General features: G+C 49.5%; 94 protein-coding genes and 1 tRNA gene (2 of these 95 only partly in view). 31 read left to right on the forward strand and 64 right to left on the reverse strand.

Annotated features, from left to right (window positions below):
* Window positions 1-1,167 carry the 5' portion of a ferrous iron transporter B gene (feoB, locus tag AC566Q_RS23685; protein WP_499611928.1) on the reverse strand. The gene continues 654 nt to the left of window position 1, outside the view, so only the first 1,167 of its 1,821 coding nucleotides appear in the window; its start codon is at window positions 1,165-1,167; its stop codon lies beyond the left edge, outside the window.
* A 24-nt stretch (window positions 1,168-1,191) separates the two neighbouring features.
* The gene (locus tag AC566Q_RS23690) at window positions 1,192-1,437 is read right to left on the reverse strand and encodes a FeoA family protein (RefSeq protein ID WP_489809259.1); all 246 of its coding nucleotides are present in this window, start codon (window positions 1,435-1,437) and stop codon (window positions 1,192-1,194) included.
* Between the two features lie 406 nt (window positions 1,438-1,843).
* Between AC566Q_RS23690 and AC566Q_RS23695 the strand changes: the two genes are divergently transcribed.
* Window positions 1,844-2,107, forward strand: coding sequence for a VOC family protein (locus AC566Q_RS23695; protein ID WP_499611930.1), 264 nt, complete (start codon window positions 1,844-1,846; stop codon window positions 2,105-2,107).
* A gap of 752 nt (window positions 2,108-2,859) precedes the next feature.
* Here AC566Q_RS23695 and AC566Q_RS23700 read toward each other — a convergent pair.
* The 6 genes from AC566Q_RS23700 to AC566Q_RS23725 all read right to left on the reverse strand — a co-directional run bounded on the left by AC566Q_RS23700 (window position 2,860) and on the right by AC566Q_RS23725 (window position 11,527).
* Complete coding sequence (locus AC566Q_RS23700; RefSeq protein WP_499611932.1) at window positions 2,860-5,661, reverse strand: outer membrane beta-barrel protein; 2,802 nt, start codon at window positions 5,659-5,661, stop codon at window positions 2,860-2,862.
* 17 nt (window positions 5,662-5,678) lie between these two features.
* Window positions 5,679-5,918, reverse strand: coding sequence for a hypothetical protein (locus AC566Q_RS23705; protein WP_499611934.1), 240 nt, complete (start codon window positions 5,916-5,918; stop codon window positions 5,679-5,681).
* Between the two features lie 477 nt (window positions 5,919-6,395).
* Complete coding sequence (locus tag AC566Q_RS23710) at window positions 6,396-7,772, reverse strand: alkaline phosphatase PhoX (RefSeq protein WP_499611937.1); 1,377 nt, start codon at window positions 7,770-7,772, stop codon at window positions 6,396-6,398.
* A gap of 153 nt (window positions 7,773-7,925) precedes the next feature.
* Entirely contained in the window at window positions 7,926-8,831 is a 906-nt protein-coding gene (locus tag AC566Q_RS23715; RefSeq protein WP_499611939.1) for a DUF697 domain-containing protein, read from the reverse strand.
* A 2-nt stretch (window positions 8,832-8,833) separates the two neighbouring features.
* Window positions 8,834-10,213 (reverse strand): YcjX family protein, encoded by a 1,380-nt coding sequence (locus tag AC566Q_RS23720; protein ID WP_499611941.1) that lies wholly within the window; start codon window positions 10,211-10,213, stop codon window positions 8,834-8,836.
* Window positions 10,214-10,315: 102 nt separating this feature from the next.
* Window positions 10,316-11,527, reverse strand: coding sequence for a M24 family metallopeptidase (locus AC566Q_RS23725; RefSeq protein WP_499611943.1), 1,212 nt, complete (start codon window positions 11,525-11,527; stop codon window positions 10,316-10,318).
* Window positions 11,528-11,722: 195 nt separating this feature from the next.
* On the opposite strand from AC566Q_RS23725, the gene AC566Q_RS23730 reads away from it, so the two are divergent.
* A complete protein-coding gene (locus tag AC566Q_RS23730; protein ID WP_499611945.1) occupies window positions 11,723-13,531 on the forward strand; it encodes a DUF885 domain-containing protein in 1,809 nt (602 codons plus the stop codon).
* A 75-nt stretch (window positions 13,532-13,606) separates the two neighbouring features.
* Here the strand turns inward: AC566Q_RS23730 and AC566Q_RS23735 are convergent, their stop codons facing one another.
* Complete coding sequence (locus AC566Q_RS23735) at window positions 13,607-14,569, reverse strand: S41 family peptidase (protein ID WP_499611946.1); 963 nt, start codon at window positions 14,567-14,569, stop codon at window positions 13,607-13,609.
* A 163-nt stretch (window positions 14,570-14,732) separates the two neighbouring features.
* Here AC566Q_RS23735 and AC566Q_RS23740 point away from each other — a divergent pair, with 163 nt between their 5' ends.
* The 3 genes from AC566Q_RS23740 (at window position 14,733) to AC566Q_RS23750 (ending at window position 17,882) form a co-directional block, all read left to right on the forward strand.
* On the forward strand, window positions 14,733-15,980 hold the full coding sequence (locus AC566Q_RS23740) for a DEAD/DEAH box helicase (protein ID WP_499611948.1): 1,248 nt from the start codon (window positions 14,733-14,735) through the stop codon (window positions 15,978-15,980).
* 99 nt (window positions 15,981-16,079) lie between these two features.
* Complete coding sequence (locus AC566Q_RS23745; protein WP_499611950.1) at window positions 16,080-17,504, forward strand: MATE family efflux transporter; 1,425 nt, start codon at window positions 16,080-16,082, stop codon at window positions 17,502-17,504.
* A 15-nt stretch (window positions 17,505-17,519) separates the two neighbouring features.
* Window positions 17,520-17,882, forward strand: coding sequence for a RidA family protein (locus AC566Q_RS23750; protein ID WP_105935679.1), 363 nt, complete (start codon window positions 17,520-17,522; stop codon window positions 17,880-17,882).
* Window positions 17,883-17,921: 39 nt separating this feature from the next.
* Here AC566Q_RS23750 and AC566Q_RS23755 read toward each other — a convergent pair whose 3' ends face one another.
* A complete protein-coding gene (locus AC566Q_RS23755) occupies window positions 17,922-19,559 on the reverse strand; it encodes an acyl-CoA synthetase (RefSeq protein ID WP_105935680.1) in 1,638 nt (545 codons plus the stop codon).
* Window positions 19,560-19,695: 136 nt separating this feature from the next.
* Here AC566Q_RS23755 and AC566Q_RS23760 point away from each other — a divergent pair, with 136 nt between their 5' ends.
* A complete protein-coding gene (locus AC566Q_RS23760; protein WP_123325976.1) occupies window positions 19,696-20,454 on the forward strand; it encodes an IS5 family transposase in 759 nt (252 codons plus the stop codon).
* 262 nt (window positions 20,455-20,716) lie between these two features.
* Here the strand turns inward: AC566Q_RS23760 and AC566Q_RS23765 are convergent, their stop codons facing one another.
* A complete protein-coding gene (locus tag AC566Q_RS23765) occupies window positions 20,717-21,193 on the reverse strand; it encodes a DUF6491 family protein (protein ID WP_146129480.1) in 477 nt (158 codons plus the stop codon).
* A 236-nt stretch (window positions 21,194-21,429) separates the two neighbouring features.
* Between AC566Q_RS23765 and AC566Q_RS23770 the strand changes: the two genes are divergently transcribed.
* Window positions 21,430-22,656, forward strand: a complete 1,227-nt coding sequence (locus tag AC566Q_RS23770) for a threonine/serine exporter family protein (RefSeq protein WP_105933278.1) — start codon at window positions 21,430-21,432, stop codon at window positions 22,654-22,656.
* 51 nt (window positions 22,657-22,707) lie between these two features.
* On the opposite strand, the gene AC566Q_RS23775 is transcribed toward AC566Q_RS23770, so the two are convergent.
* Complete coding sequence (locus tag AC566Q_RS23775; protein WP_105933279.1) at window positions 22,708-23,358, reverse strand: response regulator; 651 nt, start codon at window positions 23,356-23,358, stop codon at window positions 22,708-22,710.
* Window positions 23,355-24,566, reverse strand: coding sequence for a sensor histidine kinase (locus AC566Q_RS23780; RefSeq protein ID WP_146129481.1), 1,212 nt, complete (start codon window positions 24,564-24,566; stop codon window positions 23,355-23,357). Before AC566Q_RS23780 ends, AC566Q_RS23775 begins: the two co-directional genes overlap by 4 nt.
* A 58-nt stretch (window positions 24,567-24,624) precedes the next feature.
* On the opposite strand from AC566Q_RS23780, the gene AC566Q_RS23785 reads away from it, so the two are divergent.
* Window positions 24,625-25,386 (forward strand): hypothetical protein, encoded by a 762-nt coding sequence (locus tag AC566Q_RS23785; protein WP_105933281.1) that lies wholly within the window; start codon window positions 24,625-24,627, stop codon window positions 25,384-25,386.
* Here the strand turns inward: AC566Q_RS23785 and eutC are convergent.
* Together eutC and AC566Q_RS23795 are read right to left on the reverse strand one after the other, a co-directional pair.
* Complete coding sequence (gene eutC / locus AC566Q_RS23790) at window positions 25,369-26,196, reverse strand: ethanolamine ammonia-lyase subunit EutC (RefSeq protein ID WP_499611954.1); 828 nt, start codon at window positions 26,194-26,196, stop codon at window positions 25,369-25,371. The two genes, AC566Q_RS23785 and eutC, sit on opposite strands and share 18 nt — an antisense overlap.
* Window positions 26,193-27,593 carry an ethanolamine ammonia-lyase subunit EutB gene (locus AC566Q_RS23795; RefSeq protein ID WP_499611955.1) on the reverse strand — a complete coding sequence of 467 codons (1,401 nt, stop codon included), beginning with the start codon at window positions 27,591-27,593 and terminating at the stop codon, window positions 26,193-26,195. The genes eutC and AC566Q_RS23795 overlap by 4 nt, the downstream gene beginning before the upstream one ends.
* 256 nt (window positions 27,594-27,849) lie before the next feature.
* On the opposite strand from AC566Q_RS23795, the gene AC566Q_RS23800 reads away from it, so the two are divergent.
* Window positions 27,850-28,698 carry a hypothetical protein gene (locus tag AC566Q_RS23800; protein ID WP_499611957.1) on the forward strand — a complete coding sequence of 283 codons (849 nt, stop codon included), beginning with the start codon at window positions 27,850-27,852 and terminating at the stop codon, window positions 28,696-28,698.
* A gap of 381 nt (window positions 28,699-29,079) precedes the next feature.
* Here the strand turns inward: AC566Q_RS23800 and AC566Q_RS23805 are convergent, their stop codons facing one another.
* The 7 genes from AC566Q_RS23805 to AC566Q_RS23835 form a co-directional block, all read right to left on the reverse strand.
* Window positions 29,080-30,024, reverse strand: coding sequence for a transposase (locus AC566Q_RS23805; protein WP_499611959.1), 945 nt, complete (start codon window positions 30,022-30,024; stop codon window positions 29,080-29,082).
* A 175-nt stretch (window positions 30,025-30,199) separates the two neighbouring features.
* Window positions 30,200-31,390, reverse strand: coding sequence for an amino acid aminotransferase (locus AC566Q_RS23810; protein WP_499611961.1), 1,191 nt, complete (start codon window positions 31,388-31,390; stop codon window positions 30,200-30,202).
* A gap of 59 nt (window positions 31,391-31,449) precedes the next feature.
* On the reverse strand, window positions 31,450-32,070 hold the full coding sequence (locus AC566Q_RS23815) for a YitT family protein (protein WP_499611962.1): 621 nt from the start codon (window positions 32,068-32,070) through the stop codon (window positions 31,450-31,452).
* A 121-nt stretch (window positions 32,071-32,191) separates the two neighbouring features.
* Window positions 32,192-32,647: an Lrp/AsnC family transcriptional regulator gene (locus tag AC566Q_RS23820; protein WP_499611964.1), complete on the reverse strand. Its 456-nt coding sequence runs from the start codon at window positions 32,645-32,647 to the stop codon at window positions 32,192-32,194.
* 43 nt (window positions 32,648-32,690) lie between these two features.
* Window positions 32,691-33,806: a hypothetical protein gene (locus AC566Q_RS23825; protein WP_499611966.1), complete on the reverse strand. Its 1,116-nt coding sequence runs from the start codon at window positions 33,804-33,806 to the stop codon at window positions 32,691-32,693.
* A 60-nt stretch (window positions 33,807-33,866) separates the two neighbouring features.
* Window positions 33,867-34,511 carry a hypothetical protein gene (locus AC566Q_RS23830; RefSeq protein WP_499611968.1) on the reverse strand — a complete coding sequence of 215 codons (645 nt, stop codon included), beginning with the start codon at window positions 34,509-34,511 and terminating at the stop codon, window positions 33,867-33,869.
* 135 nt (window positions 34,512-34,646) lie between these two features.
* Window positions 34,647-35,825, reverse strand: a complete 1,179-nt coding sequence (locus AC566Q_RS23835; RefSeq protein WP_499611969.1) for a glycosyltransferase — start codon at window positions 35,823-35,825, stop codon at window positions 34,647-34,649.
* Between the two features lie 84 nt (window positions 35,826-35,909).
* On the opposite strand from AC566Q_RS23835, the gene AC566Q_RS23840 reads away from it, so the two are divergent.
* The gene (locus AC566Q_RS23840) at window positions 35,910-36,560 is read left to right on the forward strand and encodes a sulfotransferase family 2 domain-containing protein (RefSeq protein WP_499611971.1); all 651 of its coding nucleotides are present in this window, start codon (window positions 35,910-35,912) and stop codon (window positions 36,558-36,560) included.
* Between the two features lie 135 nt (window positions 36,561-36,695).
* Here AC566Q_RS23840 and AC566Q_RS23845 read toward each other — a convergent pair whose 3' ends face one another.
* The 4 genes from AC566Q_RS23845 to AC566Q_RS23860 all read right to left on the reverse strand — a co-directional run bounded on the left by AC566Q_RS23845 (window position 36,696) and on the right by AC566Q_RS23860 (window position 41,545).
* The gene (locus AC566Q_RS23845) at window positions 36,696-39,401 is read right to left on the reverse strand and encodes a cation-translocating P-type ATPase (RefSeq protein ID WP_499611972.1); all 2,706 of its coding nucleotides are present in this window, start codon (window positions 39,399-39,401) and stop codon (window positions 36,696-36,698) included.
* 190 nt (window positions 39,402-39,591) lie between these two features.
* On the reverse strand, window positions 39,592-40,038 hold the full coding sequence (locus tag AC566Q_RS23850) for a cupin domain-containing protein (protein ID WP_499611974.1): 447 nt from the start codon (window positions 40,036-40,038) through the stop codon (window positions 39,592-39,594).
* Window positions 40,039-40,105: 67 nt separating this feature from the next.
* The gene (locus AC566Q_RS23855) at window positions 40,106-40,816 is read right to left on the reverse strand and encodes a hypothetical protein (RefSeq protein WP_499611975.1); all 711 of its coding nucleotides are present in this window, start codon (window positions 40,814-40,816) and stop codon (window positions 40,106-40,108) included.
* A 174-nt stretch (window positions 40,817-40,990) separates the two neighbouring features.
* Window positions 40,991-41,545 carry a recombinase family protein gene (locus tag AC566Q_RS23860; RefSeq protein WP_105933296.1) on the reverse strand — a complete coding sequence of 185 codons (555 nt, stop codon included), beginning with the start codon at window positions 41,543-41,545 and terminating at the stop codon, window positions 40,991-40,993.
* A 171-nt stretch (window positions 41,546-41,716) separates the two neighbouring features.
* Between AC566Q_RS23860 and AC566Q_RS23865 the strand changes: the two genes are divergently transcribed.
* On the forward strand, window positions 41,717-42,415 hold the full coding sequence (locus AC566Q_RS23865; RefSeq protein WP_499611977.1) for a response regulator transcription factor: 699 nt from the start codon (window positions 41,717-41,719) through the stop codon (window positions 42,413-42,415).
* Window positions 42,405-43,607 (forward strand): histidine kinase dimerization/phospho-acceptor domain-containing protein, encoded by a 1,203-nt coding sequence (locus AC566Q_RS23870; RefSeq protein WP_499611979.1) that lies wholly within the window; start codon window positions 42,405-42,407, stop codon window positions 43,605-43,607. Before AC566Q_RS23865 ends, AC566Q_RS23870 begins: the two co-directional genes overlap by 11 nt.
* Here AC566Q_RS23870 and AC566Q_RS23875 read toward each other — a convergent pair.
* The 6 genes from AC566Q_RS23875 to AC566Q_RS23900 all read right to left on the reverse strand — a co-directional run bounded on the left by AC566Q_RS23875 (window position 43,596) and on the right by AC566Q_RS23900 (window position 51,724).
* Window positions 43,596-44,243, reverse strand: a complete 648-nt coding sequence (locus AC566Q_RS23875; protein ID WP_499611981.1) for a hypothetical protein — start codon at window positions 44,241-44,243, stop codon at window positions 43,596-43,598. The two genes, AC566Q_RS23870 and AC566Q_RS23875, sit on opposite strands and share 12 nt — an antisense overlap.
* Before the next feature lie 102 nt (window positions 44,244-44,345).
* Window positions 44,346-45,491, reverse strand: a complete 1,146-nt coding sequence (locus AC566Q_RS23880; protein ID WP_105933300.1) for an alpha-hydroxy acid oxidase — start codon at window positions 45,489-45,491, stop codon at window positions 44,346-44,348.
* Between the two features lie 197 nt (window positions 45,492-45,688).
* The gene (rhaI, locus tag AC566Q_RS23885) at window positions 45,689-46,984 is read right to left on the reverse strand and encodes an L-rhamnose catabolism isomerase (protein WP_105933301.1); all 1,296 of its coding nucleotides are present in this window, start codon (window positions 46,982-46,984) and stop codon (window positions 45,689-45,691) included.
* 12 nt (window positions 46,985-46,996) lie between these two features.
* Window positions 46,997-49,267 (reverse strand): bifunctional rhamnulose-1-phosphate aldolase/short-chain dehydrogenase, encoded by a 2,271-nt coding sequence (locus AC566Q_RS23890; protein ID WP_499611983.1) that lies wholly within the window; start codon window positions 49,265-49,267, stop codon window positions 46,997-46,999.
* Between the two features lie 159 nt (window positions 49,268-49,426).
* Window positions 49,427-50,212 (reverse strand): DeoR/GlpR family DNA-binding transcription regulator, encoded by a 786-nt coding sequence (locus tag AC566Q_RS23895; RefSeq protein WP_105932976.1) that lies wholly within the window; start codon window positions 50,210-50,212, stop codon window positions 49,427-49,429.
* A gap of 111 nt (window positions 50,213-50,323) precedes the next feature.
* Window positions 50,324-51,724, reverse strand: a complete 1,401-nt coding sequence (locus AC566Q_RS23900) for an FGGY-family carbohydrate kinase (protein ID WP_499611984.1) — start codon at window positions 51,722-51,724, stop codon at window positions 50,324-50,326.
* Window positions 51,725-52,014: 290 nt separating this feature from the next.
* On the opposite strand from AC566Q_RS23900, the gene AC566Q_RS23905 reads away from it, so the two are divergent.
* Entirely contained in the window at window positions 52,015-52,734 is a 720-nt protein-coding gene (locus AC566Q_RS23905; RefSeq protein ID WP_105932969.1) for an NYN domain-containing protein, read from the forward strand.
* A gap of 47 nt (window positions 52,735-52,781) precedes the next feature.
* On the opposite strand, the gene AC566Q_RS23910 is transcribed toward AC566Q_RS23905, so the two are convergent.
* Genes AC566Q_RS23910 through AC566Q_RS23920 form a run of 3 tightly spaced genes read right to left on the reverse strand, consistent with a single transcriptional unit; the run spans window position 52,782 to window position 55,626 of the window.
* A complete protein-coding gene (locus AC566Q_RS23910; protein ID WP_105932968.1) occupies window positions 52,782-53,804 on the reverse strand; it encodes an amidohydrolase family protein in 1,023 nt (340 codons plus the stop codon).
* A gap of 17 nt (window positions 53,805-53,821) precedes the next feature.
* Window positions 53,822-54,925: a 4-oxalomesaconate tautomerase gene (locus tag AC566Q_RS23915; RefSeq protein ID WP_240621811.1), complete on the reverse strand. Its 1,104-nt coding sequence runs from the start codon at window positions 54,923-54,925 to the stop codon at window positions 53,822-53,824.
* The gene (locus AC566Q_RS23920; RefSeq protein ID WP_499611986.1) at window positions 54,922-55,626 is read right to left on the reverse strand and encodes a 4-carboxy-4-hydroxy-2-oxoadipate aldolase/oxaloacetate decarboxylase; all 705 of its coding nucleotides are present in this window, start codon (window positions 55,624-55,626) and stop codon (window positions 54,922-54,924) included. The genes AC566Q_RS23915 and AC566Q_RS23920 overlap by 4 nt, the downstream gene beginning before the upstream one ends.
* Before the next feature lie 127 nt (window positions 55,627-55,753).
* Between AC566Q_RS23920 and AC566Q_RS23925 the strand changes: the two genes are divergently transcribed.
* The 7 genes from AC566Q_RS23925 (at window position 55,754) to AC566Q_RS23955 (ending at window position 67,464) form a co-directional block, all read left to right on the forward strand.
* Window positions 55,754-56,941, forward strand: a complete 1,188-nt coding sequence (locus AC566Q_RS23925; protein ID WP_105932966.1) for a LysR family transcriptional regulator — start codon at window positions 55,754-55,756, stop codon at window positions 56,939-56,941.
* A 407-nt stretch (window positions 56,942-57,348) separates the two neighbouring features.
* Window positions 57,349-60,417 (forward strand): TonB-dependent receptor, encoded by a 3,069-nt coding sequence (locus AC566Q_RS23930; protein ID WP_499611988.1) that lies wholly within the window; start codon window positions 57,349-57,351, stop codon window positions 60,415-60,417.
* 62 nt (window positions 60,418-60,479) lie between these two features.
* Window positions 60,480-61,253: a SapC family protein gene (locus AC566Q_RS23935; protein WP_499611990.1), complete on the forward strand. Its 774-nt coding sequence runs from the start codon at window positions 60,480-60,482 to the stop codon at window positions 61,251-61,253.
* On the forward strand, window positions 61,246-62,280 hold the full coding sequence (locus AC566Q_RS23940; RefSeq protein ID WP_499611991.1) for a cupin-like domain-containing protein: 1,035 nt from the start codon (window positions 61,246-61,248) through the stop codon (window positions 62,278-62,280). Before AC566Q_RS23935 ends, AC566Q_RS23940 begins: the two co-directional genes overlap by 8 nt.
* Window positions 62,281-62,286: 6 nt before the next feature.
* On the forward strand, window positions 62,287-63,786 hold the full coding sequence (locus AC566Q_RS23945; protein ID WP_499611992.1) for a tryptophan halogenase family protein: 1,500 nt from the start codon (window positions 62,287-62,289) through the stop codon (window positions 63,784-63,786).
* Window positions 63,787-63,835: 49 nt separating this feature from the next.
* Complete coding sequence (locus AC566Q_RS23950) at window positions 63,836-64,831, forward strand: aldo/keto reductase (RefSeq protein ID WP_499611994.1); 996 nt, start codon at window positions 63,836-63,838, stop codon at window positions 64,829-64,831.
* 164 nt (window positions 64,832-64,995) lie between these two features.
* Window positions 64,996-67,464 (forward strand): glycoside hydrolase family 9 protein, encoded by a 2,469-nt coding sequence (locus AC566Q_RS23955; protein WP_499611995.1) that lies wholly within the window; start codon window positions 64,996-64,998, stop codon window positions 67,462-67,464.
* A 45-nt stretch (window positions 67,465-67,509) separates the two neighbouring features.
* Here the strand turns inward: AC566Q_RS23955 and AC566Q_RS23960 are convergent, their stop codons facing one another.
* The 4 genes from AC566Q_RS23960 to AC566Q_RS23975 form a co-directional block, all read right to left on the reverse strand.
* Window positions 67,510-68,502, reverse strand: a complete 993-nt coding sequence (locus AC566Q_RS23960; protein WP_499611997.1) for an aldo/keto reductase — start codon at window positions 68,500-68,502, stop codon at window positions 67,510-67,512.
* Between the two features lie 38 nt (window positions 68,503-68,540).
* Complete coding sequence (locus tag AC566Q_RS23965; RefSeq protein WP_499611998.1) at window positions 68,541-69,485, reverse strand: Gfo/Idh/MocA family oxidoreductase; 945 nt, start codon at window positions 69,483-69,485, stop codon at window positions 68,541-68,543.
* A 38-nt stretch (window positions 69,486-69,523) separates the two neighbouring features.
* On the reverse strand, window positions 69,524-70,417 hold the full coding sequence (locus AC566Q_RS23970) for an amidohydrolase family protein (protein WP_499612000.1): 894 nt from the start codon (window positions 70,415-70,417) through the stop codon (window positions 69,524-69,526).
* A gap of 360 nt (window positions 70,418-70,777) precedes the next feature.
* Window positions 70,778-71,665 (reverse strand): helix-turn-helix domain-containing protein, encoded by an 888-nt coding sequence (locus AC566Q_RS23975; protein ID WP_499612001.1) that lies wholly within the window; start codon window positions 71,663-71,665, stop codon window positions 70,778-70,780.
* 160 nt (window positions 71,666-71,825) lie between these two features.
* Here AC566Q_RS23975 and pobA point away from each other — a divergent pair, with 160 nt between their 5' ends.
* The gene (gene pobA / locus AC566Q_RS23980) at window positions 71,826-73,034 is read left to right on the forward strand and encodes a 4-hydroxybenzoate 3-monooxygenase (RefSeq protein WP_499612003.1); all 1,209 of its coding nucleotides are present in this window, start codon (window positions 71,826-71,828) and stop codon (window positions 73,032-73,034) included.
* Between the two features lie 137 nt (window positions 73,035-73,171).
* Window positions 73,172-76,528: a glycosyl hydrolase gene (locus AC566Q_RS23985; protein ID WP_499612005.1), complete on the forward strand. Its 3,357-nt coding sequence runs from the start codon at window positions 73,172-73,174 to the stop codon at window positions 76,526-76,528.
* Window positions 76,529-76,579: 51 nt separating this feature from the next.
* Here the strand turns inward: AC566Q_RS23985 and AC566Q_RS23990 are convergent, their stop codons facing one another.
* The 4 genes from AC566Q_RS23990 to AC566Q_RS24005 form a co-directional block, all read right to left on the reverse strand.
* Window positions 76,580-77,179 carry a DUF1285 domain-containing protein gene (locus AC566Q_RS23990; protein ID WP_499612006.1) on the reverse strand — a complete coding sequence of 200 codons (600 nt, stop codon included), beginning with the start codon at window positions 77,177-77,179 and terminating at the stop codon, window positions 76,580-76,582.
* A gap of 202 nt (window positions 77,180-77,381) precedes the next feature.
* Window positions 77,382-77,774 carry a hypothetical protein gene (locus AC566Q_RS23995; protein ID WP_499612007.1) on the reverse strand — a complete coding sequence of 131 codons (393 nt, stop codon included), beginning with the start codon at window positions 77,772-77,774 and terminating at the stop codon, window positions 77,382-77,384.
* A gap of 53 nt (window positions 77,775-77,827) precedes the next feature.
* The gene (locus tag AC566Q_RS24000) at window positions 77,828-78,007 is read right to left on the reverse strand and encodes a hypothetical protein (protein ID WP_499612009.1); all 180 of its coding nucleotides are present in this window, start codon (window positions 78,005-78,007) and stop codon (window positions 77,828-77,830) included.
* A 178-nt stretch (window positions 78,008-78,185) separates the two neighbouring features.
* Window positions 78,186-78,908 carry a CPBP family intramembrane glutamic endopeptidase gene (locus AC566Q_RS24005; RefSeq protein WP_499612010.1) on the reverse strand — a complete coding sequence of 241 codons (723 nt, stop codon included), beginning with the start codon at window positions 78,906-78,908 and terminating at the stop codon, window positions 78,186-78,188.
* Window positions 78,909-79,014: 106 nt separating this feature from the next.
* Between AC566Q_RS24005 and AC566Q_RS24010 the strand changes: the two genes are divergently transcribed.
* Window positions 79,015-79,923: a LysR family transcriptional regulator gene (locus AC566Q_RS24010; RefSeq protein ID WP_499612012.1), complete on the forward strand. Its 909-nt coding sequence runs from the start codon at window positions 79,015-79,017 to the stop codon at window positions 79,921-79,923.
* Here AC566Q_RS24010 and AC566Q_RS24015 read toward each other — a convergent pair.
* From AC566Q_RS24015 to sbcD, 10 genes are all read right to left on the reverse strand, one after another.
* Window positions 79,898-80,680 carry an Lcl C-terminal domain-containing protein gene (locus AC566Q_RS24015; protein WP_499612014.1) on the reverse strand — a complete coding sequence of 261 codons (783 nt, stop codon included), beginning with the start codon at window positions 80,678-80,680 and terminating at the stop codon, window positions 79,898-79,900. The two genes, AC566Q_RS24010 and AC566Q_RS24015, sit on opposite strands and share 26 nt — an antisense overlap.
* A 771-nt stretch (window positions 80,681-81,451) precedes the next feature.
* The gene (locus AC566Q_RS24020) at window positions 81,452-81,817 is read right to left on the reverse strand and encodes a hypothetical protein (RefSeq protein ID WP_499612015.1); all 366 of its coding nucleotides are present in this window, start codon (window positions 81,815-81,817) and stop codon (window positions 81,452-81,454) included.
* 53 nt (window positions 81,818-81,870) lie between these two features.
* Window positions 81,871-82,356, reverse strand: a complete 486-nt coding sequence (locus tag AC566Q_RS24025) for a hypothetical protein (RefSeq protein ID WP_499612017.1) — start codon at window positions 82,354-82,356, stop codon at window positions 81,871-81,873.
* Between the two features lie 3 nt (window positions 82,357-82,359).
* On the reverse strand, window positions 82,360-82,560 hold the full coding sequence (locus AC566Q_RS24030; protein WP_499612019.1) for a hypothetical protein: 201 nt from the start codon (window positions 82,558-82,560) through the stop codon (window positions 82,360-82,362).
* Window positions 82,560-85,166 (reverse strand): hypothetical protein, encoded by a 2,607-nt coding sequence (locus AC566Q_RS24035; protein ID WP_499612021.1) that lies wholly within the window; start codon window positions 85,164-85,166, stop codon window positions 82,560-82,562. Before AC566Q_RS24035 ends, AC566Q_RS24030 begins: the two co-directional genes overlap by 1 nt.
* Window positions 85,167-85,178: 12 nt before the next feature.
* Entirely contained in the window at window positions 85,179-85,475 is a 297-nt protein-coding gene (locus tag AC566Q_RS24040; RefSeq protein WP_499612023.1) for a hypothetical protein, read from the reverse strand.
* Window positions 85,476-86,016: 541 nt separating this feature from the next.
* Complete coding sequence (locus AC566Q_RS24045; RefSeq protein ID WP_499612024.1) at window positions 86,017-86,445, reverse strand: DUF3010 family protein; 429 nt, start codon at window positions 86,443-86,445, stop codon at window positions 86,017-86,019.
* A gap of 361 nt (window positions 86,446-86,806) precedes the next feature.
* Window positions 86,807-87,634, reverse strand: coding sequence for a MipA/OmpV family protein (locus tag AC566Q_RS24050; protein ID WP_499612026.1), 828 nt, complete (start codon window positions 87,632-87,634; stop codon window positions 86,807-86,809).
* 275 nt (window positions 87,635-87,909) lie between these two features.
* Window positions 87,910-91,584, reverse strand: a complete 3,675-nt coding sequence (locus tag AC566Q_RS24055; protein WP_499612028.1) for an AAA family ATPase — start codon at window positions 91,582-91,584, stop codon at window positions 87,910-87,912.
* Window positions 91,581-92,813, reverse strand: coding sequence for an exonuclease subunit SbcD (sbcD, locus tag AC566Q_RS24060; protein ID WP_499612030.1), 1,233 nt, complete (start codon window positions 92,811-92,813; stop codon window positions 91,581-91,583). Before sbcD ends, AC566Q_RS24055 begins: the two co-directional genes overlap by 4 nt.
* 575 nt (window positions 92,814-93,388) lie before the next feature.
* Here sbcD and AC566Q_RS24065 point away from each other — a divergent pair.
* From AC566Q_RS24065 to AC566Q_RS24075, 3 genes are all read left to right on the forward strand, one after another.
* Window positions 93,389-94,900, forward strand: a complete 1,512-nt coding sequence (locus AC566Q_RS24065) for a Fic family protein (RefSeq protein ID WP_499612032.1) — start codon at window positions 93,389-93,391, stop codon at window positions 94,898-94,900.
* Between the two features lie 216 nt (window positions 94,901-95,116).
* Window positions 95,117-95,383 carry a helix-turn-helix domain-containing protein gene (locus AC566Q_RS24070; protein WP_499612034.1) on the forward strand — a complete coding sequence of 89 codons (267 nt, stop codon included), beginning with the start codon at window positions 95,117-95,119 and terminating at the stop codon, window positions 95,381-95,383.
* Window positions 95,383-95,757 (forward strand): HipA N-terminal domain-containing protein, encoded by a 375-nt coding sequence (locus AC566Q_RS24075; protein WP_499612036.1) that lies wholly within the window; start codon window positions 95,383-95,385, stop codon window positions 95,755-95,757. Before AC566Q_RS24070 ends, AC566Q_RS24075 begins: the two co-directional genes overlap by 1 nt.
* A 108-nt stretch (window positions 95,758-95,865) precedes the next feature.
* Here AC566Q_RS24075 and AC566Q_RS24080 read toward each other — a convergent pair whose 3' ends face one another.
* From AC566Q_RS24080 to AC566Q_RS24105, 6 genes are all read right to left on the reverse strand, one after another.
* A complete protein-coding gene (locus tag AC566Q_RS24080) occupies window positions 95,866-97,560 on the reverse strand; it encodes a class I SAM-dependent methyltransferase (RefSeq protein WP_499612037.1) in 1,695 nt (564 codons plus the stop codon).
* A 181-nt stretch (window positions 97,561-97,741) separates the two neighbouring features.
* Window positions 97,742-98,872 carry an HNH endonuclease gene (locus AC566Q_RS24085; protein ID WP_499612039.1) on the reverse strand — a complete coding sequence of 377 codons (1,131 nt, stop codon included), beginning with the start codon at window positions 98,870-98,872 and terminating at the stop codon, window positions 97,742-97,744.
* Window positions 98,873-98,959: 87 nt separating this feature from the next.
* Complete coding sequence (locus tag AC566Q_RS24090; RefSeq protein WP_499612041.1) at window positions 98,960-100,642, reverse strand: response regulator receiver domain; 1,683 nt, start codon at window positions 100,640-100,642, stop codon at window positions 98,960-98,962.
* On the reverse strand, window positions 100,635-103,607 hold the full coding sequence (locus AC566Q_RS24095; protein WP_499612043.1) for an ATP-binding protein: 2,973 nt from the start codon (window positions 103,605-103,607) through the stop codon (window positions 100,635-100,637). Before AC566Q_RS24095 ends, AC566Q_RS24090 begins: the two co-directional genes overlap by 8 nt.
* Before the next feature lie 97 nt (window positions 103,608-103,704).
* On the reverse strand, window positions 103,705-104,751 hold the full coding sequence (locus tag AC566Q_RS24100; protein ID WP_499612044.1) for a DNA cytosine methyltransferase: 1,047 nt from the start codon (window positions 104,749-104,751) through the stop codon (window positions 103,705-103,707).
* Window positions 104,752-104,977: 226 nt separating this feature from the next.
* Window positions 104,978-105,054, reverse strand: a tRNA-Arg gene (locus AC566Q_RS24105).
* Window positions 105,055-105,227: 173 nt separating this feature from the next.
* On the opposite strand from AC566Q_RS24105, the gene AC566Q_RS24110 reads away from it, so the two are divergent.
* The 3 genes from AC566Q_RS24110 (at window position 105,228) to AC566Q_RS24120 (ending at window position 109,896) form a co-directional block, all read left to right on the forward strand.
* Window positions 105,228-106,562 carry a hypothetical protein gene (locus tag AC566Q_RS24110; RefSeq protein WP_499612045.1) on the forward strand — a complete coding sequence of 445 codons (1,335 nt, stop codon included), beginning with the start codon at window positions 105,228-105,230 and terminating at the stop codon, window positions 106,560-106,562.
* A 165-nt stretch (window positions 106,563-106,727) separates the two neighbouring features.
* Window positions 106,728-107,120, forward strand: a complete 393-nt coding sequence (locus AC566Q_RS24115; RefSeq protein WP_279321535.1) for a c-type cytochrome — start codon at window positions 106,728-106,730, stop codon at window positions 107,118-107,120.
* Window positions 107,121-107,286: 166 nt separating this feature from the next.
* On the forward strand, window positions 107,287-109,896 hold the full coding sequence (locus AC566Q_RS24120) for an EAL domain-containing protein (RefSeq protein ID WP_499612047.1): 2,610 nt from the start codon (window positions 107,287-107,289) through the stop codon (window positions 109,894-109,896).
* Here AC566Q_RS24120 and rep read toward each other — a convergent pair.
* Complete coding sequence (gene rep, locus AC566Q_RS24125) at window positions 109,893-111,908, reverse strand: DNA helicase Rep (RefSeq protein WP_499612049.1); 2,016 nt, start codon at window positions 111,906-111,908, stop codon at window positions 109,893-109,895. The genes AC566Q_RS24120 and rep overlap by 4 nt on opposite strands.
* 153 nt (window positions 111,909-112,061) lie before the next feature.
* Here rep and ubiK point away from each other — a divergent pair, with 153 nt between their 5' ends.
* Window positions 112,062-112,316 (forward strand): ubiquinone biosynthesis accessory factor UbiK, encoded by a 255-nt coding sequence (gene ubiK, locus AC566Q_RS24130; RefSeq protein WP_499612050.1) that lies wholly within the window; start codon window positions 112,062-112,064, stop codon window positions 112,314-112,316.
* 2 nt (window positions 112,317-112,318) lie between these two features.
* Here the strand turns inward: ubiK and ubiA are convergent, their stop codons facing one another.
* On the reverse strand, window positions 112,319-113,188 hold the full coding sequence (ubiA, locus tag AC566Q_RS24135; protein WP_499617610.1) for a 4-hydroxybenzoate octaprenyltransferase: 870 nt from the start codon (window positions 113,186-113,188) through the stop codon (window positions 112,319-112,321).
* A 154-nt stretch (window positions 113,189-113,342) separates the two neighbouring features.
* Here ubiA and AC566Q_RS24140 point away from each other — a divergent pair, with 154 nt between their 5' ends.
* Window positions 113,343-113,747, forward strand: coding sequence for a flagellar basal body-associated protein FliL (locus AC566Q_RS24140; protein WP_105933559.1), 405 nt, complete (start codon window positions 113,343-113,345; stop codon window positions 113,745-113,747).
* 9 nt (window positions 113,748-113,756) lie between these two features.
* Here the strand turns inward: AC566Q_RS24140 and glpG are convergent, their stop codons facing one another.
* The 3 genes in view from glpG to tdh are tightly spaced (at most 7 nt apart) and all read right to left on the reverse strand, a layout consistent with a single transcriptional unit that may run on beyond the window.
* Window positions 113,757-114,620 (reverse strand): rhomboid family intramembrane serine protease GlpG, encoded by an 864-nt coding sequence (gene glpG, locus AC566Q_RS24145; RefSeq protein ID WP_105933560.1) that lies wholly within the window; start codon window positions 114,618-114,620, stop codon window positions 113,757-113,759.
* Between the two features lie 2 nt (window positions 114,621-114,622).
* Complete coding sequence (gene glpE, locus AC566Q_RS24150) at window positions 114,623-114,934, reverse strand: thiosulfate sulfurtransferase GlpE (RefSeq protein ID WP_499612052.1); 312 nt, start codon at window positions 114,932-114,934, stop codon at window positions 114,623-114,625.
* A gap of 7 nt (window positions 114,935-114,941) precedes the next feature.
* Window positions 114,942-115,343, reverse strand: partial view of an L-threonine 3-dehydrogenase gene (gene tdh, locus AC566Q_RS24155; RefSeq protein WP_499612053.1) — the 3' end only. 624 nt of this gene lie beyond the right edge of the window; only the last 402 of its 1,026 coding nucleotides appear in the window; the start codon falls outside the window, past its right edge; it ends in the stop codon at window positions 114,942-114,944.

A 115,343-nucleotide genomic window follows, 5' to 3' on the forward strand; every position in this document is an offset into this window, starting at 1 on the left:
GCCCTGCATATTGAAAATGCCCAGGAACGTCTCATTAGCAGGCACCAACACTGCCACTAACAGAGCATATACCGGCAAGCGCGCCGAGCATGACATCAGCGGAATAGTGAGCATGGTGATCAGGCGTTTATGGGGTGATTCAATGGTGCGTGCCGCCATGATGGCTGGAATGGCACAGGCATGACCGGATAAATACGGAATAAAGCTGCGCCCGGAAAGCCCGAAGAAACTCAACGGCCGATGACACATTAACGCCGCCCGGGCCAGATAGCCGGAGTCTTCCAGCAGGCCAATGATAAGGGTAAGTACCATTATCTGTGGTACAAACACCAAAAAGGAACCAAAACCACCAAAGATGGCATCGTTAATAAAGTCGTTAACCACACCTTCGGCAGTGACCGCGCCCACACCGCCAGCCAGGGTTTCGATAAAGCTTTCCACCCCGTCCATTAGCGGTGTAGCCAGGGTAAAAATACTCTGGAACAGCACAAACATGACGGCAATAAAGATAAGGCCGCCGGTCCAGTTGTTGAGCATGAAATTGTCGATACGATTCTGGTTTCTCAGTACGATATCGTGCTGAATGCCGAAGTCCCGGGCCAGTTCCTGACTGCGCTCGGCAGCATCCGCATGAGGTGTGCTATCGTTTGTAACATAACGCTCTGGTTCACCAGCCATGCCCAGTAAGCTTTGCTTAAACTCGTGTAAACCATCCAAAGAACGAGCCGACAGCGCTAATACCGGACTGCCCAGGGCTTTCGACAAACCATCTGTATCGATGGTTTCGCCCACACGCTTAACTTCATCAATAAAGTTAAGGGCAAACATCACCGGTTTGTTATGCTCAAAAGCAAGTCGCTGAACCTGCAGGCCCATCACCAGACTCTGCGCCAACCGTGTGGCATCCAGCACCACCAGCACCATCGAGGTGTCATCGTCAGCTACCGAGCGTTTAATTTCATCAACTGCGATCACTTCGTCACGGGTTAAACCGTTTAACGAATACGCGCCAGGTAAATCTACCAGCTCGAATTTGTCACACTTGCCGCGCGTGATTTCGACAGTGATACCTGGATAGTTAGCGACTTTCTGGCGTAACCCGGTAAGCTGGTTAAACAGCAAACTCTTACCACAGTTGGGTTTACCTACCATTAAAATGCGTTGCATGAATACGGCTGTCCTGAATCTAGACTAACTGGATATTTCAGTCAGTGGGGAAATCTGAATACGGGTGGCCAGGTCGTGCTCCATAGCAAAAACACTTCCACCTAACTGCATGACCATTGGCCCACCTAAGGGACCGCGTCGGATACACTGCACATCACGACCTGTGGAAAGGCCCATTTCGCTCAGGCGGTCAATAATTTGTTGATCGAGGGAGGCGTCAATTTGAGTAACCTTGGCAGATTTTGACTTACCTAATTCCCATAACGTCATACTAAAAACACCTAATCAGTGGCACCTGCTGGCCAAAAAACTGTGCAGCGGTCACCCGCGCACCACTTAAATAACAATCATTCCCATTTAGACTACCAGAATTTGACCAGTCAGGCTATAGCAGACCGGTTTTTGTTAACCCCTGATAGACTATTTGTTGAGATTAGCCGATTTCGCCCCATATGTTTGGTAGCACACAGACCGGGTTAATAGGGATAAATAGTCATTCCCGCCGGGGACTTCTTGCTCTACACTATTCTGCAAGCCAATGGGGCCTGTTAATAACAAGGAATTTTATATGATCGCTTACACTATCGTTGGTACCAACAATATTGAAAAGGCCGCTGCCTTTTACGACGAACTTTGAAGTCTGGCAGGTGCTCAGCGCGCTATTGACGCACCGCGCATGATTGCCTGGGGCAATAACCCCGCCGCGCCCATGTTCGCCATCGCAACCCCTTATGATGAAAAGCCAGCGACCGTGGGTAACGGTAGCATGGTGGCAATTGCTGCTACTGATCCTGATCAGGTAAATGCATTTTATGCCAAAGCAATTGAATTAGGTGGTACGACAGAAGGCGAACCCGGCGTGCGAATGGACGCATACTACTGTGCTTATGTTCGTGACCTGGACGGCAATAAGCTGAATTTCTTCTGCATGGCGAACTAATCAGCAGATCGAGTAGGAGGGAGTTTCGCAACTCCCGTCCTCTCACACCACCGGGCATACGGTTCCGTACCACGGCGGTTCCTGTCTGTATTGACCATAGTCAATACCTGAGTCTGTTTCGTTCATCGTGTCGCCGCTTTATCGTTTAGAACTCCGCAAACACCGCCCAGGTTTCCGACCCTTCTTGTATATTTGTCCCGGAGCAATGATTCTTCATTGCCTTGTGTCCCGATAACGCGAGAGCACGCGTGACTTGCCGCTCGTGACAGGTTCAGCCCTTCGTGCTATCGGTTTCATAGCACTACTACGGCGTCTGCTGACTTCTGATATTCCATCCCGACACCTCGCGATGTCAGTAGCTCTATAGCAGAATATCAGACCTCCCGGGGTAATTCGCGCGACCTTCCTGCTTATGCCTGTCGGCTCTACGTTGCTGCATTCCGTGCAAGTATTGGGCTTTAGTGATAATGGCCACCTCACCCTGCAACAACGCCTAAACCGCTTCCTGTTCGTCAGGCCAGCATTTTGCCTTCGGCTTCCTTCAGATTTCACCTCACGATGAACACCCTTGCCGTTCGGCTAGCACTTCCCCTTGCCGGGTGTGCAGAGGACTTCCACCTCCAAGTCATCAACTCACCACCACAGTGAGTCGAACAGTGCTAAAGCACTACGCGCCATGCCCGGCGCACCACAAAAAAAGCCACCTCAAAGAGGTGGCTCAACCGTCGTGAGTCAACGAGGTTATACGGAAATCAGAACTTCACGCCTACAGCCAGCTGAACACGGCGTGGGTTGTAGTAACTACGCGCTTCACCAAAGTTGTCATCGGTCAGGTACGGGTTGTAGTTATATCCGGTTTGCTTATCGAACACGTTAAACAGATCCGCTCTGAAACGGGCAGTATAACCTTCAACAAACTCCCAGTTTTGCGTGTAACTTAGGTCCACCTGCCAGTGGCTGGCACCACGGCGGCTGCCGGCAGGTTCAGCATAACGGCTGGTATGTGAAGTTGCATAACCATAACCAGTGCCATCCCAGGCAGTCCAGGCTTCACCCGATTGGAAAATAAAGTAAGCGCCCATAATACCTTCCCAGTCAGTGGTATAGGTGCTGATAACTTTAACTTTATGTGGCTTATCAGCCGCTAACTTTCCATAGCGGTTATCCCATGGCATACGACCACGGCCGTCCCCATAGTATGACGAACCGATAAAGGTGTTCGCATCATTAGTTGACGTTGTGTTGTCGTGGTCAAAGTTACCGTAGTAATGGCTCCATACATAAGACGCGTTTACATACCATTTGTCATCTTGGTATTCCGCCTCCATGCTCCATTCCCAGTATTTGGTCTGGCCGCCATCAACTTCGGCAATCACATAACTGGAACCGCCTACTTCATCACGCATTGCACCCAGGTTAGGGATATAATCACCTTTTGCTGCAATATCCGCAGGTACCTGACCGATATCACCATACTTGCCATACGAACGCGCACCGTTAGGCATATCTTCCCAGAAGTGACTACCGTAGCGATAACGAACGTGTGAACGCAGGAACAATTCGCTAGTAACCAGTTTAGTGGTACCAATGGTGAACTCATCAATACGACGCGGCTTCATGTTATCGGCGAAGAACTTACCTGATGATCCTGCAGCTGGATCAAAGTCAATGTAGTTGCCGTCTTGGTCGAAGTTCACATCTAGGTCACGCTGGGTATTTCGAGCCCACGACGCAGCACGCGGAAGTGAACTGGCATTGGGGTTATAACTGGCATAGTTTGCAAATACCGTTGAGGAATCTTCATATTCCCAGGTAACGCCTAAACGCGGCTGGATCATATCTTTCCAGTCAGTTTTATACATTTCGTATTTCGCGCCAGGCGCTAACTCATAGCCTGATACATTTGCGCTGTTTTTACGCAGCCCCTGACCATAAAACGTGTCCCGGCTCACCATAACGCCAATATTGTAGGTAAAGTCACCGTGCTCAATTTCGTCATTGATTTCAAAATCGAGTGATTCAATAGAAGACTTGATAGGAGGTACCGTTTCACCATTCTGCAACAAGCTCATTTGCTGAATTGTTGCCTGGTAATATACATCGGTTCTATCTGGGTCAACGTCTGTCCCTAATCCACCTATGAGTCTGACGTTACCCCAACCGTTAGACAGACGAGCAAGCTCTTCTTCGCCCTCTGACCAGCGCGCACCAAAATGCAGGAAGTGAGTCATATCACCAGTATAAAGTTCGGTATCAAAACCAATCTGGAACGCTTCACGATTATACTCAGTGGTATTATAAGTAGGGTACGCGCCGACACCGCCGCCGCCGCTTAATTCGCCATCGTCATCAATGTAGCCGTACTGCTGAACATAGCCAGCTGCCAGCGCGTTGAAGATATCATACTCGGCCATTTCTTCTGGCGTAGCATTTGCCGGATAGTCACGCTCACTGGGCACTAAAAAGTAACCAAGCTGATCCATATTGGCAATATCTAACGAATCGCCAAGTGCTGGTGTAAATCCAAATTCAACATCAGGGCCTTCAACCCCTTCATCGGTATATTTCGAATATTTAAAAGTAAGGCTGGATGTATCACCTAACAGCCATGAACCATCAACTGCGGTGATTTTACTTTTAGATTCGCCACCACGGGAAACGCTATCGGTTTCGAACTCGCCGATTGACGCACCTTCTTCCTCGATGTCGGTATTACGGTGACTAACATTGATCAGAATGTCGTCAGTTGGTGCCCAGGTTAATTTACCATAATATTCATCACGAACTCGCTTATAAGATTTCGCCGGACCGTAAGCGGTTTGTTTATCTTCACCGGTGGTTTCAGGACGATAATACGAGCCGTAAAAAAACAATTGGTCCTGAATAATCGGACCGCTCACTGAGCCAATAATCCAACTGTTATCAACGTCACTGATGACACCATCTGTAGGTGTTGCAGTAAAGTCCGCATTCTGAATGCGGTATTCTAGGCTGCCGTGGAAGTCATTGGTACCTGACTTGGTGACAGAGTTAACATTTACGCCACCAGCACGGTTAAAACCAATGGCTTTTGAACCACCACGGTCTACCGAAACATAGGAGATATCGTGGGTTGAAGGTGATGAAGATAAGTTACCAAACATCGGCAGGGATAAATCCACACCATCCAATGCATAGCTGTTATCCACGCCCGAACCACCAGCTGAGGGGCCCAGTACGCCGTTTTCAGTATATTCTACACCCGGCAAAATTTTCAGCATGTCACGATAAGACTGACCAATGGGCATGTTAGCAATAACGTCTTCGCCGAACGAGTTAGTCAGCGATGAATCACCTTCTGTAACAATAGCAGTACCATATACTTCAATGCGTTCAGCCTGCATGGGTTCAAAAGCAAAATTAACCACAGATGCCTGTTCCAGCAGAACCTTAGTATTGGTTTTACGCACTGAACCATCTGCGAAGGTGAAAGTAACGTCGTAGTTGCCAGGGAGCAGATACGGCAGCGTGAACGTACCATCGGGACGGGTTGTTGTACTACGCGGTTTTGGCATCACATCACTGGTAACTACTACCTGCACACCACTAACGGCAACATCCCCCCCGGTGCTGTTACGGTACCTTTAATACTCCCGGTAATTTGCTGTGCCTGAACAGGTGCGCAGATACCCGCAGCCACTGCACCGGCAAACATAACGGCAGCAGTAGAGGTTGAACGATTTTTCCAGGATTGACGAATTGCCTGACGAATCTGACCAGACAGATACTGCCCGGCAAATTTCGCCTTGATTGACGTGAGTTCGTTATTCATGAGTGTGACCCTTTTGCTGTTTTTAGTGCGGCTAAATTACCACTTATGGTCAACATTTAACCCACAGCACGACCACACGTCAAGAATAATTTTTTCTAATTATTCATATTTTTTGAAATATTTTATCCCATATCAAGAATAATTTTCTGCTCAAAGCGTTTATTTATTCTAGTCAAATACAAAACTTCCTCGCCGGAATCACGTTGATATCGGCAATACATTATAAAATAGCCAAAAATTCAAAATTTAATCAAATAAATTCATAAGCTTAAAATTTGAGCGACCAAAGTAAACAAATAACGTTTTTATATCTTTTCAGGGGTTAATCAGCTTACCATTATTCGCAAACGTGATTAATTATTACACAGGAATAGCTTATTCGCAGGAATAGAAATATTAATTATTCCTAATAAACCAACTAAATTTATTCCGAATTTATCACGGCAACCGGAGGGCTGGCTGCCGTGTTTTGAAAGCTTACGAGTTCCGGTGATTCCAGGGCCCCGAAATCGCCAGGGTTTTGGCAGGCGAATAGAGATTCACAAACAGCGTTTTGCCATCCGGCGAGAAGCACGCCCCGGCCAACTCGGTTTGCAAAGCCAGCCGCGCAAAAGGATACACCTCACCGGCTGGCGTCACACCTCGTAAATGATTATCCACAATGGCGGTGTACTGATCTTCACAAATAATCAAATGACCATTAGGCGTAACCGTAAGGTTATCACCGAAGTTAAGCAGTTGGCTGTCGGCACTCTCTACAAACAACTGCAAAGCACCCGGCGCGTCACTTTCTCCCGGGCTGCCCTCATAGACGGAAGGCTTGTAAGCCATTACCTGTCCCAGCTTTTTGTGCCCGCCGTTGGTACAGCAGAAATACAACCGGTCTTCTGCCCAGTGAATGCCTTCGCCGCGGGCAAACAACGCTGCGCCTGCCTGATACCCTTGTTTACGCAGATCATCTTCAGCACTGTCGGGCGAAGTAATATCCACCCAACTAACATCCAGCCACTCACCTACCGGCATTTCACGTTTGTTCCAGTTACGAGAGTCAAACTTTGGATAGCCTTTAACGGCCAGCGCCTGCAACTGACCACCGGCGGCCAGATTACCGTATTCATTGGGGATTAAGCGGTACAGTAAACTGTCACCGCGGTCTTCCGTCATGTAAACAATACCGCTTTCAGGATCCACACAGGCAGCTTCATGATTAAACCGCCCCAGTGCTTTGAGCGGTTTAGCCTCAACCAGTCCGTTTGCGTTGGCGGGCACTTCAAATACATAACCGTGATATTTATTACCATCGTCAGAAGGTGTATCAACGCTTTCTTCACAGGTAAGCCAGCTTCCCCACGGCGTAATGCCACCAGAGCAGTTTCGCACCGTGCCTATAAGACTCAGATATTCCTGCTCTTTGTTGCCAGTTTTCGTATTGTAAACAAGAGTGGTAGTGCCACCCGGCAAGGCTTCATTACGTCTATTGTTGTCGTAAGCCAAGGCAGATTTAAACGGCGTCGGCTGGCCGGGCCCGAATTCCGTTAAATGCTTGGGCTGTAATTCGTGATTACGGATCAGTGCAACCCGGTTTTCATCCAGTGGCAAACAGCCCATGCCGTCGGCGCGGTCTGGTACCAGTAGTCCGTCATCCATTTTATCGCCGAAAGAAGATAAGACCTGATAAGAGAAGCCTTCGGGTAATGCCAGTACGCCCTTAGGATCGTCAATCAGCGGGCCATAACCAGCACTGGTTTTCATGGCAACATTGGTTGCCGCCATGGGCTGTCGGAAAAGGCCGCCTGACATACCGGCGGCTGCCAGTGTTCCTAAGGTGACGGTAAACTGTCGTCGTGTAATCATGGTGTTCCTATATTTTTCACAGCCATTTTTGTTTTCTACGTTACATCAGTAACATGACTTTAGAATGACAAAATGGGTGTTGGTTCCTTCCAGACAACAGCGTAAACGCCCAATACGCTATTTTTACCGATAAACTACGCGCCACACTGATGGCTACTTTTCTTCTTCCAGCAAGCGCATCAGGGTTTTACCCAATCGAACATTCAGGGCCCCGGCAGCCACGGCTTCGGCAGAGTTCTCCATTAACTTGGCGGCCAGTGAGCCACTGAGCTGATTGGTCATCTCATCGGTAGCCAAATCAAAAATGCTCTGCGCGGCCAGATTCTGGGCAAGAATTTTCATCAGCTTCCAGTTCCCGGCGGTAGCCGGGCGAAGGCCGTACACTTTGGCCACCCGTTTAATGGTGCGCATGCTGATCCATAAAATCATCAGCGACTGAATTAGATGATTCGGACTAATAAACGCCATGCTACCACTGGCCATGGATTCCTTTTTCACCACTTCGCTGGCTTTGGCTTTCACCGGCTGCGCCACAAACTCACGATACATATCCACTATCTCGACACTGGAATGGTCGGCCTTTAACAGCCCGGTAAAACGCTTGTAGCACTGCTCGGCATAACTGTGGCGGGTAAACTGGCTGGCATGTAACTGCAGAGCATCCAACGTTGCCTGTCTGGAGTCATTACGCGCCAGCTCCGATAGTTTTGGCCGGCGATGAATAAACTGAGTCACCTTGCGATAGCCCCGCACCTCACCAAGAGTCATGGTAGAAACGCTAAGCACGAATACACCCAGTACCACGGCGAGCACTGAAGTGGCTACCGGCGAGGAAGCAAAATGACTTTCAATAAACGTAACCGCCTCAAATAAGCTAAACCCCACCACACAGCCAATACCGGAAAGCAGCGCCAGCCACTTAGCAGAAAAGCCCTTGTCTGGTTCAACAACAGTTAACGGCTCAGCCTCCCGTTTAGCCGGCATGGCATGATCCGGCGGCTGCATATCAATTTCCGTTTGCGTGACTTTGGAGCGATAGGTTTTTTCTGTGGTGCTCACGGTTAGTCCTCCAGTAGATACTGAAACAGCCTGTCCAGGCCATTGCCATTTAAAATGCGCGCCAGGTGATCCTTAGGCACGCCAGCCGGCAACGCCGGATAATGTTCATCAGCAGGCATGGCTTTCAACGAGTCCGGTAAGGGTTCGAAGGTCGCTTCTATATACCGCCCTTCACTATTTACGTAGCGCAGGGCCTGCTCATTTGAACCTGCATCGGTGGCCTGAATGGCCGACACTAAAAAGTGTTCAAACTGAATACCGTCTTTATCCAGCTGGGCCGTAGCGCCCCGGGTTACGTCTTTCAGCAGCGCCAGCAAGTTATCTTTCTGCGCGGCCGGAATCAGATCGCTTTTGGTGGCAACAAAGGCGACTTTGGCAATTTTTTGCTGGCGCAACAGATGGCGTTGCACCCAGCCCGGGATGCCATACACAAAGGTTTGCGCCAGATTACTCAGGGTTTCCCGCAACTGGTACAAGTGACTCTTGCTGTGATTTAAGCCCTCAAATAGATCCACCAGAATAATTTGCTTGTCTGTCTCGCGAAACGTGTTTTGTTTTAATGCTGCCAGCCAGTTTTTCTGGAACACCTCAAAATGATGGGTGAAGCGCTGGGTCCACGGGCTGGATAAATCGCTGCTGATCCGCGACGGCAAGGGCGTAAAACCGTACTCCTGCCAGTCGAAACCTGAACCGGGGATAAGAAAACTGCCGGGTTGAAGCATGGAGATGCCCTGGGCTTTGGCAGCCAGCAGGTACTCGCGGTATTTGCTGACCAACAGATTAATCGCATCGGGGGTTGGCGGCTGTTCAAAATCAAAACCGCTCACCTCTTCATGCCAGTCTTTAGCAAACTGATTCTGCGGCTCGTTCATTTGCTGTGCCCAGGCGGAGTCCGACCATTGAGTAAAGGTTTTATCCAGCATGGGTAAATCGGTGAGCCACTCGCCTGGGTAATCAATAAACTCAAATACGATATCGGTGAATGGCAACAGGTACTTTTTAACACCGTGGGTCTGGCGCAGCCGCACGGTTAACTGAAACCCAGCTACCGATTCGGTAGCCGGCGGCCATTTGCCTTTTCCCAGTGCCGCCATGTGCTCTTCTACCGGGAATTCAGGCAGGTCGCCAAGAGGCTCCACCCACATATTTTCTACCAGATCCATGGGCAGGTAACGCAGCAACGGCAGGCACTGATACTGCTGTTCACTGCGATACTTTAAAATAGTCATCAGGCTGGTAAACAGCATGGATTTACCACTGCGGCTTAAGCCGGTAATGGTAAAACGATGGCGGGACTGCATAAACCATTCGGCAAATTGTGCCGAGCCGGCATCAGACGCCCGCCTGACCGGTTTAAGCACACTGTCCAGCAAGTTTCGCATGGTTTTCCTCCCGCCCTTGTATACTGCTATATCCCTGATATGTATTACTTAACGTGGGTGGCTTTGCAATCAATATCAAGCTTTTGCCACACTTTGTTACAGTTATAAGCCGAAGGGGTTATCGATAGACTGAGCCGGTTGGGTAAACCAGCGCGGGCCGTCTTCTGCCATGTAAAAATGGTCTTCAAGACGGATCCCAAATTCCCCCGGCACTACAATCATGGGTTCATTACTGAAGCACATACCCGGCGCTAACGGCTGCGGATTGTCTTTTACCAGATAAGGCCATTCGTGAATATCCATGCCGATGCCATGGCCGGTACGATGGGGTAATCCCGGCAAATCGTAATCAGGCCCAAGGCCAGCCCTTTCCAGACTGACCCGGGCTGCGGCGTCCACGTTACCACAGGGCGAGCCATTGGTTGCCGCGGCAAAAGCCGCCAGTTGCGCGTCTTTTTCGGCCTGCCACAAGCGGGCCTGTTTTTCGCTGGCCCCGCCAAAGGAATAGGTACGGGTAATGTCCGACAGGTAGCCATGTAACTTACAACCGGTATCAATCAGTACCAGGTCGCCTTTCTTCAACACCTGAGGGTCTTTGACGCCATGGGGGAAAGACGTGGCTTTACCGAACAATACAATGCAAAAATAAGCACCGCTGGCACCCACTTTTTTATGGGCCTGGTGAATAAATTGTTCGACCTCGGTGGTGGTGATCCCTTCATACAAGATGCTGGCGGTTGCCTGATGGACTGCCAGTGTCATGTCCATGGCGCGCTGAATAAGCGCCAGCTCGCTGGCCGATTTATGCATTCGGCAATGGGCTGTCACGCCACTGGCGTTAATGATTTCGAGATCCGGCATGGCTTTATTAAAACCATCGACAATAAAAAACGCCGTGGCTTCATCCACGCCCAGAATATCACCGCCGCTTAATCCGGCATTCTTTAATACTTCGGCGACCAGCTCATAGGGGCTTTCATGCTCCTGCCATCCCACAATGTCGCCGGCAATCACCTGACGCTCCGACAGAGAATCAATCTCAAATAAAGGAGCAATATAAACGACATCACCGCTGGCTGGCAGAATAGCGCCTACCAGGCGCTCGCTGGCATACCAGTCCATACCGGTAAAATAACTTAAGTTAGTGCCGGCATTCAGATAGATGGCCGCAATCTGATGCTCACGCATATAGCGTTGCGCTTTGTCGATACGGGCCAGGTGTTCACTATGCGTTATCAGCTGAGTGTCTGCCGTCATATCTGAAAGCGCGGCCAGCGCGGCTTCCTGGCTCTTACCGCCAATACCTGTTTGCATGATTTACTCCTGTCTGAAAATACCGGCACACTATACCTTATACACCATTTTCCCGACAGACAGCCGCTGCGAAGCTGGTCTACGCAGACTGTCAACCTGGCGGTTTATCCTCGCTCAATTCAACTGGCTAAGGCAGTATAAGCAAAATACGATAGACTTATTACAATCCGGATATAACAACAACAGGAGACTCTGGTGCTCACAGCTCAATCCCCCCACCCAATAAAAATAGTAGCTTTATCGGTAATAATAGCGTGCTCAGCCATCGGTATTACGGCGTGTTCTTCCACATCGTCGCCGTCAGCTGGCACCAGTGTGGTTCAGAATAACGCCGACAGCCGCTTTGAAGCGCTGTATGAGGCAGAGTGGGCGTGGCGCCAGAATAAAGACGCTACCGATGAGAACAGTAATACCACCAGCGCGCCGTCGAGCCTGCCGGATGTCAGCATTGCTACCCAGCAAAAACGCCTTGCACGTTGGCAGGAGACCCTGGCGCAGCTGGACGCTATCGACGTAGAAGCCTTATCACAAACCAATCAAATCAATTACGCGGTGTATCGCCTGCAAATTGAAAACCTGATTGCCGACCAGCAGTTTAAAACCTACGAAAAGCCCTTACTGGGTGATACCGCGTTCTGGAGCAACCTGGCTTATATCACTCGTGAAACTTTTCATAGCGAGCAGGATTTCGAGAACTACATACAGTGGCTGCAAGACATGCCGCGCTACTTCGATCAGCAAATCGCCAATATGAAGCTTGGCCTGGCGCGTAAGTTCACGTTACCGAAGATTTCGTTACAGGGCCGCGATGCCTCAGTGATATCGGTGATCGAGGCAAAAGGCGCGGAGAACATGTATTTCAAGCCGTTTAAGAAAATGCCTTCCCGTTTAAGTGAGGAAAAACAAGCGCAACTGCAGGCCAAAGCCAAAGCCGCTATCGACGACTATGTTATTCCGGCTCATCAGACATTGCTGACCTTCTTACAGGAAGACTACATTCCTAATGCCCAGCCTTCGATTGCTGGTTATGACCTGCCCGATGGCAAAGCCTATTATCAGGCGCAAATTAAGAAGTACACGACGCTGGATCTGAGTGCCGAGGAAATCCATCAGATTGGTTTGGATGAAGTCACCAAGATCCGCCAGCGCATGCACGAAGTAATGGCTGAGGTTGGCTTTGACGGCGACTTGCAGGCCTTTTTAACCTTCCTGCGCACCGACGAACAGTTTTATGTTGATACACCACAGGCACTGCTAGACCGCGCTGCATGGACGGCCAAGGAATTTGATGGCGTAGCGGACCAGTGGTTTGGTCATCTGCCACGTAAGCGCTTTGCCATTATTAAAGTACCAGACGATATTGCGCCGTTTTATACCGCTGGCCGTGGCGGTCCGGGCACCTATTGGGTAAATACCTATGATCTGCCCTCTCGCCCGCTGTATTCCCTGCCAGCACTCACTCTGCATGAATCGGCACCGGGCCACGCATTTCAGATGCCTCTGTCACTGGAAAACGACGCCATCCCTGAGTTCCGCCGTAAGAGCTATATTTCAGCCTTCGGTGAAGGCTGGGCGCTGTACAGCGAATTATTAGGTGAAGAAATGGGCCTTTACCATACGCCTTATGAGGTGTTTGGCATGCTCAGTTACCAGATGTGGCGAGCAGCTCGCCTGGTGGTTGATACCGGTATCCACGCCAAGGGCTGGACCCGGAAAGAGGCGCAGGACTTTATGAAAGAGAACACCGCGCTGTCGATTCATGAAATCACCACCGAAGTAGACCGTTACATTGCCTGGCCCGGGCAGGCGCTGTCTTACTATCTTGGTCAGATGGCCATTGTTGAACACCGCGCGCGAGCAGAAGAAGCCCTTGGTGAGCAGTTCGATATCCGTAACTTCCACGATATGATCCTGCAAATGGGATCTGTCCCACTTGCGGTACTGGAAGAGCGGGTCGATAAGTTTATTGCCGAAGGCGGCCCATCGCCTTACCCGGCGGGTTAACAGCACATTCCGGGGGCGTAAGTGATTGCTGACAGCGTATCAATGCTGGTGATGCTTACGCCTCCTTTAAACAGGCTAATGTCTGTTTATGTATAACGCTTCCTTTGCCAGCTCAAGGGCCACAGACATTGCTTGGTCAGCGTCACTTTGCACATCTGGCATAACCCCGCTGTTTTTCCAGCTATCGCCGGTTTGTGGATGTTGCAGTTCAGCGTAAGCCATCACCAGACTTAAATGCTCACTGAGTTTCTCAACAGTTGTCATATAACCCAGGCCAATGGTTGGCATGCCCACTACCGTGGCCCGGTCGGCTTGCTGCAATGTGAAGGCGACAAACTCCCAGGACCCGGCAATAAAAGGCGACGTAACAATAAACACAGGCTTATCAGTGCTAACAGGGCTCGCCACTAGCTGCGCCAACAAAGGCGTACTTTGCTGGTGCGCAAGAGTGACCATCGATAGCGGCGGCCCCACCGGCATAAAATGACTCAGAAAATGTTGCGAGAGCGGCAATGAGCTCATGCCGGCACTTCTGAGATCGATCACTATGGCCTGACTGTCTGATAAAAACGCCATGGCTTTATCCATTTCTGCCCGCCACTGCTCATCAAATAAATCACCATCAACAGCCAGGTAGCCAATATCACCTTCCAGCATTTGCATTTGCAGTGCGCCGGGCAGCTCATCGATAGCCATTAGTGTACCGTTTAGCCCGGACTGCCAGTGCAGCTCGAAGTTGGAATCCTGACTTACTGAGTAAAGCATAGACTCCAGTTTGATTTTCAGGCGGCCAAAAGAAAACGAACCGTTCAGTTCACCGCGCTGCAGTGCATTAGTTAGCAATTCAACTGTGTCCTGGCGAACGTCTTCACGAATATAATCCTTCTCAACCACCCTGATTAGTTGAGTTACCGCACCCTGCACCTCCTGTTCGGAGAGTAATGGTTCGTCCGCCCCAAATGCGGGTGCCAATGCCGGGATTAACCCACCAAGGTGAAAAATGAATACCAAAAGTAAAATGCATTTAGCGAACGTCATCGGCTCATCCCTTAGAAATTGACTGTTTTATAATTGGACTTTAATGCCCGCTTTCAATGCGTCATGACCAAAAACAGCTATCTGATTATAAACTACAGCTAAGCTGCCAATCGTTAAAGTGCTACAATAGCGCCGTCTTTTTTAATCATTAGCGATGTAAGTTATGCGTTTTTCCGACCTGGGGCTGCAAACCCAATTGTTAGCCATCCTTGACGAGCTTGGCTATCAAGCGCCTACGCCCATTCAACAGGCTGCCATTCCCGAGGTATTAGCGGGGCGCGACGTGCTGGCCGGGGCCCAAACCGGAACCGGCAAAACTGCTGCATTTGCATTACCGTTAATTCAACGATATCTGGCTGACGAAGGCACCTCAAAAGCCATTCACGTATTAGTGCTTACCCCAACCCGCGAGCTTGCTCAGCAGGTGCATCAGAGCTTTGTTGCCTACAGTCAGGGTACCGGATTGCGCTCTGTTGTGGCCTACGGGGGAGCAAGCATTAACCCGCAGATTGACGCATTAAATAAGGGCTGCGATGTACTGGTAGCCACGCCCGGACGTTTACTGGAACTGGCAACAAAAGGACTTATTGACCTGGGCACTTTGCAAACCCTGGTACTCGATGAAGCAGACCGCATGCTGGATATGGGCTTTATTATTGATATTAAGCGTATCCTCAGGCACTTGCCAGAAGCGCATCAGACGCTGTTTTTTAGTGCCACCTTTAACGATGACGTATTTGCCCTCAAAAACACCCTGTTAATCGACCCGGCGCTCATTGAAGTAACTGAAAGGAACACCGCCGCCGCGAAAGTTGAACAACGCATCTACGAAGTGGACAGTCACAAAAAAGCGGCGCTGGTAGCTTATCTTATTGGCGCTAACAACTGGCAACAGGTACTTATTTTTACCCGCACCAAGCAAGCGGTGGATGCCCTGGCCAAGGAACTCGGCAAAGACGGCATCACTGCCTCAGCCGTTCATGGTGACAAAGCGCAAGGCGCCCGCGAGCGAGCGCTGGAGGCTTTTAAAACCGGCCAGGTACGCGCACTGGTTGCCACCGATGTGGCCGCCCGGGGCCTCGATATTCAGCAGTTACAGTATGTCATCAACTATGAGCTTCCCTACAACGCCGAGGACTATATTCACCGCATTGGCCGCACTGGCCGGGCGGGTTTAGCCGGGCTCGCAGTATCGCTGGTTTCCCATAAGGAAAAGTACCTGCTTGAAGACGTTGAGAAACTCACCGGCGAGCATTTTATCCCGCAGTGGGTGGAAGGCTTCGAGCCTAACCCGGCTGCGCAGGAAAGCGCTGGTAACCCCCGCCGCAAACCGTCGAAAAAGTCTTTGCGTGCAAACGCTCTTGGCCAGTCCGGCAACAAAGGAAAGGCCGGCAAGCGGCGCCGCCGCTAAGCTGTTTGAATATATAAAATGCCAAATCCGCAGGTTTGGCTGCCGTGTTTTTTACCCGGCGGCGGGGTACCATAGCGCGTCTTTCTTCGCGGAGCTTACATGGCCCATTCATCTCAACTGCTCACCGGCCCTATTCATAAAGCGCTGTTATCTCTCGCTATCCCTATTGTGATCAGTCAGTTATTGCAATCAGCTTATCAACTTACCGATGCATTTTGGGTGGGTCGGCTGGGGCCGGCCGAAGTTGCCGCAGTCTCCATTAGTATGCCGGTAACTTTTTTGGTGATCGCCATTGGTGCCGGACTAGCTATGGCAGGCGCCACACTGGCTGCCCAGTACATGGGGGCCGGACGCAAAGACGAAGTCGACAAGGTGTCTGCACAAACGTTATTGATGGTGATGGTGGTCTCTACACTGCTTGGTACCTATGGTTATTGGCTGTCGCCGCATTTTCTCACGCTGCTGAAAGTAGAGCCTGAGGTATATAGCAACGCCCTGAGCTTTATGCATGTGTCGTTCATCGGGGTGATCTTTGTGTTTACCTTTAATATGTTTCAGGCGCTGATGCGGGGCATTGGCGAAGTGCGTATTCCGCTACTGATTGTGCTTGGTACCGTGCTGCTTAATCTGGTGCTCGACCCGTTGTTTATTTTCGGTTATGGCAATTTTCCCGGATTAGGCGTTACCGGCGCGGCCCTGGCGACCCTGGTTACCCAGGCGCTGGCCGCTGTAATCGGCATAGGTATTTTACTCAAAGGGCGCCATGGCATTCATGTTCGGTTGCGCTATTTCATCCCCGATTACAGCTACATTCGCCGCGCCTTCTTCCTTGGCATTCCCGGCTCGGTCGATCTCTCTGCACGGGCGCTTGGACAAATTATCATGTCGTTCCTTGTGGCCAGTTTCGGTACCGTCACGATTGCTTCCTATGGTGTCGGTAATAACATTTTGATGTTTGTCACCATTCCGGCTCTCGGCCTGGGCATGGCTATTTCCACGCTGGTGGGGCAAAACCTCGGCGCAGGGCAAATTGAGCGCGCTTCTCAGGCCGCTTTTACCGGGGCAACCTGGGGCTTTGTTGCGCTAACCCTGGTTGGCACATTATGCTTCTTTACAGCCCCGCAAATCATCGCCTTTTTCGTTCCTGAGCAACCCAATGTGATTGCCACCGGCGCGGAGTTTGTTCAGGTAATGGCGCTCACCTGGGGCGGTATGGCCGTGCAGGTATGCATTACCGGTGCTTTCAGGGCTTCCGGCAACATGATCAATGCCATGGTGCTGTCGCTCTTGTCGCAGTGGATGTTCCTGTTCCCTATTGCGTTTATTTTATCGAAGCACACGGCCTTGGGTAAAACCGGCATTTGGTGGGCCTTTGCCGCCACCAATATCCTGATTGGTATTGTGAGTATTTGCTGGCTGGCCCGGGGCAGTTGGAAACACACCCGACTCACCAGTCAGAAACAGGAAGTGCTACAGGTGACCGAAGAAACCCTGCGCGAATCCGAAGATCAGTATTATCCTTAAACCAGAGAAACCACCATGAAAATACACCGTATAAACCCCACTCAGCGTTGGTCAGACATCACCGTTTTTAACGGCATTGCCAACTTTGTTGAAGTGCCTGAAACCAACGAAGTACTGGAAATTGAAGGTCAGGTCAGCGCTATTTTTGAACAGGCAGAGGCCTCTCTGGGGTTAATCGACAGCGATAAATCGCGTATTTTAAGCGTGACCATTTATATTACCGACTTTAGCCTGGTTGACCGATTAAATGCGGTATGGGACACCTGGTTTGACGAGGGCACAGCACCCAGCCGGGCGTGCGTAAAAGTTGAACTTGCCGATCCCGACTGGCTAGTTGAAATGGCCTTTACCGTAGCCGCCGGCGAAGCGTATTTATGAGCCTATCCGGCGCGGCAAATGCCGCACCGGTAGCCCGAATCAGCTTTCTTTAACCTGATTGCGCAACACAAACTTCTGTATCTTTCCGGTAGACGTTTTAGGTAATTCGCCAAACACAATCTTCTTAGGCACTTTAAAACGTGCCATATTATTGCGGCAGAATTCAATGACTTCTTCTGCACTCACCTCCATACCATCTTTAAGTTTAATGAACGCAGCAGGCACTTCTCCCCACTTTTCATCTGGCTGCGCCACGACAGCAGCTTCAATGATGGCCGGATGGCGATACAGTACGTCTTCCACCTCAATACTGGAGATGTTTTCGCCACCAGAGATGATGATGTCCTTAGAACGATCTTTAATTTCCACATACCCGTCTTCGTGCCAGACGGCCAAATCACCGGAATGGAACCAGCCACCTTCGAAAGAATTATCCGTGGTTGACGGATTTTTTAAATATCCTTTCATCACCACATTCCCGCGCATAAAGATTTCACCTACAGTCTTACCATCCTGGGGCACCGGTTCCAGGGTATTGGGGTTAGCCACCATGATGTCTTCCTGCATGGGTACTTTAACGCCCTGACGCGACTTTTTACGGGCCTTATCTTCTATGGGCAGAGCATCCCATTCATCATGCCAGGCACACACTACACAAGGGCCATAGGTTTCTGTTAAGCCATAAACATGGGTCACCGCAAAGCCCATTTCCTCCATTCCCTGAATCACCGCCGCCGGTGGCGCCGCGCCCGCCGTCATTACGCTCACCTTATGCTCAATGCCCGCTTTCAACTCATCCGGTGCGTTGTTAAGCATATTCAGTACAATAGGTGCGCCGCAAAAGTAATTAACCCCGTCTTCCCTAATAGCCTGATAAATGGCATCGGGGCGAACGTGGCGCAAGCACACGCTCACACCGGCATTAGCAGCAATGGTCCAGGGGAAGCACCAACCATTGCAGTGGAACATTGGCAGCGTCCATAAATAGCGCGGATGGGGCGCCATATTCCACGACACAATATTACTCACTGCATTCAGGTAAGCACCGCGATGGTGATACACCACGCCTTTGGGATCGCCGGTGGTACCAGAAGTATAATTGAGCGTAATGGCATCCCATTCGTCTTCTGGCAAAGACCACTCATATGCCGCCGCATCGCCGGTAGCGATAAACGCTTCATAATCCATCTCGCCAATCAATTCGCCACCTTCGTAATAAGGGTCGTCGATATCAATCACCAACGGGGTTTTATTTAGCATTTTCAACGCCTTACCGACCACTTCAGAAAACTCCCGGTCAACCACTACCACTTTGGCTTCGCCATGTTGCAGGATAAATGCGATGGCTTCAGCATCCAGACGAATATTGACCGCATTGAGCACAGCCCCGGTCATCGGCACACCAAAGTGCGCCTCAAACAGCTCTGGTAAGTTTGGCGAGATAAAGGCGACGGTATCGCCCTTGCCTATTCCCCGTTTTGTCAGGGCGCTGGCAAGCTGCTGCGTGCGCTCATAGGTTTCGGCCCAGGTGCGGCGGGTTTGCTGGTGAATCACCGCCAGATGGTTGGGGTAAACCGCAGCAGTGCGCTTAATAAAAGACAATGGGCTCAACGCCGCAAAGTTGGCTGGGGTTTGATCGAGTCCTAACGCATAGGGGTTATGAGGTGTAGGGTTCATGGTTATCCTTATCGCATTCAAACAAGTGTTTAATTTATTCTTCCATACTAGAGGTTGTTGATCTTTGTATGAAAAGCAGCCGGCATAGCAACGAGGTATAATTGTTTCGCCAAAAATAATTAACCGTAATGTTGCTATGCCAAGAACGATGTTAACAGATGATGCGTGGGAAATCCTAAAAGTACTGCTAAAGGAGAGTGGCAGAGTCTATAACAAATATGAGCACCGAAATACCCTGGAGGGCATACTTTACCGAATGCGTACCGGCATTCAGTGGCGGGATTTGCCATCTGAATTTGGTCTCTGGAATACGGTCTACCGACGATTTAATTTATGGTCGAAGAAAGGCATATTGCAAAAGTTATTTGAAAGCTTAGCCTCCGAGGGTGACCCAGAATGGTTGTTTCTTGATGGTAGTATAGTTAAAGCGCATCAGGATAGTAGCGGTGCAGCGGGTAAACAAGATGAGGCCATCGGAAAAAGTCGAGGTGGTAACTCAACGAAAATTCACCTTGCGGTAGATAGCGGTGGCCTGCCCGTTTATTTTGAACTATCCGGTGGTCAAGTGAACGACATCGTACATGCACAAAGTCTGATAATAAACTCCCCACAAGCCGATATTGTTTGTGCTGATAAAGGCTATGACAGTGAAGCTTTTAGAGCTTACGTAGAAGAAAGTGGAGCAGATGCCAATATTCCACGCAAACGAAATAACAAATTAGGTAATGACGATATGGACTGGTGCCTGTATCGATATAGGCATCTTGTTGAAAACGCGTTTTTGAGGATAAAAAGGTACCGGGCAATATCAACAAGATACGACAAGCTAGCTCGAAACTATAGCAGTACAGTCGCATTGGCATTCATGATGATGTGGCTACCAATGTACTGCTGAACAAATAATGTTCAAAGATCAACAGCCTCTAGACTTTTGTTTAAGCTAAGCACAGTAGCCGATGGTCTTATACGTGACGCTATGAAATACCTTATTCGTATTTAGAAGTCAGTGTGAACGAAGATAAGACTAACGGGTTGGTGAAGCAAAGGTGCACTCTACCCCGCCGAAGCTGGGGCAACAGCGATCTGAAACTGGATTATTATCCGGTTAGTTAAGCAGCGGGACGATTTTCCATGTCGGGTCAGAAGTATCGGATTCCCTATGTCTGATCCGCGTCTTCACCTTCAAGCTGCTGTTCTTTCAGCTCAAGTTCTTTAACTTCCGCTTTAATTTGCGTGCGAAGCTTGTCGTGCTGCTCTCTGGTGAGCGGATAGATTTTGTTGATATAGCATCTAAACGGCAATGAGTCAGGCGTGTAGATAAAGTCAGTACCTTCACTGAGAGAGTTGCCAAAACGGCGGTGCAGCAAAATACCCGGGGCAAAGGCAATTTCATTGCAGCGAGGCACCAGTTTCACCAGGTAGTGACGCATGGGAGAACTGCGAAGGATCAGATATTCATCACTGAGTTCGGCGTAGCTGTCGAGCCTGAAGGCGCTGACAGTATGGTCGCGCTCAAGGGATTCATCCGCCACAAACTGCTCCACCAGCGTTACCATCTCGCTGTTAGTTAAACGCGGTGTTGCACACCCGGCTAACATCAGTACTGCTGTCGCTAATAGCCAATATCGCTTCATAATATACCTTTTTAAAAACATTAACGTTGCCGGTTCGACAACCTGCCAGCCCAATAATTCCTTGTTTATCAGTTGCCACTGAATAGCCTAGCACGCCTTGCTTAACCCAAACTGAACAATCCGTTTTAAGTATATGAGTATTACTTAGAAACCAACAGCTTATGCTGCTATTATTAACTACATTGCGGCTAACACCCGCGCGCCACAAATAAAAAGACCGGATAAAGAGACAGCCATTGGACACCAGAGAGTTTATTCAGATACGCCGGTTTATTCTTAAGCTGGGTAAAATGCTGCACAAATACGGCACACCGGCTTTCCGCCTCGAAGCCTATTTAACCGAAGTGGCACGTTATCTGGGTGTACATGCCTCCTTTATCTCTACGCCGACGTCTTTATCAGTGGTTATCTGGAGTGATCGTCACGAAGAGGAATACAGCCATAATGCCAGGCTTGAGCCCGGTGAGCTGGATTTGAATTCGTTGTCACTTACCGATGAGCTGGCTAACTTGCTGTTGTCCGGTCAGGTAACGCTTGAGGAGGCTGACAAGCGGTTAACCGAAATTGATGCCATGCCCAGCCCCTACGGTAAACTCATAACCGGCTGTTCTTTTGGTTTATCCACCGGCGCTTTTGGCATGCTGATGGGTGCCAGCTGGTCGGAGATTTTTTGGTCAGGCCTGTTTGGTTTTGTGGTGTATTTCTGGGTGCTGTGGTCGGAACGCTCCAAGCGCGTGGCCCTTATGCTCGAACCGGTAATTGCCTATGTGGTGGCCTTTCTGGCCTGTGTAGCGAGCCGCTTTTTTGATCCGGGTATTAATATTCCCATTATTATCCTGTCATCGGTGATTATTTTTGTGCCGGGCCTGGCGCTAACCATGGGGCTTGCCGAGCTCTCCTCGCGCAATATGGTATCGGGCACAGCGCGAATTATGGACGCCATGATGCAGCTGTTTAAACTGTATTTTGGAGCCTTTTTAGGGGTGGCGACCGGTTTTAGTTTATTTGGCGAAAATACCTATGCACCGGCCGAATCCCTGCCCTACTGGTCAACCTGGCTGGCCGTGGTATTGCTGGGCTTTGGCCTGGTGGCCATATTCCGCACCCGGGCCAAGCATATTCCCTGGGCGCTGGCCGCAGCGTTAATTGGCTACAGCGCCACGGCGCTAAGCTCTGATTTCTTGCCACAAAATATCGGTAGCTTTATGGGGGCATTTACCCTGGGAATCTTCGCCAATGCCTTTACCCGCATTGCAAATCAACCTGCCACCATTGTGGCTATGCACGGCCTGATTGTGCTGGTACCGGGCTCTAAAACCTATATCGGGCTGAACTCTTTTGTATCCGGGCAGGATTTTGTGAATGCCGATCATATCGGCCAGGACGTGTTTTTAATTTTCATGTCGCTGGTCGCCGGCCTCATTTTTGCCAACGTGGTGTTTCCCACCAAAAAAGCGCTCTGAGCCTAAGGCGTGTTAATCTTTGCTGTGCACTTTTGTAGCAGTCAACACGCCCTAGCCAATAATACCCAGCTCAACAGCACGCAGTACCGCACGGGTGCGGTCGCGGGCATCCAGTTTGGCCAGTATCGTCGACACCTGATTTTTTACCGTGCCTTGTGATTTAAACAGCGCCCCGGCGATTTCTTTATTGCTGCACCCGGATGCCATTAAACGCAGGATTTCCTTTTCCTTAGCCGACAGCGGTTCAACCGGTGCCGGGCCGTCGGACGCAGTATTTAAGCCCTGCAGACTGTTGATCAGGGTATTGGTAATGGCCGGCTGGATAAGCGACTCGCCGTTATGCACCGCCTCAATACCGTCGACCAGGGTTTCCAGTGACACGTCTTTTAGCAGATACCCTTTGGCACCGGCGCTCAGCGCCCCCATCAAACTCTCGTGGTCGTCAAAAGTGGTGAGCATGATAGTGGGTAGCAGTGCGCCATCCTGCTTTAAACTATTGAGGAGTTCTATACCGGTCATCCGTGGCATGCGGATATCAAGCAGCATCACGTCCACCTTGCCGGCGTTGGCTTGCAGCCAATCGCGGGCCTCTAAACCATCGTTGGCCTGCCCTGCCACTTCCACTTTGTCGGATAATGCCAGCAGGCTGCACAGCCCTTGCCGCAATAGCTGCTGATCGTCTACCACCAATACTCGAATCATCCTGGCTCCGGTATCATCAACCGGGTATGAAAACCCTGGGGGCTGGCGTTGAACTCTGCGCTACCATTGAGCTCGGCAACACGCTCTTTAATACCGGTTAAGCCATTGCCTGGCTGATATTCACCGGCAGTACCGTTATCGGTAATTTCGGTAACCAATTGATTTACCTTGCGGCTTATCTCAATGTGCAACTCACTGGCTTTCCCATGGCGGATGCTGTTGGTCAGGCTTTCCTGCACACATCGCAGTATCGTAGTGGCCTGCAACAGGCTTAGTTCCGTTAAATCACCGTCACAATGAATGGTCACCGATATCTTATCCTGCAAGGGTGCAATCAGTTCATTTAACGCCTGCAGCAAATCCAGCGAACCATATTCGCGCATGTCCGACACGGCCTCTCGTACATCAGACAATAACAGTCTGGCAATGCTTAAGCACTGATCAATGGGCGGTCGCTGCTCGGGGGCAACGGTACGTGCGGCTACCTGTAAATGTAACGACAGCGCAGTAAGATGATGACCTACCAGATCATGGATGTCACGGGCGATGCGAGTGCGCTCATCCTTACGACTGGCCTGCTGCATCAGATCCTGTAACGCCCTGAGTTCGCGGTTTGCCTGCTCGGCCTGCTCCCGTGCCACTTCTGCCTGCTTGCGGCTTTCCATCATCATTAGCGAGAATAAATTAAAGGTCCAGAACAGGGCGGCAGTTAACCACAGTCCATTGGATTGCTCCCACACCTTTGCAAACACCAGCCAGGGTATTGCCGACCATAAAGGCGATAACCACAGCGTACGCCGGTAAGGCATAACGTACGGTAATTGCCCGGACCAGATAACCAGTAAAATGGCATTGAACTCAAACGGGCTGGCCATAAATGACGCCAGTACCAACAGATACTCAAGAGCCAGCAGAATAACTCTGACTGAAGTATCGTGGCGGTAGGGCTCATCGCGGGTGACAAACAGGAATGTCAGCGCAAACAGCACAAATATCGCCAGCGTAGCAAACAGGTTCACCGGCCCGAGGCGACTGGAACCACTCATCAGCCAGGCATTCGCTACTGCCACTACGGCAATGGTGATAATTGCCACCAGTAGTTCGGAGTCAATTTTAGGGAAGTATTTTTTCATAACTGCCAGTATTGGCGAATCGCCGGACAATTGGAATAGGCCAAAAGTCATCTTTTCGATTGTGACTTTTGCCACTACGGCCAACCAGGCTGTAACGGTAGTCTGCTTAACACAAGGTTAAGGAGATTTCGTTATGCACTCTATTCAACAAGGCTTACTGTACTTACATATATTTACCGGGGGTTTAGGCCTGCTGTTATTCTGGATCCCCATTTTTGGCCGCAAGGGCGGCTTTAACCATCGCCGGTTTGGCGTGTACTTTCGCCGCACTATGCTGACCTCGGTGATAAGCGGGGTCATACTCGCGCTGTTCTGGATTGTTGTGCCTACGGTGGTTCATCCGGAGTTGTTGGATAACCCCAAGGCTATCCCGTATTTTCAGCGTTTTGGTGCCTTCTTAGTGCACTTAGGCCTGGTGATGTACACCTCTTTAATGGGGGGGCAATGGGCGCTTGAAGCTAAGCATAGCCGAGACTCACTGCGTACTCCGGCGCGAGTTGCGCCGGCTGTTTTACTGGTGTTTACCAGCATTGGTTCAGGTTACCTTGGGATTAGGCACGAGCAGGTATTAATGATGGTCTTTGCGCCGCTGGGCCTGATGATTGCCTGGGGTCAGTTGCGTTTTATTTTTGCTAAAGAGGTCGAGCCTAAAGCCTGGTTGGTGGAACACCTTTCTGGCTATATCGGCACCGGCATTGGTGCATACACGGCCTTTTTTGCCTTCGGTGGCCGCACGTTGTTTAGTGATATTGGTGCCTGGCAGTATGCTTTTTGGATCCTGCCCGGTGTTATTGGCAATTTCGCCGTGGTTTTACTGGCCCGTAAATACCGCGGAAACAGCAAATCTCAGGTGCAAACCCCTTCACTACCGGCGCAATCAGGTACCGCGCAGTAAAAAGACACCTTGCTCAGACTCATCGGTGAGTACATTGTCTTCGGAGCGGTCTTTCAGGCCAACGCCCGTCAGCTGTTTAGCCCGGGCGTTTTCCATTAAATACAGGCAACGCGTGGCGGCTTTTTCCGGGGCCAACCCCTCTGGCCGCACGTTTGAAATGCAATTGCGTTTGGCATCATCACAGCCTCGTTTCGGCTGCCAGGTAAGATAAATCCCCAGGCTGTCCGGCGAACTTAAGCCAGGCCGCTCACCTATTAGCACCACCACCATTTGCGCATTGAGCGCTACGGCAATGTCGTCACCAATAGCCACTCTTCCCTGTTCCACTATGGTTAGTGGTGACAGGGTCCACGCAGGCTGGCTGGTTTCCAGCTGCGCCAGTAAAGCCGTTAAAAACGGTACACCTTGCTGCATTATCGCAGTGGCGGAGAGCCCATCAGCAATCACAATAGCCAGATCGAATGACTCATTTTTACTAAGCTCTTGCAATGAGTAAGTACTTGCTTCACTCAATTTTCGGCCCAGATCAGGTCGCTGTAAGTAGACCAGGCGATCTTCCGCTTCACTGCTAACGCTACTTATTGTTAACGGTTGTTGATGATAGCGTAGCGCTTTCATTTGCTCGCGCAGCAGCTCGCCGTTTAACGGGCTGTGCACTGCATCAATGGCCTGAGCATGGGCCAATTGAAATTTAAGTAATTCACTGGTGGGGAGGCTGGTACCGGCCCGGCCAAGTCCGATCCGTGCTGCGGTTAGCTCGCGCAACTGTTGCCAGGTATCGGTGTGCAGGTGTTGCTCCTGGTTACTCATGGCTTACCTCCATTATGTGGTAGCGCCGAGGCGAACCGGCCCGGTAGTTTATCGGCCAATAGCTGATTACCGCAGTCGGTGAAGATCTTCTGCTGTTTCAGCCAGGCATCAAATTCCGGCGCCGGACGAGCGCCGAATAGCTGGCGAATATACAGCGCGTCATGAAACGACGTGGTCTGGTAGTTCAGCATAATATCGTCGGAGCCCGGGATACCCATAATAAACTGGCAATGGGCGCTGGCGAGTAAGGTGAGCAGGTTATCCATATCATTCTGGTCGGCCTGGGCATGGTTGGTGTAGCAGATATCGCAGCCCATGGGTAACCCTAACAGCTTGCCACAAAAATGATCCTCTAAACCCGCCCGGATAATCTGTTTACCATCAAACAGATATTCCGGCCCGATAAAGCCCACCACGGTATTGATAAGCAGCGGGTCGAGAACTCTGGCCAGGCCATAAGCCCGGGCCTCGCAGGTTTGCTGGTCCACGCCGTGATGGCCATTGGCCGATAACGCGCTGCCCTGGCCGGTTTCAAAATACATGACATTGTCGCCTACCGTGCCACGCTTAAGCGATAACGCAGCCTCGCGAGCTTCTTGCAGAATAGCCAGCGATACGCCAAAACTACTGTTAGTCACTTCGGTGCCGCCGATAGACTGAAACACTAAATCTACCGGCGCGCCGCGCTCGATGGCTTCAATGGTGTTGGTCACATGGGTTAACACGCAGGACTGGGTAGGAATATCGTACTGATGGATGAGCTCATCGAGCATGCTGAGTAGTTTTATGGTCTGCGCCACATTGTCGGTTGCCGGGTTAATGCCAATCACCGCATCGCCACTGCCGTACATCAGGCCATCAAAGATTGATGCCGCGATACCGTTTAAGTCATCGGTGGGGTGATTCGGTTGCAAGCGGGTAGAAAAATGCCCCGGCACACCAATGGTATTGCGAAAGGCGGTGATCACCTCACATTTTCTGGCCACCAGGATCAGATCCTGATTGCGCATAATTTTGCTCACCGCGGCTACCATCTCAGGGGTCAGGCCCAGACACACATCCTGCAGCACAGTAGCATCGGTAGATTCAAGCAGTAACCAGTTGCGTAACTCACCCACAGTTAAACTGGCCACCGGAGCGAACGCTTCGCTGTCATGGGTATCAATGATCAGTCGCGTGACTTCATCTTGCTCGTAGGGAATAACTGTTTCGTTTAAAAAGGTGCTAAGGGGAAGTTCGGCCAGGACCATTTGGGCTACCACCCGTTCCTCCGCCGTGGCCGCGGCCACACCAGCCAGTTGGTCGCCGGAGCGCAGCGGTGAGGCTTTTGCCATCACTTCGGCTAAATCCTTAAACCGATACGTGAGTTGGCCGAGTGTGTAGCGATATCCTGCCATAGCAACTCTCCCTGTGAGTAAGGTTCAATTCATCATGCCCGCGTGGCGGTGCATTTGCAATCGCGTCACATTCGCCAATTAGTAAAGACTTCTGGCACAAACCGGGGGATTATTGTTTAATTAACACTCAACACAAGGAATCGACGATCAGGAAGTCACAATGAAATATTTAATAATTGTATTCCCAGTACATTGACTCCCCCCCGCAAAAATATAGACTTTAGTTTCAATTAATTTAGAAGGATCTTATTTTTTGATGAAACGTTTATTCATTTTTGCTTTATTTTCTTTTTCTTTCTCAACAGCTTATGCTCAGAAATTTCCTGGCATACCACAAGCACCTACTTTCGAAGGAGTATTTGAACGTTGTGTCGCAAACTATTCCGGGACCGATTTAAGCTTCTGCGTTTCTTTCGGGTTTAAATATCAAACTGTAGAAACGTCTTTTGATACACCTAACGGCTACAAAATACAGTTCAAGTCAGACATTATAGAAAGTGGATCGGCAAGACTCAAAGTTGAACACTACGACATTAAAGCATTTTGTACTGGCTGCTCTACAATAAAGTCTGGTGTCGGCGCAGAGGTGCCCAATCTCGCTGCAGATTTCAGCGCCGGAGTTAGCAATGCACACTACGGACATACTTTTTATTCTAAGCTAACAAGGAATAATGGCAGCAGAACCAACAATCCGACAAGATCTAACAACGGCGCTGACTGGTCAGAGCAACTGAAAAATACGACGGACTCAATATCGAATATTTGGGACCTGGTAAGTGAATTATTTTCTGAAAATAACAGAGACGGAGGATTTGTCGAGCTCTATGGCCCTGATGGCGCTCCTGAACTGATCGTATGGGTTGACGAAGATGGAAAACATTATATTGTTGCAGAACTTAAGGATGATGATGGAGAAAACCTCATAGATGAAGACGGCAATCCCACAGATGGGAATGGTGTATCTTTCCGTGCCCAGTTTCCCTCCTCGGCGGGCTCTAATGATTTTATAGACTTTGTCCTACCTCTTCTGGAGAGAGAAATGGAGTGCACTATAGTATTTACCGGCGATAAAGAGAGAATGACAGCACAAGTCAGTTGTTATTAGTTATAGCAACTTTTCTGGTTTATCGCTTTAAGCATCACACACCTCAAGTCCATATCGACTTGAGGTCGCGAGCTTAGAGGCTTAGCTGGACAGGCACCTGCAGACGAACACCAGGCGGCTTTTTGACATAGACAGGCAGATCTTTTTTTAATATGGACAGGCATTAAAATAACTATCCCGAAATGAGAGCTTCAGCTCCGAGCATTAGGCAGTTGTATTGCGTTTTATATATTTCAGAGGGTGAAGTTAAAGCATTTGGTCTTTCAAATGCGGGGAAGGCTGTTGAATGTCCGCCAGTCAATCTTCGCTAATCGTCCGGCGATATGGAATGAAATGGTGTTGATGTAATAGTTACGTTTGACTTGACAGGTCAGGAAAACTCTAAGCGCAGCCTGCATATTTTCGGCGTTGCCTGATAAACTTCTCAAAGCTTATCGATGATTTAAAGGAAGTCTCAATGCCTGTTACCATCTCATTCCAATCACTTTGCGCGAGTCCAACCTGGTTCAGTATGGGTGAAGCTGAGTCATCGATTTTGCCTTGCTTGTTGGGCTGTAAATGGCGCCCTGACAGTTCAACCAGTTCAATGTAATCCTGCAACCGAAAAGGCAGGCCATCTGGCATTGTGTTACATGGGTTCCCTACAAACGGAAGTAATTGAGCAGGTTGTCGATTCGATTTGGCCGCATTGATGCGTTTTTGAATACTTGTGTGAGTAGATGATTCTGGCGTACTCGCCAAACAAGCGCGTACTGGGTTTAAGTCAACATATGCCATACAGGCCGCTAGAGAAACTTCATCTAAGAGCGCCTGTGACTTAAACCGCCCCTCCCAGAAATGACCAGTACAATCATCCTCTTTATTGGCCCTACGGGCGATATACTCGTTAAGCAACCGCATAAACCAACTGATATCGTACAGTCGCTTACGATAAATTTCAGCCAGACTATGTACCGTTTCAATTTCAGCTTCAGACAATGTGGTAGATTGAAAAGGGTCAATATAACGTTGCGACAACAACATGCCTTTGTAGAGTTGGTGCCACCTCCTGATGACGTCCCTCACGCTTAACGAATCAGCCTTTCGTTTGTTAATACGTAATACCACATGGGTGTGGTTACTCATTACCGCATAAGCGCACACATCAACACAAAACACTTTGGCCAAAAACAGTAATCTGTCTTCTACCCACTGCCGGCGATGCTCATAACTTTTGCCTGTTTGGTAATCTTTTCCACATAAATACGCCCGACGAACACAGCGGGATATGCAATGGTAGTAAGGGGTATCGGAGAGGTTGATGAGGCTTTTACGGGATCTGGGCACAATGTTTCACTAAAGCTGAAAAGTAGTGTGTTCATTGTGCCAGCACAAAGGCAAAATCCAACTGAACCTGAGTCTAGCAAGTGACTGTCTTTGTATAAAAATGTTAGTCGATTAACTTAAAAGCTGTAACCGCCTGTCCATGTTGAAACAAAAGGGTCACAGCCTCTTCATGTTGCTAGCAAACAGCAGCAAACGCCTTTGCGGTAGCGTCAATATTGCGGGTGTTTAAGCCCGCTACACACATACGGCCGCTGGCAATCAGATAAACTCCAAACTCGTCTTTCAGGCGTTTAATTTGCTCCGGGCTGAAGCCGGTGTAACTAAACATACCGACTTGCGCGGCCAGATAGCTGAAATCCACATCCGGGCGCAGCTCGCCAAGCTTGGCGACCAGTTGCTGACGCATGGTGTGCATGCGCTCGCGCATAGCTTCCAATTCGGTTTTCCACTCATCGGTGAGTGCATCGCTTGCCAGTACATGGTTAACCAGGCGCGCGCCGAACGATGGCGGCGTAGAGTAGTTAGTCCGGACGGTAAATTTAAGCTGCCCCTGAATGGTTTCGGCAGTTTCCGGTGATTCACACACCACACACAACGCCCCAACTCGCTCACTGTAAAGTGAGAAGATTTTCGAGAATGACTGCGCTAGCAGGAACGGCTGACCAGACTCCGCCATCAGTTTAATGGCCTGAGTATCTTCGTTTAAACCAAAACCGAAACCCTGATAAGCCATATCGAAAAAGGCCAGCAGGTTACGCTGTTTAATCACGTCCACAACCTGTTGCCACTGCTCGTTAGTTAAGTCGATGCCTGTTGGGTTATGGCAACACGGGTGCAGCAGTACAATGGCTTTTCCCGGCAGTTGATTTAAATCTTCCAGCATGCCGCTGAAATCAAGCATTTTGGTTTGCGGATTGTAGTAGCGATAGGTATTTACCTTCACGCCTGCGCCTTTGAAGATAGAGTGATGGTTTTCCCAGGTCGGGTCGCTCACCCAAAGCTCTGAGTCGGGGAAATAGCGCTTGAGTAAATCAGCACCCACTTTCAGCGCGCCTGAACCGCCCAGGCTTTGGGTTGACGCTAAGCGACCGTCCACCAGTGGTAGTGCATCACCAAAGGCCAGTGATTTTACTGCTACGCGGTATTCCGGTAAGCCGTCCATCGGCAGATAAACGGGCGATGCTAGCGGGTTGTCTGCCGCCCACACTTTGGCTTTATCAACACTGCTAAAGTTTGGCACGTTGCCGTCTTCATCAAAATAAAACCCGATGGTGAGATTCACTTTATCCTCACGGGGATCTTTCATGAATTGTTCAACCAGCGAGAAAATCGGGTCGCCGGCATAGGCATCAACATGTTCAAACATAATTATTCCTTAGAGTGACTGTCTCTTGGGAGCAGTTTTTTATTAATTTATTGGCCAGTTTAAGCTAAATAGCGGTCTTTACGGTGGTTAAATGCAATCAGAATATTCAGCACTACCGCGCCCAGTACAGAAGCGATTAGTGCCGGAATGCTCACTACAAAGAACGCCGCACACACCACCAGCACATCTACTCCCATTTGCAGGTAGCCGGCACGGAAGCCGGTTTTATCCTGAATGTAGAGCGCCAGAATGGTTACGCCGCCGAGGCTGGCTCCGTGGCGGAACAATACCACAAAGCCGGTGCCCATGAGCAGATTGCCGAACAGGGTTGAGTAAAATAAATCCAGCTCACCAAACTGAATAAACGCCGGGTGAATATGAGTAAACAGCGATACCAACGACACGGTAGCAAAGGTCTTAAGGGTAAAGACCATACCCATTTTCTTTAGCGCCAGTATATAAAACGGAATATTCACTAAAAAGAAGGCTACGCCAAAGGTCATAGGCGACAGGTAATCAATCAAAAAGGCCATTCCGGCGGTACTGCCGGTAAGCGCGCCAACCTCACGCAATAAAATAGCCCCGAACGAAACTAAAATGGTACCGGTGATCAGGGCCAGAACATCTTCTACCCAACTGTGCCGAATGGACTTCGGCTGACTAATTGCTGCTTCGCTCATTATCTTACCCACGGAATGACCAAAAATTAAACCGTGAGAAATATAGCACAATAAAATCATATTGTGCATAAATCTTACATTTTATGCTCAAGCCGTGCGATCTTGAGTTATTTTTGCGGCATTACAACCAAACACCATCCTCTTTAAGGCGCTCCAACACCACCGCTGTGCGGATATGCCCCACCGTTTTGTGTGCGGCGAGGTCGCTGATCAACGCCGATAAGTCACTCAGCTCAGCCACCGCCACTTTAAGAATAAAGTCGGCATTACCGGTAGTTTTATACATGTCCAGAATAGCCGGGATGTCTTTTACCAGCTCATAAAAAGCGGTAACGGCCTCGGGCGAAGCTTCAGCAAGAGTAATTTCCAGTACCGATGATATATCCAGATTCAGCGCGGCCGGTGAGATGCGAGCGCTGTAACCAATAATGTACTTTTGCTGCTCAAGGTGAATTCGGCGGCGGGAGATTTGCGAAGCAGACAGGCCCACCAGCTCGCCTAACTCCTGATTAGTCAGGCGGCCATTCTGGCGCAGGAGTTTTAGGATCTGTTTATCGTAATCATCAATATCATGCATGATGTGTGCAAATTTCCGTGCAGTATGAGTTTATTGTGCAAGCTTAGCGTGAATGGGCAATGAGATCATGCAATGATTCAATCGCCGGCAGTTGATGCTCCGGCTGATAGAATAACCGGTTAAGACGGCCGAGGAAATTTACCTTACGATTAGGATCCTGCGGTTTTACCCGGCGTTCACTGCTGGTTTGCAAAAACTCCTGGGGGCGCAAATTCAGCTCGCGAATTTCATCGGTGGTAATGCCCTGGCCATAAACCGTGCTCAGAATACGCTCCGTTTTACTTTCCATAATCGGCATAATGTCATCAGCGTAAAGTTCGCTGATGGGTTCGCCAATGGCTTCCAGCGAATGATTTATCGCCGCCCATAACTCATCGTGAGTATAGTGCGCATCGTCCGGCGCGTAGTAACCCATGACTTCCCACTCAAATTCGGCATTACTGGCCGCAATGGAACTATCCACCGTTGGCGAAAACGAAAGGTCCGGTCGTGCGCCGATGTTATAAGCATCTACCGACAGGCCAATACAAATCACCAGGTCACCCATTACCGCCGGCTTGCGGTAGAGCGCCTCAAAGGCCGCCCGTTTTACGCCCATCCAGCCGTAAATCATCGGCTTCTGCTGAGCAAAGTGGCGCACTTCATGGGGCAGATCTTCACCGTACTTTTCTACCAGTAGCGGCATAGGATCGGCCTCTAACTGGCTTTCCGGTACCCAGACTTCGTATTCCAGGCGATTATCGGCTTTACCACGGCTCTTAATACCATAAGAGAGGTTGACCGGGCGGCAGATACTGCGATCTTCATCCACCCGGTGAAAATACTCCGAGCGTAAACGTTTGATAAACGGAGCATCCAAACCGGCCAGTGCGGCAGTGGGATAACGGTAGCCGCAGTCACTATGCTCAACAATAGTTAACCCTGGCACCCGCTCGGTTAAGGCATGTTTCAATCCTTTAAACAGATGATAGTCAGGCAGAATGATGCTGCGCTCCGGTTCGATGGTAAATCGTTCGCCGGTTTCGCTGATAAACTTGGGGGTCTTACTGAATTCATAGTTGCCAAGGCCCAACTGCTCAATGGCAAGATCTCGCAAACGGGCAATTTCCAAAAACAGCGCTTCATGGTTGCGAATATGTTTTAACAGCGGTCGTTCCATCTACTCACATCGGGATTAATTAAAGCCTGTAAGCCAGTCTGCCAGAAATAGCACCAGAGGTTAAGCACTTAAGTAACGGCCGGAATTGACGCTGCACACACCGCAGCATTGCCATTCAGTAAGCAGCTCAATACAGCCGCTGATAGCCATATCCTGACGGCAGGGTTGGGTTAGCATTTTGATTCGGGTTTTAGGTAACCGGCACATCAGCTCAAGTGTTCTGCCGGTATCCGCCGATTCGGTGATCACACCTGAGGTGTAGCCATAAAGCAGTCGCATCAGCCCGGAGCGCAGGCGAGGTGTTACGCCGCTGTGCGATGTGCTCCAGTTGGTATTGTGTATTAACCCGGCAACGTTGCCGCGTAAGCCCGACAGCAGGTTAGCCATGGAGGCAGCCTGAATATATTGATCGTCCACCGCCAGAACAATTTCACCAGGATGGCTTTGCATATAGCGCTTTAATTCCGGCACCGCCAGCCACACACTGCTGGCTCGCAAGGTTTTGATGGTTAAATGCGGGTGTGCAGGTAAACGGCAGGACGAGTTATCTTTGTTGTTAAGCAGCAGTAATTCCACATGCACGCCACTCATCAACAGCCCTTCTATCAGCTGACTGGTGAGCTCAGCGTCTTCGCAGCCATCACATTCTGAATACGCCGCAAAAACAGCAAGGCGCTCCAGTGAATGTTCTACAGAAAAATACATGCTGCCCTCGATATTAGTGATATCAGCGTAAGGCAGAGTTAATCATATCCAAGCAAACATTTCATTAACATTTACATAACAAACAGCAAAATAATTACCATCCTGCCTGTATAACAGCTTCACAAAGGGCCAATTTTAGTTTGGCGTTCCCGTTTCCTGCCAGTACGACAGTTGCTCAATATAAGTATTCACAGCCACGTCTTGTTGAAACTGGCTCACCGCGTCCACTAATACCTGGCCCGCGATAGGTGACTGAATAGCAGCCTGCATTGCCTCGGCCAGGGCCTGAGTGTCATTGCAGGGGACTACTCGCCCCACCCGGCCGTTTTGCAGGGTTTGGGCAACATCCCCGACATCAGTTGCTACACAGGGGATCCCCATGGACAGGCACTCTGTTAGCACCGTTGGCGAGCCTTCGCAGTCGGACGACAATACAAACAGGTCGGCACGCTTCATTTCAGCGTAAGGGTTTTCAACAAAACCAAATAACGATACATGCTCGGAAATGCTCAGTTCAGCGCATAAGGCTTCAAGCTCACCGCGCTGCGGCCCCTCGCCGAAAATAACCAGCTTTAACGGTATTTGCTGTCTGAGTAAGTCAAACGCCCGAATAAGTAACGCAAAGTTTTTCTGTGAGGACAATCGCCCTGCCGCCACAACCACCGGGCACTCTTTATTGGTTAACCAGGGATGAACTGGCGATGCGGCCGATTTTTTAGCGATTGCCGGGGTGATAACAGGGTTAGGCAGTATTTTTATCCGCGTGTCGGGTAAGCCTGTAATGGTTTGTAACGCACTCGCGGCATCCTGCGATACCGCAATGACGCCGGTTAAGTAACGATATAAATGCCTCATCAATGCAAACCTGAATCTGACCATCAACCCGTTTCGGGATGCCAGCCCGGTAAGCATATTGGTGTGGATTTGCCCCACTACCCGGCCTCTGCAACGATTTATCCTATTGGCTAGCGATGCCGCCTGAACCGCGCGGTCTTTAATCGCAAAGAGCAGCCGGTTGGGATGCTTATTCAGATACCTGACCAGCTCCGGCACCGCCAGTATGGCACTGCTGGCATTGAGTTTAGTTACCGTAAGCTCCGGATGCTCTGGCAACTTATCGATGTGCGGACCGCGGGCTTTCAGCAGCAGAAGTTCGACCTCAATACCAGCATTAACCAGCCCCTGCACGAGATGATTAGTAATGACTTCAACGCCACCACTCCCCGAATACGACACCAGGACAGTCAGTTGCGTGAGTGACTGTCCATAAACTTCAAGTGACTGTCCTTGATTTGTATTTACCTGTGAATTCATAGCTACCGATGTGACTGTCCTTAATATGTCATATTGCTATCGTATTGTTTGAATGAAACATTTTTATGACTATCGACGATATCAATGCTGCTTTCCCACAAACATCAGTTTCTTTTTGTGCATATTGCAAAAACCGGTGGCACCAGTGTGCGTGATGCTCTGTCACACTTTCGCTGGGATGCCCGTTACGGTGTGCCGCAATTTATAGTAAATAAGCTAAGTCAACTCTGTGGGCATAAACTGGGTTGTCGCTTTCCACGCCACAGTAAAGTGATTGCCGCTAAAGAAATGTTGCCAGCGGAGTACTTTGCGGCGTTGTATAAATTTGCGTTTGTACGAAACCCTTGGGATTTGCAAGTGAGTTCCTATCACCACATCAAACGTGAACGACCCCATCTCGTAGCGGGCCTTGATAACTTTGACAGCTTTATGCGTTACAAGCTCGATCCTGAGCGCCCCTATCAGTATCACATCGATACTTCCATGCAGTTACAAACCGATTATCTGACCGATCTGCAAGGCAACCTGTGTATGGATTTCATCGCCAAGTACGAAAACCTGCAGGATGATTTCAATACAATCTGTGAGCAATTAAACCTGCCGACTAAGGCGCTGCCTCATAAGCGCAAGGCCACCGACAGACAGACTTACCACCAATACTATTCGGATGAGTTAGCCGAGTTGGTGGACAGGCACTTTCAAAAAGACATTAACCTGCTTGGCTACCACTATTAACGTTTTCATTGATTTAACGTACGCCTTATAACTTTTTCAACTTCCAGCTAAGTTAGTGAAATTGGTGGACAGGCATTTATATTTGGCAGCCTGAATGAGTGCCTGTCCACGCGGCGGCTCCTGTCCACGCGGCGGCTAACGTTTTCGCTGATAAAGCGTAAGCCTCACGACTTTTTCAATCTCGAGCACTATGAGTAATGCAAAGCCGGTAAGCACTATCACCAGATTATCAATTAGTGTAGGTGAATGCGTACCGAACACGGTTTGCAATACCGGAATGTAGGAAATGGCCAACTGGGCTACCACTACCACACCGACTGCTGACCACACCACTTTAGTGCCTCTTACCCCGGCTAAGGAGATTGAACGCAGGTTCATGGTGCGGACAAAGAACAAGTAGAAAATCTCCAGGCCCACCAACATGTTCATCGCCAGTGTCCGGGCATACTCCACATCATGCCCGGCTTTAATGGCGTACTGATAAATGCCAAATACCGCCAGGAAAAACAGTGTGCCAACCAGCATAATCTGCCACACCAACGCAGGCTGAATAAGTGCCTGTCCACGTGGTCGCGGTGTTTTTTTCATGGTCGCCGCGTCGGTGGGCTCAAAGGCCAGCGCCATGCCCAGCGTAACCGCCGTGATCATATTTACCCACAAAATCTGCACCGGCGTAATGGGATATGGCAAGCCCGCCAGCAGTGCAACAATGATGGTTAGCGCTTCACCCGCGTTAGTAGGCAGCGTCCAGCTCACCACTTTTTTGATGTTGGCATACACGGTACGGCCCTGCTCTACCGCCGCCGCTATGGAGGCAAAGTTATCATCGGCCAGCACCACTTCGGCGGCTTCTTTAGCCGCTTCGCTGCCTTTAAGGCCCATGGCCACACCGGCATCAGCGCGTTTAAGCGATGGTGCATCGTTCACGCCGTCACCGGTCATCGATACGGTGAGTCCCAGTGACTGCAGCGCCATCACCAGCCGCAATTTATGTTCTGGCGTAGTGCGGGCAAACACATCCGTATGCTGCACAGCCTCTTTAAGTTGTTCATCGCTGAGGGCATCAAGTTCCGTGCCGGTTAGCATCTTATCGGTATGCGTTAAACCCAGCTGTTTGCCAATCGCCTGGGCGGTCACCGCATGGTCGCCGGTAATCATCTTGACCTGAATTTTTGCATTCAGGCAGGTTTGCACTGCGCTGATGGCTTCCTGCCTGGGCGGATCGATAAGCCCTACCAACCCCAGCAAACACAGCGAATCCTGCAAATCCGATGCACTCAAAACGGTATGTTCTGCAGGCACACTACGAGAGGCCACAGCCAGCACACGTTGACCTTTTCGGGCCAGCGCCTCCGCTTTATCGAGCCACGCGGTTAAATCGATGGATTGTTCCTCGCCCTGCGCCGTTTGTTGTACTCGACATAACTTCAATACCACTTCCGGCGCGCCTTTCACCAGAATGATTCCGTGGCCGTTGTGGTCGTGATTGAGTGTGGCCATATACTGGGTGGTAGAGTCGAATGGCAGTACATCGGTGCGCCGCCAGCGCGCTTTAAAATCCTCGCCCTCATCAAAAGTGGCCTTACTGGCAAAGCTTACCAGCGCCGCCTCCATAGGATCGCCCTCGAAACTCCAGTTGTCATCACGATGGTGAATCTCAGCGTCGTTACACAGTGCGCATGCCCGGGCAACTTTCTGCAACAAGGGCTGCTCAGCGGTATGTATCGGTTTATCGTTAAATAACACGTCGCCAATGGGCGCATAACCTTCGCCATCCACATCGTAGTCGTTAGCGGCGGTTTGTACGCTGACCACCATCATTTCGTTGCGGGTAAACGTACCGGTTTTATCGGAGCAGATCACCGACACAGAACCAAGTGTTTCAATTGCCGGTAATACCCGTACGATTGCGCTGCGTTTGGCCATGGCCTGCACGCCAACGGCCAGGGTAATGGTAAGCACCGCGGGCAACCCTTCCGGAATGGCGGCAACAGACAAGCCCACCACTGCGAGGAAGAGCTCAGTAAACGGCTGATTGAGTACCAGAGTGCCAACCAGCAACAGGATAACCGCCACGGTCAGAATAAATCCGGTGATCCACTTAGCCAGCACGTCCATTTGCTCCACCAGCGGTGTGGTGAGCTTCTGCACATCGGATAGCATGCCGCCAATACGGCCAATTTCAGTATGAGCGCCGGTAGCCACCACTATCCCGGTTGCCTGTCCTGCCGTGACATTAGTACCGCTGAAGGCCATACACTGTCGGTCGCCCAGCGCCGCCGAGGCTTCCACTGCCTGAGTACCTTTTTCTACCGGTAGCGACTCCCCGGTAAGCAGACTCTCCTGAATCGCCAGGCTGTGGCTGCTTAGTAAACGTATGTCAGCCGGCACTTTATCTCCGGCTTCCAACAGGACCACATCACCGGGCACCAGCTCTTCACCCGCCACAGTGAGACGCTTACCATTGCGGATCACCGCCGCTTTTAAGGCCAGCATCTGGCGAATAGAGTCCATGGCTTTTTCGGCCTTGCCTTCCTGAACCACGCCGATCAGGGCGTTAACAATCACCACCGCAAAGATCACCGCGGTGTCTATCCAGTGTTGTAAAAATGCGGTCAGAATACCGGCCACCATTAACACGATAACCAGCAGATTGGCAAATTGCTTAAGGAATCGCGCCAGCGTGCTGGCCTGTGGCGCCTCAGGCAGCTTGTTTGGTCCACAGTTTGAGCGTCGCTGGCTAACCTGCTCCTGGCTCAGGCCGTCGCGGGTGGTTTCGAGTTGGGTAATCGCTTCGTCGGCGGTCAGCGCGTGCCATTTGGATTGCTGTACATCGGTCATGATTACTCCCGTACATGTAAGACAAAGGCAGTACAAAGCAGGGCCGTAATATTATGTGTTCAGCACCTGCATGCCATCTATAAGTATAGATACCGTACAAAGATTACGTGACGAAGACACTGATTTGCATCAAAGAGACGACTACCGGGACTGCTGACGTTCTGTTACAGCAGTCCCGGTTAAGGCTGGTTCAGATATGCAATGTTGCACCATGCTGAGAAAAAATCGAGCGCACTTTATCCAGTTCATCCGGTGAAGCCTGTTTGAGAAACGCACTCAGGGAGCGAAACAAATCCAGCGCCTGACTGCCAGGACCGATAAATTCGATCATCTTTACGCCCTCAGCACAAGACTGAAAGGCATGAACCTGATCCGCCGGAATGTAAACCATAGCCCCGGCGCCGCAGTGATAACCATCTTCGTTGAGCATAAAATCCACAGCGCCGCTTATCACATAAAAGGTTTCCGACCAGGGATGGCTGTGGGGCGGCGGACCAAAACCAGCGCCGGCACTCTCCTGTACGGTGACAGATTGTTCATCACCTTTGTGAGTATCACTCATCACATTGATCAGGCCGCCGAGCAACTCAATCGATTCAGGTGGCGCAGTTTCCTGCAAAACAATAGCCCTGTGCATGGCATTACCTCTTTTCACCCACTTGCGGCTTCGGGCCAGAAGCCCGCCGCAGATTGCCTTTACAGACTCATCTTACGGCTAATGGCATACCTGAAATGCCGGATTTGAGCCCATAGCGAAGGCGCCGGTACCCCATTGCAAAACACGCCAGCAGTAATAAAACGCTTACTGCCGGTGCATCCACCTGAGTTGCTACCGCCACCACTAATACCGGTAAAACGTCAATAAAGAACCCCGTATTATCAAACTGCACCAGTGGGCTGCTCATAATGGTTGCCACTTCAGCGCTGCTTAAATCCGTACCACCATTTAAAAACGCATCCATCAGGTTGTTACTGCCACTGTTGTGAGGCAGGCCGAGTTCATGGGCAAGTAACTCTGCGTTAAACAAGCTATCGGCATAGGCCGATTCAACCACAAAATCGTTGCCCGGCGTTTCGCCACAGCCAACGTAAAAAATGAAGTTATTACCGCACCAGGTAATATTATCGAGAAACCAGAAATTCACCGTTGTCGCTGAACCGTAATGGGCTGAGGTCAGCGCACTCCATTTAGCGGCGGAGTCGAGGGTGAGCAAGCCCGGGTCAACGTGCTCAATGGCGCTGCCCAGCCGGATATCAACCGGCGTATTTGCGAAGCTGGTCTGGGCATATATCGCATCCATACCGGCTTCATCAACCGTAATATAGGCAGCCTGCGTCACTCCGCTTAAAACAAACAGAAAAACAATGCTGTACAGCCGTAGTAATGGCGCTGAAGAATTGGCGTTTCGCAACATGTCCGGGTCCTTTAATAATCAACAGGATTTTTATATTCCAGACCGCTCAACAATAAAGTTCAGGAATAGATATGCTTTGCACTTCACAGTGGCTAAGTATAGTGAAGAATTTTAAAAACGAGATGGCTGAAAGAAAATAACCGGCTGAAAGCTTACCGACGGGTCTGCTTTCCGCTAGCCCTTGTGACGTTGGGCGGCAAGGTACTTGTACAGAGTAGATTCACCAATATTAAGCTGCCGGGCGACCTCTGTTTTCTTCATGCCTTTAGCAATCAGTTTATTGGCCTTGTTAATAATCGTTGCCGGCAATGCTTTACGGCCTTTGTACTTACCCTTAGCCCGGGCTTTGGCTATACCAATGGCCTGCCGGTCGGTCAGCAGGTCTTTATCTATTTGCGCGGCACTGGCAATCAACGCATAAATATTCGGTGCCGGGCCGGCTACCGACTCCAGATTATCAACAATCAGCATAATACCCTGTCGTTCAAGGTCAGCAGTAACCGCCGCAACCGCCCGAATGCTGCGCCCGAGCCTGGACACATCGTGAATAATCAGCCGATCCCCCCGCTTTAAGCGCTTTAACAGCCGGTTGAGTTTGGGCTTTGCGCCGGGATCGACATTAGGCTCGCGCACCACAATATCGTGAGGGTACTTGTTGATTAAGGACTGAGCCTGCTCGTCAACGTCCTGTTTTTCGGTACTGCTGCCAACGTATAAGTAGGTGGTCACGCGCTGATTCTGATTAGCCTGATAATGCTCAAAATGATAGTAAAATCAGCATTGAATACAAGCGTTAAAACATCCGACCTGACAATTAGCGGGTTTTCACCCTGCCTTGACCGTTGCCACGCTAAGGTTTGCGTAACATACTAGAGCAACAGACTTAAAAGGCGCCGGACTGTGGCAACATCAATTTCTGTTTTATTAATCGAAGACAACCTGGCCATTGCCCGGCAGATTGTTGATTTTCTGGAAGGCCATGGCTGGCTGGTCGATTTTGCTGCCACCGGCAAGCAGGGTGTTCAGCAGGCATTAAACTGTCAGTTTGACGTTATAATCCTTGATCTGAACCTGCCTGATATAGACGGCCTGGAAGTGTGTAAGCGCGTAAAGGCAGAAGCCACCAAAGTGGTGCCGGTGTTAATGCTCACCGCTCGTGATGCCTTTACCGACAAAGCCAAAGGGTTTGGTCAGGGCGCCGACGACTATCTCACAAAGCCTTTTGATTTACGTGAGTTAGCGCTGCGCTGTGAAGCCCTGGCACGACGTCCGCAACTACACACCGATACCACAGTAACCCAGGGAGCGCTGACCATGGATACCCGGGCCATGACCGTCAACTGGCAAAGCACGGTTATTCCGGTAACCGGTATCGGCTTTAAGATCCTGCATAAACTGCTCTGTGACTACCCTTATCCGGTAAGTCGTTCAGACTTAATCAGTCATATCTGGGCCGACGACCCACCCGAGAGTAACGCGCTGAAATCACACATGTATACGTTACGCAAAGCCTTGGAGCAAGCCAGCGGCCGGGCCCTGTTACACACCATCAGTAACGTGGGTTATCAGCTAAAGGGGCTGGATGATAATGAAGTTTAAAGGCATTCAGGCGCAGTTGTTTATTGCGTTTGGAACCCTGGTACTAATCATTGGCTTATTTTATACCCGCCTCAGTATGCTGTTTATGGAGGTGACCCAGGACATTGTTGCCTCCCATTTACTGAGCGTGGAAATTGCGCAGCTTGAACAAAACTGGGCAGACAATAGCCAGCTCAGTGCATTGTCTCCCTCTTCCTTAGCATTCACTGTTATTATCCGCGACAGCGAGCTCCCCGGTAAGCTCACACCGAGCACTTATGGCGATAATGTTGCTACGGTTGCCGGGCAGGAAGCGGCTTACTTTCAGCCTTTTACACTGCCTGATATCCCGGCCCGGGGCGTGATGGTGCAGGCTAATGAGCTTCTGCCTCTGGCTAACTTTGCCAGCATTTACCAGGTTTTTCTGTTTAGCGTTTCGCTGGCGGCCATTATCCTGGCGATTCTCAGCACCTGGTTTCTGGCCTCCCGGTTGGCCAAGCCTATTCAGCGCTTGTCAGTTTCCATTAAACAGCAGTCACCCGATACGCCCTGTCAGATTAGCGGCGAACGTCGTCAGGACGAAATCGGCGAATTAGCCAATTCGTTCAAGAATACTTATTCTGAACTCCAGGAAGCCTGGCAACGGGAGCGGGATTTTACCCGCGATGTGAGCCATGAATTACGTACCCCTATCACACTGCTGAAGAATACCCTGGCTATCAATGACAATCTCATAAGCGATCCGGCCGAGCGCCAGTTAATTGAGCAAGCTACCAATACCTTACAGCAAACAGTAGAGGTATTGCTGGCACTGGCGCGTAAGGAAAACCTGCAGTTTAGCGAGGTTAAATTACTACCCGTTCTTGAAAAGCGGTTACTGGCGCTGTACCAGATTTACCCCGATCAGACGTTTAATGCCGACATTGAACTCCCCGACAACTTTACCCTGCCGGGCAACACCTACTTAATCTCCTTGTTGTGCCAGAATCTGATCAATAACGGCTTTTACCATGGCGGTGGCGGCGGTATGCGGATTTATTTGCAGTCAGCACATGTGGTATTTGAAAACCCGCTGACCGACTCGCCTTCACGGCCTTACTATCAGGGGCTGGGACACGGCCAGTATCTGGTGCAGCGAATTGCGTCGGTAATGCAATGGCAGGTTAAAATTGAGCAATCTGCCACGCATTACCGCGTGTTGCTAAGCTGGTAGAACAGATACTTTCTGCTTGATGAGCAAGCCCCCCAGCCAGCCAAACCAGCCAATTTGCAGCAACCCGAAGGCACCGCCCGCAGCGGCCAGCGGCGGATACAGGGTTAACATACCAATCACGCCCGTTAAGACTCCCGCTACACTCAGGGCCCGAGGCGCACTGCGCTGACGATACAGACTAACGTTGATCACCAGCATCCAGATGCCGCCAATCCATTCTACGCCATCACCAAGGCCCGTCTGAATCGCCAGGATAGCCGGCCAGGTTTCATTGGTTTGGGTGGGTGTCAGGTAAGTAAGATATTCGATGGTAAGCACCGAAATAAAGCCGATAGCAAACACGTAAGCGGCCCAAACGTATCCTATCAGCGCGCCTATCAGTTGCCATTGGCCACTTTCCTCGCCCGCCGGGCGATAAAGGCTGCGGTTTAGCAACAGCAACGCCACGCCAAACACCACAAAAATAATAAAGTACCAACTCTGAATAAGGCGAGGTTCTGAGAGAATGGCCTGCAGACGCTGCTCGCCATCAATATTAATGTCCGGCATGACAACCAGTATCATGGTAAAACCAATGATATAACACAGCGCACAGACTACTGCGGCAATACCGCCAAGCTGCAAGCGAGTTTTCATTTTGGCTCCGTCCAATGGCAATAGGCAAAGCATCAGCTTACCACTTAAACCGCTTTGCCAATACTCACCGGTTATGAGTTCAGGTGCTTAATTTGTAACAGATTATCTAAAGCGGACGTGGTGGCGATTAAGCTCACTGATTTTACTGCAGCCCATCAGGCGCATATCCCGTTCTATTTCTGCCACCATCAGCTGCATGGCCCGCTCTACGCCAGGTTGACCAGCGGCCGCCAGAGCATACAAATAGTAACGGCCCAGACCCACCGCTTTTGCTCCCAGCGCCAGCGCTTTTAACACGTGAGTACCGCGCTGAACGCCACTATCGAAAATCACATCAATTTTATCACCCACGGCATCAACAATTTCGGCCAGATGATCGAATGAGCTACGAGAGCCGTCCAGTTGCCGGCCACCGTGGTTAGAGATAACAATGCCGGTACAGCCAATGTCTACGGCACGGCGCGCATCATCGGCACTCATGATCCCTTTTAAGCAAAACTGGCCGTCCCAGAATTTCACCATTTCTTCTACGTCTTTCCAGTTCATAGAAGGGTCGAGCATATTGGTAAAGTAATCGCCGATAGAACTGCTGCCGCCGCCCATATCAATGTGCGCTTCAAGCTGCGGTAAAGAGAACTTCTCGTGGGTGATATAGTTAATCCCCCAGGCAGGTTTGCTGGCAAACTGCCATAATCCGGCCAGGTTGAGTTTAAACGGAATGGAAAAGCCGGTTCTGAGATCCCGCTCCCGGTTGCCACCGGTAATGGAATCTACCGTTAGCATCATTACTTCGATGTTGGACTCTTTAGCCCGTTCCATCATGGCCCGGTTCAGGCCCCTGTCTTTGTGAAAATAAAACTGATAAACCTGCGGGGTATCGTATTGGCGGGCAATCTCTTCCATACTTACCGTGCCCAGCGACGACACGCCAAACATGGTGCCGAACTTTTCGGCCGTAGCGGCTACCGCGCGCTCTCCCTGATGGTGGAACAAGCGTTGTAATGCGGTGGGCGATAAATACACCGGCAGGTCGAGCTTCTGACCCATCACTTCCACGCTCAGATCGATATCTTTCACACCGGTTAACACACGGGGGATAAGATCGCATTCTCTGAATGCATCGCTGTTGCGACGCAAAGTGGTTTCGTCGTCGGCGCCGCCATCGATATAGTTGAAGATGGGGCCAGGCAGTCGCTTTTGCGCCAGCTTTCTGAAATCATGAAAATTAAAACATTGGTTCAATCGCATTAACGGCTCCCCTTTTAAATAACGCGAATGGGCTGACTTTGGTTACATCTGATACAACGCTAAGGATACCGGAAATTTTGACGCCTGCGGCAGTATGCGCCTAATGTCTCAGTGAAACCGTTGAATAACCGGAGAAAAGTCGCCTGACTGCCGTGCCGTTGGGTTAACAGGGCAATCAGGCTGGCTTGGAAACACGGTTACACAATACCTGAGCCGGTGGCATTGGGATCCCGTGGGCGTAACTCAGCCATTTTGCTGCGATAACCACTGCTGCGGTACACCGCCAGCGGGTTAATTGCTGCGCCTTTGCGATAACGGGCCATAGCCAGTATGGGCGACACATCCAGGTTAAAGGCATTCTTTAATTCCAGCGACGCCATTAGCGCGTCGTTATCTTCCTGATAGCCATAAAGCGCCTCGCGATTAACCAGTAACGCTTTAACAAAGGAACGCTGCACTTCGATGGCAGAGTTAATCAGGCTTTCGGCCGGATCAGTTACGTTATGTGACTGGTCGAGCATGTAGGCGGGATTGAAATCCTGCTCCTTACGGTATTCAGCATCAACGAGCTCATTAAAAATGAGGAACTGCTGATAGGGATGTAATGAGCCACTGTCGAGATCATCGTCGCCATATTTGCTGTCATTAAAATGAAAGCCACCGAGCTTTTTGAACTGGATCAGGCGCGACACAATCATCTCAATATTGGTGTTTGGCGCATGGTGACCCAAATCGACCAGCGACTTACATTTAGGCCCTAACTGCATGGCAGCCAGAATGTTGGAGCCCCAGTCCTGAATAATGGTGGAATAAAATGCCGGTTCGAACATCTTATGCTCAATGTGCATTTCCCAGTCATCCGGCAGGCCTTTATAGATTTGTTCCATGCTGGCCAGGTAACGTTCAAACGCGCGTTGGAAATGTTGCTGGCCAGGATGATTAGAGCCGTCGCCAACCCATACCGTGAGGCTTTTCGCGCCTAACTGCTGGCCATAGCCGATGCAGTCGAGGTTATGTTGAATAGCCAGTTCACGGGCTTCCTTGCTGGTGTTACTCAGACTGCCGTATTTGTAGGAGTGTTCCTGACCAGGCTGATCCTGGAAAGTATTGGAGTTTACGGAAACCCATTTTATCCCGTACTCATCGGCCGTTTGTTTGAGCTCACTGAAATCATCCACTTTGTCCCAGGGGAAATGGGGCGACACGCTGTCGGTACACCCCGAAAGCTCATTGATCACGGCACAATCCTCGAGTTTCTCAAAGATATTACGTGGTTCGCCGGTGCCAGGAAAACGCGCAAAGCGGGTACCGCCGGTACCTGTGCCCCAGGACGGTACGGCAATCTGAAAATCTGCCGCGCTGCGGGTGATGGCTTCAATATCAATATTCTGCCGCGCCAGCTTATCGCCCAGCGCCGCGTAGTCAGCCTCAAGTTCGTTGAGTAGTGACTGATTCGCCCGGTTAATCAGTGCTTCATCGATGCGTCTTAACATAGTCGGTTACTCCTATCGCAAGAAGGCTTCGTGCAGACCACCGTCCACACTGATCACCTGCCCGGTGGTTTTACTTAACTGCCCTGAAATCAGCAGGTACGCAGCTTCGGCCTGGTCGTCCGGCGTTATGGGCTGCTTAGTGAGGGTGCGCTGAGCATAAAACTCAGCCAGTTTATTGCGTAGTGCCTCGGTTGACTCATCGGCGCTGAACGCAATGTTGTATTTGGTTAACGATGAAATCACCCGGTCACGAGGGAACATGTTACTGCCCTGCACCACAGTTGCCGGCGCCAGTGCATTCACATTAATAAGCGGCGAAAGCGTAACGGCCAGCTCCCGCACCAGATGGTTGGCCGCAGCTTTACTGGTATCGTAAGCCAGCGAGCCTTTCTTGGAGACCGCGCCGTTAACACTGGTGGTAAGTACCATAGCGCCTTTAAGCCCCTGGCTCTGCCAGATTTTCTGCGCTTCAGAGGCCACCACGTAACCGCCTTTAACATTCACACCAAAACTTAAATCAAAGATTTGGTCGTTCTTGGCCATGTCTGTGCCTTCCGCTACAAACACACCGGCGGTGACAATCACTTTATCAATGCCGCCGTACGCCAGTAGCACCTGAGAGAACAAGGCCTCAACCGTTTCCCGCTTAGTAATATCCACCTGTAAGGCGATTGCCGGTCCACAAGCTGAAATCCCCGAACCTGCCACGCCAATGCCCTGACCATAAATCTCGGTAAGCTCGGCGGCGGTTTTCTCAGCATTGGTATAATTCAGATCCGCACACACCACATGGGCGCCTTCCCTGGCAACGCGGTGGGCCGTCGCTTTTCCGATTCCGTCACCGGCGCCAATCACCACTACCACATCGCGAGCCAGCGATTTTTCTGTCGGCATACGTTGCAGTTTGGCCTCTTCCAGCGCCCAGTATTCAATATCAAAAGCTTCCTGTGCAGGCAGCGCTGTGTATTCAGAGATGGCTTCTGCGCCTCGCATTACCTCAATGGCACAGTTATAAAACTCGGCCGTCACCCGCGACTCACTCTTGTTTTTACCCCAGGCAATCATGCCGATGCCAGGAATAAGAATAACCGTGGGGCTGGGGTCACGCATAGCCGGAGAATCTTCGTGTTTGCAGCTTTCGTAATAAGCAATATAGTCTTCGCGATATTGCTGCAAGCCCGCTTTAAACTTGTCGACCAGCTGTTCGAAATCGTCATTTTGCGGATCAAAATCCACCAGTAATGGTTTAATTTTGGTACGCAGAAAATGGTCCGGACAAGAAGTGCCCAGGGCAGCCAGTCTTGGCGCATCCACGCTGTTTACAAAGCGTAAGGTAGCGTCGTCGGTTTGCACGGTGGCGATAAACTTCACCTTGGTGGAAATCATGCCTCTGGCAACCGGCAGGAACTCGGTAAGCAGGCGGGTGCGGCTGCTTTCATCCAGTGGCGCGTATTTTTGCCCGCCAAAGGTCATCTCGCCCTTGTCGTGCTCTTCAATGTAACGAGCAGCCGTTTCGATCACCCAGAGCGAGGTTTCATAACAACTCTTACTCTCGCCGGCCCAGTTGGTGTGACCATGTTGTCCTAACAGAATACCCACGATATCCGGGTTTTCCTCGTAGGTTTCTTCACAGAGTCTGGCCGCTTCCCAGCCCGGACGCATCCAGGGTACATACGCCAGCTTGCCGCACCAGATGGTTTCAGTAAGCGCTTTTTGATCTTTACAGGACGCCACCGAAATCACGGCATTGGGATGCAGGTGATCAACATGTTTCTCATCAATCATGGAGTGCAGCGGCGTATCTATGGATGAGGCACGCGGGTTCAGGCAAAAGTTACAGTGCTTAAACATGCCCACCATACGGTCTTCGCCGGCAGATTTGTAGCCTTTATCAGGATAAGCCTGATATACCTCATCCAGCGCCTGCAGCTTGCCTTCGTACAGTGAAGAGAAGTTCTCCCGGGTGGATGTGCGCAAATCACCGCCGGAGCCTTTTACCCACAATACTTCAACCTGCTCGCCGGTGAGCGGGTCAGTTTCCATCAGCTTAGCCGAGGTATTACCGCCCCCGGTATTGGTGATGCGCTGATCTTCTCCCAGCTTGTTTGAGCGGTAGACCAGGTTATCGACGGGGCTTAGCTCGTCGGCAATGTGGTCTTCCCATAAATATTTTACGTGTTGATACTCATCCGGCTGATACGGCATAACAGTGTCCTGTGAAATCAATAAATCGAATTTGGCTTTATATTGCATGTAACCATCAATATAAAAATCAATATACATCCATACCAATCTATGTCAATCAAATTCAATCACAAAGTAACAAATTAGTTACATTAATTTTAAGTATAACCCTTGTCGGTGATCACAAAAGGATATCGCGGGCATAAAAAAACCGGCGATGCCGGCCTTCTATACATGGTATTGAATGGGTGTGGGGGATTACCCGCAGGCTTGTACCACCACAACATTCACCCCGTGTTGGCGAATTTTATCGAGTGCCTGCGGATCAGCATTACTGTCGGTAATGATGGTATCCACCGCATCCAGCCCGCAGAAGATAAGGTTACCTTTAATGCCTATTTTGCTGCTATCCACCAGTACAATCAGTTTGTCAGCCCGTTTTCTTAGCTTTTGCTCAGCCAGAATTAATAACGGATCGGTTTCCATTACGCCGAATTCACTGACGCCGGGAGAGCCCATAAACATTTTGCTGCCGCGATAATTTTGCGTGGTATCGTTTTCAAAGGAACTGAGAATAATGCTTTGCTTACGGTACACCTCGCCGCCAGGCAAGGTCACCTGATTCTGGCTGTTTTCCAGTAATTCATGGGCCAGTACAAAGGAATTGGTGAGGATATTCATCCGCCTTTCAGCCAGAAACTCTGACATCATAAAGGTTGAAGAGCCACCGTTAATTATAATCGCCTCACCGTCTTCACACAGTTCGGTAGCCGCTTTGGCAATCATGCGTTTAGTGTCGGTATTACGCTCTCTGTCGACTAAAAAGGCGTTACCGGAAATCTTAATATTAGAAACAGCACGATCGTCGAGCGCCTGCGCGCCACCACGAATTTTCTTAATTTTTCTGGCATCAGCCAGCTTGTTTAAGTCGCGGCGAATAGTGGCTTCAGAGGAGTCCAGCTGACTACACAAGTCTCTCACGCTAACAAAGGTACTTTCATCCAGAATGTCCAGAATCAGCTGATGACGCTGCTTTTCAAGCATTATACTGCCCTTATAATCAATATTGTTCAGGGAGATAATATAGTCACCTATTTGTTCACAATCAATCATAAAAGCTAAAATATGATTGATTGTGATGATTCATTACGATTACTACTGAGCAGCACGGCTAGCAATAGCGTAGTACCACTGCGCCTTATACTGGGCCAGCTGGTTAAAGGTAGCCGTTGTGCAAGGCACAAGGTCGGTGACCTGTTGCTGCCGGTGGTTAAAGTCCATCAACGCGGCGGCGCCCATCACCGTGCCGGTATTATCCGAGGAGAGCATCACCGGTTGATGGGGCCGAAGTTGAGCTACCAACTCACAGAGCACCGGGTTTTTCAAAAACGCCCCTTCGATGTACACCGGCCCGCTGGCGTCGAGGTCGTTCAGGCGCTGATCGATCATTAACGCACAGTACAAGGTTGCAATAGCCTGCGGCGACGGCGGCTTATCCGGGCACAGTAAAGCCGGTTCGGCATGACCAAAAGGCCCGTTGCCCTGACTAAAATCAGGAGTAACCATCCAGCGTTCATCAATAGCCTGCTGAATAGACTCGACTTCTGCTCCCATGCTGATATCGCCACCGAGGAGCTGACAAATGGTTTCGTATTCACGCCCGCCCATAAAGCGAGCACAATTAACCGGGCGGCCAAAAACATCCACATTGGCCAGTGTATCCCGGGCCGCTTTCAGATTATCCACCGACCGGTTCGTTTGCATAATAATGGTCCAGGTGCCGGAGGAAATTACGTTCAGCGTCTGGTTACTGTCATTATCGGCTGGCAGATATCGCAGCAGGCTCGCATTGCTGTCGTGAATCCCGGCATAGAGTTTACAGGTTGCAGATAACCCCGTTTGCTCAGCCACTGGCTCACTCACACAACCCAACTCGTCCCAGGCATTTCGCAACGGCGGAAAATACTTTCGCCACTGACACTTGTCAACCAGCGAAGAATAGTCCTGCCCCTGCGGTTGCCACAGGTCTGTATGGCAGCCTAATGACGTTACTTCACTGGCCGGCTCGCTGCCCAGTCGCCACGCCCAGTATTGCGGGTACATAAGAATATGGGTAGCACTGGCAAACTCATCAGCAAACTTATGTTGTAACCAGAACAATTGCCGTCCGAGATTAAGCCCTGCAGGTAATTGCGGCGACAGGGTTTCAGAAAAATCAGGACGAACGCCAGCATAATCGCTATTACACTCTTCCACGCCGTCAAACTCGTAATCAACTATCGGCAGCACCAGTGCTGTATTGCGGTCTTTTGCGTTATGGTTCACCAGCGCCGCCGTGGCGCCGTGAGTGGTAACCACCAGCGCGGCAATTTCGGCGGTGCGCGGATAAGCGCTTAATGTGGTACATAACCATTGCCAGATAGCATCTGTGTCGGCATGGGGGTAAAGCCCCTCCTGCGGTGCATTTTTACTGGTAAAGCAAGCCTGCTGCTGAGCATCCTCGAGCACCAGCAACTTAATATGAGTTTTACCAATATCCACAACGGCGTTCAGCATTAGAGGCTCCCAACGAACAAGGCCGACATAACGGCAAAAGCAAAGACAGCCTTTTAGACTATCCCCTGTTAACAATACTGAAACAAATTACACAAAAAATCATCTTCAATCAATATCAATCAAAAAGAAAAGGGGATTTAACATTTAGGGAGGGGCGTCACGGCGTACAGATAGTTAGTTATATAAGACTAATCTCCGGTTTCTCCAATCATACGGTAGTGGTGGTTTGAGGCTGCTACAATTGTACAAATATTAGGTCTGACAAACCTACTACAGTTCAAAGGAAGAACATGCAAGATAAAGAAAAGATAGCTATTTTTATTGATGCTGATAATGCACCGGCGGCGAAAATAGATAAAGTTCTGTCTGAGCTTGCCAGATATGGCGTCGTTAATATCAGAAAAGCATACGGCAATTGGAAAAGCCAGACCCTAAAGCCTTGGGAAGATCTGCTTTTGGACTATGCTATTCAGCCAATACAGCAGTTCGATCTCACAAAAGGCAAAAACGCAACGGACATAGCGCTTGTGATTGATGTCATGGATGTCCTTTACACCAAAGACGTTGATACTATTTGTCTTGTATCTTCGGATTGCGATTTCACGCCACTTGTTACCCGATGTCTTGCCGATGGTAAATTCGTAATTGGTTTTGGCGAACGTAAAGCCCCCTCACCATTCGTGAATAGTTGCTCCAGGTTTTTGTACTTGGATACTGAAAATCAACAGGCTACTCTCCTACAGAAGCCAGAAGGAAACCTTAAAAGCAATACAAAGCTAATGAATTTACTCAGGCAAGCCATCGATGCAGTTAGCGAAGACGACGGTTGGGCCAAACTGGGCCCTATCGGCAACCATATTTCTAACCACGCATCCTTTGATCAGCGAAACTATGGCTTTAAAAAGCTCAGTGACTTATTTATGGCCATAGATTTGTTCGAAATGAAGAAAACAAATGGCTCAGTAATTTGGGTTCGTGATAAGAAGAAAGCGAAACTGTCGTCAAAATAAAGGACAGGCACACCATTGGGTCCTGACGGTGTGCCCGTGGCTAATTATCAGCCAATGCCAAGCTCTTTTAACTTTTTATCCAGGCCCGGATAAACCCGGCGTGCATTGCCGGAATAAACCTGTTTACGTTGTTCGTCGGTTAAGTCCAGCGCGTCAATGTAGCGCTTGGTGTCGTCGAAGTAGTTACCCGTTTCCGGGTCGATGCCACGTACTGCACCAATCATCTCGGAGCCAAACAGAATATTGTCGAGATCGATGACTTCAAACAATAAATCGATACCTGGTTGATGGTAAACACAGGTGTCGAAGAATACATTCTTCATCAGGTGCTCCCGCAGCGGCGGTTGCTTAAGCATATCTGCCAGGCCGCGATAGCGCCCCCAGTGATAAGGTACCGCACCACCACCATGGGGAATAATAAAGCGCAGGTCCGGGAAGTCTTTGAACAGGTCGCCCTGTAATAACTGCATAAATGCAGTGGTATCGGCGTTCATATAGTGGGCGCCGGTGGCATGGAAATTTTCGTTACACGAACCGGAGACATGGATCATGGCTGGCACATCCAGCTCTACCATCTTTTCATAAAAGGGGTACCAGCTTTTGTCGGTCAGCGGCTTGGAAGTCCAGTGACCACCGGATGGGTCCGGGTTGAGGTTACAGCCTACAAAACCCAGTTCTGTTACGCACCGCTCCAGTTCTGCGACGGAGTTTTTAATCGGCACGCCAGGCGACTGCGGTAATTGACACACGCCAATGAAATGCTGAGGGTACAGATCTACAACCCGTTTGATCAGGTCGTTACAGGCGCTGGTCCACTGCCTTGAGACCGCCTCGTCACCAATATGATGGGCCATAGCGGATGCTCGGGGTGAAAAAATAGTCATATCTGAGCCGCGTTCAATCAGCAGTCGCAGCTGGTTCTTTTCGATACTTTCCTGAATTTGTTCGTCACTGATGTGCGGCACTTCAGGCAATGCTTTGCCATCCTTATACGCTTTTAACTGCGCTTCGCGGAACAACTGTAATGGTTCCGGCGCTGTGGTGTAATGGCCGTGGCAATCAATAATCATAATATGCGCCTTGTTTATTATTCATTCACTTCGTTAGGGGTAAACGCGCTATCAGGGATCATCACTTCCCCGCGCATCAGCAGTCGTGCCGTTCTGAGTAAGGCAGCCCGGCGTATGTTAAGCGTATCGACAGACTCAGCACCATCTACGTCCATAGCAACGGTAAACTGACCAGTCGGATGTTCTATTTGCAGGGCATCAAATCCAGTATCCTGCCCGCCCAGATACTCGTTGCCCACCGCCCCCTCGATAACACAGGCGGTGGCTACGCTAACCGAGGCCAGTACACCAATAGCATCATGCACACGATGGGGGATAAACGAACGGGTATTCACCAACCCACCTTTTACAGCAGGCGACAACAGGGTCATTTTCGGTACTGTTTTACTGCTGACATCGCCCAGGTGCATTTTTTCACCGGCTTGTAATCGAATGGCTTCTACCCGGCTTTTTAGTTCAGCCATGGCTTCTATTTGTTCCGGCGGTTCGTTGCCGGTAATGGCAAAGTCTCTCGCGTTCATCAACACTACCGGCATGCCGTTGTCGATGCAGGTTACGGTTATACCATCGAAGATGTCAGTCACATTACCAGTGGGTAATAGAGCCCCACAGCTGGAGCCGGCAATGTCGAGAAAGTCTATCAGCACAGGCGCTGCGCCACCTGGCACACCATCAATTTCGGCGTCGCCTTCATACACGGATTTGCCGTCTTTAACCTGGACCTGAGCCACCGCCAGAGCGCCGGTATTTACCATATGGATGCGCACGTCAGTAACGCCCTCAACAGCCGTTACCAGCCCTTCGTCGATGGCAAAGGGCCCAACACCGGCCAGAATATTGCCGCAGTTCTGGGCATCACTGACTACAGCCTTGTCGACCACCACCTGCAAAAACAGGTAATCCACATCAGCGTCTTCGCGGCTCGATGGACTGATAATAGCCACCTTGCTGGTAAGCGGGTGTGCACCGCCAACGCCGTCAATCTGGCGGCTATCCGGCGAGCCCATTGCCGCCAGCAAAACCTGATCGCGAACGGCACTGTCAGCGGGTAAATCTTTAGCCTGAAAGTACAGCCCTTTAGAGGTACCGCCGCGCATTAAACTGCAGGGGATAGCTTTCACGCTTTTTTACCGTTGGTATGTTCTTCGTAAGTCACATAACGCAGGCCTTTTTCGGCCAGACGCTCGCGCATATTGTAGATATCGAGCCCAAGTTCACCGTTAGCCAGGCGTTCTCGCTTGGACTCTTCGTTGGCTACTCTTTTAAGCACTTTTTCGTGTACTTCGTCGGCTTCCTCGCGGGCGACTACCACTACGCCATCTTCGTCGGCAACCACCATATCACCTGGGTTTACCAGCGCACCGGCACACACCACCGGCACATTTACGCTGGCAATGGTTTCTTTTACCGTGCCCTGGGAATAAATGGCTTTCGACCACACCGGAAAACCCATTTCTTCCAATGTGGCGGTATCTCTTACGCCACCAGCAATCACCAGTCCTTGCACGCCGCGGGCTTTTAAAGATGTGGCCAGTAGATCGCCAAAGAAGCCATCAATGCACGGACTGGTTGGCACCACCACCAGCACATCCCCTGCCTGACACTGTTCAACCGCCACGTGGATCATCCAGTTATCGCCCGGCGCTACCTGGCAGGTCACCGCTGGCCCGGCAATTTTCGCCGGCTTATAAATAGGCGTCATGTATTCCGCCATCAGCCCTTTGCGCCCCTGAGCCTCGTGCACTGTGGCCGCTTCGGCCCCTGCGTAATTTTCGATTGTTTGCTTTGCTGGGCGTGGACACCCGGTAACACATACCGCCATAACAGCCTCGATGAAGTTATTTCTGATGAAATCAGTATGCGCCCGACAGCGCTGAAATTCCGTTTAGAAAGATGTAAAAGTCCATTAGGATTTTCTATAATGATAAAAAACGCCAAAGAGACATACTGTGCAATTTAATATCCGACACCTGTTCTGCGCGCTGGAGATACGCAAGCATGCTAATCTCTCCGAGGCGGCCAGACATGTTCACCTGACCCAGTCGGCGCTTACCCAGAGCATTCGAAAACTGGAAAAGTCTATTGGCGTACCGTTATTCACGCGGGCAACGACAGGTATGTTTGTCACCCCTCAGGGTGAAGTCTTTTTAAACCGTTTTGAACGTGGTTTTGCGTACATAGAGTACTTCGCCAACACGCTTTTTAGTGCCGATCGCACTGCCCGGTTAATCTTTCTGCGTGGTATTAGTGCCCGCCAGCTGGCTGCCTTAATTCAGGTGGTTGAACACCAAAGTTACACGGCAGCATCACGGGTCATGGGCTTAACCCAGCCCACCCTGCACCGGACCATAAAAGAACTTGAAACCCTGTGTTCACAGAGTTTGTTTACCCGCTCTCCTACAGGAGTCGAGGCCACCTGGCGGGCACGTCAGTTAAGCCGTTTGGCCGGGCTGTACTTTGCGGAGCTGCAACAGGGGCTGGATGAATTACAGGAGCTGGCAGGTTCTGGACACGGTTCACTTAAACTGGGCAGTCTGCCGTTAACCCGCACCAGTATTATCCCCAATGCCGTGCTTAAACTAACCGAGGTTGCGCCGCAGGCGCACATCAGTATTGTGGATGGCCCTTATGAGGAACAGCTTCATGCCCTGTTGCACGGTCAGATTGATATTTTAATTGGTGCACTGCGCTTTCCCCCACTCAGTGATGAAATTACTCAGCATCATCTGTTCGATGACAATTTATCGCTGGTTTTTAGGAATGGCCACCCGCTGGCTTCTCAGCCCGCACTTAACAGTAACGACTGGTCATCACTCAAATGGGTAGTGCCTAAAACCGGTACGCCAGCCAGAGCCATATTTAAAGATCTGTTTGGTTCGATGAATTTACCCGTGCCAGGTGACATTATTGAGTGCAGCTCTTTAGTTGCCACCCGGGGCTTGCTCATTAACAGCGACCGCGCCGCCTTATTGCCAGCCAGACAAGTTGAGGTAGATGTTGAAGCGGGCTTACTCGCAGTAAGCCCGTTAGCACTTCGCGATCCGGCCAGGCAAATTGGCTATACAGTCCGTAAAGGCTGGACACCTACCCGATTGCAGGCCAGTTTTCTGACCATTCTGGAACAATCTACCTGTTAAGCTTGCGCATACCGGATACGTTGTGGAACCGCCCCTGGCAAGATTACACCCAGCTCGGACTTTGTTTTTTCGCTGCGTTCATTGCAGTAACTCCAGCCGAATCGACGCTTTCAAGGCAACATTGTAACCGGTACCTCCGCGACTTTTTAACACTAGCTTGTGACTTATCGCTACATCGCAAAAAGAAGAGTCTGACGATCAAGCTTCGCAGTTAAAGGCTCATAGCGCGATTAATAGCTACTACGTTGTGAAAAAAAATAATAGCCGCAAAAAACCACCTCGTTACCATTCGTTAACAGTTTGTTTACGCTTGCGTCCGGCAGTGACGCCACTACATGGCCAGGATAGCCAGGGAGCAGCGCAAGGAAGTCGTAAACAAGTGATTAAGGAAAATTAACGGGGCACACATGAAATCTAAATTTCCGTACAAGAAAACGATACTTACGCAAAGTATCTCGCTGCTACTTGGCACCAGCGTAATGCTGCCGGCGATGGCTCAGCAAGCATCGCCAGATGACGATCTGGTTGAAGTCATTGAGGTTACCGGCCTGAAGTCCAGTCTTACCGAGGCGGCATCCATTAAACAAAACTCCGTAGGGGTAGTCGACGCGATTTCCGCTGAAGACATTGGTAAATTCCCGGATACTAACCTGGCAGAATCGCTGCAGCGCATTACCGGCGTATCTATCAGCCGTTCTAACGGTGAAGGTAATGAAGTCACCGTGCGCGGCTTTGGTGGTGAGAATAATATGATCACCCTCAATGGCCGTATGATGCCTGCCGCACAAACCTACGGCGGCGGTAGTGGCGCCGATGGTACCACCCGTGGCGGCGGTACCCGCGCGTTTAACTTTGGTAACCTGGCGTCAGACGGTGTTCGCGCCGTTGAGGTGTATAAAACCAGTAAGGCCAACATCGCTACCGGCGGGATTGGTGCTACCATCAACATCATTACCGCACGACCACTGGATAATCCGGGCTTTAGCGCCACCGTTGGCGCCAAAGCGGTGCACGACACCACTAACCGCGCCGGTGATGATATTACGCCAGAACTGTCCGGCCTGATGAACTGGACCAACGAAGACGCCACTTTCGGCGTAAATGTGGCTGCGGTAGTGCAACAGCGTGATTCGGGTTACGCTGGTGCTACGGTAAACGACTGGAACATTGGTACCTGGGGCGATCCTAACGACCCGGATACGCTGTTTAACAACGCAGACATGTCGATTTATCAGAACGCGCCGGAAGCCGGGCAGTTGTACGCGCGTCCAAACGATTTACGTTATGCCTTTTCCGATACCCAACGGGATCGCACTAACGCGCAAATCACCATGCAATACGCGCCCACCGACAATATTACTGCCACGCTGGACTACGTATTTGCCGAAAACGAAATCACCGAACATCGCGGCGAAATCACCAACTGGGTACAAAACGGCTCTAACGTCACCAGCGTTATCTTTGATGATGGCCCGGTGGCCACGCCCATCTACATTGCCGAAAATTATAACGGCACTGTGGATGAAGGTTACGAGCAACAGTATCGTGAACAAACCAACACCCTGAACTCACTTGGCTTCAATGTGGTGTACCACGTAAGCGATGCATTGTCGCTGAACTTTGACGTGCATAATTCCAAAATGGAAAGCTTACCCAGCGGTCCCAGCGATAACCTGGCAACCGGTGAAATTGCCGTAGGCATAGGCGCACCGTCGGTGGCCTCCCGCGAGTGGTGGTACGACAGCGAATTGCCCAGCTACCGCAACGTGTACGACGACTCCTTACGGGGCAATAACAACGGTACAGTGGATGCGGGCGATGTTGGCTCATCCATTCTGCGCTTCCGTCACGCTTCTCAGGTTACCGAAATCACTCAGTTTAAATTTGACGGTACCTACTACATGGATAATGGCAAATTCCAGTTTGGCGCCGAAGGCCGGGCAATGGAAATGAACGCCCGTCAGACTGCCGGTGACAACATGACGCTGGGTAACTGGGGTATTGCCAACCCGGGCGAATTCTCTGATGGCCTGCTGGAACAAATCAATGTGGGCGGCCTGTTTGATGACTACGACATCGGCGAAAGCCAGGGTATCGGCTTTATTGCCGATCCGGTAGCGCTGGCGCGGGAAGGCATTGCCCTGTACCCGTCAGATGCAAACTTCTTTGGTGTCAGCAGCGTGTTTTCCAATAATGATACGGTTAAGGAAGACACCATGGCGGCTTACTTCCAGGTGCACATTGAAGCCGAGTGGAACGACATGCCGATTAACGTGCTGGCCGGTATGCGCTACGAAACCACCGATGTGGAATCCACCTCTCTGGTTACGCCGCCAAGCTACCTGATTTGGGAAAACAACAACGACTTCTCGTTGTATACCGATCCATCAACATCAGCGCAGCCGCTCTCGGTTGACGCTGATTACGACAACCTGCTGCCCAGCCTTGATTTTGACATCATGCTGACCGACGACATTAAAGCCCGGTTCTCCTACAGTAAAACCATTGCCCGTGCAGGCTATGGCTCACTGCGGGTTTCCCCGAGTGGCTTTGGTTTAACCGGCTCAACTATCAATGGTGCCAGAGCAACGGCGTCGTCATCCAACCCGGGGCTGTTACCGCTGGAGTCGGATAACTTCGACCTGTCGTTTGAGTATTACTACGACGACAGCAGTTACGCGTCTTTTGGTTTCTTTGAGAAACGGGTTGCCAACTTTATTGGTACCGGCCAGCAGGACAGAAGCTTCTTTGGTATCCAGGATCAAACCTCAGGTCCGCGCGCTATCGCCGCTGCTGAAGCCCTTCGTGAGCGAGGCTTTGCGGTAGATGATACCTCGTTGTTCGCGATGATGGTATTGCTTGAACAACCTGAAGCGTTCCCTAATGGTGCCGATGACTACACCGGTTCTGCCGAGCAAATTCTGCAGTTAGGTGAAACGCCGGGATGGGATCTGATCCCGCAGCAAGGCGATCCGGAGCTGGTATTCCGTACCTCTTATCCACAAAACAACAAGGAAGCCAAACTGTACGGTGCCGAACTGGCTGTACAGCACTTCTTTGGTGATACCGGCTTTGGTGTGCAGGCTAACTACACCATTGTGCGGGGTGACATAGGTTTCGATAATACCGGTAACCCGAATGTCTCGCAGTTTGCCCTGACGGGACTAAGTGACACAGCCAACCTTGTATTACTGTACGAGAACTACGGCTGGACGGCGCGTTTCGCCCTCAACTGGCGTGATGAATTCCTCAACCGGGCTAACTATAAAGGGTCTAACAACCCGGCCTATATTGAGGACTATTATCAGTTGGATGCTAACGTCAGTTATGCCGTTAATGACAACCTCTCGGTATTTATAGAAGGCATCAACATTACCGGCGAAAACAGCCGTGAACATGGCCGAACCGCTAACCAGCTGTGGTATCTCGAAGACCTTGGCGCGCGCTACCAGTTAGGCGCCCGGTACTCATTCTGATCACCGCTTTAAGTAACACAAGGCCACTTCGGTGGCCTTCTTACGTTTAAAAAAGGTAAGCAATGAACAATAACAAGTACACCCTGCTTGATAATGTGACGCACAAAGATCTGCGTGTCATTCCCCACTACAGCGCCGACTTCGGCGACGATGTGGCTTCCGTTCCGGTGTTTGCCACTGAGCTGGCCAACGTTATTAAACACTATCCGGTGCTGTTTTATTCCACCGACAAAACCGCCAGCGATTTTACCATGGTGGCCTTACTCGGGCTGGAAGCTGGCGAAAACCTGTTTCTCAACGAAACACTCCCGGAAAGCTACCAGGCCCTGCGTCAACAGTCTGGCTGGGCGGCAGACTATGTGCCGGCCACGGTCGCCCGCGGCCCTTTTGCCATTGGCCTGCATGAAAATGGTAATCAGGTGATGGTCCATGTAGATGCCAATCACCCCAAACTGTCCACCGAGCAGGGCAAACCGCTGTTTTTACCCAAGGGGGGTAACTCCGACTACTTAAACCGCATCAGTTCTATACTGGCGGTGATCCATAATGGCGTACAGGTTACCAGTGACATGGTGAGTATGTGGCACGCTATGGGGTTACTGGAGCCTATGACCGTAGATATTGAGCTGGTTGATGGCAGCAAACACACTCTCGGCGGCCATTTTGCGGTCAGCGAGGAGAAAGTCGCAGCCCTGTCAGCCACCGATTTACACACCCTGCATCAGCACAATTATCTGCAGGGGCTGTATCTGGCGATGACATCACTGAATAACCTCCAGACCCTCATTGACCTGAAAAACATCCGCAAACACGAGGAACTGCAGGCCTATGCCTGATAGTCTGCCGACCATCAGCACCCCAGTTGAGGAAATAGCCGCAGGGAGTGCACCAGCCGCAGAGGCGCTGGCAGAGGCTGCCCGGCCGGTAGTGCTGCGCGGCATTGCCAAAGACTGGGCGCTTACCCGCCAGTCAGCATCAGGCCCCGAAAGTAGCGCCGCCTATCTGAAGCCATTTTATAATGGCAGGCCATCAATGATTTACCGGGCCCCTGCCAGCATTAACGGTCGCTATTTTTATACCGACGATGCCAGCTCGCTGAATTACCAAAGTGTCCACGGCCAGGTCGATGCTTTTCTGGACGAACTGGCAAGCGAGCCCCAGGATGAATCGCTCTACATGGCCTCAGCTCCGTTGGATAAGTTTTTCCCGGGCCTGAAAGAAGCCGTTCGGTTTAGCGACACTCCGCAATTGAATCCGGATGCAAAGTACGATCCACTGGTAAGTATCTGGGTAGGCAACCAATCACTGGCATCCTGCCACTTCGACAATATGGAAAACATTGCCTGCTGTGTGGCTGGCCGGCGCAGAATTATCGTCTTTCCGCCTCAGCAAATAGCCAATCTGTATCCGGGTCCGGTAGAACGCACGCCGGGCGGCCAGGTTATCAGCATGGTGGATTTTCATCAGCCCGACTTTGCTCGTTACCCGCGTTTTGCTGAAGCCCTTAAGCACGCGCAAATCGCCGAACTGGCGCCGGGTGACGGAATTTTCATTCCCAGTATGTGGTGGCACCAGGTAGAAGGCCTCAGCAACTTTAATGTACTGGTGAATTACTGGTGGTCGCAGTCGTCACCTCTGACGGGTTCCGGTATGCCTGCGCTGTTTCATGCCATGCTGGCCATTCGCGACAGGCCCGAGCGTGAAAAAGCGGCTTTTAAGGCGTTGTTCGACTATTACGTGTTTGGCGATCCCCGTCTACCCCACGAGCATTTACCATCAGCAGGTAAAGGCGTACTGGACAGCATAGACGACATTACCGCCCGGCGTTTACGTGCCCTCATTATGAATCAATTAAATAAGTAGCAGCTCATGACAACACCACCCAAACAAATAGTAATAGCCGGCGGCGGCACCGCAGGTTGGATAGCCGCAGCAGCGCTGGCCCGTAAAATGGGGCCACTGGTTAATATCAGACTGGTGGAATCCAGCACCATTGGCACCATTGGTGTGGGAGAAGCGACAATCCCTCCCTTACGTACCTTCCATAAGCTGCTGCAAATAGACGAGCAAGCCTTTATGCGTGCCACCGCTGCGACCTTTAAGCTCGGCATCCGGTTTGAAAACTGGGGGCGCATTGGTGAGCAGTATATTCACTCGTTTGGTATGACCGGCCAGCAAAGCTGGCTGGCAGAATTTGTGCATTTTTATCTGAGCGCCAAAGCCCGCGGCTTAGAAGGCGACTATGGTGACTATTGCTTTGAGCTCGAAGCCGCTCGTCAGCACAAGTTTGCGACCTCAGCGCAAAGTAATATTCAGTATGCCTATCACCTGGATGCCGGCAATTACGTAGCGTTTTTAAAGCGCTTTTGCAACAACCTCGGCGTTAACCATTGCGAAGGGGTTATCAGCCAGGTTCTGCAACATGAGAATGGTGATATTAAAGCGCTCAGACTGGACAGTGGCGAGCTGATTGAAGGTGACTTTTTTATCGATTGCACCGGCTTTAAAGGGCTGCTGATTGAGGAAACACTGCACACCGGTTATGAAGACTGGTCGCACTGGTTACTCTGTGACAGCGCCTGTGCCGTACAAACTACCAGCACCGCTCCGGCCGCGCCCTTTACCCGCTCCGCCGCGCATCATGCTGGTTGGCAGTGGGAAATTCCGCTGCAGCACCGAACCGGCAATGGCAATGTTTACAGCAGCGCGTTTATGGACGACAACGAAGCCAGCGAACAACTTATGCAGAACGTTCAGGGCGAGGCGATTACCACGCCCAGAACCCTGCGCTTTAAAACCGGCCGCCGTAACAAGGCCTGGCATCGCAACTGCCTGGCTCTGGGGCTCGCCAGTGGCTTTGTGGAGCCGCTCGAGTCCACCAGCATTCATTTAGTGATAATGGGGATCACGCGGTTTATGCAGTTGTTTCCTCACGGCGGTAATGATCAGGCGCTGGCAGACGAATACAACCAGCAAACCCAACTGGAGCTGGAACGCATACGCGACTTTATTATTCTGCATTATCACGTGACAGACCGCGACGACAGCCCGTTTTGGGAGCATTGTAAAAACATGACTGTCCCAGACTCTCTGCAAACGCGCATTGCCTTATTTAAAGAGCAGGCACATGCCTTTCAGAAGCAGAACGAACTGTTCCGGGTAGACTCCTGGGCGCAGGTAATGCTGGGCCAGGGCGTAACGCCGGATTATCACCATCCTGCCGCCGCCATGCTGTCTGATGCACAGCTTAATCAGTCGATGCAGCAGCAACGCCAGCAGGTGCTTCAGGCCGTCGCTCAGTTGCCCGCTCATGACGATTTTATACGCCGCTACTGCGCCACGCCACAAGAGGCTACGGCTCTTTCGTGAATGATACCGTATAAACCCTATATTTACCGAAGTACCATGAGGAGATTCAATGTCTGTTAAATCGATCCCATTACGTCCACTGGGCGCCTCCAACCTTGATATCAGTGAAGTTGGCCTGGGCTGTTGGCAGTTGGGTGGCGACTTCGGCCCCATTGACGAGCCCACCGCCAAAGCCATACTCGAGCAAGCCGTTGCCGACGGCATTACGTTTTTCGATACCGCCGATGTCTATGGCGCCGGGCAGAGTGAAAGCTATGTGGGCGAAGTACTGGCGGAAATTGCACCCGATGCGGTTATCGCCACCAAATATGGCCGCGGCGAAGGCACCTACCCGGATGGCTATTCCCTGCAGGACCTGCGCGATTCAGTAAAACGCGCCCAGGACAGATTACAGCGGGACAGCCTGGACTTACTGCAACTGCACTGTATTCCAGAGCAAGTACTCAGCGAAGGCGCTATCTTTGACTGGCTGCGTGAAGTGCAGCAAGAAGGCCACATTAAACACTTTGGCGCCAGTGTGGAAACCCTGCGCGAAGCGCATATTTGTTTGCAGCACGTCGACCTCACCTCACTGCAAATCATCTTTAACCTGATGCGCCAGCGCCCGGTCACAGAACTGCTGGATCAGGCCGCTGCGCAACAGGTGGGCATTATCGTACGCCTGCCGCTGGCCAGCGGCATGTTAACCGGTAAGTTTGATCAGCACACCCGGTTTGCCGACAGCGATCACCGCAACTTTAATAAAGACGGCGAAGCCTTTAGCGTTGGCGAAACCTTCAGCGGTATCGAGTTCAATAAAGGCCTGGCACTGGTTAAACAGTTGGAAGACTTTAAACCGGCATCCCTCAACATGGCCCAGTTTGCCATGCGCTGGATCCTCGACCATCCGGCCGTGTCGGCCATTATTCCCGGCGCCAGCTCTGCCAGACAGGTATCGCAAAATATCGCCATCGCCGGATTACCGCCGCTCGATGAAGAGTTGCATAACGCCCTGTATGACTTCTATGTAAAAGACATAGAGCCACTAATTCGCTGCGAGGTTTAACTCTCTTTTTGCAGTCAGTGGCATGCTCTCCCATGGCTGTCTCTGACTCGCTTTTTTCTTCCTCTTTCAAATGATGAAATCACAATAGCAATAACCGATACCGTAATTTTAATTGACCGCCAGATTGATAACCTTTTGTTTACAATTAAAAACGGAGAGACTGCGTGCTAAAACCACTTCTTGCTTTCGCCATTGCCGGCGCCTTTGCCACTGCCTCAACAATCACCCTTGCGGCTACCCCTAAGCTTAATGATAAGGAGTATTTCAGCCAGCCGAGCCTGGATGTGGTAGTGTTCAGTAACTGGTACAACGGGTTATTTGGAGACTCAAAAATAAGTGGTGTTGAGCTGATTCATTTTGGTGAGCGCACCGCAACCAATGGTGATGTGCGGCTCAGTGCAACGCCTGAACAGTGGGATCCCATTCCTACATTTGTGGAGCGCAAAGTCGATGAGGCGTTGGGTACCATTAGTGCCACCCTGGCATATCCGGAGTTTGGCTTTACCTACACCATTACCGCCAGGCCCATAAACAACGGCGTTGAAATTACTCTGACATCACCCAACCCGTTACCGCCCACCCTGGAAGGCAAAGCCGGGTTTAATATGGAATTTTTACCGGCCACCTATATGGAAACCAGCTTTCTGGCAGATGGCAAGCCCGGCAGCTTCCCGCTCTACCCCACTGGCGTAAAAGAAATTATCGGCGAGCATGAACCAGAGCCGTTGGCTACTGGCCAACATCTGGTACTCGCACCGGAAAGCCCGCAGAAAAGAGTGTCCATCGTGTCAGAATCGCAACCTTTGGCGCTTTATGACGGGCGGGCTAAAGCCCAGAACGGCTGGTATGTCGTGCGCGGTCTGCTGCCTGCCGGTAAAAGCGGTACACTGGCTAAGTGGCAGCTTACAGCCAGTACTGATGACAGCTGGTTACGTGCGCCGGTTATTGGCCATTCACAGGTAGGCTATCTGCCGCAACAAACCAAGCGGGCAGTCATCGAACTGGATGCCAGAGCCTCACTTTACGGCGAGGCCGAGTTATTACGGGTTAATCCCGACGGCACCACGACCACCGTTAAAAAGCAACTGCCTGACAAGCACGACAACTACACCCGCTATCAGTATGCAGTGTTTGACTTCAGCGATGTCACCACCAGCGGTGTGTACCAGTTGCGCTATGGCGAAACCACCACCGCGCCATTTTCAATCGATGCCTCGGTGCTGGATAGCGCCTGGCACCCTACCCTCGACCACTATTTTCCGGTACAGATGGATCACATGCTGATCAACGAAGCATACCGGGTGTGGCATGGTGCTTCCCACCTGGATGATGCCTTGCAGGCACCAGTTAATCACACTCACTTTGATTTATATGCTCAGGGCCCCACTACCGATACGCCTTACGAGCCGGGGGAGCATATTCCCGGGCTAAATGTGGGCGGCTGGTATGATGCCGGCGATTACGATATCCGCACGCAAACCCAGTATCACACCATAACCGCGCTGGTGCAGACCTGGGAAGAGTTTGGCCTGACCCGCGATACCACGCTGGTGGATTACGAACGCAAATATGTGGACATTCACGTGCCGGATGGTAAGCCCGATCTGTTACAGCAAATAGAGCACGGCAGTCTGGCGTTGCTGGCGCAATATAAAGCCGTAGGCCACGCTATTCCCGGCATCATCGCGCCGGATTTAAGCCAGTATACCCACCTCGGCGACGGCCTCACTATGACCGACAATCTTATTTACGATCCGGCTATGAGCGATACCGAGTCAGACGGCATTCACAGCGGCGTTTTTGACGACCGCTGGGCATTTACCAGCAAATCCACGCCGCTCAACTACGGCTCTATGGCGGCACTGGCGGCAGCGAGTCGGGCCCTGGCCGACTACAATCCGGCCCTGGCTGCGGAATGCCGCGATACCGCTATAGCCGCATGGCAGGAGGAAGCTGGCCACGCACCGGATATGTTTAAGGTGGGTAATACCACCGGCGGTGGTCTGGAAGAAGAAAAACTCAAAGCCGCGGTAGAGTTGCTTATTAGCACCGGCGACCAGCATTACCAACGCGCCGTAAAAGACTTACTGCCCTATATCGAAGCGGAATTCAGCCGTGCTGCGGTGGTTGCCATTCGCGCCTTACCGCACATGGACAAATCCTACGCCGCGCGTATTCGCCGGGCAGCACAGAAATATAAACCGGCCCTTGCAGCCGCCACCAGCAAAAACCCGTTCGGTGTTACCATTACCGAGTATGGCTGGGCGGGCAATGCTACCATTTTGCAGATGGCCATTACCCAGTACTATCTGCACACCGCCTTTCCTGACTTATTCGATGCGCAGTTAATTTTCCGTTCTTTGGATTACCTGTATGGCACCCACCCGGACTCCGACATTTCCTTTGTATCTAATGTCGGTACGGTGTCGAAAAAAGTGGCTTATGGTATGAACCGGGCAGATTACTCTTTTATCAGTGGTGCCATCGTGCCTGGGGTATTAATTCTGAAGCCGGACTTGCCGGAAAATAAAGAAAACTGGCCCTTCCTGTGGGGCGAGAATGAGTATGTGATCAACGTGGGCGGGCTTTATTTGTTTACCGTTAATGCTGCTCTGGCACTGGCAGAGCACTAGCGGGTAAAGCATAGCAGTTCACCCGAGCGGTGAACTGCTGCGTTATTACTGGTCCGTAAAATCCTCAGTATCAATGTCGGCCTGAGCGCCGGCGGGATAACGGGCCCCTTTTACCGTATCACGATTAATCAGTGCGTCTGCCTGCGCGAGCAAGTCGGCCGGCAGGGTCAGGCCGCTGGCCTGTAAATCTTCCACAAGATGTGCTTCGCTGCTGGTGCCTGGCAGGGCATGAATATGCTCGCCTTGCGCCAGTACCCAGGCTAACGCCAACTGTGCCGGCGTGATATCTGCTGAACGGGCCAGTGCTGCGAAGTCGGCAAACAACTGCTGGTTAGCCGCCCAGTTATCGCCCTGGAATCTGGGCATCCCTTTACGGATATCGCCGTCGCCCATGCTGGCCGGATCGACGCCACCAGCAAGATAACCACGCGCCAGCGGACTAAAGGCCACAAAATCTACGCCTAGTTCTTTACACGCATCGAGCACTGCGATTTCGGCATTGCGGGTCCACAGGGAGTACTCGGTTTGCAGTGCCGCAATAGGATATTCGCCATGGGCTTTTCTCAGCGTTTCAGCCGACACTTCCGATAACCCTACCGCTCCGATTTTACCGGCTTTCACCATGTCACCCAACGTCCCCACGCTTTCCTCTACCGGCACATTCGGATCAATACGGTGTAGGTAATACAGGTCAATATAGTCGGTTTTCAGACTGGTTAGCGCGGTATCCAAAGTGGCCTTTAGGGTAGCCGGATGGCCATCAATGGTGCGTTTGCCGTTAACGCCGGTCATGCCGCATTTACTGGCCAGAAAGATATCCTTGCGAAACGGTTTAATCGCCTCGCCAACCATCTTTTCGTTACTGCCAAAGCCGTATAATGCAGCTGTATCAAAATGGGTGACACCCGCTTCAAAGGCTTTGGTCAGCAGGCTGGTCGCCGTGGCCTGATCAACCTTTTTAGCATAGGCATGGTTGAGGTTCATACACCCCAGGCCAATTTCTGATACCAGGCTGCCAGCCAGTTTGCGTTGTAACATAGCGCTAATCCCTTTGGTTTACTGAGTACAGATATTAATTACTGAGCGTTTAACTGCTGCTCAAGCTCATACAGTACACGATAACAGTCAAAGACCTTGGCAACACTGCTATTCGGCTCACGCCCTTCGTTAATAGCCGCGACAAACTCCCGGTCCTGCAGCTCAATGCCGTTCATCGACACATCGACCTGAGACACATCAATGGCAGTTTCCTTACCGTCAACCAGATCATCATAACGGGCAATATAAGTGCCGTTATCGCAGATGTAGCGGAAGAACGTACCCAGCGGGCCATCATTATTGAATGACAGTGATAATGTACAAATCGCACCATTTTCGGCCAGCAGTTGAACAGACATGTCCATGGCAATGCCCAGCTCCGGGTGAATCGGCCCCTGGATAGCATTCGCCTTAACGACTTTGCTGCCCGCTTGGTAAGCAAACAAATCTACTGTGTGGGCGGCATGGTGCCACAGCAGGTGATCGGTCCATGAACGCGGCTCGCCTTTAGCATTAATGTTTTGGCGGCGGAAGAAGTAAGTCTGCACATCCATTTGCTGAATATTAAGCTCACCGGCGGTGATTTTATTGTGCACATACTGATGCGAAGGATTAAAACGACGGGTATGACCGACCATGCACACCTTGCCGGTTTCTTGCTGCACTTTGAGCACTTCCTGGGCGTCTTCCCAACTGTCTGCCAGCGGAATTTCTACCTGCACGTGCTTGCCTGCTTTCATACAGGCGATCGCCTGAGCCGCGTGCATTTGCGTAGGCGTACATAGGATCACGGCGTCGGCATCCGACTCCAGTGCATCTTCAAGGGTAGTGTAAACGTTAGGGATGGCATATTCGTCTGCCACTTTTTGCGTCTTGGCCGCATCGCGGCCCACCAGGCCGACAACCTCGGCATTGTCAATATTCTTCAGACCATCAAGGTGTTTGATACCAAAGGCACCAGGGCCCACTACGATTACTTTCATCTTATCTCCCGTGTTCTTTTTCGCCTGCCAGTGCAGGGTTAATCCGCCCAGTACAGGCGCATAGGGTTATCGATCAATAATTTGCGTTGCAATGATTCGGTGGTGGCAATCTTTGGGATCATGTCCACCAGATGACCATCATCGGGCATGTGTGATTTCATATTTGGGTGCGGCCAGTCTGTCCCCCACAGCACGCGGTCAGGGAAACGCTCGACCACGGTTCTGGCAAAGGGGATCACATCCTGGTAACTGCCGGCCGGCCCAACGTGTGAGATACGCTCCGGACAACTGACCTTGCTCCAGAAGTTTTCGTTCTCCTCCAACAGTTTGAGAAACAGCGCAAACTCCGGGCCGTCAACGGGCTTGGTTACATCAGGACGTCCCATGTGATCAACCACTACCGTTGTTGGCAATGCGGTAAAAAAGTCATATAGCTCAGGAAGCTCTTGTGCTTCAAAGTAAATCACAATGTGCCAGCCAAAAGGCTTTATTTTGTCGGCAATAGTGGCAAGGGAATCAAATGGCAACGCATCAACCAGGCGTTTCACAAAGTTAAACCGTACTCCCCGAACCCCTGCTTCATGCAGGGTTTGCAGTTCTTCACGAGTGATATCCGCTGTCACCGTTGCTACGCCACGAGCCAGGCCATTGGAATGATTCAGCGCATCCACCAGGGCACGATTGTCCGCACCGTGGCAGGTTGCCTGCACAATAACGTTACGGCTGAAACCAAGGTAATCCCGTAATGCCCACAGCTGATCTTTTGAGGCATCACATGGGGTGTATTTACGTTGTGGCGCAAAGGGAAACTGATCACCGGGGCCAAACACATGACAATGCGCATCCACCGCGCCTTCTGGTACGTTGTAAGCGGGTACCGATGGTGACTGATGCCAGTGCAACCAGTCAGCATCCACAACAAATTGGCTCATGGCCTGCTCCTGAGTATGGGTTGCCCACTTATGCCTGTTGGGTAGCAACCTGTTGATTTAGCAAACGCTCAGCTCTTTCAGACCACCGCATGACGAAAAAGTACAATCAATAGATTAAAATCTACAATTGCACTGTTACCGGTGTAACGCTGAGAACGTTTATTATTTGTCCCACAGTATGCGCCACCTAAAGTAACCTTGCAGTTTAGAAAACTGCAAAACGCCATTAATTTTTCCTATATTGCATATTTTACATTCACGCATTAAAAAACAAAAAAGCAAATAAAAATCCTTATATTACAAACAATTAGATGTATAAATGGGTTGCATTACAACATTGTAAGGCAATTAATCTTATCATTATTTACGCTTTTGCTGGCGAAATTCACCGGCCGTAGTGCCTTCCATTTGTTTAAAGAAGCGGCAAAAGTAGCCGGTGTCTTTAAACCCCAGTGTCAGGGCAATTTCTTCAAGGGTCTGCCGAGTGTAAATCAACCGCCGCCTGGCCTCACTGATAAGACGCTGATGCACCAGACGTTTTGGTGTTTGCAAGAGCTGCTGGCGACAGATACGGCTTAAGGTAGACACTGAAACAAACAATTTTTCGGCGTAGTCATCAATGGTCAGGTGATCCTGATAGTGCTTATCGATGAGCTCGCGAAAGCCCAACAGAATACGATTTTCGCGGCCAGAGGGCCCGCTTTGCACTGAGTCGAGCTGGCGCTGCCGGGCAATGGTGATAAACAACAATTTTAACAGCAGCATAATGGTGGTAGTGGCGCCGGGATCGCTGATGTGCATTTCATCAGCCAGCATCATCAGGCAACTAAAGTAACGCTCTGCCTGACGGGCATTGCGAAATTCAATGGTCTGTGGCAGCCACACCAGCTGATTAAATGCACTGATGTCCTCGCCCATTTCCATATTAGTGATCACATCAGCATTAATCGATAGCACAAACCCTTTAGTGTTCAGCGCAAAATGAAAACCATGTACTACCCCGGGCGGTAACGTGACCACCCAGTTACCCGACAGGTTGTGTACCTGATCATCCAGTTGCACCTGCCACTCGCTATCGAAAGCACAGACGATCTGCGCCAGGTTAGCATGCCGGTGCGGTTTTATTTCCCAACCTAAGTCGGCACTGCGCGACTGAATATCCTCCAGATGCACAAAATCCGGCTGCATGCGCATAAAAGACTCGCCGTAGAGATCATAAAACGGGATCTGGTTTTGCGTTGTCGTCAAATCGGTTCTCCAGGTGCACGCACCGCTGCCATTAACCATGACAAAAAATTAACATGTGATTAAAAAGTACAACAATTTAACGCATAAGTGAATAACAATTGTGGCTAACGTCTTCCATTATTGAATTATCAAAATTGATTGTTTCACCGGGAGTCATCGCATGAACATAAAAACAAAGGTTGCCATTATTGGCTCAGGCCCATCAGGTTTACTGCTCGGGCAATTGCTGCATAAAGCAGGTATCGACAACATTATTGTCGATCGGGTGAGCCCGGAGTATATCCTTGGCCGTATTCGCGCCGGGATCCTTGAGCAAGGGTTAGTCGATTTAGTTCGCGAAGCGGGTGTTAACCAGCGTATGGATGAAGAAGGCCATGCGAATGACGGCTTTGATATTGCCTATTACGGCAAGCGTTATCGCATTGATCTCAACAAGCTTACCGAAGGCAGTACGGTAATGTGTTACGGCCAGACTGAAATCACCCGCGATCTGATGGAAGCGCGTGAAGCAGCCAGCCTCACCAGCTTTTACGAAAGTCAGGATGTGCAACTGCAGAATGTTGACAGTGACTCGCCGCAGGTCACGCTGTTTAAAGACGGTGAAAACATCACCATTGATTGTGATTATATTGCCGGTTGTGACGGCTTCCATGGAATTTCACGGCAGACCATTCCGAAGGAGAAGCGCACGGAGCACGAGCGGGTGTATCCCTTCGGCTGGCTGGGTTTGCTGGCCGATGTGCCTCCGGTGAGTGATGAGCTGATTTATTGTAAAACCGAGCGCGGCTTTGCGTTGGCGAGCATGCGTTCTTCTACCCGCTCCCGTTATTACCTGCAGGTTCCGCTTACCGACAAAGTGGAAAACTGGTCAGATGATGCGTTCTGGGACGAACTTAAAAAGCGCCTTCCTGAAGACAGCGCCAATAACCTGATCACCGGGCCGAGTATTGAAAAGTCGATTGCACCGCTGCGCAGCTTTGTGTGTGAACCCATGCAATGGGGTAACCTGTTCCTGGTTGGCGATGCCGCGCATATCGTACCGCCGACCGGTGCTAAGGGACTAAACCTGGCCGCTTCCGACGTTTCAACCTTGTATAAACTGCTACAAAAGCGCTATGAGCAAGGTGATTTCGCTGCGCCGCAACGGTATTCTGAAATCGCCCTGCGCCGGGTGTGGCACGGTGAACGCTTCTCCTGGTGGATGAGCAACATGCTGCATGATTTTGATCAGGGTGAAGTGAATGGCATGGACAAAGGCACCTTCGACCGCTTTATGCAGTCTGAACTGGACTTTTACCTCAGTCACGAAGAAGGACAGAAAGTAATAGCCCGCCAGTATGTGGGTATGCCTTACGAAGCCGTTGAATAACTCCAGTGATTGCGCGGTCTGAAGGCCGCGCTTACTTAGTATTAATAATATCTATACTTCTGCCAATATTCTCTATTTTACTTTAACGAAACATTCAAAATACAATTCATTTACTTATATTGTATTGGGAAGTTTCTATGTCTGCGCGTCGCCCGTTGCGAGTTTCATCTGTATTTCTGATGCTTGGCTTTGTAAGCCTGCCAGGCATTGCCAGCGAACTGGAGCAGCAGTTTCAAACACCACCACAGTCGGCTAAACCACTGGTTTGGTGGCACTGGATGAACGGTAATGTAACAGCCGAGGGGATTAAAAAAGATCTCGCCTGGATGCATGAAGTGGGGATTGGCGGCGTGCAAAACTTTGATGCTCACCTAATGACCCCGCAAGTGGTCGATGAACGTTCAGTGTATATGTCTGACGACTGGGCCGAAAAATTTCGATTGGCACTGCGCATCAGCGATGAGCAAAATTTTGAATTTGGCATTGCTGCTTCGCCAGGCTGGAGTGAAACCGGTGGGCCCTGGGTCGCCCCCAAAGACGGCATGAAAAAACTGGTGTGGACTGAAACCCTGGTAACTGCCGGCCAGTCACCGGTATCGCTTACTGCGCCAAACGGCGTGACCGGTTTATTTCAGAACTATACCTCCGGCGATACTATGCTGGGAGAAGAAGCCGCGGCCAAACATGGTGCCCCGCAGTATTATAAAGACATAGCCGTAGTCGCCTACCCGCTGGTAAACCAAGACAAACTGACCATTGCAGATATCACCACCAACGCAGCGGAAAATGTCGACACCGGCGCCATGACAGACGGCGACTATAATACCGCCACAACCGGCAGAACCACCCCCGATACGCCCTTCATCGTTACCTTCGACCTTGGGGATTTACAAACCGTTGCAGCGGCCTCACTCGCCACCCCCATGCCCGGTATGTTTTTACCGCCGCAGTTAAAGCCGGTGTTACAAGCCAGTGCCGATGGCATCCAGTTTACCGATGTAGCCCGCTTTGACGCCGGCATCACCCTGCAAACCACGGTGAGTTTCAACGCGGTCAAGGCTCGCTATCTACGCATTGTGATGAAAGCGAACCCCGATGGTAAATTTAAAATGCCTTCGTCCAAGGCGCCGGGTTCAAAACCACCGGGTGGATTTACGCTGCCCACCGGCGACCCCGGCGAAGTGGATGCACCGTTATTGGAAGTCGCGTTTTATCGTCAGCCTAAGGTTCACCGCTTTGAGACCAAAGCAGGATTTGGCACTGTTCACGACTATTACCCGTTATCCTATCAGCATGAAGCAAGCGGCACGGATGTCAGCCAGGTTATCGACTTAAGCGATAAACTCAACGCCGATGGCACCCTCAACTGGCAGCCTGAGTCGGGACGGTGGAAAGTCCTGCGGATAGGCTATTCGCTGACCGGTAAAGAAAACCACCCCGCTACGCCTGAGGCGACCGGGTTGGAAGTAGATAAATACGACCCGGCGGCAGTTAAAGCGTATATCAATCACTACCTGGATAACTACAAAGAGGTTGCGGGTGAGCACAACATGGGGGGCGATAATGGTCTGCAGGCGCTGCTGAACGACAGCATTGAGGTAGGCCCGTCAAACTGGACCCCCGCTATGTTCAGCGAGTTCAAAGCCCGCCGGGGCTACGATATGTTGCCGTGGTTACCGGCTCTGACCGGTGACATCATCAATAACGCCAAACAAACCGATCAGTTCTTGTATGATTTTCGCCTGACCTTAGCTGAAATGCTGGCCGATAATCACTATGGCGTGATCACCACCGAGATACATAAGCGCGGCATGCGCCATTATTCTGAAGCATTGGAAAACGAACGTCCGGCAATCGGCGACGGCATGCGCATGCGCCGTACGGCTGATATTCCGATGGCCGCAATGTGGGCTTTTGATACTGCTAAGCAAACCGGCCCGGCCCCGCAATATTGGTCTGATATTCGTGAAGCCGCTTCGGTTGCACATGTATACGGGCAGAATCTGGTGGCCGCCGAATCACTAACTGCCGCTTCCTCGCCTTGGGCCTTTTCACCAGCCGATTTACGCCCGATGATCGACATGGAATTTGCTCTGGGAGTAAACCGCCCTATCATCCACACATCGGTGCATCAGCCACTGGATAATGCACCGGGGCTCAGTTTGTTTGTCTTTGGTCAGTATTTTAATCGTCTGGATACCTGGGCCGACTACGCCAAACCCTGGGTGACCTATATCAGCCGTAATGCTTACATGCTGCAACAGGGGCGTTTTGCCGCCGATGTCGCTTATTTTTATGGGGAAGAAGCACCGCTCACCGCCTTATATGCCCACGCTCCCTCTGAAGACGTACCGGCCAATAACGCATTCGACTATGTAAACCGTGACGTTATCACCGATTTATTCACTGTTGATAACGGCCAGCTGGTAACGCCAAGCGGGCAACGTTACCAATTGCTTTACCTTGGCGGTTCCAGCCGTTTCATGACCCTGGATGTGCTGACAAAGCTGCAGACACTGGTAAACGCCGGTGCTACCATTGCAGGGCAAAAGCCCCAGGCATCTCCATCACTAAAGGACGACCAACAGGCATTCAGCCGGATTGCTGATGCCTTGTGGTCAGGCAACACCGGGAAAGGGCGGATAATCGTTGCCGACTCGGTGCAACACGCGGTTGAAAAGGCAGGTGTACGTCCTGACTTTACGGCCAGCACCGACCGTGAAGACAGCACCATAATGTTTGTGCACCGTAAAACCCCTGAGCAGGATATCTATTTTTACACCAACCGTAAGCCACACCACGAAACGGCCACCCTGCGGTTCAACGTTCAGGCCAAATCGGCCCGCCACTACAATGCAGTAACCGGTGACATCACACCATTAACCGTGCAACAGCAAGCCGGATACAGCCTGATAGAACGTGAATTACTGCCATTTGATTCTGGCTATATTGTGTTTGATCACAGCACTCCCTCCCAAGCTGCCTGTAAGGTGAAAAACGCCACGGTAGTAGCAACCTTAAATCAGGGTTGGCAGGTAGAATTTCAGGCTGGCCGCGGAGCCCCGGAACAGCCAATGCCCTATCCTCTGGGCAACTGGGCCGATTCAGCCGCGGACGGCATTAAATACTTCTCGGGCACGGCCAGCTACAGCAACACGTTAACCCTTAAGTCGGCCCCGGCAGATAATGAACAGATGATACTCGACCTTGGCGAAGTTAAAGAGCTCGCCCAGGTCATCATTAACGGAAAGGATGCCGGTATTTTATGGACACCGCCCTACGCCATGGATATCGCTGAGCACCTAAAGGCCGGAGACAACACGATTGAAATTAAGGTAACCAACTTATGGGTTAACCGGCTGATAGGCGACAACCAGCCAGAGGCTGAACAAACCTATACCTTTACCACTATCAACACGTATTACGCAGACGCGCCGCTGCGCGAGTCGGGGTTAATAGGGCCGGTGTTACTGCTTTCTCAAACCACCGAGTAGCCCTAGCAAGCGAAGCTGGCTGACAGATGATTTGTCGGTCAGCTGCCGGGTTTATAAACAGCCCAGACTGAACTGGCAGTTACCGCTGGAAATGATGAGGTGCTGTTTGCCGTCAACCATGGCGGGCTTGGCAATATCAACCCACTGATAAAACACATTGCGATGCACCAGCGCTTTTAAACCGCGGTGCAAAGTTACATACGGTCGGGGCTGCTCCGGATTGCGGTTATCCACTTCCAACGGATGCTCATCAGACAGCACCGCTGAATGCGCTAAGTTTGAGATCACTTCAATGGCCGGGCCTGCTTCCGAGTCGTGGATGTGCCACTGGGTAATCACAAAAGGCGCATGTTCCACCTGAATACGCACTTTTTCCGCCGGTGTTTTAAGAAAATACTCATCGCCTTCCTTAAGCAGCACACTGGCAAACAGCTTCACCAGTTTTTCCCTGCCAATTGGGCTACCCATATACCACCAGCTGCCATCGGTTTTGATGGTCATATCGATATCACCACAGAAAGGTGGATGCCATTTATCAAAAGGCGGCGCGGTGCCGAGGTTTTCTATTTGTTTGGTAAGCGTTTGCAGATCCATACCGTCATTACCCGGTTTTGGTAGATATTCATTGGTGAACGACTCGCCAAAAGGCAAAGATCACCACGTCAAAGTGAAGTGTATCACTCTACATAGGTATCAATAAAAAACCCCACCTATATCTAAACGCGCGCGGCAATCAGAAAGCCTAAATAACCGAATCGCCAGCGCACTATCTTTGGTTTTCGGCACAACCTGCCGGTCTTCTTACTATTAATAAAGGAGTAGAATGCGGCATCAGGTGGATTTAACTGACAAACTACCCATTACCAATCGCCGCAGAGCTATGCACAGAATTGCCCACCGGTTTATAACGCTGAATCAGCACTAACACTGAAAACGCGATGAGCGTGGCGACTATATCCTTCCAGTCGAAGTACATTTCTGGAATGAAAGCCTGATGAACCTCCCACAATAAAGCCCCACAAGTAATACCAATAATGCAGTTGTTGAGTTTTTTATTAGTAACTGAATTCGCAAAGGTCACGTAACCAGACACCAATATCACAACATATAAATAGCTCATAACAGAACCTACAAGGATATCCAGCCCATCACTAATACCCACATAGAGTTCACGGTTTAATTTAATTGCCAGCGACAATATCGCCGACAAAATAAACAGTATTAAGTAGATTGCTCTATTATTCATTACAGTCTCCTTAGGAAACCTGCAAAAACACTAATACAGGTTTATCTCTTAATTTACGCGGCCGTCATCATACCTTCGTAGTCTTCTGTTGGTCCTAACATCCCCTCAACAGCTTTCTCCAGCTCCTCGCCGATATAGTAGTCAACGACTTTACCGACGATTATACCTAACACAATTCCACCGACTAAACCGCCTGAAACATTAACGCATTCAGTTGAATTCAACTCTTCCATAGTTCTTTCCTCAAAATAAAATTAACGCTCAAATAGCGCTTAATTAACAGTGTTCACCTCTACTGCAGTGTTAACCTTAAATGATAAGCGCCACCGCGAAAGCTGTACTCTGGGTTAGAATCTGCGATATGCAGCTTTTGAGTCGAAAGATATGCAAACGAAGACACGTATTGGGACATTAACCCATGGCCAGTTCACTTTCACAGCGACCGTACTTATGCACCACATAACCTAACACCCCACCGAAGATATCCATTAACGCATGCAACGAAATCACCACCCACAGTGACTCAGTCAACACATAAATAATCCCCAACACCAAACCAATGACACCGGTTCGCAGCACATTGGCCCAGCCCTGGTAGAGGTGACATAAGCCAAACAGAAAGCTGCCCAGTAGCAAACTCACCCAAACGCCCATTAGATCGGCAAACACCGCGAGAAAAAAGCCCCGAAACAGCAGTTCTTCACAAATACCTGCCGACATCGACACCCCACCGGTAAACCAATACAGCTCACGCTTATTCGAGGGCATCAGCCAACTGTGGGTTTGCATGGCATCAAACAGCTGCTGGTACTGCGGAGTGCCGGGTTGAATACTGCGGACATGCCAAATCACATAGGCTACGGAAGCCACAACCAGCAAGACGCCTGCCCAGTTGCCCCAGCTATTTTGCCAGCCAAGCCCTAAACGCTGTGCCGACACAATATCTAGCGTTAGTAAGATCATCAGAGCACTGGTAGGTACCCACAAAAACAAGATAGTTTCGCGGTACATGGCCAGCTTGGTTTTGCGCCCGGCCAATACCGCGACTTTTGATTTATCCGACTCCCAAAGACTGTATAAGACCATGGCCGCCATCATTGCCAGCACCAGCCATTCACCTGCGTGTAAATGCATTTTGCTACCCGTTATGTTGATAAAAACCACCCGGCAAGTCTAAAGACTGGCATTAATTAAATAAATATATTAAAAATTAGTTTTATTTATACTTTTAGTTTAAAAAATGATTAACCCCAGAGAATTAGCCATATTTTGCAAAGTGGCCGAGACCGGCAACATGTCGCGGGTGGCAGAAACCGAAGCCAAAACCGTGATGGCCATCAGCAAACAAATCGCCAGGCTGGAGGCACAACTTGAACAAGCGCTGTTCATCCGTTCCCGGCGACAGCTAGTGTTAACCGAGTTTGGTAAAGCCTTTAAGCTAAAGGCCGAAGTATTGCTGGAACAGCATCAGGCGCTGTTGCAATGGACGCAAACCAATAACACCGTTGTCAGTGGTGAGTTGCGCGTACTCTGCCAGAGCAATGAGGTAGTCACCGAAACACTGGTGCCCTGGATGGCCGAATTTACGGCACAGTATCCCGAGCTCACCCTGTCGCTGGATGTGAAAGAATCGCTGATCAATATCCGCGATGATGATTATGACGTGTTCTGGTCGGTAGGCAGTTATCTTGGCGAACGATACCCGGGGCTAAAGCGCCGCTCGCTATGGAAAACTCAGTATGGTGTGTTTGCCTCCCCCGCCTACCTGCAAACCCATGGCACGCCAGATAACCCGGACAAACTGGCAGAGCATCAGGTGATAGGTTATCTGTACAACCAACCCAGCAATATACTGGTACTACAGGATAAAAACGGCGAGCCAATTTACGCCACACCCCGTTGCCAGATAAAAACCGTGGCGGGCTTGGTGGAGCTGGCCGAAGCGGGGCTGGGCCTGATCAACGCCCCGGCAGACGCTGAACACATCAAGCGCGCCATGCAGCAAGGTACGCTTGCACCGGTTTTACAGGATTACTGGTGGGAAGACGCCGAAGTATATGCCTACTACCACCCCTCAACACCGGTTCAGGCCAAAGTAAGAGTGTTTCTGGATTTCTTTTTTGCTAAGCGGGAGGCGTGGCAGGTTTGATCCGCAACCCCAAAAAGATCAGCAGTTTACCAACTCTGCCGCACTTCTTCGGAAGTAAGCGGCGATGGGTTCGCCGCCAGCCTATAGCAATCATTACGGCAGCAAACGCCACTAAAGTGCCAGGCTCAGAAACACTGACTGTGCGGACCAATAGAGTTGAATAACTCTCGTGCGCGAGACCTAAAAAGAAATCTGAATAGGCTGCGTTATCCCTCAGCGCGACCTCATCTTTATAAGTAAAAACGGGAAATCCGGTTTTATCCACAACATCGTTAAACTTAACACTCGCCAGTCCATTCTTACCCATGAAAAAACCAATCGCTGTAGCCCTTTCCATAAACGCAGTATCGGATAAGGTGTTTACCCCCATAACAGCAAAGGTGTTATCCCATACAGAGTCATCGCCACCGACCACACGAGAATTATAGTCCCAGGCATAGAGTTGGCCTGTACCGTATTCATCAGCACTCTCGTAATCCGCTTCAACCTTATCGAGGCTGGCCACGTTCTGCCACATCAAATAAACCTCATCAGCAGAAGGTAAGCGCCAGCCAAAGTAATCACCACCAGGGGCAAGTTGAGAGCTTACATAGTTATATGACTGACCGTTATTAATACCGAATTCCATCCACACCAGGCCAGTTGCTGTGTCTTTAAAACCGGCTTCGGCAAAGCTGTTATCCTTTATAAGCTCAGCGTTAGCGGTCACGCTGGCCAACATGAATAAAACACCCAGCCCCTTTACTACTGTCTTCATAGCTCTCTCCATCGAGACAAATACAACCGACTTGCAAAGTAACAATGAACCGGGACAGAAACTGACCCAAACCAAAAAATAACGCTGAGATAGGTAACACTGATGGGCACTTCGCCTGACTTTCACTGCACTGGGCACCGTAACGTTGCCAGTATTTCGCAGCGTTAAAACAGGGTACCGGTTGCCTTTATCGATAAAAAACCATAGATTTAGTCTGGTCTTATTAATGACTTAAAAACAATACGCTGCAAAGCATGCACTACCGAGAAGACAGGATGTCGTTCAATCGTTGATTGAGGTTGAGGCAGAAAGGCACAGCTCAGGCTGATCGCTATCTGCAACTTAGCAGGAGGCTAAACTCAACAACAAAGGTAGGCAATAATGAAAAAAGTGATTAGTACGTCTGTTGTTAAAAGTGCCGGTGACAGGGTTATTCGCTGTTTTTTATTAGAGACTCTCATTCCGAGATACCCGAAATATAAAACGGTTGCTCAGTTGCAGGAAGAGCTGATCACTCATGGGTTTGAGTGCTCCAAAAAAACGATATACAGAGACATGGACTTATTATCTTGCTTTAAACCCATCGTATGCGCGGAAGAAACCCATCCAAGGGGCTATTCAATGTATACCGATTAATTGCAAAAACGCCGCCTCAGGCGGCTTTTTTTATTTAAACAACGCGCTGTCTTCAGCGGTTGTGAACATCCTGCCCATTCACAACGAGCAACACTGCTACAGGTAAATACAGCCGCGATTACCCGTCCCAGCGGATTACTCACCGGCTACGCACAGAGGTAACGCACTGTCGAATGAAGATGAATTCCTTATTCGGATCCGTCGCTCCTCATGTTTTGCTATCCAGTACTTGTCTTTTATAAAGGGTAACTCGGAATCTTCGCTAACCGCCACGCTGATAAAGTCCACTGTGAATTTTCCATGCCGTAAAGCGCGTCTCATTTGTGCTGCGTTGGCAGGCGCAAGCCCTTTACTTTTGCAATAATAGTAGGCTTCAGCGGTGGTTGACACGAGTTGATCACCTAATAAATAGCGTTGACCATTGGAGCCTTCTATCCAGGTCTGGGCCGTCAGATTCGCCGAAAAAAGCAATGATGCCAGAATAGCGGTAAGTTTAAACATTAATACATCCCTAGTTATTTTATTATTTTTAGATGGCGCTAAAAACGCCCGCGTTATTCTCCTTCAGACAGTTCTAAAACGGCTTTGAGAATGTCGCGTTCCTGTGGTGAAAGACTTTCCAGGGTTTTCTCTACATTTTTCCGATAGGACGACAAAGAGGACTTATCGCTGGCAATGGCTTTATCAAGCGTTTGCTCATATTTAATCAGCAGCGCATTCACTTTCTGGCTGTTTTCCATGTTCTGCTGATATCCCTGCCAGGCAAAGATTATTGCTATAACAGGACTCACAATATTAAAAGCGACAAATCCCATTTTTTGTAGCCCGGTGCGGGGCTCTTTATCATGGTTTTTAGCTTGTTTTTTCACTTCATTTTTAGTCACTTGTCTCGCGCCTTTTGTATCTTGCGACCCCAGCCCTAGCCTGACTCGCCGTGCTTGCATCCGGGACTTCATAATGTCCTTCAGTTTTGACGCTTCGCTATCCGATATTTTTTCTTCTTTTTGACCGTAAGATAAAACACTAGACCCCTTAAACATGAGTTAATCTCCCAGCATCGATAATTTAAGCTTAATTCTTTCAATCGTTTGCTGCGCTTCAACTAACTGTTGTCGCTGCGCATTCTCATAGTGATTGAGTAAAAAAAATAAGCCAATTAACAGGGCTGATACCAAAACATAGGTAGGCAAATTATCTAAAATATATTGTTTTATATCGACGATAAGTTCTTTTATCTGCTCCATTAAATCGCCATCCTGCAATTTTCAATTTTATTATTCACAATATTTTTCTGAGCGATGATCTCTGAGATGCTCGATACATCAATAGTCGGTGCGCTGAAGCAGTGGTAATCTTCATCTGCAGAGGTTTGAATCAGAAATAAGTTTTTATGGCCAATTTCCTGAGTTCTGAGCATCGCGGTAAGTAAAAGCGGCCGCTGATTAAAGAGCTTAATCAACCGCCTTTCGATTTTGGCAATGGCATTTTCTTTTCCAAATTTGCCGCTGGCGATATCAAACAAAACGTTTTCATCGTTGTAGTCTTTGGCAAATTTCATGGCAAGCTGAACGCGGTCTGGCTGATAGAAAAAACGCTGCTCGAGTAGTACGCCCAGATCTGAATCAGCCAGGAAGTTTGGCAGCTTTACACCTGTTACTTTATTGCCATCTAACTCAACGCCCATATAAACACCGATGGACTTATCCCGACGCAATAGCGCAATATGCAGGTCGTAATGATTCTGCTCCGGCGATAATAAAAGGTCTGGCACCCAGGAGAGCCGCTCCACAGCCCAGTTATCAAATTTTTCAATGGCAGAAACTACCTGCCCCCCAAAGACTGCACTTTGTTGATACTTTCCAGGCGTTGCTTCACCCAAGCGAACATCAGAAAAAAACGCCAGGTCATGGTAGTGATTAATGAGCGATAAGTTGTAATCCAGGAAGTCACCGTACAAGGGGTATAGCGCCTGTTCTAATTTGTTCTCTTTGGGCAGATTTTTAGCAAATTCACTCATTGATGAACGGTAAATTCTGTCATCATTTAATATTGCCGGCGCCAGCAGCAGCAGTATAAAAACCACACCAGAAACCGTGCAGTAGTACCAATTCCGGCGGAAGAAATACCCCACGACTCGGCCACACATTGCCAAAATCGTGAAGACACTCAGGGCGATAATAGCGGGTAAAATGATTGCCAGGCGAAAGGCATCTTCACCCATCTCATACAATGCACCGCCAGGAGAAAATGCCGCCACCGCAGCAGTAGATGTGATTAAACGAATAAACGAAATATTATCCTGTTGTTTAAGCCACGCATTCTTATAATCATCCCGTGATAGAGCAAGCGAGGAACCTTCAACATAGAACTCGCCGAGCATGTCACGTTCTACTGATACGATGGCTGGGTGATTCGCAAAATCAATGCGATCCAGCGTGGTCGCTTCTATTTTTAACTTCGATGCTGAAATGTACTCTAACCAAACAGCCTTTGCAGCGGCTTGCGCCTCTACCTGAGACTGTTGTTTTACTTTTTCAGCGAGAATGCGGGTTTGATTTAACTGCCAGTCTGGCGGCAGCTCAATACCCCGCTCTTTCAGTACCAGTATTGCTCTTTGACGAAACTTATCCGTGGCCCTAAATTCATCAACAGTGTCAAAACCGGCAAAGCCGTAGGTGTCATCCAGCCATGCCTGGCGACCTTTTCTGAAGATCTCCTCTAATCGAGCCGTAACGTTGTAAAACCCCCAGGTGTCTTCAAAGTCGATATGCTCAGGCTTAACAAATATCTCAAGACCATCGCCACTACTGAACTTAAAATTATTTAGCGCATCAGCCTGAGCAATTTTTACTTTCTCTTTGCAGGCCGCGTCACAATCGCTGGCATCAAACTGTGCTTTAAATGCCTTGTGGCTTGCCTGAATATTGGGAAGATTTGCCAACCCTGCATACACATCCTGGTGTTTTTCAGACGACATCGTTCTGTAGTGATTCCAGTAACCCACAAGCCAGGAGTTTATGGCCGAAAGGTGTTCCCGTACCTCATTCGCTATGGCCGTATTGTCTTTCACCTTAGCTGATGCACTGAGGTATTCACGCTTCGCTTGTTTATATTGTTGCCATTCCTGCTCATAAAGTTCATCAAACGCTTCGAGCCTGGGCAAACCGTACTTATCGAAATCTGCTTCCTGCGCCCCTTTCATATAGGAAGCTGCCATGTTGTCGAGGTTTTGCTCAATCAGGCGATTAAAGCTTGGTGATAAGTAAGCTAACGATGGAATGGTTGCGATAATTAGATTACTTCTGGTTTCATCCTCGGCAAGTGTATTAAACGACTGGCCATTTTCTATCTCAATAGCACCGGCCGCATAACCTTCTTTAAAAATGACCGCTCGCACTGAGCTAAGTCGCATCTCTGCACTGGCTTGAGAATCAATAAACCCATCGATAACCAAGCGCAGCACTGGCACTAACGCTAACCATATGGCCACAAAAATGAAGGCTTTTGGCAACAAGCGAGTTGAGAATACTCCCCGCCATATGCTTGAAAATGAACCTCTGTTATTGGGTTCAGTCTCGCTGTATTTTACCTGCTCAACAGATAATGCACCGGGCAAGGGTATGAATGGAATAATAAACAGCGCCAAAGCCAGCGCAGACAATCCCCTGGCATATAAATCCAGGCGGCCAACCGCGTCAGCATGCTGAGTAAACACCTGATCCAACGGTTGTGAGTAAATATCAATAAGGCTGAAGTTTAACGACAGCTCTAATCCAATATAAATAAAAACACCAGCCAGTAGCAGGCAATACTTCAGGTGTTTGGCACCTACATCCAATGACTGTGACAAACGCAATCTTCCTTACAACGGTTTCCACTTCAGAATGACTTTTTGCTGGTTCTTTTGCTGCTGCCCGACATCTTTTACCCGCCCCTTGCAAAGGTAAAACATCTCATCCTCTTCGGTCAGATCCTGGCATTTATCATTAGTGGCTTGCTGTGGAGTGTGAGTCGTATCACTTTCGGCAGGAAGGTGTTCCGCTACGGTTTGAGAAGAGTCAAAAATTGAATAATCGTAGGGCGCGGTCTCAGGTAAAGACGAACAGGCAGATAACAGTGAAATGGTAAAAAAGGATATGACTGCTTTACAATAATCCATTATAAACTTCCGTGATTTTGTGTTTTCTTATTATTATGTAGCCGCAGACATTCCAGTCATTGATAAGCTGCGGAGAAGCTGTTGTACCATTTAAATCTCTAACAATCTTCTTTCAGCGCCATTTTTTAATCTAAAGTTGTAAATATATTAAAACGTATTAGCGTTTACCGTGACGTCAATAAGGTCGGCTGGCATACCTGACTTTTACCAGACGTTGAATATCAGAGTAATACAATGTTGCCCCCTTTACTTACAGGGCAACAACATTACCGCACAGCTGGGTCAAATGATGTCCCGGTACCGTCATGAAAATTACGTCATTTTTAGTCTTCATAAGAAACTGATTAACTCATCCGTACCAATTTCAGTTCCACATAGTTGCTTCACTTTGTGTTATGGGAATCCCATAATGACTGATGAACCGTTTGAGGAAACATAAGTTAACAGCGCGCATTTTCTTGCTGATGGCAAAAGCATTGCTGCAAGAATCGGTCAGCTAAAAACAGTGGCGATAGCGCCGCAAACTTGCTCAGCGCGGAAATTACAGGTCTTGACTCACGTAAGCCAGTGCGGTTTCGAACGCGGATTTCTGGAAACCTTTTAAACCAGTCTCGCTAAATTCTATGTATATACGGCTATCTTTTAACGCCGCTTTGATCTCAGTTGGAGGCATCACGACAACCTCCACCTCGTTTAGCAACTCCAGCGCCGCCTCTAATTTAAACCCAATGGCGCCACCGGCAAATTTGCCCTTCATGGGGCGCTGGCGAATAACAATGGTTTCGATTTTGTAATCCTGTACCAACTGCGCGAAGGATTTCTGAAAATACTTGAGCTCATGGGCAGTAGCCGCTTTTTGCAGGCTTAATTTACGGGTGCGGCAATCCGGAAGCTGGATCAGGTTATTCTCCAGATTAAGTAGGGCGATGCTTGCATCATTTCCCGCCAGTTCTACACCACATACACGCATTACAAAGCTCCACCGTTAAATATCAGCCCGGAGTATACCGGAATTAGCGCCGCCGCGGGCTGGTTTTTCTGTTCATCCACCGCGCTCTTTAAGTGATTTTATCTCACTGGGAGGCAATCCGGAAATGAGTGGTGATCCAGTCATCTGCTTGCAGTGACCCGCTGGTAAATGCTTTCCCTTTACAGTCAGCATGAAATAGCCACAACAATGCCGGGTTAATACGGCTTAAAGTTACCTGTTTATGGCAAGCCACGAGTCAATCCAAATTGGTCCAAATAAGGGGAATTCGCCCCCCTTTTTTCTCTGCGATAGTCTCAATGTCCAGCGGTGCAGACTCTCCGGGTTCTTGTTATGCTGGAGGTCAAAAAATATAGATAACACCGATGCCTATTTCTGTTTCATAATCACTTCGGGCAATGGGGCTTTCTCTAACCTCACTACTGTAGTACTCAAATAATGCTTCACCATAAAGCTGGCAGTTGTCATTGAGGTTGTGGCGGAAACTATAGTCAATACCCATTGAACGTAAACCACCACTAAGGCTTGTAACATCCAAACCGGATGCTTCTCCTTGCGCCTGATCTATCCCGAACCCTTTGTTGGCGTATTCACTGTCGTGAAAAACGGCAACCAGATTAACTTCATGACCGGTACCATCTTGTTGTTCGCCAAAACGACGACCTACGCCAAATAATGCCAGATTCCCATCACCTCCGGTAACAACACGACCCACAAGCCAATAGCGCCAATCGGAGGTAAAGGCTCGTCGTGCTTGTAAGACCAACTCGAAACCTTCATCTTGATCACCCAGACCATCAAGATACCCCTCGTCGGAATCACTTTCTTCACGTCCCTCCTCAAATCCAAGCAAGGCTTCCAATAACCATTTGTCATCGCGAAGACCGCGCCAACCAAACGCCTCTCCAGCAAAGTAGAAGATGTTATTCCCGTTTCGCCACTGAACGGCGCCAGCAGGCTGTAGTTCTAAACCAAATTCATCTGAGCCTTCGTATGCCGTTTCATATTCAACGCCAAGGCCAAGTCCGAATGCCCACCCATCTTTTCCTTTTGTAAAATCATCCAAGGAAGGAAGCGGTACCAGGGCATTATTCTCAGGCTGTGCTAACGCTGTGTTTGAAAAGGTGGCAAGAATAAACACTGTCAGTGTAAAAGCGTATATTTTTTTCATAGTGATTTTTCTCGTTTGAATAAAACAGCGTGTAACTTTTTATTGTCTATTTTTCACCAATACCTGCGGTGCTGAGAAAGGATCGTTTATTTTGAATGATTTGACTGCTTTAATTCGATAAAGCTAACCTTTGGCTAAATTCACGGTGGTATTCGAGGCTTGCGTGCTGTGCCCAGCGGCAGCGTACTGCATTGAGAAATCCAGTTATCGACGTAGAGAGCTCCCTCGCAACGCTGCAGCAGTAGCCGCTTCCGCAAACGGTAGCGGTTATCAAATCAATGACCATTCACTCTGAACTGTTTATCCAGTTCACTGGTGCCCAGCCCGCTCTTTTTAGTTACCACCAGCTGGGTGGGGATACGTTCCTTCATGGCTTCAACGTGACTGATCACCCCTATCATCTTGCCGGTGGCATTAAGGTTATCCAGCGCATCAAGCGCAATATCCAGGGTTTCTGAGTCCAGCGTACCAAAGCCTTCATCTAAAAAGAGTGAGTCGATACTGGTTTTGTGACTCACCAAATCAGACAGCGCCAACGCCAGAGCCAGGCTCACCAGAAAGCTTTCGCCCCCCGAGAGGGTTTTGGTATCCCGCTCCACATCGCCTTGCCAGGTATCGAGTACGCTTAAGTTGAGCCCTTCGCCGGATTTTCGTTTTAGCAGATAGCGGCCGTGCAGTTTATCGAGTTGTTTGTTGGCCAGATACACCAGGTTATCCAGGGTTAACCCCTGGGCAAATTTGCGGAACTTGTCGCCACTGGCCGAGCCGATTAACCCCTGCAGGTAACTCAGATCATCAAACTCTGATTGCTTGTTTTCAATCTCAGCGGTGAGGTCTTTGAGCTTTTCGCGCTGCTCCGCATCGGCTCTTAAACGCTGCTCCACCTGCCCTTTTTGTGCAATCAGTTCGTCACGCTTTGCCTGGCGTTCGGCTAATTCAGCTGACACCTGATCTTTAGGGGTGGCTGACCATTCGGCCGCTTTGTCTTCACTATTGAGTTCGCTTAACCGGCTTGCCGACTCCTCCAGTAGGGTATTGGCTCTGGCGAGCTTGCTGTCTAAATCACGTTTTATGGCAGACAGCCGCTCGCGCTCGTCCTGCGGCAATAAGGCATTTTCAAAATCAGCATGGGTGTTAAAGACACTGGCTGCAAACACCGCATCCCACTCTTGTTGCTTTTTAGCCTGCACGTCTGATTGCCGGGATAAACTCTGTACTAAAGAATCGAGCAACGAGAGATGAGCAGAGCAGGCTTTGTCGGCCTGCGTTCGTTCCTGTTGGCGTAGCGCTTTTTCCTGTTCAAGTGTATGAACGCTGTGGGTCATCGCATTGCGAACCTCGGCAACACTGGCATCGCCAAATAACGCATGGCGCTCTGCGGTCATTTCGCTTATCGCCGTGTTTAATGCGTTACACTCACCTTGCTGCGTATTTGCTCGCATTGTTTCTTCTGCAAGTCTTTCACTTAGCGACTTCGCTTTGCTCTCCTCAATCACCATTGCATGCTGATGCTGTTCAAAGGTTTTCGTTTGATTTAGATATTCAGCGCTATCGGCCTTTTTCAACGCTATCCACTCTGGCAACGCCTGTTCGTCGGGCGTAAAGCCTTTCGCTTTGATTTGCTGCAGCAATGCAGCAAGGGCGTTGTTTTGGGCAGTCACTGCAGCCTGATACTTCGCTTCCGTAGTGCTGAGCGCATCAGTATTGCTGGCTTCTTTCTCCGCTAATACCTTCACGTCTGTGCCAATCCGGTCGGCTTCCCGCTGTTGCACATCAACACCTTCTTTTGCTGTGTGGTATTCGCTGGCAGCTTGCCTGATGTGTTTAATTCGATGTTGTAATGACTCCACATCCTTATTAAGGGTGGTTTCCAGCGCATCGAGACCCGCTTTATCAGCAATCTCTATCGATGCCCCCAGATTCACCAGCACCTGTTGCCATGATTCAGTGTGTTCCGTTAGCTTTTGCGCAGTATCCTTCAGGGTTGATTCAAGCTCCTGCTGATGTCGAATGCTGGCCTCAAGATCCTGCCTTGCTTGTGTGCCCGCGGCTTCAATCTGCTGTAGTTCCAGCTCGACTTGTTGCTTGCGCTCAACGGTATCCGGAATATCCAGCGCGGCCACATCCACCGCGTGGTCTTTGCCACCACAAAGGGGGCACGCTTCGCCCGGCTGAAGTAACGCACGGTACGCCCCCAGCGCTTCCTCCTGACTGATTAGCCGGGCGATATCCTGCACGCGCTCTTGTTGTTTTTTATACTCAACCACACATGACTCGCGTTTGGCTGTTAAGCCTTTAACGCTTTGTTTAACGCCCTCCAGCTCTTGCGTTAGCGATTGCTGCTTATCCTGACACTGCAAATAGGGTTGCTGTACGCCTCTCGCTCTATCCAGGGCGCTTAGCTTGCTGCGCCCCGCGTCTAATAGGTTTTGCAGCGACTCTTCTGTTGTTGTGCCCAGCAAGGTTTGCCATGCGCTATGTTTTGCCTCCATGTGTGTTTTGGCGGCGCTTAATGTTTCCTCTGCGGCTTTCTGGGCGGCGACAAGCCTGGCCTTGTCGGTATCTAACGCCTTTTGCTTTGAGCGCAACTCAGTCAGCTCGTTTTCAAAGCTTAGTGCCTGTTTTCCGGCGCTATTGACGGTTTGTAGCTGTAAAGACCAATCAGGTAAGCAGTCGCTCAATACCGCATCCGATTGATGCGCATCTAAATACTGTTTTGCCTTGTCACAATTGGCTTGCAGGCGTTTTATGGCGGCATTGGCATCGTTTAACTGCGCCTGGAACTTAGCCGCCTCGCTTTGGTGTTGGTGTAACTGTTGCTGAAGGCTTTCGAGTTTTTCCTGCTGCGCGCCGATGTTATTATCCAGCGGCAGTACCTGCTCGGTGATTAACTGCTCTTGCTGCCGGGCGTTCTCCTGGGCGGCGGTAAATTTCTGCTCCGCCTCCGATAAAGCGGTAGTGGCCGTACTTAATTGCGCTTCGAAAGTAGGCTTAAGGGCGGTTTTACTCGCCACTTCAGCGGTTAATCTTGATACGTCTGCCTTGATGGCTTTAAGCATTTCCCATGGCAACCGCAATTGCTCAGCAGGTTCACTGTGGGCCAGTTTAGCCAAATCCGCTTTGGCGTTTTCAATGGCCTCATCCACCAGCGCTTTATTGTGGTTTGCCGCTTGCGCTTTGGCCTTGGCAGCGTCGGTATTTTCCAGCCATTTTAGCTGTGCCTGTAAGGCAGAAGATTGCGACACTAACGCCGTCTGCGCTGCCTGTAGCTGCGCTTTTTGCTCATTGAGCTGAGTTTTTTCTTCATCCGTTAACAGCGCAAAGCCACCCGCTTTTGCTTCGAGCACACTTAATTCGTTTTTGCATTCCGCATGATGCTCATGCACACGCCTGGAGATCTGGCCATAAATTTCGGTACCGGTCAGTTCTTCCAGCAACTCTGCACGCTGGCCTTCCTCTGCATTAAGAAAGGCTGCAAAGTCACCCTGGGATAACATCATCGATTTGGTAAAGCGGCCAAAGTCGAGCCCGGTTAACGCTTTTACCTCCTCGGCTTTTTGTTTAATTTTGGTGGTGATGACCTTGCCTGTAGCTACTTCGGCCAGCTCAGTTTCGGCGGGTTGCAAATTACCCTCGGGCTTATTGCGCGCCCGGCGCATACTCCAGAATGCCCGGTAGGCTTTGCCCTTTACCTCAAATTCTACTTCGGCCAGACACTCGGCGGTGCCCCGGGTCATGATCTCATTGGTATTGGCAGACAGTTGCCCCAACCGGGGCGTTTGATGGTAAAGCGCTAAACAGATGGCATCCAGGATGGTAGTTTTACCCGCCCCGGTGGGACCAGTGATGGCAAACAGGCCGTTTTGGGTAAACGGCGCGGCGGTAAAATCAATTTTCCACTCGCCTTTTAAGGAATTTAAGTTTTTTAACCGTAGCGACAGGATCTTCATACGTTATCCTCCTGATGCTCAACTTCCGACAGGATTTGCGCAAAATGGCCTCTTATGCGCTCTGCTCTGGCGATAGCTTCATCGGTATCGAAATGCTCCATTTCCAGGCGTTTTTCAAACACCTCGGTTGGGGTTAATTCTGCCAGGGTTTCGGTTTTTTGTTGCGAGAGCATCTGACGCTGTTTATTGCGAACCCGGCGAAGCTGCAACACCTCAACGTTTACCCCGTCGATCATCGCCTGCACACGTTGTTGTAAATCCGAAAGGTAATCGTCACTATCCACCTGTAAGCAAAGCCAGGTTGGCCTGTCGCCCGCGGTATCAAGCGATTTAATATCCTGTTCAAGTTGAGCCAGATTACCGGTAAGGGTTGTCATGGGCTGAAATACCGGCACATCCACTGGCGTAATGGACTTACGCGCCGCCCCGTTAAACTCCACCATTACCACTTGTTTGCGGGAATTGAGCTCATCAAAGCTTAAATAAATAGGCGATCCGCTATAACGAATATGTTCAGATTTGGCCACCATCTGCGGGCGATGAATGTGCCCCAGGGCAATATAGTCCGCCGGTGGAAAGCCATCCGCCGCAAAGGCTTCCAGCGTGCCGATGTAAATATCGCGGGTACTTTCTGATTTGGTTACGCCAAGCGCCGTTAAATGGCCGGTAGCAATAATGGGTAACTCGCCCCCTGCGGCATCACGTTTTGCCACGGCCCGGGCATACAACGAGGCATAGTGCGCTTTAATGGCTTCCCCAAGCGCCTGGCGCTTATCGGTGCCGGATTCACCGGCCTGGCTTTGCAACACATCACGGGGGCGAATATAAGGGACCGCACATAAAATCGCGGCAGGGTTACCATTCCGAGCGGGCAACTCAACCACCTGCTCATCCAACTCTAACCCCGTACTGGCAATCACATGCGTGTTTAACCGCGCCAGCAGGGGCTTTGATTCATTCAGCATGGCAACAGAATCGTGATTGCCGCCCAGTACCACCAACTGGCAACCAAGTTGCTGTATATCCACCACAAACTGATTGTACATTTCGCGGGCATAGCTGGGCGGTGTGCCGGTATCAAAAATATCCCCGGCCACAATCAGCGCATCAATGTGTTCACGCGCAATCAACGCCAGGAGCCACGACAAAAAGCACTGATGTTCGTATTTACGGCTTTGGGTAAAAAATGACTGACCTAAGTGCCAGTCAGAGGTGTGGATGATTTTCATGAATAGGAAAGCCTTAAATTCCCAGGGCGCTAGAAAACGAAGACCAGCAAACCAAACATTTTATGTATTTAAACACGGGTTAGACTATTGGTTTAAAGGTTAGACGCTAAAGGGATGTACTATATCGATGAGAGAGTGTGCTCTCCAGTTAAAATCGCATGAATAACAGAGAAGTTGCTACCACTGTCCTGCCCCAGAGCAGTTTTAACGGCGAGTTGGCTCTGAGCTTACTGTGAACATGTTCGCCCTGAATTGATGAACTTAAAATCGGGAACAACGGTGTTTTTAGGCAATCATGGCCTGGCATTCAGGCCTCTGTCTACCGCGCAATTCTGTTTGGAGGTGACACAAACACAACTCAAAACAACTTATGCCAAAACACATCCTGCGGCCATAGCTCGAAAGCGCTGACTCTTGTATACCTTCTTCAAGCTAATAAGCATTAAAACCTAAAAACAACAAATCATTAAAAACTATAAAACGTGCGACATTAAAACCTACAAATGATATAACACTAAAACCTAGAGGTGCGGATTGATAACTGATAAGTATCACGAGTAATAGTTGGAGCGCACATGAATGACATATCACAAAAACTTGCAGATTCGCTTGAGCAATTACAACAGCTTCAAGCGTCTGGGGTTGTTGCCATCCAGTCAAAGCAACTCAGCAGAGTGCATCGAGAGCGGCTATTGAAGCATGGATTTATTCGCGAAGTCATCCGAGGCTGGTACATACCGGTGATGCCTGATGAAAAGCCGGGCGACAGTACGTCTTGGTATACTTCTTTCTGGGATTTTTGCGGCGCTTATTTATCGGAACGTTTCGATAATGCCTGGTGTTTATCACCTGAGCAATCAATTAGCCTGCATATCGGCGATAGAACCGTGCCTCAGCAATTGCTCGTGCGCTCGCCCAAAGGCAATAATAAACCCACCGCCTTTCTGCATAATACCTCGATTTTTGATGTCAGATTGAACATGCCCGCCGCAGAACACATTGAAAATTTGGATGGGCTCAATGTATACAGCTTAGCGGCAGCGCTTGTATATTCTTCGGCGAATCAGTTTCAAAATGCGCCCATTCAAATGCGTACTGCCTTATCGATGGTGACAGATGCATCCGACGTATTGTCTGTTTTACTCGCCGGTAATCACAGCGTAATTGCCGGCCGATTGGTGGGGGCTTTTAGAAATATTGGCCGGGATCTGATTGCTGACAATATCTTAAAGGGCATGCAAGCGGCCGATTTGAAAGTGCAAGAAGCTGACCCCTTCGCAGAGAAAGTGCAAGTGAGCTTTGGTCGTCGTGATGTATCACCCTATGTTAATCGCATACGATTAATGTGGGCACAAATGCGTGAAATTGTTATCGCAAATTTTCCAGAACAACCACACCAAACAATCGATATAAAAACCTACATGGCCGAAGTGGAAGACAAATACGTCACAGACGCCTACCACTCACTGTCTATTGAAGGCTATCGGGTGACTCGCGAATTGATTGAACTGGTTCGCTCTGGCAACTGGCAAGCTGAAGATTCAAACGAGAATAAAAAACACTTAGATGCCATGGCTGCCAAAGGCTACTGGGATACGTTTCAGGAAGTTAAAAAAGCAGTGTTAGCGGTATTAGAAGGTAAGAACCCTGGCGATGTTTTGGAACAGGCACACAGCGATTGGTATCTCGCCTTATTTGGCCCTAGTGTGGCCGCAGGTATTATTAAACAATCGGACTTGGCCGGTTACCGGTCAGGGCCTGTCTATATTCGCCAGTCTATGCATACTCCACCAAGCAGAGAAGCGGTTCGCGACATGATGCCGACACTGTTTGACTTGCTCGCAGAAGAGGAAAATGCAGCCGTCAGAGTGGTACTGGGGCACTTCATTTTTGTGTACATCCACCCTTACTTTGATGGTAACGGCAGAATGGGAAGATTCATCATGAATGTAATGGCCGCATCTGGTGGTTACCCTTGGACAGTCGTACCTGTCGAGCGAAGAGATGAATATATGCAAGCGTTGGAAACGGCCAGCGTCAAACAGGATATTGTGCCTTTTACACAGTTCCTGGCATCGCTACTTTAACCAAAGGACTGGTTTTAGGCTTAATAACTTCTTTGGTGTTAACTTTCACAGCTATTGCTGCTAATTCTTCTGGTTCGTCAGAAATTGACGAAGATATCGCGGCTTTAAGAGCATCAAGCACAGGAAAGCGGTGGTATACGGATTTACGCATATAGTAATTTTATACACTAATACGTATATTTTTATTTTATACACATATCGGTATAAGAGACTAACATGAAAATTAATACGCCCAGGGATCTTAGCGCCATTATCAAGGACAGTAGAAAAGCCAAAGGATGGACTCAAGCTGATTTAGCAAAACGCCTTGGCGTATATCAACGGGATATTTCTAACTGTGAAACCAAGCCTGAAAAAGTCTCGGTGGATATGCTCATCAAACTTTGTGCGTCACTAGACTTAGAATTGAGGGTCGACAACCTGCCAAGGGATGAAGTGTCCACACTGACTACTCCTCTCGCGAAAAAATCACTGAGATTCTGATGGGACGAAAATCACATACCCGCACACTCTATTGCTCCATGAACGGATTTCCTGTGGGTGAGTTGTATTTAAAAAATGGACGCATGAGCTTTAAGTACGACCCTGACTGGCTAGAGGTAGAGGGAGGCCGCGCAATCTCCCTAAGCCTGCCTATGCAACGAGCTGAAATACAGGGAGACGCTGTAAATGCTTATTTTGATAATTTGCTGCCGGATACAAGCGCTATCAGAGAACATATGGAAGACCGCTTAGGCGCCGATAGTGCCAAGCCCTTCGATTTGTTGGCCAAGGTTGGAAAAGATTGTGTGGATGAGGTCATAACCGAACGCACGATCACATGCCTGCGCAAAATAACGACTTTTCTGAAAGGATAACGGAAAGCTCCGCTATTTATTCCGAATCACATTAGAAGTAATGTTTCATCCGAAATGATGATTTATTTTGTGGCTTGCCTCCCTTCATATTCGTTCCTGCCAGTTGGCTCACCACTCTTCGAGTTGCTGAAAATCTCTAATTCTGTCTCGCTGCATCGTGAACGCTTCGAATACATCATCAAAGCTGCGGTTGCTATCGGGTAAGTTAGGCAGCGCCAGATTCGCCTGGATAAAAAACTCATCCGCATTTTCAGTCCAGCCTTGTTGCCACCAGTCGGTAATGATTTGTCTGCTGTGTTGTAACCGCGTTGAACTGGGCAACTTATCTGCTTTTTTGGTGTTTATCTGTGTTTTTGTGGGGAGTAAATTCCATAGGTCGTTATTAGGCCAGCGAGAGAATGGCATAGCATGATCGACAGCATAACTTTCAGCTCTCAGTTTTGTACCCGACCAGCAGCAGTTAACTCCATCGCCTTTTAGTAACTCAATAACCCGACTTCTTACGCGCGTTGTTGTTCTGCGCGGATCTTCCCAGGTTAACGCTTTCAGCAGTTCAGATTGAGAAAACTGCATTGCATTACTAGAGGAGTAAGTACGCATCAGTGCGGCCCACTCATTGACCAGTGAAGGCTCTATCCACACACTAAATCTGACCATGGAGTCCCAGATATTTACCGGAATATAAAAGCGACCGAACGACGCTAAGAAGCTGACATCAATAACGATCCCCCCTGACGGTTTTGTTGTACGTTTACTCTCAACATGAAACACCCCTTCAGCACTGCCAGGTAACGTTATGTAACGTACGGGCATATCCCGTATTGTTGAGGTAACGTCTTTCAGAGTTTGGTGAACCGCCCTAGCAATATCGCCATTTAAATAAGTAGCGCCAATATAAAAGTCGTTAGCCGTAAATGAACGCAACTCCTGCCATCCGTCCTCCTTTACAAAACCCAGCCCTTTTTGACGGTTACTGCTTTGCGGAATTTGAAAGTGATCGACCAGCGGTTTAAATAGCTTAATCCAGTAAAGTGCAACCAAACCCACCGGTAATACTACGTGCTCTTTCGTGCGTTCAAGCACAGCGCCGGGATGGCCTTCAGCAATTCTTAACAAGGTGCGCAGTAAGGCCACTTTGTAAGTAGAGGATTTACTATCATTCACAATGATGTTTCGCAGCAGCGGGAATGCCCCTGAACCATCATCGGGTAAAGTGAGGATTACGGTTTGCCAGTAAACATCATCGCGACCCAGCTCGTCAGCATTAACCTGTTCACTCAGCAAGCGAAGTGACAGGCCAAACTTGCGGGCAAAACCAGCCAGCTCGTCGGCCGATACCTTATACATAGTGCGCTCGTCATGGCACGCGCCATGCCGCAAAGAGATAATGATTTTTCCGTTGGCTTTGAGCAGACTGCTTAACTTACGGATGCATCGTTCCCGCTCAGACGGCGCAATATGCATCCACACTGCGCTGAGTAAGATGAGATCAAATTTGGTTTGCAGACTAAATACCTGAGCAAGCTCTGGCAGCTTATCGTTCAGCCAGTGTATCGGCTGATTAACCACGTATTGTTGGGCGCGTTCGCGAATACCATCAGCAGGCTCAACGGCAACCACACTCAATCCTTTGGCAGCAAGAAACCGAGCATCACGGCCCGAACCTGCGCCGACATCCAGCACAAAGCCCTTCTCAGGAATTTCAGATAGCCATTCCTGATGTACTTTTTCAAACGCGACGCTGTTATATTGATCAATGAGTTTTTCTGCGTGAGTTGAATAGTATTTAATGTTCTCGGACAAAGGGTTTGCTTCCTTGCTAGTTTACTCAGCACTTACCAGATAAAGTAATCTACATTCAGCACGATACGAACAATGCGGTAAAAATGCAAAGTGCAACTGGTCGGAATAATCAGATATTGTTATCCGCTTTATGCAGAATTTGTAAGGTGAATATTCCTGGCATTTAAACCAACAAGTATAATCAGCGAAATATCATTTCTCGATGATAAAGCATATATTCGCGACTCTCCTGGTGCATGTGCAAATTGCCGGATGAGTTTATGCCCAATTTTGTATATTCCTCAAGCTCTTCAGAAATCAAAATCTCCCCAGTATCAGAGAATGAAATGTAACCTTTGTCAAAAGCTCTGTCTAAGTTAGCAACCAACAAAAGTCCATTGTATTTATCAAGCTTTTCAGCTTCTGAAGAATCGCGCCATGGCTTGATATGAGAAGCAATCAAAAAATCTCTGTTTTCGAAACCAGTCAACGCACACTTGCCCCATAGGTCAACAAGGTCTTGCCTATATTTTCCCTGGCCAATTCTCGCTTTTACCAGCACCGATTTCTCAGTCACCGTTTTTGTTTCATCTTTGAGAATATAGTCAATGTCTTCTTGCAATTGCACCTGAGTAGTGTCTGACAGAAAATCTCCATAGGCCTTTAGAGCAGCTGAATACATTCTCTTTCCAGTAAAGTCCCTTTCTTGGAAAATGCTAGTCTCACGCAGTTTCTGCTCGAGCGACTTGAATTCTGCGAGTGAGCCCAGCTCAAAAATAGAACCAGTATCATGCCCTAAACTTTTCATCCAATTGGGCATCGTGGTTTTTAAAGCTGAAACGTAATTCTTGGCAGTCTTTTCACTTTTACCAATTTCAACAGCCCAACGCCTAAATTGATCACCCAACTCAGCAAAGTTCTCTGACAAACATTGCCTAAGAGCATTTCTTTGCTTTTCATTTTTTAACAAAGCAAAGAGATCTTCATTCAAATAAGCGTATTCGACGTTCGTATTCAGCGATTTATCACTTACTGAATATCTATGATTGTATTTCACGCCAGAGCGCAGTTTGTGATGCCAAAAACTTGAGCTTCTTAAGTGAAAAAAAGGAAGATAAGGATTATTTCTATCACCATCAGCACGAAACTTACCAAAGTAGTGAGTGAAACGTGCTTTCAGTTCATCGTTTAAAAAAATTCGGTTATCAACAATTTGCTTATCTTCGATAAGATCAAATACAGCGAATAAAAGACAAACTTTATGAGGTTTAGCTCTACCAGACGACCTATCAACATTAAGCTTTTTAAGTTCATCTGCATATACATCAAACATTATACAACTCACCCTTGGTTAAAATTCGTCTGTAATATGAAGTGAAGTCCTTGAGGGATGCGATTTATCTTCGAAGACTAAAATAGCTTAACTAAAACTAAAGTTTCCTTTTGCTGAGAGGCGCAGATACTCTGAATCAACTATACCTATTCTCATCCAATTGTTAGCTAACGCTGCCATTTCACTAACGGCTCTGTTATACCTAATTTCACCGACCCACTCAAACTCGGTTGAATTCTGTCCGGTTGATTTGAACTTAAATAGCAAATTATCACCCTGCTCGTCTTTCGTACCTAAAACTCTCTTCACTTTTTTATCCGGTGCAAAGCAAAATGTTTTCACTACTGGGTGCTTTTTATCGAAGTAAACACCAATATTTTTATCGCCCGAGGTAGATATAACTAAGTTATATGGTTTGTCAGACATAGAGCCCTCAATGAAAACAAAAGGCCGGTCTTCACTCTCAATTCTAAGAGTGTCGCAGGCTGGCGTAAAACACATTAAATATTTATCTTCGCCGCTGATAGAGTATTTTAATACTGTCCCTGTAGTAATCGATGGCCGCCAATTTTGGTTCAATAATCTTGTTGTAGTTCCATTCGCTTCTCGACTAAAAGCAACCAAACGAGAAAATTCATTTTCAGCGTCTCTTGCCGCGTCAGGGCCTCCTGCAAGAGTAATTGAAACTGAATCCCTACATTCTTCAGGAAAAGAAATTTCCTGACCTTTTCTAATCACAAATGTTTTGTCACCAACACCTTTTTGTAACATCGCATTCAATGCGACAAAATCCACTTCAATTTCTCTACTCTTTTTGTCTTTGTAAGAAGCTGGCTTTATTGACTCTTTATTATTCTCCAGCCACTTAGTAATAGTGTCATTTTCTAGAAATTCATCTGCCACGCGATCTAACCCTATCGCATTATCATATTCAGCAACTAGTAGCTCTCGCATGAGCTCAGTCACATCACCCGGCGGATTAGTGATCAATCGATTCGAGACATAAGCGGAGTCTAATGAGGCATGGAATCGCGTAAGCATATGGTGAGTGTTTTTTCTAATTGCCCCGACAGCTGCTAAGGCAAATGATGGTATCAAACCATCTGCAAGCTGAGTAAATTCTCTAATTAGTAAATTAGGGAGTTGGGTGACAGGGACATCACTTTTATTTGTTAATAGAACAAGAGTATTATTAGATATCGCACAGAATTTTTCGTTGCACGCCGAAGAAAACCTAATACCACCTTCTGAGAATTTTTTTATAATATCTTCAAAAATATTGGCTGATAGTTGTTCGCTAGTATAGACACAAACCAAGCGTAGCCGCCCTTTTTCCTCAACGTCTGAACGAGCTATTTGTTCTAATATTTGAAGTGTTAATGAAGAATCTTTATCTTTTAAATACCAATCTATAACAACTAAATCAGAAACTTTAGCTGCATCTAAAGACCGCTTTATTTTTTCTGCATCATTATCATCACCATCATCAGGCAGCACGAGAGCACAAGCGATTCCCTCAGCGATAAATGCATCAGTGACATTACGAATATTTATGTCACTGGCAGTATCCATCTGCACAGCGCTATTTGGCGCTTCAAGAATTCCAGCATCATCTCCCATTCCCTTCGACTCCGATAAAGCCCCACTGCTTTCAATCCTCGTATCAATAGACGGTTGATTGTCAATCACCACAGCAGTTTTTAAAAACTTACGAACGGCACCTGTTACATGTTTTTGCCAAGCTTGCTGAGGCGATGCATTCCTACTCATCAGACTCTCCCTGTGCATAAATCTTAAATTGCGGTTGTTGTTCTAACCCCGTTTTAACAAGTTCTATATTTAAGCCTTCTCGGCGCAATGTTTCTCGAGTAATAGCTAGGCCCATGCCTCGGCCACCGGACTTGGTTGTTTCACCAAAATCAAAGATACGTTCTTTTAATCGCTCTTCGATTCCAGGCCCGTTGTTAGAAATAAGGAAACCGCTCTCATCTGCATCAAGGAAGATCTTCTTTTCCCCCTGTGCTCGGCTATTTAGCCAATAAATCGCATTGTCTATCACATTAATGAAGCCGCCCAATAAAGCAGAGGAGCGACATTTCAATTTAAAGCCTCTAAAGGCATAAGTTGGTTCCAGCGAGATATTTGAAGATTTTAATTGTTCGCTAAATACACCATATACAACGTTTAATATCTCACTGCCGGATAACTCTATTGCTGAGCGATGCAGACGACGGCCGAGTGGATCAAGTACTTTTAGGTAGCCATCAAGGTGTTCGATATGGCTACGTAATCGCTGATAAATTGGCGCTAGTGGCGGGTTTTTGTCAGCCCATGGTTTTAAATCTGCCATAGAGACTCGAATTCCGCGGGTGGCGCTTTCAAACTCATGTTGCAGAATGCCAACTGACATACCCATTTGAGCAAACTCAGAATAAAATTCGACTTGCTCCGAAAGTAACAGATTTTGAGCTTCTATCGCGGCAAATCGATCATCGAGAGTTTCACGAGCTTTTATTTCTTCAGTTAGCTCAGTCATTTGCCGCTTTAAAGAATCCAGCAGCTCCTTTTCTTTGCTTCTTAAATACTCAATTTTCTCTTCAACTTCCGTACGCACTGCTTGCAGCTGCTCAGGTGACTCGGCTGAACGGCGAGTAAAGTCATCTACTAATTGTTCAATATTTACTCGTAGCTCAGCAAATTCTTCCTTCAATACACTTCGAACCGCATATTGCATAGCGCCTAATGCTTCAGTGGTGGTTTTACGTAGGCTGGCCAGCTCCCGAACTGTACTTTCCTTTGCATGCTCAATTTCTTGTAGTGCAGATAGTCGGCGATCATGAAACGCAACCTTACCTTGTAGCGCATCTTGTATAAGTTGCTCTAACGCAATCTTTGTCGGTTCAATTAACTCTTGTTTGATTTGATTAGACTGAGCTTCGAAGGCAATCCAATCTTTCTTCAGGCGATTGGTTAATGCTAGACCGCGAGGCAGAGCTAGAGAAGTTTGCGTAATTAATCTTCTAATTTTGCTTTTAGCTGATATTTCCAGCGTTCGAACTGCTGATGCAAATTCATTTGGTGCTAAGTCCGATTCGTATTTTGCAAGCTGCTCCGTAACAGATGTAATTAACTGTTTAGTCTCTGATTCAAAATAATGCTCATTATAAAGATTAAAAAACTCTTTTAATGACTCATCAAATTCATTACGTCTATTATTTGCTTTTTTTTGTTGCTTCTTTAACAAATCATTTTGAGCTTTTAAAAAAGCCTTGTTTTCAGCAAAGTCTTCACCTTGTGGTGAACTATCTCTAAAAAACTCGTAGGCCAGCTGACGAAAGAAGTTAACTAAAATGGCCCGAAAGTCTCGATAAGCAAAATTCTCTCTAAAGCCCTCTCGACCCGCTTTTTCGATTAGTGTGTTATTATCTGTATGACTGATTGAGACGTAACCAAAACCACGACGATATGAAAAAAACCAGTCTGTTGCACTGAGGGTCCTGCGTTTTTCAATGTCTAGCCAATCAATGTCAGAGTTCCCATATGGCAATACACGAATACCATCGCGATATATGTAAACACCACCAATTCTGTTTGTCTTTTTATCCATCTCCGTGAAGTCTGCTGGTGATAGCTTACTTTCCGATACCCTTCCTTGAACATATCCGTATTTAAATGAAAATGGCCCACAGCGGGCTAACCTACCTTTCCCATCTGTCCAATTGCATACGAACTGCCTAGGCTTTCCATAAATCGAAACAGTCCCAGTAAATTGGCCGTATTCGTTAAATTCACCTTCAAAATACTGATCAGTTTTTTCGAAATCTTGTTGACTGAAGAAGCTTTTGGGTCCGATCCGCTCTTCTACACTATCAATAGCGTGGTCTCGAAATTCGGTCTTAATAACAGGTTTATCGGTTGCCATTAGGTTAGAAAAACCAAGTAAATTGCGCTCTAATTTGGATGAATCTTTGTCGGAGCCACCATCAATATCGTCATCAAGTTCAGCCGCAACAGGCAACAAAATAAATTGAGTACCGTAGCCATCTCCGCTCAGAGAGAGGGACTGTTCGCGTTCTTTGTTTAGATAACCATCTAACACATCTGGGCTAATTTGTTTTACTTTGTCCAGAGCAGCGACTAGCTCACTGTATGAAGATGGCTCTATTTGTTCTTCTAAACTAGATAAATTATTTCGAACTTTGCTTACTAAGTCTGCTATGTCTGCGTTAGTTGGCAACGAGCCAGATTCAAACTCGGAAATAGGTACATCAATTTCACTGATATCCAAGCCCGGTTGTTCAAACAAACCCCAATGCACTAACGCAACTACTAAATTGTGCAAACCGTCGGGACGAGCTGCCCTTGTCATTAAAAGTGTTATAGGGGCAATTACTGCAATAGCTAAACGACCAATCCCCTTTTCACCCATGATGGCTCTAACGGGCAAGTTATTAGGGCCACGCCATTCTTTGCTTCTGTCGGGATTCTTATTTGCGTTAAGGCGGGATTCTGTACCTAAAGTAAGCCAACGGTTCTCGACATCATCACGGGTCATGCCATAGCCATCGTCTCGTAGCACCAGTATTCGATTACGCCGGAAAAAGTCGACCTCTACTCGCTCCGCATAAGCATCATGCGCATTTTTGAATAACTCGTGGATAGCTGTAGGTATACCAGCAATTTGCTGCCGGCCCAGCATATCAACTGCTCTAGCTCTCACCCTGAGCTTTGTCATTCATTCTCCTGTTTGCTTTATAATAGCCATCACTCAAAAGCATAAACGTAAATAACTTTCTGATGAAGACTAAAGTGATGAAAAAACGACGAGCTTCTTACTCTTCGTTGTTAATAGCGTTCAATAAGCTTTTTGCAATGCTCTGCATCATTTGTGGCGGAACCGCATTACCTATTTGCGTAGCTACCTGGCCGGAATTACCAATAAACCGATAGTCATCAGGAAATGACTGCAACCGCGCGGCTTCACGTAAAGTTATTCCTCTGTTTTGTTCTGGGTGAGCGAATCTTCCTCTTGTAATATCGGTGCAACCGGTAGTCAAGGTTGGCGCCACGTCATCCCAACGCATACGACCGTAAACATCAGAAAATGAGGCTTTTTTTCTATTTTTATGGCAAGCAAGCTGCAGATATTCAGGTAATTGATCGCGACTACCGCCATCTTTAGGTATATGCTTCAAACGCTCTAAATTTAGTGTTGAGTGCTTTCTTGAAAAATGTAAAGCATCGTTAGTCACCGCACATCTTCCCACAACAGGAACAGGTAAATCTGCAATAACTTCGCGTACCGTCTTTCTGGGCAAACGCGCAATGTTTATAGCCGCATTTATATCTGCACCTTTGACAGCGACCATGATCATCCGGCATCGACGCTGTGCCACACCTAATTCAGATGCATCAAGCTTCAATGGTTTAGCAATTTCATAACCTTGTTTTACTAAACAAGCACGGAACCTATCAAAAATGCCACTAGAGGCTAGCCCAGGCACATTTTCCAAAAATACGATTTGAGGCTCGTATCGCTCAATAAAAGGAAGAGAAGCTTCAACAAGGTTTAATCTCCCATCAGTTTTAGAACGCTTGCGATTCTGGCTACTAAAAGGCTGACAAGGTGCACAAACTACTAATAAATTCAGTTTTTTCTTAACTACATCGTCAAAAGCATCTACCGGAATTAATCTGATATCGTTTTGAATTAATTTCACTGAAGGATGATTAGCTCGATAAGTTGCACAGGCATTAGGGTCAAAATCTACAGCACCGACAACATCAAAACCGGCATTTTTTATGCCCAGGCTGACAGCACCAGAGCCACAGAACAGATCAATAGCAATTGGTTTTGATGTTTTTTTTCTAGTATCCATTCTAATAAAACGTTTCGTGTTTCAGTGTGTATGCTACCGCTAATGGTATATCAGATAGACCTTTTCAGCCAATAGTGTTGATATATTAAGATAGTGTCAGATGGAGAACGTCACTTAAACTCTGGGCATTAATGTAATCAATATCACAGCTGTGTTCTTAATGGGCACAATTTGGGCACAGAGCCATTTCAGGAAGTTGGGAATTAGTGTAACTGATTGATTTAAATGGCGCACCCGATAGGATTCGAACCTATGACCTTTGCCTCCGGAGGGCAACGCTCTATCCAGCTGAGCTACGGGTGCGTGCTTTGCAAACGGTGTAGAACCGTCTTGAGTGGCGCATTATAGGAGTTCATCTGGTTAATTTACAGTAAAAAATGAAAATGCCGGTGCTGATGTTTAAAAAACCGTCAAATTTGGCTTTTGCTTCGCGTTCTGAATTGGCTTAGTCTGGTTTTATCAATAAAGGATGTGATGTGTATGTTTCAAGTTTGGCGGTTTTTTTGTGTGGTTGTCTAAGCGCAGTGGTTTCACTCTCTGCCCTGGCTGATGAGCAAAGCGATTTGGGTTTCTATAACAATGTGTTGAGTGCCCCACCATTGTTACCCAAGCAATACTCGACTGATTGCGGTGTGCCCGACTGCATTGCAAACATGATGCCAGGCGCGAGTATGCGCAGCCGTAAGCCAAATCCGGATTACATTACTGTTGAACAGTCTGGCACCGCTCCTGGCTGGGAAGAACGGGTAGCCAGTGACTGGAACTACTTTAATGTGCCTGCTTCACTGGGCAAAATTACCGTTATCGATTTTGGCCCTACGCCCGATGGAACAGGCTATCGCTATCTGGCGAATGCCAATACCCAGGATGTGCTTTATGAGCCCTGGAGCTCTTCTAAAATTATGGCGTTTGCCGGGGCGCTGGCGACGATTGGCCGGGAAGTGAGTGCTTCTACTCTGGTAGGCGATGTGCGCCTGGCCGACTTAATTACCAGCATTAACAGCTATGCGCCCTCGGGTAAGGCAGATGGTAACTCCAACGCCATTGCCACCTACTTTGCGAACATTGCCGGGCGGGAATTTCTAACCGGCTTGTTTCATGATGAATGGCTTAACATGAACAATCCGGCCATTCGCTTTCGGGGCGCTTATGGCCCTACTGCGTTTGCGCCGAGCTCAGCCGACTGGCAGTTCGATTTGCGCAATAAACTGGCTGTGGAGCCGTTTGAAGAGGCTAGCGACGATCCTTTTTATCAGTCTTACCGCTGTGATGAGTGCGGCTTAACTGGCAATAAACCCATGACCACGCTGGCTCAGGCTGAGTTCTTAAAACGCCTGGTAACTCACCACAGTGAACCCTTAACCCGCCTGCCCGGCTTTAAGAGCTCTCACCTGCATATGTTGTTATATGGTGATGGCCATAGTAACTCGGTACAACCTGCGGGCGGTATGCAAGCGGGCATCGGGTTGTTGCTCGCCCGCGCCATTGCTAACGCACTTGCACCAGATTCAGCGCAATCTGTTAAAGCGATATTAGATGCACACACCGGCGGCAGATGGCGTATTTTTCAGAAAATTGGCGCCGGGCCCAGTGAAACCCGCGGGCAAAGCGAAACGGTTTTACTGGCGCATGTGATCTTGCAGCTAAATGGTAAGCTCATTCGGGAGTTTACCCTGGCGGTGCAAACTGAGGTCGAAGGTAACAGCGAGGCCGGTGTTGGCCGCGCTGGCAAAAAAATGCAACAGGTGCTGGATATTGCTATGGCACAGCTACTGGCCGATGCCTCATCCAAATCGCCGGTTGCGCAGTAATAACTAAAGTAAAATACAGCGGCAATACGGCAAAAAGTCTATTTTTATGCGCTTTTTGTCGGATAAGGACTAATCAATTAGTCTCAAACAGTTGTCGCGGCTGGATTAACCTTTATAATCATGCGGATTATTTATTTTTCAGACCAAAATTGCCTGGAGACGATTGTGAAATTAAAAACGTGGTTAGGTATGGGCGCTGTAGTACTGGCAGCTTTTGCGGTAAACGCTCAGGAAATGTCAGACGAGGCGATCAAAGAGCGTATTAAGCCAGTTGGCTCTGTGCACGTTGCAGGCGCTGCTGCCGCTGCACCGGCTGGTGCATTGTCGGGTGAAGACGTATTTAACAAAGCTTGTGTTGCTTGTCACGCTGCCGGTGTACTGGGTGCACCTCGTGTAAACAACGCGGCTGACTGGGCACCTCGCCTGGAAAAAGGTTTCGACGCTGTATTAGCCAATGCAATTAACGGCTTTAATGCAATGCCTCCTCGTGGTACCTGTGCCAGCTGTAGCGATGACGACATCAAAGCAGCCATTGAGTACATGACCGAAGAGCTATAACGCTCGGTAACACTAACAACCTGCATGTTTTGCGCAACTTCGGCGCATTTCGATACCAAAACTGCAGGTTGTTGGTGCGTACATTCCCTCCAAAGCTCTGGCAAAATTATCCACAATAGAGTAAGTTAATCATTTTACTCCAGCGGATTGTCGGCTGCTATTTTTTATGTCATCTGAGCCAACAAAATATGAGTTGTCAGAAGCGGAATTAAGAGAGCTTATCCCGCAGCTGCAGCAGTTAACTGATAAATATAAACGTGCTGAACGCGTTCAGAAAGCATTGTTTAATATATCAGAGTTGGCCAGTTCCATTAGCAACCTGTCACGTCTCTATCCTGCTATTCATGAAATCATTGCCGACTTCATGGACGCAGAGAACTTCTTTGTTGCCTTTTACTCACCTGATACCACCATGGTCGACATGGCCTACTTTGTTGATGAGTTCGACGAACAGGTGGTAAAGCAATTGCCTGCCGAGGAATTAAAAAAAGGCCTTACCGGCTATATTCTTGAGTCGGGCAATCACGTTTTCTTTCGCAACGAAAATGAAGATGAGTTTAATCAAGACCACAAGGTAGAGCTTATTGGTAGTCAGCCCCACCAGCTATTGGGTGTGCCGCTTAAACGCGGTAGCCAAGTAATTGGTGCCATGGTGGTACAAACCTACGACGATAATGTGAGTTACACCCAGGAAGATCTGGAAGTATTGCTGTTTGTCTCCCAGCACATTGTCACCACCGTCGACCGGGTAAAAAACCGCGAGCTTACTGAGCGCACCATTCGTGATCGTACCCGCCAGTTACGCCAGATCAACGACGATTTGCAGGAAGAAATCCTCGAGCGCCAGAAAGTCGAGGCGCTACAGCAGGCCCTGTTTGAAATCTCTGAGTTGTCGGCCAACGCCAGCCGCAACATGGATACCTTTTATTCGAGTCTGCATGAAATTATTGCCCGGCTGATCAGCGCGCCTAACTGCTACATTGCTATCCTCGATGATACTAAACAGTTCCTGAACTTCCCCTATTTTAGTGATACACAGGATGATGCGCCGGGCACCCGGCCCTTAGGCTTTGGCTTAACCGAGTTTGTTATTCGCCGCGGTCAGGCAGAGCTGATAGATCCCTCGCGTATACTCTCGCTTACCGAAGACGGCGAGATCGACGTAACCGTAGCTCAGCGTATTTTAAAGCAGGCCAACTCCTGGCTGGGTTCGCCTTTGATCATTGATGGTGAGGTGTATGGTGTTATTGCTGTACAAACCTATGGTAAATCGGCTAAGTACACCCCGCGCGATTTAGAACTCATGCGCTTTGTGTCGCACCATATTGCCGTGGCACTGGAGCGTAAGTTTCGCGCCGAGGCCATGCATGCCTATAGCGCGCAACTGGAAGAACGGGTTAAAGAGCGCACCACCGAGCTTAACCGCGCCAATGACGTATTGCGCCAGCAGATAGAAGAGCGTAAGGAAATCGAACTTAAGCTGCTCCACGATGCTCATCACGATACCCTTACCGACTTGCCCAACCGTTCGATGTTTGCCAGCCGTCTGGAATTGGCCATTGCTAATAAACAGCGCTATCCGGAAAACCTGTTTGCAGTGCTGTTTATCGATTTGGACCGGTTTAAAATTATTAACGACACCCTGGGTCATTATGCCGGCGATGAGTTTTTAATTGAGGTATCCAAGCGGATTACCAAGTGTATTCGCGGCCACGATTTACTGGCCCGCCACGGCGGCGACGAATTTGTGTTGCTGCTGGATAATTTTGACTATGCCTCCGACGTAGAAGAGATTTCTGCGCGCATTATCGACTCTATTTCTGAGCCGTTCATTCTGGAAGATAAAGAAATGTATTCCGGCGCCAGTATTGGGATTGCCCATGTCGAAACCTACTACCGCAGCGCCGATGAGGTGATCCGCGACGCCGATGCCGCCATGTATCAGGCCAAGTCGCTGGGCCGTGGCCGTATGGTAATATTCGATAAGAGCATGCGCGAGCGTCTGCTGGAAGAGCTGGAGCTGGAAAACGAGTTTCGCCGTTCACTGCGCGACAGGGAGTTTGAATGCTATCTGCAGCCGGTTATTAACCTCAACACTAAGCAGCCGTTGTATCACGAAATTTATGTACGCTGGGTGCATCCGTCGCTGGGTAAAATCTCCCGCGAGCAGTTTCGGCAGGTGGCTGAGCAAAGTGGCTTAATTCTGGAGCTGGACATATATCAGTTACGCGCCGCCTGCGAATTACTGAAAACCTGGCCAGATGCCGAACGAGTAGGTTATGAACCGAGAATTGCAGTAAACGTATCCATAAATCATTTATTGCAAAGCTCACTGGTACAGAAAATTCTCAATGTCATCCATGAAACCGGCGTGTCGCCCGCAGCATTGGTGTTTGAGTTTGATGAGAACGATCTGAACCGCCGCTCGCAATATATTTTACCGGCGGTTAAAAAGCTTAAACGTGCCGGTGTGACGCTGGTACTGGATAACTTTGGTAGCGGCCTGGCGTCGCTCAGTTATTTATTCTCTTACCCGTTTGATTACATCAAAATTGATCACCGCTTTATTAAATCACTGCCGCGTTCGCTGCGTAATTTAAAGCTGATCCAGTCGGTGATGCTGATTTCCGGGCACCTCAAGTTCGACGTGATTGCCGAAGGTATCGACAGCTACTCACAGCTTGAGGCGTTAACCGAAATTGAGTGTATCTACGGCCAGGGCAAATATCTGGAAAGCTCGCAGTTGCTGCCAACGCTGAATCAATCGAGCGCCTAAGACTTACCCAGCATATCCCGTAAGTTGGCAATACTGGCCTGGCCTTTTTGCTGGCGTTCTTCGGCCGAAACCTTGCGTTTTTTCTCTTCCCATTCCAAATCGTCGGTGGGCAGCTCGTATAAGAATCGGCTGGGTTCCGGCTGGATAACTTCACCGAACTGTCGGCGCTCTTTCGACAAGGTAAAAATCAACTCGCGCTGGGCTCGCGTGATCCCCACGTAAGCCAGGCGACGCTCTTCTTCTACGTTATCCTCGTCGATGCTGCTCTGGTGCGGGAGCAAGCCTTCTTCCATACCCACCAGAAACACAATGGGAAACTCCAGCCCCTTGGAGGCGTGTAAGGTCATTAGCTGCACCTGGTCGGCCTCGGCTTCTTCTTCGCCGCGCTCCATCATATCCCGTAAGATTAGGCGGTTAACCACTTCTGGCAAGGTCATGGGTGCGTTAAGCTCGTCACCTTCGAGCATATCGGTGACCCAGCCAAACAGGGTACTCACGTTAGCCATAGCCATTTCGGCGGCCTTGGGGCTGGTGCTGTGCTCGTAAAGCCACTCTTCGTAGCTCATGGCGCGGATCATGTTGCGAAGTACCGCTGCAGTATCGCCGCGCACCGCTTCGTCGGAGAGCGACACAATCCAGCGCGCAAAGTTATGTACGGCCAGATAGCCTTTGCCGCTTAGCACTGAATTAAGGTTGTCGTGGCAGGCCGCCTCAAACATCGACACACCCAGTTCGTTGGCAAAGTTACCGAGCTTTTCCAGCGTGGCGCGGCCGATGCCGCGGGTAGGCGTATTGATCACCCGTAGCAGAGCGTTGTCGTCGTCCTGGTTTACCAGCAAACGCAGGTAAGCCATGATGTCTTTCACTTCGGTACGGCCAAAGAACGACATCCCGCCGCTGATTTTGTAAGGAATACGGTTGCTCATCAGCAGCTTTTCAAACAGGCGGCTCTGGTGGTTACCGCGATACAAAATCGAGTAATCCTTGAACTTGGTGCGATTGGTAAACTTATGGGCCAGCAATTCGGCTACTACCCGCTCGGCTTCGTGCTCTTCGTTTTTGGCCATTAACACCCGCAGCGGCACACCGTAATCGAGGGCCGAGAACAGGGTTTTGTCGAACATATGCGGATTGTTCTGAATAAGAATGTTAGCGCAGTGCAGAATACGCCCGGAGGAACGGTAATTTTGCTCCAGCTTGATCACTCTTAAACGGGGGAAGTCTTCCTGCAACAGGCTAAGATTTTGCGGCCGGGCGCCACGCCAGGAGTAAATCGACTGATCGTCGTCGCCTACCACGGTAAACCGCGCCCGCTCACCGACCAGCAGCTTTACCAGCTCGTACTGGCTGGTGTTGGTGTCCTGATACTCATCCACCAGCAGGTAGCGGATTTTACTTTGCCATTTGGTGCGGGCTTTTTCGTCCACCTTGAGCAGTAGCGTGGGCAGCATAATTAAATCATCAAAATCCAGCGCATTGTAAGCGCGCAGATGGTTCTGATACTGCTGATAATACTCGGCAAACTCTTTTTCTCCCTGGCTTACCGCCTGCTTTAACAGTATCTCCGGCGTTAACAGATCGTTTTTCCAGTTAGAGATGCAGCTCTGCAGTAATTTAAGCTGGTCTTTATCACCGTCGAGGGAGTGAGCAGTGAGGTCGTTTAGCAGGGCCATGCTGTCTTTATCGTCAAACAGCGAGAAACCGGCTTTTAAGCCCAGCGCTTTCACTTCCGACTTAATAATATTTAAGCCCAGGGTGTGGAACGTGGAGACTTTCAGGCCTCTGGCTTCCACCTTACCCAGCGTTTGTGCTACCCGTTCTTTCATTTCCCGCGCCGCTTTGTTGGTAAAGGTTACCGCCGCGATATAGCGGGCTGGCATGTCGCACTGGCGCACCAGATGGGCAATTTTGTTGGTGATCACCCGGGTTTTGCCACTGCCGGCACCGGCGAGTACCAGGCATGGGCCGGATACAAAGGTCACAGCGGATTCTTGGGCGGGATTAAGCTTCATTAACGGGTATTCTCAACAACAAGGGGAAATGGCAACGGTAAAAGCGGTATTGTAATCGACCCATGGCCAGAATCCGAGTACTGATTGTATTGCATCGCGGTGGAAGTGTTTTAGAATAACCCGGCCAATTTATGTATTTGCCAAGGAAATGCCATGTTAGATCCTAAAAAACTTGAAGATATTGCACGCCAGATTGCCGACTCGGTACCGCCAGGCGTAAAAAACATGGCCGAAGAAGCCGAAGGAAGAATTAAACAGGTGCTGCAGTCACAATTATCCAAGCTGGATCTGGTGACCCGCGAAGAGTTTGATATTCAAACCCAGGTGTTAATTAAAACCCGGGAAAAGCTGGAAGCCATGGAAGTACGCCTGGCCGCACTGGAAGCTGAGCAAAACGCGGAGAAATAGCGTTAGCCCAGTAAAATCAGATCGACAATCAGCCCCAGCGCAATCACCAGCCCCACGTAGTGATTATCTAAAAAGGCCTTAAAACAGGCCTCGCGCTGGCGGTGTCGAATATTATAGTGCTGGTGAATAAACAGCGCAGCAGCGCCCACCAGGCCGGCATAAGCAAACACACCAAGGTTATTGAGCATAAACACTGCCGCCAGTAACAGCAGGGTAATCACCTCCAGCAGCGCCACAATCAGCTTATCCATGCGGCCAAACAAAATGGCACTCGACTTAATGCCGATAATCACGTCATCGTCGCGGTCGACCATGGCGTACATGGTGTCGTAAGCAGTGGTCCACAGCAGATTTGCCACAAACAGTAACCAGCCCCACGCCGGGATATCGCCTCTCACCGCCATCACAGCCATGGGAATAGCCCAGCCATAAGCGGCACCTAATACAGCCTGAGGCAAATAGGTATAGCGCTTCATAAACGGATAGGCCGAGGCCAGCAGCAGCGCAACACAGGAAAGCAAAATGGTTGCCCAGCTCAGCTGCAACACAATCAGAAAAGCAATCAGGATGAGGGCACTGAACAGTTGCAGGGCTTCACGCTCGGTCACATGCCCGGCCACCAGCGGGCGCTCATTGGTGCGTTTTACCGCGCCATCCACGTGACGGTCGGCATAGTCGTTAATCACGCAACCGGCCGAGCGCATTACCACTACACCCAGTGAGAATAAAATCAGTTCCTTCAGCGGTGGCATACCGCCAGCGGCCAGCATCAATGCCCACAGGGTTGGCCACAGCAGTAAATAAATACCAATGGGCTTATCAAGCCGCATCAGCTTGGCGTAGTAAGGAACGTTTTGCAGGGTCAGCGTCATGTTTTGGCATACCAGCGCGCAGTGAAGACGCCAGAAGTTTAGCATTGGCAGCAACGCCGAGACAACCCACCATCTGCCGTTAGTCTAAAGTTAGGTTGTGCGCTGTGATAGTCTCAACTAGAATTTAGCTAATTGAATTTTATGGATAACCTTAATGAAGCAGTTTCTTCGGCTGATTGTGTTACTTGGCATGCTCGCGCCTTTTTCTAATGCCTCAGCACAGGATCAACCGTCTTATGCCTACATTGGTATTGAACCTGAGATTGTCACCAATTATCTGGGCCCCAGTGCTACCAAGCTGGGCTATGTACGGGTGATGATCGAAATTATGGTAGCGGATGTCGACCAGCTCGAACTGGTAGAACACCATATGCCCCTGCTACGCGCTACTGCCATTGAAATTTTTGGTCGGCAGCCGGAAGAGAAGGTTAAATCACTCACCGGCCGGGAAGACATTCGCCGCGCCGTGCTGGCAGCGCTGCAAGACCACATGCTGCAGGAAACCGGCGCCAAGGTAATTAAAGACATTATCTTTACCAAGTACCTGCATCAAAAATAGCGTTGCGGCTTAACGGGCAGTCGGTTTACCGCTGCCCAGTGTCAGCAGCCAGGCCATCACACACCCTGACATTAACCCGGCCGTATGCGCCGCATTGGCCATATTTACCCACAGTACATCGGCAAAGCCTAACAGCAACCAAACCAGCATAAAGCCAACAATGGCTTTGGGCAGATAAAGCCCCCATTGTGGCCGCAACCAACCAGTGATCCACACAAAGCCTACCAGGCCATATACCACACCAGAAAGCCCGCCAAAATTGGGCCCGGATACCATCAGCTGTGCCAGATTACTCACCAGCGCGGTGACAACAAACAAAATAATAATGAAACTGCTGCCAAACTTACGTTCTACCTGGGAGCCCAGCATACTCCACCACAACAGGTTAAAAATAAAATGCAGTACACTAAAGTGAATAAAAGCCGGCCCTAACAGGCGCCACCATTCATGGTTTTGCAGCAGATTACCGAGCGGCATTATCATCAGCGCAGCGGCAATAGGCTGAAACAACCCCACCAGTGAAGCACCGAATATCAGGGTACACAGGATCAGGATAACGCCGGTTACCGGCGAGCGGCGCAGCGAAACCAGCCAACGGCGCATACTGTTGCCCGGGGCCTGTTCTACCGGTATATCGGTTCGCTCAGAGTGCTGCCAGGCCGCCTGCTGATACTTTGGATCATTGGGGGCCTGAATAAACGCCTGGCAAATTTCCAGTGCGCGTTCGTGGTGGGCTTCGTTATCCAGCACCAGCACGTACTGGTCTTCCTCGGGTACATGATGAACCTGTACCGGGATCTGTTGGGATTTCAGGTAACTGGCCAGTGAGTCAGCGTAACGTAGCTGACTGATTGCAATCAGTGGTTTTGCCACAATTAGTCGCTAACCACCGGCTGACCCAGACGCCAGCCTTCAAAGCCGCCATCCATGCTGTACACCTTTTCGTAGCCCTGACCAACCAGAAACTGTGCGGCTTGCTGGCTGCTTACACCGTGATAGCACACCACCACTACCGGGGCGCTTTTGGGAGTGGCTTCCATAAACGCGGCCAGATTATCGTTATTCAGGTTAATGGCGCCTTCCATGTGAGCAGACTGAAACGATCCGGCATCGCGGATATCCGCAATAACCAATTGGTCTTTCTGTTCTGCGACGTCAGCGATAGTGATGTGTTGGAATGGTTGCATAAAACTCTTATTGCCAGTTAAGAATGACTTTTCCAGACTCTCCGGAACCCATTGCATCAAAGCCTTGCTGAAAGTCGTCAATGGCAAACTGATGCGTAATGATGGGGGAAATGTCCAGGCCACTTTGCAGTAAGCTCGCCATCTTGTACCAGGTCTCAAACATTTCCCGGCCGTAGATACCTTTAATCACCAGGCCTTTAAAAATCACCTGGTTCCAGTCGATGGCGACGTCCTGCGGCGGAATACCAAGCATGGCAACTTTTCCGCCGTTATTCATGTTATTGAGCATATCGCGAAAGGCCGCCGGGACTCCAGACATTTCTAGGCCAATATCAAAGCCTTCGGTCATGCCCAGTCCGTTCATTACGTCTTTCAGCGATTCTTCCGCCACATTCACAGCGCGGCTCAC

Source organism: Alteromonas sp. H02, assembly GCF_059682525.1.

What these genes read in the sequence shown, in the direction of transcription:
- AC566Q_RS23690 (WP_489809259.1), bottom strand. Translation starts at nt 1,437, where the DNA reads ATGACGTTATGGGAATTAGGTAAGTCAAAATCTGCCAAGGTTACTCAA.
- AC566Q_RS23695 (WP_499611930.1), top strand. Translation starts at nt 1,844, where the DNA reads ATGATTGCCTGGGGCAATAACCCCGCCGCGCCCATGTTCGCCATCGCA.
- AC566Q_RS23700 (WP_499611932.1), bottom strand. Translation starts at nt 5,661, where the DNA reads ATGCCAAAACCGCGTAGTACAACAACCCGTCCCGATGGTACGTTCACG.
- AC566Q_RS23705 (WP_499611934.1), bottom strand. Translation starts at nt 5,918, where the DNA reads ATGAATAACGAACTCACGTCAATCAAGGCGAAATTTGCCGGGCAGTAT.
- AC566Q_RS23710 (WP_499611937.1), bottom strand. Translation starts at nt 7,772, where the DNA reads ATGATTACACGACGACAGTTTACCGTCACCTTAGGAACACTGGCAGCC.
- AC566Q_RS23720 (WP_499611941.1), bottom strand. Translation starts at nt 10,213, where the DNA reads ATGCGAAACTTGCTGGACAGTGTGCTTAAACCGGTCAGGCGGGCGTCT.
- AC566Q_RS23725 (WP_499611943.1), bottom strand. Translation starts at nt 11,527, where the DNA reads ATGCAAACAGGTATTGGCGGTAAGAGCCAGGAAGCCGCGCTGGCCGCG.
- AC566Q_RS23735 (WP_499611946.1), bottom strand. Translation starts at nt 14,569, where the DNA reads ATGACGTTCGCTAAATGCATTTTACTTTTGGTATTCATTTTTCACCTT.
- AC566Q_RS23740 (WP_499611948.1), top strand. Translation starts at nt 14,733, where the DNA reads ATGCGTTTTTCCGACCTGGGGCTGCAAACCCAATTGTTAGCCATCCTT.
- AC566Q_RS23745 (WP_499611950.1), top strand. Translation starts at nt 16,080, where the DNA reads ATGGCCCATTCATCTCAACTGCTCACCGGCCCTATTCATAAAGCGCTG.
- AC566Q_RS23750 (WP_105935679.1), top strand. Translation starts at nt 17,520, where the DNA reads ATGAAAATACACCGTATAAACCCCACTCAGCGTTGGTCAGACATCACC.
- AC566Q_RS23755 (WP_105935680.1), bottom strand. Translation starts at nt 19,559, where the DNA reads ATGAACCCTACACCTCATAACCCCTATGCGTTAGGACTCGATCAAACC.
- AC566Q_RS23760 (WP_123325976.1), top strand. Translation starts at nt 19,696, where the DNA reads ATGCCAAGAACGATGTTAACAGATGATGCGTGGGAAATCCTAAAAGTA.
- AC566Q_RS23765 (WP_146129480.1), bottom strand. Translation starts at nt 21,193, where the DNA reads ATGAAGCGATATTGGCTATTAGCGACAGCAGTACTGATGTTAGCCGGG.
- AC566Q_RS23775 (WP_105933279.1), bottom strand. Translation starts at nt 23,358, where the DNA reads ATGATTCGAGTATTGGTGGTAGACGATCAGCAGCTATTGCGGCAAGGG.
- AC566Q_RS23785 (WP_105933281.1), top strand. Translation starts at nt 24,625, where the DNA reads ATGCACTCTATTCAACAAGGCTTACTGTACTTACATATATTTACCGGG.
- eutC (WP_499611954.1), bottom strand. Translation starts at nt 26,196, where the DNA reads ATGAGTAACCAGGAGCAACACCTGCACACCGATACCTGGCAACAGTTG.
- AC566Q_RS23795 (WP_499611955.1), bottom strand. Translation starts at nt 27,593, where the DNA reads ATGGCAGGATATCGCTACACACTCGGCCAACTCACGTATCGGTTTAAG.
- AC566Q_RS23800 (WP_499611957.1), top strand. Translation starts at nt 27,850, where the DNA reads ATGAAACGTTTATTCATTTTTGCTTTATTTTCTTTTTCTTTCTCAACA.
- AC566Q_RS23810 (WP_499611961.1), bottom strand. Translation starts at nt 31,390, where the DNA reads ATGTTTGAACATGTTGATGCCTATGCCGGCGACCCGATTTTCTCGCTG.
- AC566Q_RS23815 (WP_499611962.1), bottom strand. Translation starts at nt 32,070, where the DNA reads ATGAGCGAAGCAGCAATTAGTCAGCCGAAGTCCATTCGGCACAGTTGG.
- AC566Q_RS23820 (WP_499611964.1), bottom strand. Translation starts at nt 32,647, where the DNA reads ATGCATGATATTGATGATTACGATAAACAGATCCTAAAACTCCTGCGC.
- AC566Q_RS23825 (WP_499611966.1), bottom strand. Translation starts at nt 33,806, where the DNA reads ATGGAACGACCGCTGTTAAAACATATTCGCAACCATGAAGCGCTGTTT.
- AC566Q_RS23830 (WP_499611968.1), bottom strand. Translation starts at nt 34,511, where the DNA reads ATGTATTTTTCTGTAGAACATTCACTGGAGCGCCTTGCTGTTTTTGCG.
- AC566Q_RS23835 (WP_499611969.1), bottom strand. Translation starts at nt 35,825, where the DNA reads ATGAATTCACAGGTAAATACAAATCAAGGACAGTCACTTGAAGTTTAT.
- AC566Q_RS23840 (WP_499611971.1), top strand. Translation starts at nt 35,910, where the DNA reads ATGCTGCTTTCCCACAAACATCAGTTTCTTTTTGTGCATATTGCAAAA.
- AC566Q_RS23845 (WP_499611972.1), bottom strand. Translation starts at nt 39,401, where the DNA reads ATGACCGATGTACAGCAATCCAAATGGCACGCGCTGACCGCCGACGAA.
- AC566Q_RS23850 (WP_499611974.1), bottom strand. Translation starts at nt 40,038, where the DNA reads ATGCACAGGGCTATTGTTTTGCAGGAAACTGCGCCACCTGAATCGATT.
- AC566Q_RS23855 (WP_499611975.1), bottom strand. Translation starts at nt 40,816, where the DNA reads ATGTTGCGAAACGCCAATTCTTCAGCGCCATTACTACGGCTGTACAGC.
- AC566Q_RS23870 (WP_499611979.1), top strand. Translation starts at nt 42,405, where the DNA reads ATGAAGTTTAAAGGCATTCAGGCGCAGTTGTTTATTGCGTTTGGAACC.
- AC566Q_RS23875 (WP_499611981.1), bottom strand. Translation starts at nt 44,243, where the DNA reads ATGAAAACTCGCTTGCAGCTTGGCGGTATTGCCGCAGTAGTCTGTGCG.
- AC566Q_RS23880 (WP_105933300.1), bottom strand. Translation starts at nt 45,491, where the DNA reads ATGCGATTGAACCAATGTTTTAATTTTCATGATTTCAGAAAGCTGGCG.
- rhaI (WP_105933301.1), bottom strand. Translation starts at nt 46,984, where the DNA reads ATGTTAAGACGCATCGATGAAGCACTGATTAACCGGGCGAATCAGTCA.
- AC566Q_RS23890 (WP_499611983.1), bottom strand. Translation starts at nt 49,267, where the DNA reads ATGTATATTGATTTTTATATTGATGGTTACATGCAATATAAAGCCAAA.
- AC566Q_RS23895 (WP_105932976.1), bottom strand. Translation starts at nt 50,212, where the DNA reads ATGCTTGAAAAGCAGCGTCATCAGCTGATTCTGGACATTCTGGATGAA.
- AC566Q_RS23900 (WP_499611984.1), bottom strand. Translation starts at nt 51,724, where the DNA reads ATGCTGAACGCCGTTGTGGATATTGGTAAAACTCATATTAAGTTGCTG.
- AC566Q_RS23905 (WP_105932969.1), top strand. Translation starts at nt 52,015, where the DNA reads ATGCAAGATAAAGAAAAGATAGCTATTTTTATTGATGCTGATAATGCA.
- AC566Q_RS23910 (WP_105932968.1), bottom strand. Translation starts at nt 53,804, where the DNA reads ATGATTATTGATTGCCACGGCCATTACACCACAGCGCCGGAACCATTA.
- AC566Q_RS23920 (WP_499611986.1), bottom strand. Translation starts at nt 55,626, where the DNA reads ATGGCGGTATGTGTTACCGGGTGTCCACGCCCAGCAAAGCAAACAATC.
- AC566Q_RS23930 (WP_499611988.1), top strand. Translation starts at nt 57,349, where the DNA reads ATGAAATCTAAATTTCCGTACAAGAAAACGATACTTACGCAAAGTATC.
- AC566Q_RS23935 (WP_499611990.1), top strand. Translation starts at nt 60,480, where the DNA reads ATGAACAATAACAAGTACACCCTGCTTGATAATGTGACGCACAAAGAT.
- AC566Q_RS23940 (WP_499611991.1), top strand. Translation starts at nt 61,246, where the DNA reads ATGCCTGATAGTCTGCCGACCATCAGCACCCCAGTTGAGGAAATAGCC.
- AC566Q_RS23945 (WP_499611992.1), top strand. Translation starts at nt 62,287, where the DNA reads ATGACAACACCACCCAAACAAATAGTAATAGCCGGCGGCGGCACCGCA.
- AC566Q_RS23950 (WP_499611994.1), top strand. Translation starts at nt 63,836, where the DNA reads ATGTCTGTTAAATCGATCCCATTACGTCCACTGGGCGCCTCCAACCTT.
- AC566Q_RS23960 (WP_499611997.1), bottom strand. Translation starts at nt 68,502, where the DNA reads ATGTTACAACGCAAACTGGCTGGCAGCCTGGTATCAGAAATTGGCCTG.
- AC566Q_RS23965 (WP_499611998.1), bottom strand. Translation starts at nt 69,485, where the DNA reads ATGAAAGTAATCGTAGTGGGCCCTGGTGCCTTTGGTATCAAACACCTT.
- AC566Q_RS23970 (WP_499612000.1), bottom strand. Translation starts at nt 70,417, where the DNA reads ATGAGCCAATTTGTTGTGGATGCTGACTGGTTGCACTGGCATCAGTCA.
- pobA (WP_499612003.1), top strand. Translation starts at nt 71,826, where the DNA reads ATGAACATAAAAACAAAGGTTGCCATTATTGGCTCAGGCCCATCAGGT.
- AC566Q_RS23985 (WP_499612005.1), top strand. Translation starts at nt 73,172, where the DNA reads ATGTCTGCGCGTCGCCCGTTGCGAGTTTCATCTGTATTTCTGATGCTT.
- AC566Q_RS23995 (WP_499612007.1), bottom strand. Translation starts at nt 77,774, where the DNA reads ATGAATAATAGAGCAATCTACTTAATACTGTTTATTTTGTCGGCGATA.
- AC566Q_RS24000 (WP_499612009.1), bottom strand. Translation starts at nt 78,007, where the DNA reads ATGGAAGAGTTGAATTCAACTGAATGCGTTAATGTTTCAGGCGGTTTA.
- AC566Q_RS24005 (WP_499612010.1), bottom strand. Translation starts at nt 78,908, where the DNA reads ATGCATTTACACGCAGGTGAATGGCTGGTGCTGGCAATGATGGCGGCC.
- AC566Q_RS24010 (WP_499612012.1), top strand. Translation starts at nt 79,015, where the DNA reads ATGATTAACCCCAGAGAATTAGCCATATTTTGCAAAGTGGCCGAGACC.
- AC566Q_RS24015 (WP_499612014.1), bottom strand. Translation starts at nt 80,680, where the DNA reads ATGAAGACAGTAGTAAAGGGGCTGGGTGTTTTATTCATGTTGGCCAGC.
- AC566Q_RS24020 (WP_499612015.1), bottom strand. Translation starts at nt 81,817, where the DNA reads ATGTTTAAACTTACCGCTATTCTGGCATCATTGCTTTTTTCGGCGAAT.
- AC566Q_RS24025 (WP_499612017.1), bottom strand. Translation starts at nt 82,356, where the DNA reads ATGTTTAAGGGGTCTAGTGTTTTATCTTACGGTCAAAAAGAAGAAAAA.
- AC566Q_RS24030 (WP_499612019.1), bottom strand. Translation starts at nt 82,560, where the DNA reads ATGGAGCAGATAAAAGAACTTATCGTCGATATAAAACAATATATTTTA.
- AC566Q_RS24040 (WP_499612023.1), bottom strand. Translation starts at nt 85,475, where the DNA reads ATGGATTATTGTAAAGCAGTCATATCCTTTTTTACCATTTCACTGTTA.
- AC566Q_RS24045 (WP_499612024.1), bottom strand. Translation starts at nt 86,445, where the DNA reads ATGCGTGTATGTGGTGTAGAACTGGCGGGAAATGATGCAAGCATCGCC.
- AC566Q_RS24050 (WP_499612026.1), bottom strand. Translation starts at nt 87,634, where the DNA reads ATGAAAAAAATATACGCTTTTACACTGACAGTGTTTATTCTTGCCACC.
- AC566Q_RS24055 (WP_499612028.1), bottom strand. Translation starts at nt 91,584, where the DNA reads ATGAAGATCCTGTCGCTACGGTTAAAAAACTTAAATTCCTTAAAAGGC.
- sbcD (WP_499612030.1), bottom strand. Translation starts at nt 92,813, where the DNA reads ATGAAAATCATCCACACCTCTGACTGGCACTTAGGTCAGTCATTTTTT.
- AC566Q_RS24065 (WP_499612032.1), top strand. Translation starts at nt 93,389, where the DNA reads ATGAATGACATATCACAAAAACTTGCAGATTCGCTTGAGCAATTACAA.
- AC566Q_RS24070 (WP_499612034.1), top strand. Translation starts at nt 95,117, where the DNA reads ATGAAAATTAATACGCCCAGGGATCTTAGCGCCATTATCAAGGACAGT.
- AC566Q_RS24075 (WP_499612036.1), top strand. Translation starts at nt 95,383, where the DNA reads ATGGGACGAAAATCACATACCCGCACACTCTATTGCTCCATGAACGGA.
- AC566Q_RS24085 (WP_499612039.1), bottom strand. Translation starts at nt 98,872, where the DNA reads ATGTTTGATGTATATGCAGATGAACTTAAAAAGCTTAATGTTGATAGG.
- AC566Q_RS24090 (WP_499612041.1), bottom strand. Translation starts at nt 100,642, where the DNA reads ATGAGTAGGAATGCATCGCCTCAGCAAGCTTGGCAAAAACATGTAACA.
- AC566Q_RS24095 (WP_499612043.1), bottom strand. Translation starts at nt 103,607, where the DNA reads ATGACAAAGCTCAGGGTGAGAGCTAGAGCAGTTGATATGCTGGGCCGG.
- AC566Q_RS24100 (WP_499612044.1), bottom strand. Translation starts at nt 104,751, where the DNA reads ATGGATACTAGAAAAAAAACATCAAAACCAATTGCTATTGATCTGTTC.
- AC566Q_RS24120 (WP_499612047.1), top strand. Translation starts at nt 107,287, where the DNA reads ATGTCATCTGAGCCAACAAAATATGAGTTGTCAGAAGCGGAATTAAGA.
- rep (WP_499612049.1), bottom strand. Translation starts at nt 111,908, where the DNA reads ATGAAGCTTAATCCCGCCCAAGAATCCGCTGTGACCTTTGTATCCGGC.
- ubiK (WP_499612050.1), top strand. Translation starts at nt 112,062, where the DNA reads ATGTTAGATCCTAAAAAACTTGAAGATATTGCACGCCAGATTGCCGAC.
- ubiA (WP_499617610.1), bottom strand. Translation starts at nt 113,188, where the DNA reads ATGACGCTGACCCTGCAAAACGTTCCTTACTACGCCAAGCTGATGCGG.
- AC566Q_RS24140 (WP_105933559.1), top strand. Translation starts at nt 113,343, where the DNA reads ATGAAGCAGTTTCTTCGGCTGATTGTGTTACTTGGCATGCTCGCGCCT.
- glpE (WP_499612052.1), bottom strand. Translation starts at nt 114,934, where the DNA reads ATGCAACCATTCCAACACATCACTATCGCTGACGTCGCAGAACAGAAA.